At 72.0% G+C, this 92,563-nt stretch carries 84 protein-coding genes, 1 other RNA gene, 1 pseudogene and 1 riboswitch; of the genes and pseudogenes, 47 read left to right on the forward strand and 39 right to left on the reverse strand.

Annotation, left to right across the window (positions count from 1 at the left end; all coding sequences use genetic code 11):
• Nucleotides 1-433 precede the first annotated feature (433 nt).
• Both IF67_RS0130065 and IF67_RS0130070 read left to right on the forward strand, forming a co-directional pair.
• Nucleotides 434-1,462 carry an ATP-binding cassette domain-containing protein gene (locus tag IF67_RS0130065; RefSeq protein ID WP_030990985.1) on the forward strand — a complete coding sequence of 343 codons (1,029 nt, stop codon included), beginning with the start codon at nt 434-436 and terminating at the stop codon, nt 1,460-1,462.
• A gap of 73 nt (nt 1,463-1,535) precedes the next feature.
• Nucleotides 1,536-2,366: an ABC transporter permease gene (locus IF67_RS0130070; RefSeq protein WP_030990986.1), complete on the forward strand. Its 831-nt coding sequence runs from the start codon at nt 1,536-1,538 to the stop codon at nt 2,364-2,366.
• 52 nt (nt 2,367-2,418) lie between these two features.
• Here IF67_RS0130070 and IF67_RS0130075 read toward each other — a convergent pair whose 3' ends face one another.
• Complete coding sequence (locus IF67_RS0130075) at nt 2,419-5,973, reverse strand: AfsR/SARP family transcriptional regulator (protein ID WP_078889714.1); 3,555 nt, start codon at nt 5,971-5,973, stop codon at nt 2,419-2,421.
• Nucleotides 5,974-6,127: 154 nt separating this feature from the next.
• Here IF67_RS0130075 and IF67_RS0130080 point away from each other — a divergent pair, with 154 nt between their 5' ends.
• Nucleotides 6,128-6,934, forward strand: coding sequence for a site-2 protease family protein (locus IF67_RS0130080; RefSeq protein ID WP_030990990.1), 807 nt, complete (start codon nt 6,128-6,130; stop codon nt 6,932-6,934).
• A gap of 20 nt (nt 6,935-6,954) precedes the next feature.
• Here IF67_RS0130080 and IF67_RS0130085 read toward each other — a convergent pair whose 3' ends face one another.
• The 7 genes from IF67_RS0130085 to IF67_RS0130115 all read right to left on the reverse strand — a co-directional run bounded on the left by IF67_RS0130085 (nt 6,955) and on the right by IF67_RS0130115 (nt 12,574).
• A complete protein-coding gene (locus IF67_RS0130085; RefSeq protein ID WP_030990992.1) occupies nt 6,955-7,164 on the reverse strand; it encodes a hypothetical protein in 210 nt (69 codons plus the stop codon).
• A gap of 110 nt (nt 7,165-7,274) precedes the next feature.
• The gene (gene npdG, locus IF67_RS0130090; RefSeq protein ID WP_030990993.1) at nt 7,275-8,009 is read right to left on the reverse strand and encodes an NADPH-dependent F420 reductase; all 735 of its coding nucleotides are present in this window, start codon (nt 8,007-8,009) and stop codon (nt 7,275-7,277) included.
• A 146-nt stretch (nt 8,010-8,155) separates the two neighbouring features.
• Nucleotides 8,156-9,004, reverse strand: a complete 849-nt coding sequence (locus IF67_RS0130095; RefSeq protein ID WP_030990995.1) for a carbohydrate ABC transporter permease — start codon at nt 9,002-9,004, stop codon at nt 8,156-8,158.
• A complete protein-coding gene (locus IF67_RS0130100) occupies nt 9,001-9,987 on the reverse strand; it encodes a carbohydrate ABC transporter permease (protein ID WP_037840037.1) in 987 nt (328 codons plus the stop codon). Before IF67_RS0130100 ends, IF67_RS0130095 begins: the two co-directional genes overlap by 4 nt.
• Nucleotides 9,984-11,318: an ABC transporter substrate-binding protein gene (locus IF67_RS0130105; protein ID WP_030990999.1), complete on the reverse strand. Its 1,335-nt coding sequence runs from the start codon at nt 11,316-11,318 to the stop codon at nt 9,984-9,986. Before IF67_RS0130105 ends, IF67_RS0130100 begins: the two co-directional genes overlap by 4 nt.
• The gene (locus tag IF67_RS0130110; RefSeq protein ID WP_030991000.1) at nt 11,315-11,593 is read right to left on the reverse strand and encodes a hypothetical protein; all 279 of its coding nucleotides are present in this window, start codon (nt 11,591-11,593) and stop codon (nt 11,315-11,317) included. The genes IF67_RS0130105 and IF67_RS0130110 overlap by 4 nt, the downstream gene beginning before the upstream one ends.
• A gap of 297 nt (nt 11,594-11,890) precedes the next feature.
• A complete protein-coding gene (locus tag IF67_RS0130115) occupies nt 11,891-12,574 on the reverse strand; it encodes a FadR/GntR family transcriptional regulator (RefSeq protein ID WP_030991002.1) in 684 nt (227 codons plus the stop codon).
• Nucleotides 12,575-12,738: 164 nt separating this feature from the next.
• On the opposite strand from IF67_RS0130115, the gene IF67_RS0130120 reads away from it, so the two are divergent.
• The 3 genes from IF67_RS0130120 (at nt 12,739) to IF67_RS0130130 (ending at nt 16,045) form a co-directional block, all read left to right on the forward strand.
• Nucleotides 12,739-13,698 (forward strand): dihydrodipicolinate synthase family protein, encoded by a 960-nt coding sequence (locus tag IF67_RS0130120; protein ID WP_030991004.1) that lies wholly within the window; start codon nt 12,739-12,741, stop codon nt 13,696-13,698.
• A gap of 174 nt (nt 13,699-13,872) precedes the next feature.
• Complete coding sequence (locus IF67_RS0130125; protein ID WP_030991005.1) at nt 13,873-14,502, forward strand: hypothetical protein; 630 nt, start codon at nt 13,873-13,875, stop codon at nt 14,500-14,502.
• A gap of 205 nt (nt 14,503-14,707) precedes the next feature.
• Entirely contained in the window at nt 14,708-16,045 is a 1,338-nt protein-coding gene (locus tag IF67_RS0130130; protein WP_037840047.1) for an MFS transporter, read from the forward strand.
• Between the two features lie 125 nt (nt 16,046-16,170).
• On the opposite strand, the gene IF67_RS0130135 is transcribed toward IF67_RS0130130, so the two are convergent.
• Nucleotides 16,171-16,410, reverse strand: coding sequence for a hypothetical protein (locus IF67_RS0130135; RefSeq protein WP_030084525.1), 240 nt, complete (start codon nt 16,408-16,410; stop codon nt 16,171-16,173).
• Nucleotides 16,411-16,476: 66 nt separating this feature from the next.
• Between IF67_RS0130135 and map the strand changes: the two genes are divergently transcribed.
• The gene (gene map / locus IF67_RS0130140; protein WP_030991008.1) at nt 16,477-17,334 is read left to right on the forward strand and encodes a type I methionyl aminopeptidase; all 858 of its coding nucleotides are present in this window, start codon (nt 16,477-16,479) and stop codon (nt 17,332-17,334) included.
• Nucleotides 17,335-17,526: 192 nt separating this feature from the next.
• A complete protein-coding gene (locus IF67_RS0130145; protein ID WP_030991010.1) occupies nt 17,527-18,207 on the forward strand; it encodes a heme oxygenase (biliverdin-producing) in 681 nt (226 codons plus the stop codon).
• A 68-nt stretch (nt 18,208-18,275) separates the two neighbouring features.
• On the opposite strand, the gene IF67_RS0130150 is transcribed toward IF67_RS0130145, so the two are convergent.
• Nucleotides 18,276-18,941: a PhzF family phenazine biosynthesis protein gene (locus IF67_RS0130150; RefSeq protein WP_030991012.1), complete on the reverse strand. Its 666-nt coding sequence runs from the start codon at nt 18,939-18,941 to the stop codon at nt 18,276-18,278.
• A gap of 303 nt (nt 18,942-19,244) precedes the next feature.
• On the opposite strand from IF67_RS0130150, the gene efeO reads away from it, so the two are divergent.
• From efeO to IF67_RS0130170, 4 genes are read left to right on the forward strand one after another with little or no spacing between them, the layout of a single operon-like run.
• Nucleotides 19,245-20,399 carry an iron uptake system protein EfeO gene (gene efeO, locus IF67_RS0130155; protein ID WP_030991014.1) on the forward strand — a complete coding sequence of 385 codons (1,155 nt, stop codon included), beginning with the start codon at nt 19,245-19,247 and terminating at the stop codon, nt 20,397-20,399.
• Nucleotides 20,400-20,423: 24 nt separating this feature from the next.
• Entirely contained in the window at nt 20,424-21,737 is a 1,314-nt protein-coding gene (efeB, locus tag IF67_RS0130160; RefSeq protein ID WP_030991015.1) for an iron uptake transporter deferrochelatase/peroxidase subunit, read from the forward strand.
• 57 nt (nt 21,738-21,794) lie between these two features.
• Nucleotides 21,795-22,787, forward strand: coding sequence for an iron uptake transporter permease EfeU (gene efeU, locus IF67_RS0130165; RefSeq protein WP_030991017.1), 993 nt, complete (start codon nt 21,795-21,797; stop codon nt 22,785-22,787).
• Complete coding sequence (locus IF67_RS0130170; protein ID WP_234341426.1) at nt 22,774-23,649, forward strand: hypothetical protein; 876 nt, start codon at nt 22,774-22,776, stop codon at nt 23,647-23,649. Before efeU ends, IF67_RS0130170 begins: the two co-directional genes overlap by 14 nt.
• Nucleotides 23,650-23,745: 96 nt before the next feature.
• Here IF67_RS0130170 and IF67_RS0130175 read toward each other — a convergent pair whose 3' ends face one another.
• Both IF67_RS0130175 and IF67_RS0130180 read right to left on the reverse strand, forming a co-directional pair.
• Complete coding sequence (locus tag IF67_RS0130175) at nt 23,746-24,492, reverse strand: bifunctional DNA primase/polymerase (protein ID WP_030991021.1); 747 nt, start codon at nt 24,490-24,492, stop codon at nt 23,746-23,748.
• 163 nt (nt 24,493-24,655) lie between these two features.
• The gene (locus tag IF67_RS0130180) at nt 24,656-25,255 is read right to left on the reverse strand and encodes a TetR/AcrR family transcriptional regulator (RefSeq protein WP_030991022.1); all 600 of its coding nucleotides are present in this window, start codon (nt 25,253-25,255) and stop codon (nt 24,656-24,658) included.
• A gap of 171 nt (nt 25,256-25,426) precedes the next feature.
• Here IF67_RS0130180 and IF67_RS44410 point away from each other — a divergent pair, with 171 nt between their 5' ends.
• Entirely contained in the window at nt 25,427-25,600 is a 174-nt protein-coding gene (locus IF67_RS44410) for a DUF6243 family protein (protein WP_199812801.1), read from the forward strand.
• Between the two features lie 120 nt (nt 25,601-25,720).
• Nucleotides 25,721-26,569: a dimethylargininase gene (gene ddaH, locus IF67_RS0130190; protein ID WP_030991024.1), complete on the forward strand. Its 849-nt coding sequence runs from the start codon at nt 25,721-25,723 to the stop codon at nt 26,567-26,569.
• A gap of 183 nt (nt 26,570-26,752) precedes the next feature.
• Here ddaH and IF67_RS0130195 read toward each other — a convergent pair whose 3' ends face one another.
• The 4 genes from IF67_RS0130195 to IF67_RS45285 all read right to left on the reverse strand — a co-directional run bounded on the left by IF67_RS0130195 (nt 26,753) and on the right by IF67_RS45285 (nt 30,684).
• Complete coding sequence (locus IF67_RS0130195) at nt 26,753-27,706, reverse strand: small ribosomal subunit Rsm22 family protein (RefSeq protein WP_030991026.1); 954 nt, start codon at nt 27,704-27,706, stop codon at nt 26,753-26,755.
• Nucleotides 27,707-27,746: 40 nt separating this feature from the next.
• On the reverse strand, nt 27,747-28,823 hold the full coding sequence (locus IF67_RS0130200; RefSeq protein WP_030991028.1) for a serine hydrolase domain-containing protein: 1,077 nt from the start codon (nt 28,821-28,823) through the stop codon (nt 27,747-27,749).
• A gap of 56 nt (nt 28,824-28,879) precedes the next feature.
• Nucleotides 28,880-30,205 carry a multidrug effflux MFS transporter gene (locus IF67_RS0130205; RefSeq protein ID WP_037840038.1) on the reverse strand — a complete coding sequence of 442 codons (1,326 nt, stop codon included), beginning with the start codon at nt 30,203-30,205 and terminating at the stop codon, nt 28,880-28,882.
• Nucleotides 30,206-30,408: 203 nt separating this feature from the next.
• Nucleotides 30,409-30,684 (reverse strand): hypothetical protein, encoded by a 276-nt coding sequence (locus IF67_RS45285; protein WP_234341430.1) that lies wholly within the window; start codon nt 30,682-30,684, stop codon nt 30,409-30,411.
• A gap of 27 nt (nt 30,685-30,711) precedes the next feature.
• On the opposite strand from IF67_RS45285, the gene IF67_RS45290 reads away from it, so the two are divergent.
• A complete protein-coding gene (locus IF67_RS45290) occupies nt 30,712-31,077 on the forward strand; it encodes a TetR/AcrR family transcriptional regulator C-terminal domain-containing protein (protein WP_234341431.1) in 366 nt (121 codons plus the stop codon).
• 47 nt (nt 31,078-31,124) lie between these two features.
• On the opposite strand, the gene IF67_RS0130215 is transcribed toward IF67_RS45290, so the two are convergent.
• Nucleotides 31,125-32,756 (reverse strand): alkaline phosphatase D family protein, encoded by a 1,632-nt coding sequence (locus tag IF67_RS0130215; protein WP_030991033.1) that lies wholly within the window; start codon nt 32,754-32,756, stop codon nt 31,125-31,127.
• Between the two features lie 165 nt (nt 32,757-32,921).
• On the opposite strand from IF67_RS0130215, the gene IF67_RS0130220 reads away from it, so the two are divergent.
• The 3 genes from IF67_RS0130220 to IF67_RS0130230 all read left to right on the forward strand — a co-directional run bounded on the left by IF67_RS0130220 (nt 32,922) and on the right by IF67_RS0130230 (nt 36,110).
• Nucleotides 32,922-33,863, forward strand: coding sequence for a DUF4429 domain-containing protein (locus IF67_RS0130220; protein WP_030991035.1), 942 nt, complete (start codon nt 32,922-32,924; stop codon nt 33,861-33,863).
• Between the two features lie 94 nt (nt 33,864-33,957).
• Nucleotides 33,958-34,848 (forward strand): SDR family oxidoreductase, encoded by an 891-nt coding sequence (locus IF67_RS0130225; protein ID WP_234341433.1) that lies wholly within the window; start codon nt 33,958-33,960, stop codon nt 34,846-34,848.
• Nucleotides 34,849-35,066: 218 nt separating this feature from the next.
• Nucleotides 35,067-36,110 (forward strand): trypsin-like serine peptidase, encoded by a 1,044-nt coding sequence (locus tag IF67_RS0130230; protein ID WP_234341432.1) that lies wholly within the window; start codon nt 35,067-35,069, stop codon nt 36,108-36,110.
• Nucleotides 36,111-36,164: 54 nt separating this feature from the next.
• Here IF67_RS0130230 and IF67_RS0130235 read toward each other — a convergent pair whose 3' ends face one another.
• Entirely contained in the window at nt 36,165-37,889 is a 1,725-nt protein-coding gene (locus IF67_RS0130235) for a CocE/NonD family hydrolase (protein WP_037840039.1), read from the reverse strand.
• 716 nt (nt 37,890-38,605) lie between these two features.
• Between IF67_RS0130235 and IF67_RS0130240 the strand changes: the two genes are divergently transcribed.
• From IF67_RS0130240 to IF67_RS0130255, 4 genes are all read left to right on the forward strand, one after another.
• On the forward strand, nt 38,606-39,223 hold the full coding sequence (locus tag IF67_RS0130240) for a hypothetical protein (RefSeq protein WP_158713184.1): 618 nt from the start codon (nt 38,606-38,608) through the stop codon (nt 39,221-39,223).
• Nucleotides 39,216-40,502, forward strand: coding sequence for an MAB_1171c family putative transporter (locus IF67_RS0130245; protein ID WP_051818735.1), 1,287 nt, complete (start codon nt 39,216-39,218; stop codon nt 40,500-40,502). The genes IF67_RS0130240 and IF67_RS0130245 overlap by 8 nt, the downstream gene beginning before the upstream one ends.
• A 149-nt stretch (nt 40,503-40,651) precedes the next feature.
• Nucleotides 40,652-41,995 (forward strand): NAD(P)/FAD-dependent oxidoreductase, encoded by a 1,344-nt coding sequence (locus tag IF67_RS0130250; protein WP_030991046.1) that lies wholly within the window; start codon nt 40,652-40,654, stop codon nt 41,993-41,995.
• Between the two features lie 107 nt (nt 41,996-42,102).
• On the forward strand, nt 42,103-43,023 hold the full coding sequence (locus IF67_RS0130255; RefSeq protein WP_030991048.1) for a phytoene/squalene synthase family protein: 921 nt from the start codon (nt 42,103-42,105) through the stop codon (nt 43,021-43,023).
• 65 nt (nt 43,024-43,088) lie between these two features.
• On the opposite strand, the gene IF67_RS40485 is transcribed toward IF67_RS0130255, so the two are convergent.
• Both IF67_RS40485 and rnpB read right to left on the reverse strand, forming a co-directional pair.
• Nucleotides 43,089-43,820: a helix-turn-helix domain-containing protein gene (locus IF67_RS40485; protein WP_051818737.1), complete on the reverse strand. Its 732-nt coding sequence runs from the start codon at nt 43,818-43,820 to the stop codon at nt 43,089-43,091.
• A 598-nt stretch (nt 43,821-44,418) separates the two neighbouring features.
• An RNA gene (rnpB, locus tag IF67_RS40490) (RNase P RNA component class A) lies at nt 44,419-44,819 on the reverse strand.
• A gap of 138 nt (nt 44,820-44,957) precedes the next feature.
• Between rnpB and IF67_RS0130265 the strand changes: the two genes are divergently transcribed.
• Both IF67_RS0130265 and IF67_RS0130270 read left to right on the forward strand, forming a co-directional pair.
• Nucleotides 44,958-45,770: a MerR family transcriptional regulator gene (locus IF67_RS0130265; RefSeq protein ID WP_030991051.1), complete on the forward strand. Its 813-nt coding sequence runs from the start codon at nt 44,958-44,960 to the stop codon at nt 45,768-45,770.
• Nucleotides 45,767-46,444 (forward strand): hypothetical protein, encoded by a 678-nt coding sequence (locus IF67_RS0130270; protein WP_037840041.1) that lies wholly within the window; start codon nt 45,767-45,769, stop codon nt 46,442-46,444. The genes IF67_RS0130265 and IF67_RS0130270 overlap by 4 nt, the downstream gene beginning before the upstream one ends.
• Here IF67_RS0130270 and IF67_RS0130275 read toward each other — a convergent pair.
• Nucleotides 46,431-47,915, reverse strand: a complete 1,485-nt coding sequence (locus IF67_RS0130275) for an RNB domain-containing ribonuclease (RefSeq protein ID WP_030991055.1) — start codon at nt 47,913-47,915, stop codon at nt 46,431-46,433. The two genes, IF67_RS0130270 and IF67_RS0130275, sit on opposite strands and share 14 nt — an antisense overlap.
• 157 nt (nt 47,916-48,072) lie before the next feature.
• Here IF67_RS0130275 and yaaA point away from each other — a divergent pair, with 157 nt between their 5' ends.
• Together yaaA and eda are read left to right on the forward strand one after the other, a co-directional pair.
• Nucleotides 48,073-48,870, forward strand: coding sequence for a peroxide stress protein YaaA (yaaA, locus tag IF67_RS0130280; RefSeq protein WP_030991056.1), 798 nt, complete (start codon nt 48,073-48,075; stop codon nt 48,868-48,870).
• Nucleotides 48,871-48,940: 70 nt separating this feature from the next.
• Nucleotides 48,941-49,687 carry a bifunctional 4-hydroxy-2-oxoglutarate aldolase/2-dehydro-3-deoxy-phosphogluconate aldolase gene (gene eda / locus IF67_RS0130285; RefSeq protein WP_078889718.1) on the forward strand — a complete coding sequence of 249 codons (747 nt, stop codon included), beginning with the start codon at nt 48,941-48,943 and terminating at the stop codon, nt 49,685-49,687.
• 152 nt (nt 49,688-49,839) lie between these two features.
• Here eda and IF67_RS0130290 read toward each other — a convergent pair whose 3' ends face one another.
• From IF67_RS0130290 to IF67_RS0130300, 3 genes are read right to left on the reverse strand one after another with little or no spacing between them, the layout of a single operon-like run.
• Nucleotides 49,840-51,030, reverse strand: coding sequence for a bifunctional RNase H/acid phosphatase (locus tag IF67_RS0130290; protein ID WP_030991059.1), 1,191 nt, complete (start codon nt 51,028-51,030; stop codon nt 49,840-49,842).
• 3 nt (nt 51,031-51,033) lie between these two features.
• Complete coding sequence (locus IF67_RS0130295) at nt 51,034-51,777, reverse strand: zinc ribbon domain-containing protein (RefSeq protein WP_037840053.1); 744 nt, start codon at nt 51,775-51,777, stop codon at nt 51,034-51,036.
• Nucleotides 51,774-52,649, reverse strand: a complete 876-nt coding sequence (locus IF67_RS0130300) for a Nif3-like dinuclear metal center hexameric protein (RefSeq protein ID WP_030991062.1) — start codon at nt 52,647-52,649, stop codon at nt 51,774-51,776. The genes IF67_RS0130295 and IF67_RS0130300 overlap by 4 nt, the downstream gene beginning before the upstream one ends.
• Before the next feature lie 229 nt (nt 52,650-52,878).
• On the opposite strand from IF67_RS0130300, the gene IF67_RS39605 reads away from it, so the two are divergent.
• Both IF67_RS39605 and IF67_RS44415 read left to right on the forward strand, forming a co-directional pair.
• Nucleotides 52,879-54,297, forward strand: coding sequence for a hypothetical protein (locus IF67_RS39605; RefSeq protein ID WP_037840042.1), 1,419 nt, complete (start codon nt 52,879-52,881; stop codon nt 54,295-54,297).
• 160 nt (nt 54,298-54,457) lie between these two features.
• Complete coding sequence (locus tag IF67_RS44415) at nt 54,458-54,625, forward strand: hypothetical protein (protein ID WP_167352554.1); 168 nt, start codon at nt 54,458-54,460, stop codon at nt 54,623-54,625.
• Between the two features lie 113 nt (nt 54,626-54,738).
• Here the strand turns inward: IF67_RS44415 and IF67_RS0130315 are convergent, their stop codons facing one another.
• From IF67_RS0130315 to IF67_RS0130325, 3 genes are all read right to left on the reverse strand, one after another.
• Nucleotides 54,739-55,698: a 3-oxoacyl-ACP reductase gene (locus IF67_RS0130315; RefSeq protein WP_030991065.1), complete on the reverse strand. Its 960-nt coding sequence runs from the start codon at nt 55,696-55,698 to the stop codon at nt 54,739-54,741.
• Between the two features lie 31 nt (nt 55,699-55,729).
• Nucleotides 55,730-56,806, reverse strand: coding sequence for a Zn-dependent alcohol dehydrogenase (locus IF67_RS0130320; RefSeq protein ID WP_030991067.1), 1,077 nt, complete (start codon nt 56,804-56,806; stop codon nt 55,730-55,732).
• 121 nt (nt 56,807-56,927) lie between these two features.
• A complete protein-coding gene (locus IF67_RS0130325; protein WP_030991069.1) occupies nt 56,928-57,803 on the reverse strand; it encodes a MaoC/PaaZ C-terminal domain-containing protein in 876 nt (291 codons plus the stop codon).
• Between the two features lie 398 nt (nt 57,804-58,201).
• On the opposite strand from IF67_RS0130325, the gene IF67_RS0130330 reads away from it, so the two are divergent.
• Genes IF67_RS0130330 through IF67_RS0130345 form a run of 4 tightly spaced genes read left to right on the forward strand, consistent with a single transcriptional unit; the run spans nt 58,202 to nt 61,997 of the window.
• Entirely contained in the window at nt 58,202-59,161 is a 960-nt protein-coding gene (locus IF67_RS0130330; RefSeq protein ID WP_051818739.1) for an ABC transporter ATP-binding protein, read from the forward strand.
• Nucleotides 59,161-59,889: an ABC transporter permease gene (locus IF67_RS0130335; RefSeq protein ID WP_030991072.1), complete on the forward strand. Its 729-nt coding sequence runs from the start codon at nt 59,161-59,163 to the stop codon at nt 59,887-59,889. The genes IF67_RS0130330 and IF67_RS0130335 overlap by 1 nt, the downstream gene beginning before the upstream one ends.
• A gap of 6 nt (nt 59,890-59,895) precedes the next feature.
• Nucleotides 59,896-61,395: a histidine kinase gene (locus IF67_RS0130340; protein WP_030991075.1), complete on the forward strand. Its 1,500-nt coding sequence runs from the start codon at nt 59,896-59,898 to the stop codon at nt 61,393-61,395.
• The gene (locus tag IF67_RS0130345; protein WP_030991076.1) at nt 61,392-61,997 is read left to right on the forward strand and encodes a response regulator transcription factor; all 606 of its coding nucleotides are present in this window, start codon (nt 61,392-61,394) and stop codon (nt 61,995-61,997) included. The genes IF67_RS0130340 and IF67_RS0130345 overlap by 4 nt, the downstream gene beginning before the upstream one ends.
• Before the next feature lie 35 nt (nt 61,998-62,032).
• Here the strand turns inward: IF67_RS0130345 and IF67_RS0130350 are convergent, their stop codons facing one another.
• The 3 genes from IF67_RS0130350 to IF67_RS0130360 form a co-directional block, all read right to left on the reverse strand.
• The gene (locus IF67_RS0130350; RefSeq protein WP_420708728.1) at nt 62,033-63,478 is read right to left on the reverse strand and encodes an MFS transporter; all 1,446 of its coding nucleotides are present in this window, start codon (nt 63,476-63,478) and stop codon (nt 62,033-62,035) included.
• Between the two features lie 432 nt (nt 63,479-63,910).
• Nucleotides 63,911-65,104 carry a lipid-transfer protein gene (locus IF67_RS0130355; RefSeq protein WP_030991078.1) on the reverse strand — a complete coding sequence of 398 codons (1,194 nt, stop codon included), beginning with the start codon at nt 65,102-65,104 and terminating at the stop codon, nt 63,911-63,913.
• Between the two features lie 80 nt (nt 65,105-65,184).
• Nucleotides 65,185-67,371: an acyl-CoA dehydrogenase gene (locus IF67_RS0130360; RefSeq protein ID WP_030991079.1), complete on the reverse strand. Its 2,187-nt coding sequence runs from the start codon at nt 67,369-67,371 to the stop codon at nt 65,185-65,187.
• 568 nt (nt 67,372-67,939) lie between these two features.
• On the opposite strand from IF67_RS0130360, the gene IF67_RS0130365 reads away from it, so the two are divergent.
• The 4 genes from IF67_RS0130365 to IF67_RS0130380 all read left to right on the forward strand — a co-directional run bounded on the left by IF67_RS0130365 (nt 67,940) and on the right by IF67_RS0130380 (nt 71,882).
• Complete coding sequence (locus IF67_RS0130365; RefSeq protein ID WP_030991080.1) at nt 67,940-68,605, forward strand: class I SAM-dependent methyltransferase; 666 nt, start codon at nt 67,940-67,942, stop codon at nt 68,603-68,605.
• A gap of 19 nt (nt 68,606-68,624) precedes the next feature.
• Complete coding sequence (locus IF67_RS0130370) at nt 68,625-69,590, forward strand: N-acetylmuramoyl-L-alanine amidase (protein WP_030991081.1); 966 nt, start codon at nt 68,625-68,627, stop codon at nt 69,588-69,590.
• A 200-nt stretch (nt 69,591-69,790) separates the two neighbouring features.
• Nucleotides 69,791-70,663, forward strand: a complete 873-nt coding sequence (locus IF67_RS0130375; protein ID WP_030991082.1) for a DUF5336 domain-containing protein — start codon at nt 69,791-69,793, stop codon at nt 70,661-70,663.
• Nucleotides 70,664-70,871: 208 nt separating this feature from the next.
• Complete coding sequence (locus IF67_RS0130380; protein ID WP_030991084.1) at nt 70,872-71,882, forward strand: LLM class F420-dependent oxidoreductase; 1,011 nt, start codon at nt 70,872-70,874, stop codon at nt 71,880-71,882.
• A gap of 15 nt (nt 71,883-71,897) precedes the next feature.
• Here the strand turns inward: IF67_RS0130380 and IF67_RS0130385 are convergent, their stop codons facing one another.
• The 4 genes and pseudogenes from IF67_RS0130385 to IF67_RS0130400 all read right to left on the reverse strand — a co-directional run bounded on the left by IF67_RS0130385 (nt 71,898) and on the right by IF67_RS0130400 (nt 76,311).
• Nucleotides 71,898-72,701, reverse strand: a complete 804-nt coding sequence (locus IF67_RS0130385; RefSeq protein WP_030991086.1) for a maleylpyruvate isomerase family mycothiol-dependent enzyme — start codon at nt 72,699-72,701, stop codon at nt 71,898-71,900.
• Nucleotides 72,702-72,777: 76 nt separating this feature from the next.
• On the reverse strand, nt 72,778-73,848 hold the full coding sequence (locus tag IF67_RS0130390) for a prenyltransferase/squalene oxidase repeat-containing protein (protein ID WP_030991088.1): 1,071 nt from the start codon (nt 73,846-73,848) through the stop codon (nt 72,778-72,780).
• Between the two features lie 242 nt (nt 73,849-74,090).
• Nucleotides 74,091-74,828: pseudogene (locus IF67_RS0130395) on the reverse strand (methyltransferase domain-containing protein); the annotation flags it as partial.
• Nucleotides 74,829-74,898: 70 nt separating this feature from the next.
• Entirely contained in the window at nt 74,899-76,311 is a 1,413-nt protein-coding gene (locus tag IF67_RS0130400; protein WP_030991091.1) for a glycosyltransferase family 4 protein, read from the reverse strand.
• Nucleotides 76,312-76,550: 239 nt separating this feature from the next.
• Between IF67_RS0130400 and IF67_RS0130405 the strand changes: the two genes are divergently transcribed.
• Nucleotides 76,551-77,204, forward strand: a complete 654-nt coding sequence (locus IF67_RS0130405; protein ID WP_037840044.1) for a TetR family transcriptional regulator — start codon at nt 76,551-76,553, stop codon at nt 77,202-77,204.
• Nucleotides 77,205-77,286: 82 nt separating this feature from the next.
• Here the strand turns inward: IF67_RS0130405 and IF67_RS0130410 are convergent, their stop codons facing one another.
• Nucleotides 77,287-77,520: a ferredoxin gene (locus IF67_RS0130410; RefSeq protein ID WP_030991093.1), complete on the reverse strand. Its 234-nt coding sequence runs from the start codon at nt 77,518-77,520 to the stop codon at nt 77,287-77,289.
• A complete protein-coding gene (locus IF67_RS0130415) occupies nt 77,520-78,971 on the reverse strand; it encodes an aldehyde dehydrogenase (RefSeq protein ID WP_030991095.1) in 1,452 nt (483 codons plus the stop codon). Before IF67_RS0130415 ends, IF67_RS0130410 begins: the two co-directional genes overlap by 1 nt.
• A gap of 271 nt (nt 78,972-79,242) precedes the next feature.
• Between IF67_RS0130415 and IF67_RS0130420 the strand changes: the two genes are divergently transcribed.
• The 6 genes from IF67_RS0130420 (at nt 79,243) to IF67_RS0130445 (ending at nt 86,665) form a co-directional block, all read left to right on the forward strand.
• Nucleotides 79,243-80,337 (forward strand): MBL fold metallo-hydrolase, encoded by a 1,095-nt coding sequence (locus IF67_RS0130420; protein WP_030991097.1) that lies wholly within the window; start codon nt 79,243-79,245, stop codon nt 80,335-80,337.
• 221 nt (nt 80,338-80,558) lie between these two features.
• A riboswitch (cobalamin riboswitch) is annotated at nt 80,559-80,738 on the forward strand.
• Between the two features lie 168 nt (nt 80,739-80,906).
• Nucleotides 80,907-82,229, forward strand: a complete 1,323-nt coding sequence (locus IF67_RS0130425; RefSeq protein WP_030991099.1) for a prenyltransferase/squalene oxidase repeat-containing protein — start codon at nt 80,907-80,909, stop codon at nt 82,227-82,229.
• A complete protein-coding gene (locus IF67_RS0130430) occupies nt 82,229-82,903 on the forward strand; it encodes an SCO2322 family protein (protein WP_030991100.1) in 675 nt (224 codons plus the stop codon). Before IF67_RS0130425 ends, IF67_RS0130430 begins: the two co-directional genes overlap by 1 nt.
• Nucleotides 82,900-84,093, forward strand: a complete 1,194-nt coding sequence (locus IF67_RS0130435) for a CbiQ family ECF transporter T component (protein WP_051818748.1) — start codon at nt 82,900-82,902, stop codon at nt 84,091-84,093. Before IF67_RS0130430 ends, IF67_RS0130435 begins: the two co-directional genes overlap by 4 nt.
• Nucleotides 84,090-85,757, forward strand: coding sequence for an ABC transporter ATP-binding protein (locus IF67_RS0130440; protein WP_030991103.1), 1,668 nt, complete (start codon nt 84,090-84,092; stop codon nt 85,755-85,757). Before IF67_RS0130435 ends, IF67_RS0130440 begins: the two co-directional genes overlap by 4 nt.
• On the forward strand, nt 85,754-86,665 hold the full coding sequence (locus IF67_RS0130445) for an ECF transporter S component (protein WP_030991104.1): 912 nt from the start codon (nt 85,754-85,756) through the stop codon (nt 86,663-86,665). Before IF67_RS0130440 ends, IF67_RS0130445 begins: the two co-directional genes overlap by 4 nt.
• 39 nt (nt 86,666-86,704) lie before the next feature.
• Here the strand turns inward: IF67_RS0130445 and IF67_RS0130450 are convergent, their stop codons facing one another.
• On the reverse strand, nt 86,705-87,874 hold the full coding sequence (locus IF67_RS0130450; protein WP_030991106.1) for a steroid 3-ketoacyl-CoA thiolase: 1,170 nt from the start codon (nt 87,872-87,874) through the stop codon (nt 86,705-86,707).
• A 235-nt stretch (nt 87,875-88,109) separates the two neighbouring features.
• Between IF67_RS0130450 and IF67_RS0130455 the strand changes: the two genes are divergently transcribed.
• From IF67_RS0130455 to IF67_RS0130470, 4 genes are all read left to right on the forward strand, one after another.
• Nucleotides 88,110-89,342, forward strand: coding sequence for a cytochrome P450 (locus IF67_RS0130455; protein ID WP_030991108.1), 1,233 nt, complete (start codon nt 88,110-88,112; stop codon nt 89,340-89,342).
• A 345-nt stretch (nt 89,343-89,687) separates the two neighbouring features.
• Nucleotides 89,688-90,308: a DUF6230 family protein gene (locus tag IF67_RS0130460; RefSeq protein WP_030991110.1), complete on the forward strand. Its 621-nt coding sequence runs from the start codon at nt 89,688-89,690 to the stop codon at nt 90,306-90,308.
• Nucleotides 90,299-90,742 (forward strand): DUF6114 domain-containing protein, encoded by a 444-nt coding sequence (locus IF67_RS0130465; RefSeq protein WP_037840046.1) that lies wholly within the window; start codon nt 90,299-90,301, stop codon nt 90,740-90,742. Before IF67_RS0130460 ends, IF67_RS0130465 begins: the two co-directional genes overlap by 10 nt.
• Before the next feature lie 148 nt (nt 90,743-90,890).
• Nucleotides 90,891-91,589: a hypothetical protein gene (locus IF67_RS0130470; RefSeq protein ID WP_030991115.1), complete on the forward strand. Its 699-nt coding sequence runs from the start codon at nt 90,891-90,893 to the stop codon at nt 91,587-91,589.
• 77 nt (nt 91,590-91,666) lie between these two features.
• On the opposite strand, the gene IF67_RS0130475 is transcribed toward IF67_RS0130470, so the two are convergent.
• Both IF67_RS0130475 and IF67_RS0130480 read right to left on the reverse strand, forming a co-directional pair.
• Nucleotides 91,667-92,059: a hypothetical protein gene (locus IF67_RS0130475; RefSeq protein ID WP_324608898.1), complete on the reverse strand. Its 393-nt coding sequence runs from the start codon at nt 92,057-92,059 to the stop codon at nt 91,667-91,669.
• Nucleotides 92,056-92,563, reverse strand: a 508-nt coding sequence (locus tag IF67_RS0130480) for a cbb3-type cytochrome c oxidase subunit I (RefSeq protein WP_199812802.1), incomplete at its 5' end; no start/stop codon positions are given. The genes IF67_RS0130475 and IF67_RS0130480, both read right to left, overlap by 4 nt.

Below are 92,563 nucleotides of genomic sequence, written 5' to 3' on the forward strand. Positions count from 1 at the left end.
GTGTGTGGACTGCTTCGCTTTACGCTCCGCTGCGCTCCGCCTTTGCTCTTTCTTGGAGCCTTCGGAAGCAAAGCCCACACACCAGGCCCCTCCGGCCCGCCCCCTCCCGTAAGTGGATGAGTGAAGGTGGGTGGGGGCGGGCCACCGACGTGGCCGTTTCCAAGTGATCCACAAGCAGCACCGGACCACCTACGCCCACCCCACCGGCCTTCCCCCATCCCCCAACGGGAGGGGACGCGCCGCAGGACGAAGTCCGCAGGAGCGGCACCGGACCCAACAGCCCGCGCAGCGACCCCAGCCCGCCGCAGGCGCAACGGCGACAAACCACCACGGCGGGACAGCCAACAACGTGGGGCGCAAAGCAAAGCGCAGCGGAACGGCATGTCGGCAATCTGTCGGTGCGTTGTCGGTGGCGGCTGGCACCTTTGGGGTCATGACGCGACAGACGATAACCACCAAGGGCGGAAACGCCGTGGAGGTGCGCGGTCTGGTCAAGCACTTCGGCACGGTCAAGGCCGTCGACGGGGTGGACCTGGACGTGAAGGAAGGCACGGTGCTCGGCGTGCTCGGCCCCAACGGCGCCGGCAAGACGACCCTCGTACGGTGCCTGTCCACCCTCCTGGTGCCGGACTCCGGCAGCGCCTTCGTGGCCGGCTTCGATGTGGTGCGCCAGCCTCGCGCGCTGCGCCGCACGATCGGCCTGACCGGGCAGTACGCCTCGGTCGACGAAAAGCTCTCCGGCTGGGAGAACCTCTACATGATCGGGCGGCTGCTCGATCTGCCCCGCAAGGATGCCCGCCGGCGCGCGGACGAGATGCTGGAGCGGTTCTCGCTGACCGAGGCCGCCAAGCGGCCCGCGGCCAAGTACTCCGGCGGGATGCGCCGCCGGCTCGACCTGGCCGCCTCGATGATCGGCCGGCCGGCCGTCCTCTACCTGGACGAGCCGACCACGGGCCTGGACCCCCGCACCCGTAACGAGGTGTGGGAGGAGGTCCAGCGGATGGTGCGCGAGGGCGCGACGGTGCTGCTGACCACGCAGTACATGGAAGAGGCCGAGCAGTTGGCGAATGAGCTGACGGTCATCGACCGCGGCCGGGTGATCGCCGAGGGACAGGTCGACGAGCTCAAGGCCAAGGTCGGCGGGCGCACGCTCCAGATCCGGCCGTCGGACCCCGGCGAGCTGGAGCGGATGGCGGGCGCCATCGCCCGGGCCGGTCTGGACGGCATCGCGGGCGCCACCGCTGACCACGACGGGGGTGTGGTCAACGTACCGATCATCAGCGACGAGCAGCTGACCGCGGTGGTCAACGTGCTCGGCCGGGAGGGCATCGCGCTCGCCGGTATCAGCACCCATCTGCCCAGCCTGGACGAGGTGTTCCTGGCCATCACCGGCCAGAAGACCTCCGAGGCCGAGGCATCCGAGGACGACAAGGAACAGCAGTACGTGGAGGTATCGGCATGAGCGAGCGCAGCGAGCGAATCATCGAAAGGTGCGTGCCGCGCGCATGCGAGGCCGAGCGGAGCGGGGTTTCAGCATGAGTGCCGCGACGATGACGGCACCACGGGTGAAGGCCGGCAGCGATGAGGGCCGGATCGGCATCCGCGCCAATCTGCGGCACATCGGCGCGCTGGTGCGGCGCAACGCCCTACAGATCAAGCAGGACCCGGAGTCCATGATGGACGTCCTGCTGATGCCCATCATCTTCATCCTGCTGTTCGTCTATGTCTTCGGCGGCGCCATCGCCGGCAAGGGCCATCAGCAGGAGTACTTGCAGAATCTGGTGCCCGGCATGATGGGGATCATGGCGGTGAACATCGCCATGGCGGTGGGCACGGGCGTCAACGAGGACTTCCGCAAGGGCGTCATGGACCGCTTCCGGACGATGCCCATCGCCCGGTCCTCGGTCCTGATAGCCAAGATCGTCGTGGAACTCGGCCGGATGCTGCTCGCCACCGCGATCCTGCTCGGCATGGGCTTTCTGCTGGGCCTGGAAGTCCGGGGCAGCATGCTGGAGTTCCTCGGCTCGATCCTGCTGTCGATGGCCTTCTGTGCCGCCATGATGTGGATCTTCATTCTGCTGGGCCTTTCCATGAAGACCCCGCAGGCGGTGCAGGGCGTGGCGATGCTGGTGCTGATGCCGCTCCAGTTCGGCTCGTCGATCTTCGCGCCGCCGACGTCGATGCCCGGCTGGCTGGAGGGCTTCGCCAAGGTCAACCCGCTGTCCAACCTCGCGGACGCGGCCCGCGCGCTGGTCAACGACCGCGGCGCCGTGGCGCACCCGACGCTGGTCACGCTCGGCTGGGCGGTCGCCATCACGGCCGTCACCATGCCGCTCGCCGTGGCGAAGTTCCGCAAGAAGACCTGACGCGCGTCCCGTAGGGGACTTCTCTGCGGGACGGCCCTTCGCCCGGCTCGCGTCAGATGAGGGCGGTGGCCTCTCCGATGGAGAGGCCACCGCCTTCGGCGTACGCCTGCGTATAGGCCGTATCCCCCAGCAGCGCCCGCGCGGCCGCCTCGGTACGGGCCCGGTCGTCGCGGATGACCCGCGGCGGGACATGACTGTTCGCCCGCAGCGCGTCGTACGCCCCCACCAGGCGCGCCGCGTCCCGCCCCGCGGACTCGCCCCGCACCCCCATCAACACCCGCCCCCCGGTGAGGAGTTGCAGTACCGGGAGGTCCGGCGCGATCATCTGCGTGAGGGAGTCCTGCATGCGGCCCATGGCCGTCCGGAACCTCGTCAGCAGCTCCTCGCCGCGGTGCCCCTCGTCCAGGTCCAGCGAGATCAGCGACATCTCCAGTATCCCGGTGAACAGGTCCGGGGCGCGCGGGGTGAAGATCTCGCGCACCGCGTACAGTTCCGCCCGCGCCTCCTGGCGGGACCCCTTCATCGTCAGCCACATCGCGAGGGTCAGCCGGGCGAACGGCTCGGTGTCACGGCCGCAGTTGCCCTTCGCGGCGTCGGCCAGCACCTCGCGCAGCAGCCGCTCGCCGGTCTCCTCCTGCCCGTCCTCGATCAGCACGGCACCCAGGCGGCAGCGCAGCAGCAGGGTCTGACCGTGCGCCCCCACGTTCTCGGCGTGCACCGTCGCCGCCCGGTAGTCGCGCGCCGCGAGCGCGTACGCCCCCCGCCTCTCATGGGTTTCGCCGCGCCCCGACAGCGCCTCGGCCGCGCCCCATGCGTCGCCGATCCGCAGGAATGTGCGCAGCGCTTCGTCGGCATCGCGGGCCGCCTGCGCCAGCCCGTCGGGACGGTCGTTGAGGATCTTCGAACGGAGCTGAAGGATGTAGCCCAGCTCCCATTCGTAGCCGAAATCGCGGCAGGCCTGCACCGCGCTGTCGACGAGCACGGCCAGCTCGTCGAACCGCCCGGTGATCATCACCGCGTAGTACCACAGCGCGCCGGGCACCTTGCAGGTCTGCGGCATGCCGGTGCGGTAGACGGTGAGCATTCCGGCCAGCTCCTCCTGCATCGCCGGATCGCGCAGCGCCTCGAAATCGCTGTCCCTGCTGGAGAGCGCGACCAGCCGGACCTCGCGGCGGGCCTCCATCAGCTGGTCGGGAGCCATCGGCGGGGGGTTGTCGATGGGTCTCTCGTGCAGGTCGGGGGCCGGTTCGGCGGGTGGGGCGAAGGGGTTGGGGCCGAGTGCGCCGACCGCCGTCGCCCAGTGGCGGGCGTCGCTGCGGTGGTCGCGCAGCGACCAGAACCACTGGAGGGACAGCACCAGGCACAGCGCCTCGTGCTCGTCACGTGCGGCGAGGGCACGGCGCAGCGCGGTGCGCAGATTGTCGTGCTCCAGCTCCAGCCGCTCCATGCCCGCCCGCTGGCCGGGGCCGCGCAGCAACGGGTCGGTGGTACGGGCCAGTTCGCGGTAGGCGACGAGGTGGCGGCGCTCGGCTCCGCCCCGCTCCCCCGCCTCGTCCAGCCGCTCGCCGGCGTACTCCCCCACCGTCTCCAGCAGCCGGTAGCGCATCTGGGTGTCCGGCGCCGGGGCCGCCACCACCAGCGATTTGTCGATCAGCGAGCCGAGCAGCCCGGCCACCTCGCGCCCGTCGACGCCGTCGCCCGCGCACACCTCTTCCGCGGCGGCCAGATCGCAGCCGCCGGCGAAGACGGACAGCCGGCGCAGCACCGCCCGCTCGGGCTCGTCGGTCAGGTCCCAGGACCAGTCCACGACCGCGCGCAGCGTCTGCTGGCGCGGCAGCAGCGTACGGCTGCCGCTGGTCAGCAGCCGGAAACGGTCGTCGAGCCGGTCGGCGAGCTGCCGCGGCGAGAGCAGCCGCAGCCGGGCCGCGGCGAGTTCGATGGCGAGCGGCAGCCCGTCCAGCCGGCGGCAGATCTCGGTGCAGGCCGCCGCGGTTTCCTCGTCGGCGTCGATGCGGAAGCCGGGGCGGGCGGCGGCCCCGCGGTCGGCGAGCAGCCGCAGCGCGACGGGGTCGGGCAGCGGCTCGACCGGCCGCAGCACCTCGCCCGGTACGGCCAGCGGCTCCCGGCTGGTGGCCAGCACCGTCACACCGGGGCAGTCGGCCAGCAGCCGTTCGGCGAGCTCGGCGGCGGCACCGATCACATGCTCACAGTTGTCGAGGACGAGCAGCATCCGGCGACCCGCGCAGTGCTCGGCGAGCCGGCCGAGCGGGTCCAGGGCGGTCGGGTCGGCGGCGGCCCGCAGGCCGTCCGCGGCGGTGCCGCGGACGACCGTCTCGCGGGCGCCGAGCGCGGTCAGCACCGCCTCGGGCACGGTCTGCGGATCGTCCACGGGCGCCAGCTCGGCCAGCCATACGCCGTGCGGCCAGGCGTCCGGCAGCGCGGCCGCGGCGGTCTCCGCGCCCTCCTGCGACAGCCGGGTCTTGCCGGCGCCGCCGGGGCCCAGCAGCGTCACCAGCCGGTGCCGGGCCAGATCGGCGCGGATCGCCGCCAGATCGGCGTCCCGCCCGACGAAGGAGGTGAGCCGGGCACGGAGGTTGCCGGGGCGGGGGCCGGCCGGGGTGAGGAAGGGCACCGGAACGGCCGCGAGGGCGGCGGCGCCGGGCCGGTGCGCGGGGTCGGCGCCGTGGGGGGTGGCGTGGGTGGCGTGGGCCGTTCCCGTGCTGTGCGGGGGTCCACTGCTGTACGGGGTGCCGGTGCCGTACGGGACTCCCCCGCCGTACGAGGTCCCGTGGCTGTACGGGGCGGCGGCCGCGGCTCCCGGCGCCGGGTGCGTGTGCGGCGACCGGACAGGCGGCGGAGCCGTCTCCGGCGACGGCCGCAGCAGCTCCGCGTGCAGGGCGCGCAGTTCCGGGCCCGGGTCGGCGCCGAGGCGGTCGGCGAGGCCGGTGCGTATCTCCTCGTAGGCCGCCAGTGCCTCCGCCGTGCGGCCCGCGGCGCGCAGCGCACGCAGCCGCAGGGCCTGGAGCGGCTCGTCCAGCGGATGGTCCCGGCACAGCGCGAGGAGGGTGGGCAGCGTCCGGTCTGCCCGGCCGAGGGCGAGGTCGGCGGCGAGGCGGGTGCGCTGGGCGTCCAGCCGGCGGCTCTCGGCGCGGGCCGCCTCGACGCCCGCGTCCGGGAGATCGGCGAGGGCCGGGCCGCGCCAGAGCGCCAGGGCCTCGTCCAGCAGGGCGGCCGCGCCCGACGGGTCCGCGGCGACGAGCGCCCGGCCGCCCTCGGCTGCGAGCCGTTCAAAACGGTGCAGATCGACGGCGTCGGGCTCGGCGCACAGCCGGTAGCCGCCGTCGGCCGAGACGACCGCGGCATGCCCCAGGGCACGGCGCAGCCGGCCGACCAGCGCCTGGAGCGCACCGGCCGCGTCGGCCGGCGGGTCCAGATTCCAGATGTCGGCGATCAGCACGTCCGGGGACAGCGCCCGCCCGGGGCGCAGCGCGAGGGCGGCGAGCAGCGCGCGCAGGCGTGGCCCGCCGAGCGCGACGGGGGTGCCGTCGGCCCGGTCGGCCTGGGTGGTGCCGAGAATTCCGTAGCGCACCGGCCCATTGTCGTTCAAGGCCGGACTCCGCAGGCACCGAGCGTCGTTTTCGGTCACGGGTCCTGGGCAGGGGTCGGTGAGCGAGCCCGTCGGCACGGAACCGATGCGCCGGCCGCCGTGACGCGGTTACGGTCAGGGCTGCCCCTCACCAGACCCCCGGGAGCCCCGCACCATGACCACAGCAATCCGACGCGCCGACCGCCGCATCAGCCCGGTCTTTCTCGCGCTCGTCGCCGTCATGGCGGGGTCGGGATGGGCGGTGTGGAGCGAAGCGGTCCCCGGCTACACCGGCTTCGCGGTGTTCTTGTTCGTGGTGTCCGGCTGGGTGGTGTCGCTGTGCATGCACGAGTACGCGCACGCCCGCACCGCGCTGCACAGCGGCGACATCTCGGTCGAGGCCAAGGGCTATCTGACGCTGAACCCGCTGAAGTACACCCATGCGCTGCTCAGCATCGTGCTGCCGGTGATCTTCGTGATCATGGGCGGGATCGGGCTGCCGGGCGGCGCGGTGTTCATCGAACGCGGCCGGATCCAGGGCCGCTGGCGGCACAGCCTGATCTCGGCGGCCGGACCGCTGACCAACATCGTGTTCGCGGCGGTCTGCACGGCGCCGTTCTGGCTGAACGGGCTGGCGGGCGTGCCCGCTCCGTTCCGTTTCGCGCTGGCGTTCCTGGCGCTGCTCCAGGTGACCGCCGCGATCCTGAATTTCGTGCCGGTGCCGGGTCTGGACGGCTACGGGGTGATCGAGCCGTGGCTGTCGCACAAGCTGCGGCGGCAGGTGGAGCCGTTCGCACCGTTCGGACTGCTGGCGGTCTTCGGGCTGCTGTGGGTCCCGGAGGTCAACGAGGTGTTCTTCGAGCTGGTGCACACGGTCCTGCGCGGCCTCGGCGTCTCCGCGATCGACACCTACCTCGGCCAGGAATTCTTCCGCTTCTGGCAGGGCGAGCCGCAGCTGCCGCAGACCGGCGGCCTCTTCTGACGGGGTCCGGCGGGCCGGGCTCAGCCGGCCTGCTGCGCCCGCTGCACCTTCGCCCGGCGCACGTAGAACCACGCCATGTTGCTGGAGATACCCGCCAGCAGGATCCAGACGATGCCGAAGAAGCTGCCCGCGACGAACGCGACGACGGCCGCGGCGACCGAGAGGACACACACGGCGAGGGCCATGAGAGCGAGTCGGCGGCCCGGGCCGGGCGGGGGCAAGAGGGGCATGGGAGCGGCTCCTGTCGGGAGTGGTGCGGTCCTCCCCAGTGTCCCCCATGCCCCGTGTGCGCCGGCCGGCGGTCCGTCGGCGACCACCACCGGCGCCGCGGACGGACGGCTCAGACGTCGGTGATGCGCAGCCCGGCGTGCGCCTTGTAGCGCCGGTTGACCGAGATCAGGTTGGCCACCAGCGACTCGACCTGGTGGGCGTTGCGCAGCCGGCCGGCGAAGACACCACGCATGCCGGGGATGCGGGCGGCCAGCGCCTGCACCAGGTCGGTGTCGGCGCGGGACTCGCCGAGAACCATCACATCGGTGTCGATCTGCTCGGTCTCCGGGTCCTGGAGCAGCACCGCGGACAGATGGTGGAAGGCGGCGGCGACCCGGGACTCGGGCAGCAGGGCCGCGGCCTGCTCAGCGGCGCTGCCCTCCTCCGGCTTGAGCGCGTAGGCGCCCTTCTTGTCGAAGCCGAGCGGGTTGACGCAGTCGATGACGAGCTTGCCGGCCAGCTCCTCGCGGAGCGCCTGGAGCGTCTTGGCGTGCCCCTCCCACGGCACGGCGACGATCACGACATCGCTGCGCCGGGCGCAGACGGCGTTCTCCTCGCCCTCGATGCCCAGGCCGAGTTCGGCGGCAGCGGTCCGGGCGCGCTCGGCGGCCCGGGAGCCGATGATCACCTTCTGGCCGACTTGGGCGAGCCGGTAGGCCAGTCCGCGGCCCTGGTCCCCGGTACCGCCCAGGACACCGACCACCAGGCCGGAGACGTCCGGGAGGTCCCAGGGATCGCGCTTGAGGGCGGCCTTCGCGCGGGTCGCGGCGTTCGGGGAGAACCGGGCATCGTCAGGAGTAGTCATGACAGCGATCCTGTCACGCGTGGACGGCGAGCCGGCCAGTCCCTCCACAGTGAGCCGGTCCTGCCGTCACGACGATCCGGCCGTGGCGTGCGCGCACCCCCGTCATCCGGTCACGGACGAGCCGGTCATGCCGTCACGGCGGACCGTCACGCCTTCACGCTGCCCTCGGCCAGGCCCGTGCGCCAGTACCGCTGGAGCACCGTCATCAGCACCATCAGCGGCACCACGGACAGAAAGGCGCCGCCCACCGTGTACTGGTAGAGCACCGGTTGGCGGTCGGCGTAGCCGGTCCAGGAGGTCAGGCCCAGCTGGACCGGATAGAGGTCGGAGTCCGAGAGCATCACCAGCGGCAGGAAGTAGTTGTTCCAGATGTGCACGAACTGGAACAGGAAGACGGTCACCAGCGCCGGGGTCATCAGCCGCAGCCCGAGCCCGCCGAAGATCCTGGCCTCGCCCGCACCGTCGATCCGGGCCGCCTCCAGCAGCGAGTCCGGGACCGCGGCCGCCGCGTAGATCCGGCACAGATAGACGCCGAACGGGCTGACCACGCTGGGGATCAGCACCGCCCAGTAGGTGTTGGACAGACCCATCGCGCTGAAGAGGAAGTAGAGCGGCAGGGCCAGCGCGGTGCCGGGGATCAGCACCCCGGCGAGCACCACGTTGAAGACCGCCTCCCGGCCGCGGAACGGGAATTTGGCCAGCGCATATCCGGCCGCGGCGGACAGCAGGGTGGCGCAGACCGCGCCGGTCCCGGCGTAGAAGAGGGAGTTGGCGAACCAGCGGGCGTAGACGCCGTGGTCGTAGGTGAGGACGTCGACGAGGTGGTCGATGGGGTGCGGATGGCCGGAGAACCAGAAGCCGAAGGTGCCGAAGAGGTCGGCGCTGTTCTTGGTGGCGGAGACCACCAGCCAGTAGACGGGCACCAGGAAGTAGAGCGCGGCGACGGTCAGCAGCGAGGCGGTGATGATCCGGTAGCGGACCGGAGGCCGGGTCATCCGTGCCCCTTGGCGCGCCCGCCTGCCAGCCGCAGGAAGCCGAACGACAGCACGCACGCCACCAGCGCCAGCAGCACCGCCTCGGCCGCCGCCACATGCTGGTTGTTGCCGACGAACGCCTCGCTGTAGGCGTGCAGGTTGGGGGTGAAGCCGGAGTCGACGGAGGAGGCCAGCGGGCGCAGCACCATGGGTTCGGCGAACAGCTGGAGAGTGCCGATGATGCTGAAGACGGTGGTGAGCACGAGCGCCGGCCGGATCAGCGGGAGCTTGATGTGCCGGGCGACCTGCCAGGCGCTCGCCCCGTCGATCCGCGCCGCCTCGTACAGCTCCCCCGGTACGGCCTTGAGCTGGGCGATCAGCACCAGCATGTTGTAGCCGGTGAACTGCCAGGTGACGATGTTGGCGATGGACCACAGGACGGTGCCGCGGGAGAGGAAGTCGACGTCCCAGCCCACGGAACCGGCGATCTTCACCAGCGGGCTGATGCCCGGGACGTACAGGAACCCCCACAGGATCGAGGCGATCACGCCGGGCACGCCGTACGGCAGGAAGAAGGCGCTGCGGAAGAAGGCGACCCCGCGGGCGCTCGCGCTCTCCAGCAGCAGCGCAAGGACGGTGGCCAGCACGATCATCAGCGGGATCTGGACGGCGCCGAAGAGCAGCACCCGGCCGAAGCCGGTCAGGAACCGGTCGTCGGCGAGCGCATGGGCGTAGTTGGCGAGGCCGGCGAAGGCCTCCTGTTCCCGGCCGCCGAGGCCGAGCGGTCCGGTGCGTTCGGTTTTCTGGAGGCTCTGGTAGAGGGCGTAGCCGATCGGGGCGATGAAGCAGAGGCCGAAGAGGGCGAGGAAGGGCAGGACGAACCCGGCCGCGGCGCGGGCGTTGCGGGCCTCGGTGCGGGAGACGCGGCGCGGGCGGCCGCCGGTGCCCTTGCGCGCCCGTTTCCGTACGACGGGCTCCGGTCGGCTCAGCGTGTCCCGGCTCACCCGCCGCTCTCCACCTTCAGGCCCTTGTCCTTGAGGTCGGCGAGGGTCTGGCGCTGCACCTTCGTGAGGACGGAGCGGAAGGAGCTGCCGTCGGCGAGCGCATCGGTGAAGGCGTCGCCGAGCCGCTGGTAGAGGGTGTCCACGCCGGGTCCCCACCGCCAGCTGGTGTCCACATGCGCCCCGGCGTCCGCGAAGACCTTGCTGTACGTCTGGCCGCCGAAGAAGTCCTTGTCGACATCGAGATCGGTGGTGGCATAGCCCTTCTTGGCACTGGGGAAGCCGTAGCCGCCGTCGATCAGCAGCGCGATCGACGCGGGGTCGGTGTTGAGCCAGACGGCGAAGTCCAGGGCGTCCTTGGGGTAGCTCGCCCCGGCGAAGACGGCGGTGGTCGAGCCGCCCCAGTTGGCGCATGCCTGCTCGCCCGCCTTCCACTGCGGCAGCGGCGCGGCCCGCCACTTCCCCTTGGTGCCGGGCGCATTGCCGACCAGCAGGGCATCGCCCCAACTCGCGCCCACCCAGGCCGGGATGGCGCCGGTCTGGAGATCCTTGTACCAGGCGTTCTGCCGGTCCGGGATGGTCTTGACGAGCTTCTGCTTGACGAGGGATTCCCAGTAGTCGGCGACCCTGCGGGTGGGTTCGTCGTCGATGTGCACGATCCAGGTGTCGCCGTGTGTCCCGTACCACTTGGCGCCGGCCTGCCAGGCGAGGCCGGAGAAGCGGTTGCCGTTGGTGGGGGCGAAGGTCTCGATCCAGGCGCCTTTCTTGCGGACGGCCTTGGCGGCGGCCTCGTACTCGTCCCAGGTCCGCGGTGTCCGCACCTCCCACCTGTCGAAGAGGTCCTGGCGGAGGAACAGCCCCATCGGCCCGGATGCCTGGGGGATGGCGTAGACGCCCTTGCCGAAGACGGACTGCTGCCACTGCCAGCCGAAGAACTTGTTCTTGTGGCGGGCGGCGCCGAGCGGGGCGAGGTCGAGCAGCCCGTTGTCGAGCAGAAAGCCGGGGACGACGGGGAATTCGATCTGGCCCAGGTCGGGCGGGTTGCCGGCCTTGATGGCGGCGTGCATCTTCGCGTACTGCTGACCATTGACGGCCGACACCTTCTCGACCTTGACCTGCACCTCGGGATTCCTGCGGTTCCACAGGTCGACGGGCTTGCCGATGCCCGGCACCCAGGACCAGAAGGTCAGCTGGATCTTCTGCCCTTTCTTGCGCTCCCGGGGCGCGTTGCCGTCGCCGTCCCCGCTGTCGCCGCAGCCGGCGAGCGCGAAGCCGGCGGCGAGGGCGGCCGCCCCGCCCAGGACCGTTCTGCGGTGCACGGTGTTGCTCGTCATACCGGCTCCTCCACGGGGATGCGGCGGAAGGTGATCGTCGAGTACGCGCTGAAGCCGCCCGTCCCGTGGAGCGCTCCGACGCTCCCGCGGTCGAGGCGTACGGGGCCGGAGCGGGCGGCCGGGAGCCCGGCGGGGGCGGGCGCATTCCGCGGGGCCGGGCCGCTGTCGCGGCCGGTGCGCAGGGAGATCGGGGCGCGGGCGGCCGGCTGCACGGGGCCGGGGCAGGCGTCCTCCGCGGTCCCGGCCCGGTACGGCACTGAGCTCTCGTACGCCATGGGTCACCCCCAACGGGCAAGGACGTAGGACGTCCCTTGTCCTGCGGCGACCATAGGGAGTGCCCAACTGACCGTCAAGGCACCGCACATGGCGTCTTTCCGCGTCGGCAAAGGCGCCGTCGACTCAGGGTGAAATCCCGGTGAACGGGCGCGGCGGCGCCCATGAGGAAGCCCGTCAGGCGCGTTTGCGCCGCTACTCGGTCCGCCGCGCCTCCGCCGTCATCCGGTCCGCCGCGCTTCCGTCGCTACTCGACCCGCCACACTTCGGTCGTCACCCGGCCGGCCGCGCTTCCGTCGCTACTCGGTCAGCCGGCGCCGGATGCCGTCGAAGTGCCGGTGTATCGCCTCCACGGCGCGGTCGCCGTCGCCCGCCTCCAACGCGTCCACGATCTCCTTGTGCTGACGATGCGTCACCTCGGGATCGGGGCCGTCGTCGGAGAGGTCCTCGCGCACCCGGCGCAGCGCCGCCCAGAACGCGTCCAGCACCTCGCTCAGCAGATGGTTGCCCATCGAGCGGTACAGGGCGAGGTGGAAGGCCCGGTCGGTGGCGCTCTGCACCTGCCCGCCGCGCGCCTCCTCCGCCATCCGCTGCACCAGCCCCTTGAGGACGGCGAGGTCCTCGGCGGGCAGATTACGGGCGACGGTACCGATCAGGCCCGCCTCCAGCGCCTCGCGGACCTCCATCAGCTCGTACAGACTCGACTCGCCCTGGTGGTGGCGGACCGCGGCGCGGAAGGCGACGCCCTCGACGAACGGCTCCAGGGTGAGCGGGCCGACGTAGGTGCCGAAGCCGTGCCGGATCTCCACGATGCGCATGGCCTGAAGCGCCTTGAGCGCCTCGCGCACCGAGTTGCGGCTGACGTCGAGCAGGCCGACCAACTCGGCCTCGGTGGGCAGCGGATCGCCCGGCGTCAGCCCGCGCCGGAGGATCAACTGCTTGATCTGCGCCTGCACATCCTCGGCCATCGTCCCTCGCGCCATGGAATCTCCCTCTCCCGCTCCCACGCCTGCCGTGCCGCCGGCCCGTCCGCCACCCGCCCCTGCCGGGACCGCGGATCCTTGACCGACCGCCTGTGAACAGGTCTATTGTGCTCGACATAGGACATCCCATGTCCTATGTCTGACTCGGAGCCCCCGGAGCCCCCATGGCACTGCCCGCACCCCTGCACGGCGTCATCCCCCCGGTCTGCACCCCCCTCGGCCCGCGCGGCGAGATCGACACCGCCTCGCTGGCCCGCCTGGTGGACCACCTCATCGACGGCGGGGTACACGGGCTGTTCGCCCTCGGCTCCACCAGCGAGGTCGCCTACCTCACCGACGCCCAGCGCGGCACCGCGCTGGAAACCGTCCTCAAGGCGGCCGACGGCCGGGTCCCGGTGCTCGCCGGAGTCATCGACACCACCACTCCCCGGGTGCTCGACCATGCCCGGACCGCCGCCGCCCTCGGCGTAGACGGCCTGGTCGCCACGGCGCCCTTCTACACCCGCACCCATCCCCGGGAGATCGCCGCGCACTTCCGCCACCTCCGCACGGCCGTGGACCTCCCGCTGTTCGCCTACGACATCCCCGTCGCCGTGCACAGCAAGCTGCCCCCGTCACTGGTGCGGGAGCTGGCCGAGGACGGCACCCTCGCCGGCCTCAAGGACAGCAGCGGCGACGAGGGCTCACTGCGCCGTCTGATCGTCGAACTCGGCGGCGGCACCGCCCGGCACACCGGCCCCGCCCCCGGTTTCGCGGTCCTCACCGGCTCCGAACTGACCGTGGACGCCGCCCTGCTGGCGGGCGCCGACGGCGTCGTCCCCGGCCTCGGCAACGTCGACCCGGCGGCCTATGTACGTCTCTACGACGCCGCCCGGTCCGGCGACTGGGAGCAGGCGGCCGCCGAACAGGAGCGCCTGGTCGGCCTGTTCTCCATGGTCGACGCCGGCCCCGAGGCAGAGATGGGCCGCAGCTCCTCCGCACTGGGTGCGTTCAAGGCGGCCCTCCATCTCCTCGGCGTGATCGACGGGGGTACCACCGCCTTCCCGCAGCGCCCGCTGAGCGAAGGGGCCGTGGCGGAGGTAGGACGTCGGCTCTCCGCCGCCGGTCTGCCGCCCGTCCGGTAGAGAGGACCCCGGGCCGCCCGGGACGGCAACGGGCCGGACGGCACTCGCCCCCGGGACGGCAACGGGCCGGACGGCACTCGCGGGCCGTCCCGGCCGTCCGCCCCCATCCCCGTACGGGTGACGCTCCTTGAAACGGCAACCGGAAGGCGCCGTCCTGGGACAGGATGCCGGGCCATGGATGCCGTACGGGTCGCCCTGCTGCGTGAGGTGCTCGCCGGGACCGAGTGGGTGCAGGCCACCCGCCGCTTCGCGGGGACGCTGCGCGGTGCCGTCGCCCCGCACGGCGGGGGGCTGCTGCTGGTCGGCAGCGCCGCGTACGAGCCCTGGCATCTTGCCGCCCATCTCGACGACGAGGCCGCCTGGTCGGGCCTGCCCGAGCTGTCGCCGACCCTGGTGCGCCATCGCGTCCCCGGCGGGGCGCCGCCCCATCTGGCGGTGGGGCTCGGCCGGTTGGCGGCGGCCGGGCGCGGCGAGACGCTGCTGGTCGTCGCGCCGGAGCAGCCGGGCGCCGGACTGCTGGAGCGGGTGCACGACGCCCGCCGCAACGGCGCGACGGTGCTCGCCCTGGACGGCGGCGACCGCGATCTGCACGCCCTGGCCCATGACGCTCTCGCCGCGCCCCCGGCCGTGCCCGACGGTGCGGACGAGGCGCCCGCGGACCTCGACCTCGACACGGTCCAGCATCTGGTGAGCGCGGCCGCCGGGGAGAACAGCCTGCCCGCGCCCCGAGGTCACCGCCGCTTCCGCGACCGGCTGGCCCGCCTCGCCGACGGGCTGACCGCCCCCCCGCCGCCCCGCTGGTAGCCCGCGAGGCCCGCCCCGCAGACCGGTGAAAACCCTTTGCGCCGCCCCGCGTCCGCGCACACGATGGTGCACCGTGCATTCGGACGGCCCGCTTTCTTCCCCCACATCCCCTTCACCAGGTTCACCTGATTCGTCTGGATCACCTGGTGCACATGGTGCACCTGGTTCGCCCCCTGCGCCTCGCGCACGCCGACGCCGCTCCGCGCTGCTGCCGGATCTGGCCCCCTGGCACTCCTCGCGCGACTTCCGGCTGCTGTGGTGCGCGGGCGTGATCACGGTCTTCGGCAGCTCACTGTCCTTCGTGGCCCTGCCGCTCCAGCTGAAGGAGCTGACCGGCTCCACGCTCGCGGTCGGGGCGCTGGGTGCGGTGGAGCTGGTCCCGCTGATCGTCTTCGGTCTCTACGGCGGGGCACTCGCGGACTCCTTCGACCGCCGTCGGCTGGTCCTGTGGGCCGAGGCCGCGCTGGGCCTGGTCTCCGTGCTCCTGCTGCTCAACAGCCTGCTGCCGCACCCGATGGTGTGGCCGCTGTACGCGGCCGCAGCGGCGACCAGCGCACTGACCGGTCTGCAACGGCCGGCCCTGGACGCGATCGTGCCGCGGATCGTCCCGCACGAGCAGCTCGCCGCGGCCGCCGCCCTGAACGCGCTGCGCTGGCAGATCGGCGCGATCGCCGGGCCCGCGCTGGCCGGCGGGCTGCTGGCCCTTGCCGGGCTGCGCTGGGCGTACGCCGTCGACGCGGTCACCTTCGTGCTCTCGGTGCTGCTCGCCCTGAAGCTGGCGCCCTCGCCCGCCTCGCACGACGCCGCGAAACCGTCGTTGCGCGGGATCGCCGAGGGCGCGCGCTACGCCTGGAGCCGCAAGGAGCTGCTCGGCACCTACGCCATCGACGTCCTCGCGATGCTCTTCGCCTTCCCGCTGGCGATCTTTCCGTTCCTCGCCGACGATCTCAACGCGCCCTGGGCCCTGGGACTGATGTACGCGGCGCTGCCGGCCGGTTCCCTCCTGGTGAGCCTGACCAGCGGCTGGACCTCACGGATCCACCGGCAGGGCCGCGCGATCGCGCTGGCCGCCGCGAGCTGGGGGCTGGCGATGGCGGCGGCCGGGCAGCTGCGCAACGTCTGGCTGGTGCTGCTCCTGCTGACCGTGGCCGGTGCCTGCGACATGGTCAGCGGCATCTTCCGCTCGGCGATGTGGAACCAGACCATCCCCGACGAACTGCGTGGCCGGCTGGCCGGTATCGAGCTGCTCTCGTACTCGGCGGGCCCGCAGCTGGGCCAGGTCCGGATCGGCGGCATGGCGGCGCTGACGAGCGTACGGGCGTCGGTGTCGTGGGGCGGGCTGCTGTGCTTCGCGGGGGTCGGGCTGCTGGCGCTCGGACTGCCGAAGCTGATGGCGTACGACGCCAGGACCGATGAGCACGCCCGGCGGATGCGGGAGCGCCGTGCCGCCCCTGCCGGGCCACCCGGCGGCGGGGGTGCGCGGGACGGCGAGGGTGCGGGGCCGGGAGCGCAGACCCCGGACGCGGATCCGGCGACGGCCTGAGGCCAGGGACGCGGCGGGACACCGCACGCCTGGCCCGCCGCCCTGGACGTCCATCCCGCAAGCCCTGGACGTCCGCCCCGCCGCCCTACTAGGGGGAGACACCCCGCCCCAGGGGGAGGCACCCCCTAGGCGTCCGCCCCGCCGCTCTTGCCCTTCTGCGGGTCGTCGTGCCACTTGGGGTCGGTCTCCCACTCCAGATTCCGCTCCTGGGCGGTCTCCATGGCGTGGGAGGCCTCCTCTCGGGTGTCGTACGGGCCGAGGCGGTCGGCGGCCCGGCACTGGGGCCCCTCCTCGACCGTCCGGTGCTCGAGGCAGTAGAACCACTCGCCGGGCTTGCCGACCGTACGCCTTTTGAACAGCGCCATTGCCGCCTCCTGTGGATGCTTCTGTGCCACCATCCTGCCCGACGGCCCGCGGATACACTCGCTGGCATGTCTGGCCAGTCGCTTCTTGTCCCGGGGGAGATCTCCCCCACCCGCCCCGTCCCTGCCTCGATCCCGCGCCCCGAGTACGTCGGGAAGGACGCGCCCACCCCCTACACGGGGCCCGAGGTACAGGACGCCGAAACGATCGAGCGGATGCGGATCGCCGGCCGGATCGCCGCGCAGGCGATGGCGGAGGCCGCCAAGCTGATCGCGCCGGGCGTGACGACCGATGAACTGGACCGGGTCGCCCATGAGTTCATGTGCGACCACGGCGCCTATCCGTCCACGCTCGGCTACCGCGGTTTCCCCAAGTCCCTGTGCTCCTCGCTCAACGAGGTCATCTGCCACGGCATCCCGGACTCGACCGTCCTCAAGGACGGCGACATCGTGAACCTGGACGTCACCGCGTACATCAACGGCGTGCACGGCGACAACAACGCCACCTACCTGTGCGGCGAGGCGGACGAGGAGTCCACGCTCCTCGTCGAGCGCACCCGTGAGGCGCTCAACCGCGCGATCAAGGCCGTCAAGCCGGGCCGTCAGATCAACATCATCGGCCGGGTCATCGAATCGTACGCCAAGCGCTTCGGCTACGGAGTGGTCCGTGACTTCACCGGTCACGGCATCAACTCCTCCTTCCACTCCGGCCTGATCGTTCCGCACTACGACAGCCCCCACCACACCACCGACATCAAGCCCGGCATGACCTTCACGATCGAGCCGATGCTGACGCTGGGGTCCTACGACTACGACATGTGGGACGACGGCTGGACGGTGGTGACCAAGGACCGCAAGCGGACCGCGCAGTTCGAGCACACGCTGGTGGTCACGGACACCGGGGCCGAGATCCTCACGCTGCCCTGACGGGAGCGGAGGCGGGGACGGGGAAACTTTTACCGACAGAGCGTCGGGAACAGGGGTAGGCTCGTTACCGACACGACGTCGGGAACGGGGTTGACTTAGGTAAGCCTAAGTAGTTAGGTGAACCCAGCGCCAGCGGCTCGGCGGAGCCGGCTTCTGTTCCCGTCCGCGCCCCTCGGTCCCCGGAGGTCCGCCTTGGAAGCGTCCAGCCCGACCCCGTCCGCGTCGTCCACCCCCTTCTCGGCGGTCATCCGCACCGCCTCCCACGAGCAGCACGTGGAGGCCGAGAACTCCTCCTTCATGAGCGACCTCCTCGGCGGCAGGCTCGGCATCCCGGCCTACCGGCGCTACACCGAGCAGCTGTGGTTCGTCTACCGCGCGCTGGAGGACGCCTGCGAGCCGCTCGCCGCCGACCCGGTCGCGGGCCCCTTCATCCGCCCCGAGCTGGCCCGCACCGCCGCACTGGAGCGCGACCTCACCCACCTCGGCGGGCCGTCCTGGCACAGCGGCCTGGAGCCGCTCCCGGCCACCGCCGCCTATGCCGACCGGGTGGCGGCCTGCGCCCGCGAGTGGCCGGCCGGCTTCGTCGCCCACCACTACACGCGCTATCTCGGCGACCTCTCCGGCGGCCAGATCATCCGCGGCACCGCGGAGAAGACCTGGGGCTTCGCCCGCAAGGGCGACGGTGTCCGCTTCTACGTCTTCGAGGGCATCGCCAACCCGGCCGCCTTCAAGCGCGAGTACCGGGCGCTGCTGGACGCCCTGCCGGTGGACGACCTGGAGAAGCAGCGGGTGGTCGACGAGTGCAAGCGGGCGTTCCGGCTGAACAGTGCGGTCTTCCGGGAGTTGGGCGAGGAGTTCCCGCTGAGCGCGTAGGAACCGGCCCTCCGACCCCTGCCGCCGGCCCCCTTACCCCCATCCCCCGCCCGCCCCGAGCCCCACGACTACGGGGCATCGGGGCGGACCCGTCCGCCGACGGCGATGGTGCCGTCCGGATACGTCCGGGTGAGGAGCTGCGAGCCGGCGCCCTGCCGGATGTCGAGCGGGCGTCCCCGCTCATGGGTCAGCAGCATCGCGGCGGCGCCGGTCGCCTCGTCCTCGACGACGCTGTCGCCGCGCCGCGGGAAGGCCCGCGCCCGGACCACGCCCGCGGCCTCGTCCTGCCAGGCCCAGGCATAGAGCCAGCCCTCCCCCGGCGGCGGCGCGGGCAGTGCGTCGACCTCGGCCGCCGAGGCATGCTGCCGGGTCGTGCGGGCGGGCACCCACTCCGGGCGTCCGCGCACCCAGGTGATGTCCCCCTCGAAGCGGACCGCGACCTCACCGGCCGCGGGGCGCAGGGTGCGCGGCGGCCGCCCCAGGCTCCGCAGCAGCCAGGCCAGACCGACCAACGGGTGCCCGGCGAACGGGAGCCGGCCGCTCGGGGTGTGGATGTCCACGGCGCCGCGGGCGGCGTCGTCGAGGAACACGGTCTCGCTGAAGCCGAGTTCGGCCGCGAGCGCGGTCCGCTCGGTGGCGTCGGGGAGGGCCGCCCCGTCGCGGACGACACCCAGCGCATTGCCCCCGGCCCCGTCCGGGCCGCAGAACACCCGGAGCACATCAAGTTCGGTCATCCGGACAGTGAACCGCAAGGCCGGTGGCCCGCGGCGGCAAACGGGCCGCAACGGACCGTGAATTCGCTGGCCACGCCCCGTCGCATCACATGACCCTTACCTTGACCGACCCATGACGCTTCCGTGACCGGGCGCGCGTCAATCCGTGATCGAGTCGTTGTCCATGAGAGCGGGATCACTGGACGGAGCGGGGAAAAACAGGTAAGCCTCAGATAAGTTAGGGCCGCCTTAGTGACTGTCGGAGCGACTGTCTATCGTTCCGGTACGTCACCCCCGTACATCCGAGCCCGCCTGGAGCCCCGTATGCGAGCCCTTCGCTCCTCCGCCGTTGCCGCCCTCGCCGCGGCCACGGCCGTCACCGCCGTCGCCGGCTGCGCCGCGAAGAACGACGGCAAGGGGGGCGGCGGAAAGGGTGCGATCGAGGTGACCGCGACCGACTCCAGCTGTGAGCTCTCCGCCAAGGAGTTCCCTGCCGGACATGTCCGGTTCGCGGTGCAGAACAAGGGCTCCAAGGTCACCGAGGTGTATGTCTACGCACCCGGCGACCGGATCGTGACCGAGCGGGAGAACATCGGTCCCGGCACCAGCGCGGAGATCACCGCGGAGGTCAAGGCCGGTTCGTACGAGGTCGCCTGCAAGCCCGGTATGAAGGGCAAGGGCATCCGCCAGAAGGTGACCGCCGGCGGCAAGGGCGCGACCGCCGAGCGTGACCCCAAGCTGGACGCCGCCGTTGCCGCGTACCGCACCTACGTCCAGGAGCAGGCCGACAGGACTCTCCCGGCGGCACGGAAGTTCGCCGACGCGGTCAAGAGCGGCGATGTGGAGGCCGCGAAGAAGGCCTACGCCCTCTCGCGGGTGGGCTGGGAGCGCACCGAGCCGGTCGCCGAGTCGTTCGGTGACATCGACCCCAAGGTCGATGTGCGCGCCGACGGCCTGGAGAAGGGCCAGAAGTGGACCGGCTGGCACAAGCTGGAGAAGTCCCTGTGGGAGGAGAAGAAGATCTCCGGGGACGACAAGAAGCTCGCCGGCCAGCTGATCACCGATCTGAAGGACTGGCAGAAGCGGGTCGGCAAGGCCGAGATCACCCCGACCAGCATGGCCAACGGCGCCAAGGAGCTGCTCGACGAGGTGGCCACCGGCAAGGTCACCGGTGAGGAAGAGCGCTACAGCCACACCGACCTGGTCGACTTCCAGGCCAATGTCGAGGGTGCCGAGAAGGCGTACGAGCTGCTGAAGCCGGTCGTCGCCAAGAACGAGCCGGCGCTCGCCAAGGAGCTGGACAAGCAGTTCAAGGCGATCCGTTCGCTGCTCGACGACCACCGCGACAGCAAGTCCACCGACGGCTTCGCCTCCTACGACACGGTCGGCAAGGACGAGCGCAAGAAGCTCTCCGACGGCGTCAACGCGCTGGCCGAGCCGCTGTCCAAGCTCGCCGCCGCCGTGGCCACCACCAAGTAGTCCGCCGCCAGGCAAGGGATCACGATGACGCAGGACAACGGCACGACCACCGAGGACACCAAGGCCGAGCAGACCGCCGACGGGCATGCCCCGTCCCGGCGTTCGCTGATCGGCTGGGGAGGCGCGGGTCTGGCCCTGGGCGCGGTCGCGGCCGGCGGTACGGCGGCGGCGCTGCGCACCGGCGGCGACGCCCAGCCGGCCGGCGCGGACGCGACCTCGCGCTCCGCGGTCCCCTTCCACGGCAGGCATCAGGCGGGTATCGCCACCGCCGTCCAGGACCGGCTGCACTTCGCCTCGTTCGACGTCACCACCGAGGACCGCGCCGAGCTGATCGCGCTGCTCAAGGAGTGGACGAAGGCGGCGGCGCGGATGACGGCCGGGGACGCGGTCGGCGACGGTGCGGTCGGCGGGCTCGCGGAGGCTCCGCCGGACGACACCGGCGAGGCGCTCGGTCTGCCGCCGTCCCGGCTCACCCTCACCTTCGGCATCGGCCCGACGCTGTTCGAGAAGGACGGCAAGGACCGGTTCGGCATCGAGGCCCGGCGGCCCGACGCCCTGATCGACCTGCCGCAGTTCCCCGGCGACAACCTCGACAAGACGCGCAGCGGCGGCGATCTGTGCGTCCAGGCGTGTGCGGACGACCCGCAGGTGGCGGTGCACGCGATCCGCAACCTGGCGCGGATCGGCTTCGGCAAGGTCGCGATCCGCTGGTCGCAGCTGGGCTTCGGCAAGACGTCCTCGACGACGCCGGACGCCCAGACCCCGCGCAACATGTTCGGCTTCAAGGACGGCACCCACAACCTCGCGGGCACCGACACCGCCGCGCTCGACAAGCACGTCTGGGTCACCGACGGGGACGCGAAGGACAAGGCCGGCTGGATGGCCGGCGGCTCCTACCTCGTCGCGCGCCGGATCCGGATGCACATCGAGACCTGGGACCGCACCTCGCTCCAGGAGCAGGAGGACATCTTCGGCCGGAACAAGGGCGAGGGCGCACCGGTCGGCAAGAAGCACGAGCGCGACACCCCGCATCTGAAGTCGATGCTGCCGACCGCGCATGTCCGCCTCGCGCACCCGGACTCCAACGGCGGGGTGCGCATCCTGCGCCGCGGCTACTCCTTCACCGACGGTACGGACGGTCTGGGGCGGCTGGACGCGGGACTGTTCTTCCTCGCCTACCAGCGGGACGTCCGCCAGGGCTTCGTCCCGCTCCAGAAGCGGCTGGCGGCCGACGACGCGCTCAACGAGTACATCCAGCACGTGGGTTCAGCGGTCTTCGCGGTGCCGCCGGGCGTCCGGAACGCGGACGACTGGTGGGGCCGGGAGCTGTTCGCCTGACATCGTCGACGCCGGAAGGCGGGGCGTCGACTTCATGAAGGAAGGGAAGGAACCGACGTGTTCGGCAACTACCTGATCGGTCTGCGCGAGGGCCTGGAAGCCAGCCTCGTCGTCTGCATTCTCATCGCCTATCTGGTCAAGACCGGACGGCGGGAGGCGCTGCGCCCGGTCTGGACCGGTATCACGATCGCCGTGGTGCTGTCGCTCGCGTTCGGTGCGGCGCTTCAGTTCGGGTCGCAGACCCTGACGTTCAAGGCCCAGGAAGCGCTCGGCGGATCGCTGTCGATCATTGCGGTCGGCCTGGTGACGTGGATGGTCTTCTGGATGCGGCGCACCGCGCGGCATCTGAAGAAGGAGCTGCACGGCAAGCTGGACGCGGCGCTCCAGATGGGCACCATGGCGCTGGTGGTCACCGCGTTCCTGTCGGTGGGCCGCGAAGGCCTGGAGACCGCGCTGTTCATCTGGACCGCCGCGCAGTCCGCCAATGACGGCGTACGGCCGCTGGTCGGGGCGCTGCTGGGCCTGCTGACGGCCGTAGCGCTGGGCTGGCTGTTCTACCGCGGTGCGGTGCGGATCAATCTGGCGAAGTTCTTCACCTGGACCGGCGGCATGCTGGTCGTGGTCGCGGCGGGTGTGCTGGCGTACGGCTTCCACGACCTCCAGGAGGCGGACCTCCTGCCGGGGCTGACCACGCAGGCGTTCGACATCAGCGCACAGATCCCGGTCGACAGCTGGTACGGCACCCTGCTGAAGGGCATCTTCAACTTCCAGCCGGACCCGACCGTCCTTCAGGTCACGGTGTGGGCTCTGTATCTGGTCCCCACGCTCACGTTGTTCTTCGCCCCCGGTAGGGTTGCGCCGAATCGTGCCACCCCGGCGGCCGCCCAGTCCGCCCCGGTCGCCCCGAAGGAGCCCGAGCCCCATGACACGCAGGTCACCGTTCCGGGTGCCCGCAACACTGACGTCGGCAGCGGCGGCGCTGGTGATATTGAGCGGCTGCATGACGGTGCACGGCGAGAGGGAGATGCTGCCGGCGGTGTCGAAGGCTGAGGGCACCAAGGCGCTCACCCACTTCACCGAGACCTTCAACAAGGTCAACCGGCAGCTCGATCCGACGCTGAACCCCTCCTTCGAGGGGGGAGCGCTGCTCGCCATCGACCAGGCCGGGATAAAGGCGGCACACGCCCTCCGGCCGCAGGGCAATCCGAACTTCACGTCACTGGCGTTCACGGATCCGCACTTCACCGTGCCCAAGCAGGCGGGCTGGCCGAAGTACTTCATCGCGGACGCGGCCAGCAACCGCAAGAACGCCCGTGGCCAGAACACCCGCTGGTTCCTGGTGTTCAGCCGCAACGGCATCGATGAGCAGTGGCGCGCGGTGTATCTGGCGACGTTCGCGGGCAACAAGGCGCCGGAGCTGGAGACGGACGGGAAGGGCTACGCGGAGGCGGTGCCGGCCGGCGCGAAGTCCGGTCTGGCGGTCGATCCGGGCAAGCTCAGCCGTACCTACGCGGACTACCTCAACACCGGCAAGGGCAGCACCTTCGCCTCCGGCCCGGAGACCGACGGCTGGCGGGCCCGGCGGGCCAAGGACGCCAACCGGCCCGGCCAGCGCATCATGTGGGAGGACACCGCCGCGGGCTATCCGCCGGTGGCACTGCGGACGAAGGACGGCGGTGCGCTGGTGTTCTTCTCGACCGTCTACCACCAGCAGAAGACGGTGTTCGCCGGGGGGACGATCACGGTGACCGGGGGTCTGCGAGGCCTGCTGGACGGTCCGCCGAAGAAGACCAACCGGATGGCCTTCACCACTGTCTCCGGCCAGGCGGTCACGGTGCCGGCCAAGAGCGCCGGAGGGAAGGTCACGGTCCTGAACCGGATCGAGGCGAAGACCTCGGTGAAGCCGCTGTAGCCGGCCGGGAAACCGCTCGTATGCGAAAGGGCCGTCGGGGTGAACCCGGCGGCCCTTCGGCGTATGTGTGGGAGGGGCGGCAGGTGGCCGGCCCGCTCAGCGGCCGATCGGCCAGGCCGCCGCTTCATGGTGGTAGGGCTCGCGGCTGTTGAACTCCGCGCAGGCGTCGGTGAGCGACTCCAGCAGCGTCAGCGGGTCGGGCGGCGTCAGCTCGGGGCCGCGCAGCCAGGTCACCGCGGGCTGCTCGCCGGGCAGCGTCGAGGGCGGCAGCAGCACATAGCTGCCGCGGCAGTGCCAGCGCAGCCCCGGGTGCTCGTCCATGGTCTCGGGGTGGCAGTCCAGCTCGCAGGGCCACCACTCGTCCTCGTCGTCCGGGGTGCCGCGGGTGGCGGTGAAGAAGAGCATCCGGCCGTCGCGGAAGCCGGACCCGCTGAGGGTGATCGGCCCGACCTCGATACCCGCCGCGTCCAGCCGCCCCAGGGCGCTGCGGCCCGCCTCGACGGGGACGTCCAGCACGTCGTGGCTGATGCCGGTGGCGGTGATGAAGTTGGCCTGCGGGAGGGTGCGGACCCAGGCGGCGACCTTGTCGCGGTCGGTGGTGGCGACGGTCTGCCAGCCGAAGGAGATGGGGTGCCGGCCGGGAGTGGGACAGCCGATGCGTTCACAGGAACAGCCGTAGCCGGAGGGGTGCGCCGCCGGGGCCACGGGGAAGCCGGCGTCGACCGCCGCCAGCAGCAGGTCCTCGCGGCTGCGCGCAGCCGCTGATCCCGTGTCCGTATCGCCGCCGTCCGATCCGCTCTTCGGCCGGCGCAGCCACTGGGAGAACCTGCTCTTGCGTTCCATCTATCCCCTCACTTCGAGCGGTGGTCTGGGATCAATGCTGCCACCATCCTGCTCCTCGGGTGACCGGTGTGGAGATCCGGGGTGAACGAAGAGGAGACCAATACCGGCAATTCAGGTCATCGACGACAGGATGCCGCCATCGTCACCCGGTCGGCCGGTGCGCTCAGCCGCGCGGCCGCAGACCGCGCAGTGCCTGGTCGACAAGGGTGTCGACGAAGTCGTAGGTCAATTCGCCGGTGCGCATCAGCCAGCGCTGTGAGAAGGGACTCAGCACCATCTCGGCGGCGATCCGCACATCGACATCCTCGGCCACCTCGCCCGCCTCCTGCGCCGCCCGCAGCCGCTCGGTATAGACGCGGACACCGGGCTCCAGCAGCCGGGCGACGAAGGTGCGGGAGACCTCCTCGTCGTTCGCGCCGGCCACCGCGAGGGCGCGGTAGGGCGCTTGGAAGGCCGGGTCGTTGAATTCATCGGCGGTCGCCCGCAGCACGAACTTCAGGTCCGCGGCCAGATCGCCGGTGTCCGGGAGGCCCGCCGCGTAGTCCTCGTCGGCGTCGGCGGTGAACGCATCCAGCAGAACGGCGGCCTTGGAGGGCCACCAGCGGTAGATCGTCTGCTTGCCGACCCCGGCCCGGGAGGCGATGCCTTCGATCGTGAGCTTCTCGTAGCCGACCTCGCCGACGAGCGCGAGGGCGGCCTCGAAGATCGCCCGGCGGGAGCGTTCGCTGCGGCGGGTGGAGTCGGGGGCTGCTTTGTTGGCCATACCGCGGAGTTTAGCGAGGAGAAGGCGAGACGTATCGTCTTGACGAGACGAACCGTCTCGCTCATAGTGGATTCCGAGCGAGACGCTACGTCTCGCTCGATGGACTCGATGAACTCGATGGACTGGTGAACCGGTGAACCCGGTGAACTCGCGAAGAGGAAGGGGAATCCCATGAGCAAGGGCAATGCCGGCGGGATGCTGGGGGTCGGCGGAACACGCAACAAGCTCTCGCGCGGCGCACTGCGCGGCGGGCACGCGGACCGCGGCGGCCGGGGGCGGACCGATGCCCAGGACCGGCGCCGTGACCTGCTGCGCAAGTTCCAGGAGCGGGCGAAGGAGGAGTAGGCAGCGGGCCACCCGAACGGTGCACGGTCCGGGGCACCGGGGCTCTTCGCGGTGGACGATTTGGGAGCGCGTACGAGATCCCGTACCCGCCCTGAGTGCCACCACCGTGAGGAGCCTTCCTTGCGTATCCCCCGGCGCAGCGCCACCCCCCGCCGCTACCTGATGTGCCCGCCTGCGCACTTCCGGGTCAGCTACTCCATCAACCCCTGGATGAACCCCGACAAGCCCGTCGATCTCGCCCTCGCGCAGGCCCAGTGGGAGGACCTGCGCGACCGCTACCGCGCGCTCGGCCACACCGTCGAGGAGCTGGCGCCGCACCCCGAATTCCCCGACATGGTCTTCGCCGCCAACGGCGCCACCGTCGTGGACGGACGGGTGCTCGGCGCCCGGTTCGCCTTCGCCGAGCGGCACGGCGAGGCCGCGGTGCACGCCCGGTGGTATCGCGATCACGGCTTCGCCGACGTACGCGCACCGCAGAACGTCAACGAGGGCGAAGGGGATTTCGCCGTCACCGCCTCCTGGCTCCTGGCCGGCCGCGGCTTCCGCAGCAGTCCGCTCTCGCATGCGGAGGCCCAGGAATACTTCGCCCGCCCGGTGCTCGGCCTCGATCTGGTCGACCCGCGCTATTACCACCTCGATACGGCGCTGTGCGTGCTCGACGCCGGCAACGGCGAGCCGGGCGGAGGCGCGGCGGAGGTCATGTACTACCCCGGCGCTTTCTCCGCGGGGAGCCGGGCCGTGCTGGCCCGGCTGTTCCCCGACGCGCTGATCGCCGGCGCGGCCGATGCGGCGGCCTTCGGGCTGAACGCGGTGTCCGACGGCCTGCACGTGCTGCTGCCCCAGGCGGCGGTGGGGCTCTTCGCACCGCTGCGGGAGCGGGGGTACGAGCCGATCGGGATGGATCTGACCGAGCTGCTGAAGGGCGGGGGGAGCGTGAAGTGTGTGACGGCGGAACTGCGTCCGGGGTGAACCCCACGTGGTCGGGTGCGGGGCCGTGGTGGGTTCGGTTTTTTCGCCTTCGGCGGGAGAGGGATGGAGTGGGCTGTGGCCCCGCGTAGGTGGGTGGTGCGGTGCCGGGGGCTGCGGGGTGCGGTGGGGGTGAGGCCAGAACCAGGGTGGGGGTGAGGGCGAGGTCAGGGCCCGTGAGGACGGTCAGGACCAGTCGTCGCCCCACGACGCGTCGCGGGCCTGGCGGTAGTGGGTGCCGTGCCGCTTGGTCACCGTCGTGCGCTGGAGGCCGTCCTGTGTCGTGCACAGGTCCAGGAGGACCTGGCCCTTGCGGAGTTGGGGTTTGCGGATGATGCGGGCCGGGGCGGGGGTGGCGTCAAGGGTGGTGGCGGCGACGTAGCTGAACTTTTCGTCCTCGTACGGGAGAGAGCCGCCCTTGACCTGGCGGTGGAGGGAGGAGCGGTTGACCCGGGCGGCGAAGTGGCACCAGTCCTGTCCCGGGACGATGGGGCAGGTGTCGCTGTGCGGGCAGGGGGCGACGATGCGCAGACCGGCTTCGGTGAGCTGGGTGCGGGCCTCGCGGATGCGGAGGTAGCCGTCAGGGGTGCCGGGTTCGATCAGGACGACGGCCTCGGCCGCGGTGGCCGCCGCGGCGACGACGGCGCGGCGGTCCTCGGGACGGAGTTCCCCCAGCACGTAGGAGACGGTGACCAGGTCCGTGCCGGCGGGGACCGTCAGGCCCTCGCCGATGGTCTGCCGCCGCCATTCGGTGTCGGGCAGGGTCTTGGCGGCCAGTTCCCGGCCGAGGTCGAGGGCGGGCTGCGCCCAGTCCAGGACGGTGCTGTGGTGGCCTTCCCAGGTGGCGGCGGTGGCCCAGATGGCGGCGCCGGTGCCGCCGCCGATGTCCACATGGGTGGCCGGGGACCAGTCCGGGACCCGGGCGGCGAACGCGGTCAGCGCGGCCCGTACCGCCTCGAAGGTGGCGGGCATCCGGTAGGCGGCGTACGCGGCGACGTCGGCGCGGTCCCGCAGCACCGGGGCGTCGGTGGGCGTACGGCCCCGGTAGTTGGCGATCAGCCGCTCCACGGCCTGCGCGGCCTGTTTGGGCGGCAGGCCGTCGAGCAGGCCCGCCAGCGCGGCGCGCAGTTCCTCATGCATGACCGAAATTCTACGGTGCCCCGCGGTGTGCCCTGCCTGGTCAGGTGGCGCGGGACGCCGCACGGGCCAGCCGGGTGGCGGCCGCGGCCCGGGGAGCGCTGCCGCCGTTGCGGCGACGGGGGTGGACGGTGTTGGCGAGGAGGACGAGGAAGGTGTCGGTGGCACGGTCGAGGACCAGGCTGGTGCCGGTGAAGCCGGTGTGCCCGGCCGCGCCCCGGCCCGCCAACTCACCCATGAAGTAGGGCTGGTCGACGCCGAAGCCGAGGCCGGGCGGGTCGAGGAGGGCGGCCACGGCGTCGGGGCCGAGGATCCGGGCGGTGCCGTACGCGCCACCGTTGAGCAGCGTGCGGCACAGCACGGCGAGGTCCTGGGCGGTGGAGAAGAGCCCCGCATGACCGGCCACCCCGCCCAGCGCCCAGGCGTTCTCGTCGTGCACCTCACCGCGGACCATGCCACGGTCCGCCTTGGCCCAGGGCCGCCGCTGGTCCTCCGTCGCCGCCACGCCCTGCGGCGCCAGTGGGCCGTAGGAGGTGCTGGACATGCCCAGCGGGCCGGTGACGCCGTCCCGGATCAAGGCGTCCAGCCGCTGCCCGGTGCGCCGCTCCAGGATCAGCTGGAGGGCGATGAGGTTCAGGTCGGAGTAGAGGTGCCCGACGCCGGGCCTGCCGGACGGGGCCGCCGCCTCCGCCCACAGGAGCGCCAGTTGGTCGCCGCGGTCCCGGTGGTCGTGGAAGGGCAGCTCGGGGGCGAGCCCGGAGGTGTGGGTGAGCAGCTGCCGTACGGTGATGCCGCGGGCGAAGGCGGGCAGGTCGGTCCGGACCTCGTCGTCGAGGGCCAGCCGGCCGCGTTCGATCTGCTGAACGGCGGCGATGGCCGTGAAGAGCTTGCTGAGCGAGGCGAGGTCGAAGACGGTGCCGACCCGCATCGGCTCCCACAGATCGCGGGGCAGGTCGAGGCCGCGGTCCCGGCCGGGGTCGTAGGCGCGGAAGCGCAGCGCCCAGCCCGCGGCGGCCTCGGAGGCGACGACCGGGCCCCGGCCGGCCAGGACGACGACTCCGGGCGCCCAGGGCGGCCGGCCCTCGGGCAGCGCCCGCACGCCGCGGACCAGCCGTTCCATGCACGCGGGATCCAGTCCCGCCCGAGCCGGCGTGCCATAGGTGAGTCTCGGTGCGTTCAGAGCCTGGTCCTCTCGCCCGCCGTGCTCCCGTTGTCCTCCCCCCTACGCTGCCACGGGCGGCACATCCCCAGGAAGCTCACGAGCGCCAATATGGCGCAGGAGAGTTGTACAAGGGCCATCGGCAGGGCCGTCCGCTCGCCCGCGATGCCCACCAGCGGGGAGGCCACCGAGCCGAGCAGGAAGGTCGAGGTGCCCAGCAGTGCGGAGGCGGAGCCGGCCGCGTGCCGGGTGCGCAGCAGCGCCAGGGTGTTGGTGCTCGGCATGACCAGGCCCATCGCGGCCATGAGGACGAAGAGGCCGGCGGCCACCGGGACCAGGCCGACCCGGCCGAAGACGCCGGAGGACATCAGGAGCAGACCGGCCGCGGCGAGCGCGATCACGGCCAGTCCGGTGCCGAGCACCTTGTCGAGGCCGACCCGGCCGACCAGGACCTTGCCGTTGAACTGGCCGACACACACCAGGCCGACGGAGTTGATGCCGAAGAGCAGGCTGAAGGTCTGCGGGGAGGCACCGTAGATCTCCTGCACCACGAACGGCGAGGCGGAGATATAGGCGAAGAGGGCGGCGAAGGCGAAGGCGCCGACGAGGAGGTAGCCGGAGAAGGCCCGGTCGGCGAGCAGGTCGCGCATGGTGCGCAGGGTCTGGCCGAGGCCGCCGGAGTGCCGGCCCTCGGGCGGCAGGGTCTCGTCGAGCCTGCGCCACACCAGGAGGGTGAGCGCCACCCCGACGGCGGTCAGGACGACGAACACCCCGCGCCAGTCGGTGATCTGGAGGATCTGGCCGCCGATGAGCGGGGCGACGACCGGCGCCACGCCGGATATCAGCATCAGGGTGGAGAAGAACCGGGCCATCGCCACGCCGTCGTACAGATCGCGCACCACCGCCCGCGCGATGACGATGCCGGCCGCGCCCGCCAGGCCCTGCAACAGGCGGAAGGCGATGAGGAGTTCGGTGGTGGGGGCGATCGCGCACAGGGCGGTCGCCAGGATGTAGATCACCATGCCGGCCAGCAGCGGGCGGCGGCGCCCCCACTTGTCGCTCATCGGGCCGACGATCATCTGGCCCAGCGCCATGCCCGCCAGGCAGGTGGTGAGGGTGAGCTGGACGGTGGCGGCCGGGCTGTGCAGGGCGGCGGTGACCTGCGGCAGGGCCGGCAGATACATGTCCATGGAGAGCGGCGGGACCGCCGTGAGGCCGCCGAGGACGAGGGTGACGAGGAGTCCGGTGCGGCGGGACGCGGCACGTGCGGCCGGTTCTGCTGCCGCGCCCCGCTCGGCTATTGCGGGAAGGTCCTTGGGATCGGCCGCGCCGGGCTCCGTCATAGGTGTCTCCATGGGTCATCGAGGGCTGCACCATGGTGTCATGCACGGGACGCCTCCCGGCCGTTTCCGGCCCGGTCCCTTGGACCTAGGACGGGCGTCCCCGGGACCTAGGACGGAGGTCCAAGGAGCCTGGGACGGACGTCCCGGAGACGCGGGGCGGCGGCCCGGTCAAGGCCGCCTGGGCTCGGTAAAGGCGGGTGCCGTCAGATGACGAGGAGGGCGCCCCAGCCCTCACTGTCCTTCAGGAACCGGGGAACGAGGTAGAGCAGCGAGAAGTACGAGGTCGACAGGGCGCACACGACGGCGCTCGCGATCAGGAAGACCGGCGTGGCGGTCACCACGCCCATGCGGCGGGGCGTGCCCGCGAGGTTGATGGCCGTGGTGACCAGTGCGCTGCCGCCGATGGCCTGGGCGCTGCGGCCGAGGATCAGCAGCGGCATCGACTCGGCCACCAGCACCAGGAGGGTGCCGGCGGCCACGAGGGCGGCGCAGAGCGGGCGGCCGCGGTGACGGAATTCCCGGACCACTTCGCACTGGTCCGGACGATCGAGGCGGAGGTCACGCGCATTCCGCCCGCACTGCTGGAGGACTGGAAGGAGGCCGGACCGCTGTCCGGCCATCTCCGGCTCGCGCCGTATCTCCAGCGGATCGCCGACCGGGGCCTGCTCGCCTTCGACGACGCCGACAGTGCCGCGAACCACTTCAATCTGCTGACGATCACGGACGTCAACCAGCGGACGTTCTACGGCGCCGTTCCGATGCCGGAGTCCGAGACGGCCGGCATCGTGACGAGCGGCGTGGACACCTTCCTGCGCCTGTACGGAACGCATCCCGCCGCGCCGACGCACCGGGGCGGGCCGGGTAGCCCGTAAGCCCGTAAGCCCGGAAAGCGTCGTCAAGTGAGGCCGGACGCCCCGGATCAGGCGGACTTGAGCCCCGGATCGCCCGCCTCGGTGACGAAGGAGGCGGCGGTGCGGACCGGCGCACCGGGGGTGGTGACGGCGGACACCGTGCGGTAGTCGGCGCGGGCGGTCTCCTGGTCGAGGGTGACGGTGAGGTAGCCGCGCCGGCCGTTGTAGAACTTCAGGTGCGGGTTGGCGGCCAGGTAGGTGTCCCAGTTGGCGGGCTTGTCCGCGCCGTCCTTGCCGCTGGCGATCGAGGTGGTGACGAACTCGACGCCCGCGGTGCGCGAACCGGGGTTCTTGAAGTCCTTCTTGATGTCGAAGGCGTAGTGGACGTGCACATCGCCGGTGAGGACGACGAGGTTGTCCACGCCCGCCGACTCCGCGCCCGCCAGGACCCGGTCACGGGAGGCCGCGTAGCCGTCCCAGGCGTCCATGCTGAGCTGGTAGCCGGCGCCGGTGGCATTGCGCCGCTCGGAGAAGGTGACCTGCTGCGGGAGCACGTTCCAGCGTGCGGAGGACTGCCGCCAGCCGTCGATCAGCCAGCGCTCCTGGGCGGCGCCGGTCAGGGTGCGCCCGGGGTCCAGGGACTCCGGGCCCGGGACGTGCCAGCCGTCGCCGTAGGCCTGGTCGGAGCGGTACTGGCGGGTGTCGAGGATGTCGAACTGGGCGAGCTGCCCGTACTGGATGCGGCGGTAGAGCCGGGCGTCGGCGCCCTGGGGCCGCTGCGGGCGGCGCAGCGGCTGGTTCTCCCAGTACGCCCGGTAGGCGGCGGCGCGGCGGACGAGGAACTCGGCGGGCGGGAGGTGGTCCTCGCTGATGTCGGAGGCGTAGTTGTTCTCCACCTCGTGGTCGTCCCAGGTGACGATGAAGGGGTGCGCGGCGTGCGCGGCCTGGAGGTCCGGGTCGGACTTGTAGAGGGCGTAGCGCAGCCGGTAGTCCTCCAGGGTGACCGTCTCACGGTTGAAGACCGCGGGCAGCTTGCGGTCGGTGTAGTTGCGCACGCCGCCGGCCGCGCTGACGGGGTACTCGTAGAGGTAGTCGCCGAGGTGGAAGACCACGTCGAGGTCCTCCTCGGCCAGGTGCTTGTAGGCCGTGAAGTAGCCGTCGTGGTAGGCCTGGCAGGATACCGCGGCGAGCTTGAGGGCGGAGATCTCGGCGCTGCGGGCGGGCGCGGTGCGGGTGCGGCCGACCGGGCTGATCCAGCTGCCGGCGCGGAAGCGGTAGTAGTAGACGCGGTCGGGCGCGAGGCCGGTGGGCTCGATGTGCACGGAGTGGTTGAACTCCGGGTGCGCGTCGGCGCGGCCCTGTCCGGCCAGCCGCTTGAAGTGCTCGTCGTAGGCGACTTCCCAGCGGACGGTGACGCGGGCGTCCGGCATCCCGTTGCCTGCCTCGTACGGCCGCGGGGCGAGCCGGGTCCACAGCACGACGGCGCCGGGCTGCGGGTCACCGGAGGCGACACCGAGCGTGAAGGGGTTCTCGGTGATCTTCCGCGCATCGGCCTCGGCGGCGTATGCGGCGCCCGTGCCCGGAAGGTTGGTCGCGAAGGCGAGCGCGGCGGCGGCCCCGGTGGCGGTGAGAAAGCGGCGGCGGCCGAAGTGCGCGGCAGCGGCCCGGATCTCCTGCTCGTGCGGTGCGTGGTGCGTCATCTGGCCCTCCCCTGGCGGTGGTTGTCCCCAGTGATTGGAGGGGCGCGGGACGGCGTGGCGCTGTCCCAGGCACGACGCATGCATGACAGGTGGATGAGGACTGGGCCCGCACCGGACGCCGTCGGACAATCGCGGCACCCCAGGTGCCTCCGTAGGATTCGGGGCATGGCTGAACTGATGGTGCGCGACGGCACCTGGACCTTCGACGACGAGGTCGTACGCATCGTGCCGGGGCGTGAACGCGGGGTGCACAAACTGCGCCAGGATCTGGGGGAGTTCACGGTGCCGCTGGCCGCGATGGCCGGGATCGCCTACGAACCGGCCCGCAAGGGCGGCCGGCTGCGGCTCCGGCTGCGGGACGGCGCGGATCCGCTGCTCCAGGTCACCGGCGGCGGTCTGCCGGACGAGGCGAGCCCGTACCAGGTGGCCGTGGACGCCGCCCGGGTCGATGTCGCCGAGTACTTCGTGGACGCGGTGCGGCAGGCCCTGATGCTGGAGCAGATACCGGACGGGCCCGTCGGCCGCTATCTGCTGCCCGGCCCGTCCGTCCCGCTGTCGGCCGCCGGGGTGGACGGGATCGTCTCCTTCGACGGGGAGCGGGTACATCTCGAATGGCGCTGGAACACCACCGAGACCAAGCGCCACTGGGGCCCCAGGGACTTTGCGCTGGCCGACCTGGAAGCGGTGGAGTGGCGGGCCGCCGCCGGGCTGGAGTCCGGTTATCTCCGCTTCCGGACGCGCGGCATGACCGAGCGGTTCGCACCGGAGAACGACCCCAACTCCATCGAGCTGTGGGGCTTCAAGAAGGAGAGCGGCACGACCGCGCTGCTGGCTGCCGCCGTTGCGGCACGGCTGCCGCATCCCTCGGCCGGTCCGGACAGGACCCTCGCGGCGGGCACCCCGGCCGCGGCGGCGCTCGCTCCGCCCGCGCCCGAGGCGTCCCCCCGGCCGGCGGGCGCGGGAAGCACCGCCGCTGCCGACGACCATGACGCGCTGCTGCGCCGGCTGCGCGAACTGGGCGAGCTGCGCCGCGAGGGCATCCTCACCGAGAAGGAGTTCACCGCCACGAAGGCGGCGGTCCTCCAGCGCTTCCACACCACGGGCTGAGTCGCGGCTGCTGCGGCCGGTCCGCTCCCCGTACGCCGTTTACGCTGCCGCCATGGCAGAGAACACAGCGGGACGGGCAGCGCGGACGACACCGATGGCACGGGCCGGGCAGGTGGGCGGCACGGCGACCGCGGCGCGGCCCACACTGCCGGCGCCCACCTCCCGGGGCGGGCAGAGCGCGCAGACGGCACCGGCGGCACAGGAGGCCCGGCAGGGCGGTGCGGCGCCCCGGAAGGTGGCCGTGGTCACCGGCGCCGGCTCCGGCATCGGGCGGGCGGTCGCCCATGCGCTGGTCGCCGCCGACTGGACGGTGGCCCTTGCCGGGCGGCGCGCCGAGGCCCTGACGGAGACCTCCCGGCTGGCGGGCCCGGTGGACGCCGACGGTCCCGCGATCATGACGGTGCCGACCGATGTCACCCGCCCCGACGAGGTCGACGCCCTCTTCGCCACCGTCCGCGAACGGTTCGGCCGGGTCGATCTGCTCTTCAACAACGCGGGCACGTTCGGCCGGGCGGCGCCGCTGGAGGAGCTGACGTACGACGACTGGCGCGCGGTCGTCGACGTCAACCTCACCGGCTCCTTCCTCTGCGCCCAGGCCGCGTTCCGCGCCATGCAGAACCAGGACCCCCGGGGCGGACGCATCATCAACAACGGCTCGGTCTCCGCGCACGCCCCGCGCCCGCACTCCGTCGCGTACACCGCCACCAAGCACGCGATGACCGGACTGACCAAGTCGCTCTCCCTGGACGGCCGCCCGTACGGCATCGCCTGCGGCCAGATCGACATCGGCAACGCGGCGACCGAGATGACCGGCCGGATGCAGACCGGCATTCTCCAGGCGAACGGGCAACTGGCGGTGGAGCCGGTGATGGACGCGGCGGACGTCGCCCGCACGGTGGTCCACATGGCGGGGCTGCCGCCGGCCGCCAATGTGCAGTTCGCGACGGTGATGGCGACCAACATGCCCTACATCGGCCGAGGTTGAGGCCGCACCGGGCCGGATTGCGGCACCGGCCGGACGAGGGTGAGCCCGGCGCCCGGCCCGGACATCGAATCCCCGTACGACCCCTGCCCTCCTGCCGCTTCCGGTGGCACCCTTACCTCGGATCCGCACCACTCGTCTGCCGGGGCCGCCCGCGCGCGGCCCCGTTCCCCCGCGACCGCGCGCCCTGCCGCGCGCGGCCCCCGCAGAAGGAGTCACGCGTGAGACGAACCGTTCGTGGCATACCGGCAGTTCACGGCATATCCGCGCCGCACCCCGCGCACAGGTCCCGGGCCGCCCTCGGCACTCTGACGGCCGCCGGTACGCTGCTCGCCCTGCTGCTCCCCACCGGCTCGGCCGGCGCCGCCACCCCGCAGCACTCCCGCCGCTCCCCCGCCCCGCAGACCGCCTCCGGCGCCTTCTGGACCGCCGACCGGATGCGCGCCGCCGCTCCCCTGGACCTCGCCGCACCCGCGAAGAAAGCAACCACCACCGCGGTCCCGCGCAGCGCCCCGCTCAAGGTGGCTCCCACCCTCCCGCAGCTCCCGAAAGTGCCCGCCGCCGCCTCGTTGCTCTCCCAGACCCTCCCCCAGGCCGGCGGGCCCTGGACCGGCGGCGGCGCGGTCACCAAGACCACCGGCCGGGTGTTCTTCACCTACCAGGGCCGCACCGCCTCCTGCTCCGGCGACGCGGTGACCAGCAGCAACAAGAGCACCGTGATCACCGCGGGACACTGTGTGAAGCTGGGCGGCGCCTGGCACACCAACTGGGTCTTCGTCCCCGGCTATCACGACGGCGAGGCCCCGTACGGCAAGTGGCCGGCGGCCAAGACGCTCTCCACTCCCCAGTGGACGGCGAGTGAGGACATCAACTACGACGTCGGCGCGGCGGTGGTCGCCCCGCTCGACGGCAAGAAGCTCACCGATGTCGTCGGCGGCCAGGGCCTGTCCTTCAACTCCGGCTACAGCAAGGCGATGTACGCCTTCGGCTTCCCCGCGGCCGCCCCGTACGACGGCAGCAAGCTGGTCTATTGCAGCGGCACCACCATCAAGGACCCGCTGTTCTCCACCGACCACGGCCTGGCCTGCAACATGACCGGCGGCTCCAGCGGCGGCCCCTGGTTCACCACGTTCGACGAGAAGACCGGCACCGGCCTCCAGTCCTCGGTGAACAGCTTCGGCTACCAGTTCTGGCCCCACACCATGTTCGGCCCGTACTTCGGTGACGACGCCAAGAACCTCTACACCACGGCCCAGTCGTCCTGACCCGCTCCCCGGGGGCCGTACGGCACCATCCGTGCGGCCCCCTCGGGCATGCCCTCAGCCGGAACCCGCCCGCCCCGCGCCGGCCGGCACGACCGGCAGCAGCAGGAAGGACGGGTGCTTCCCGCCGCTGAGGAGCGTCGTCCGGCCCGCGTAGACGTCCGAGCCCCGGTCCTCGGGATCGGTGTGGACGAAGGTGCCGTTGCCCCGCATCGCGACCCCGGACGCCGACGGCCACGGCCCCGCGCCCGGGAACGCGAAGTCCCGGCCCAGTACCGATACGCCGAGGCGGTGGCCGGCCGGGACGACCACCGACGTCGGCCAGATCTCGATCTCCAGATCGACGGGTTCGCCGGGGGTGAGCGGCTGCCGCTCGTCGAAGGTGTGCCAGGGCCGGTACGGCTCGCTGCGCGCGGCGTCGAGCTTGCGGAGCGAGGCCCGCAGCCAGCCCAGCCCGATCGCGCCGTGCGGGTCCATCGCGCTGACGCAGGTGACATCGCGGCCGTCGGGGTCCTGCACCCGGAGGGTGAGGAAGAGATCGGCGTCCGTGGTCGACGAGGCCACCCGCAGCGACGCGGACGCGGGCCCGGTCAGCTCCAGCTCTTCGGCCAGCGGCTCGGTCCAGAAGGTCAGGCCGTCCCCGAGCGCCTCGAACTCGGCGCTCCGCTCACCGGGGTCCGCCGCCGGCGCGAGAGCGCGACGGGCGAGGTCGAGGTGGAACGCCGTCCACCGCGTCCGCGCCAACGGCCACTCCTCCTCGGCGCGTTGCTCGAAGCTGCCGTCGGCCCGCCGCACATTGAGGAAGACCGGCGGCTGCTTGTCCCAGCCGGTGTCCTGCCCCTGGAGGAAGTGCCCGAAGAAGCGCTTCTGGAGGCCGACCCCGTAGTCCGTGTAGAACTCGACCCAGTGCTGAAGCCCGTGCACTTCCAGCCACTTCTGTTCGCTCGCGACGCCCGCGTATCCCTCGAACCCGCCCCGGGTGTGCAGGTGATGCGCCCAGTTGGCCGCGGACAGCACGGGGACGGTGATCCGCGCCAGGTCCGCGCTCCGCTCCCGGTAGTACGCGTCGAGCAGCGCATGGTCGTGCAACGCGGCAACCGTGTCGGCGGCGTTCTTGGCCCGCTCCTCCTCGCTCAGGACCCCGGGGCCGGTGACCGGAACCCCCGTGACCCGGTGCCGCGGGCTGTCGGGGGCACCGTGCTGCATCGAGGCGACCTGGACCGGATACCACTGCGGGAGGAAGACGTGCAGGATCCCGCCGTGATGGGTGAGTTCACGGTAGAAGTCGGTGGCCCCCTCCCAGGGGCAGATGGCGGCGAGGTGCGGCGGCCGCAGCGCCGCGACCTGCCACTGGTTGACCGCGTGGTACGAGATACCGAGCAGCCCCACCCTGCCGTTGCTCCAGGGCTGGGCCGCCGCCCACTCGATGCAGTCGTAGTAGTCCTGCGTCTCGCGCGGCGAAAGGATGTCCAGGTATCCGGGCGACCGTCCGGCACCGCGCGAGTCCACCCGGATCACGACGTAGCCGTCGGGCACCCACTTCTCCGGATCGGCCGTTTCCCAGTTCTGGTAGCGGTTCGAGGACCCGGCGACCGCATCCGGGTGTTCGGCCTCCAGAGTGCGCCACATGGGGGCGAACCCCTCTTGAAAGGCAAGCCCCTTGGCGTACGGCCCCAGGCTCATGATCACGGGATGGGTCTCGCCGTCGTCCGGCAGGAAGACATCGGCGCGGAGCTCGACCCCGTCGCCCATCGTGATCGGCGCATCCCAGTCGACGAGCATCACACCGCCCTCGGAGCAATCCCCCCGGGCACTACCGCAGCAGCAGCCGTCCCGCCGACGGTCGGCCGCCGTTCCCTCCTTCCATTGTCCGCGGGTATCCGTGGCGGCGCCACGGCGTGCCGGCGCGGAGCGGGAACGGCGGCGGCGGGACGGGCCGGCCGGTACGCACTCGGCCGACGCACCGCTCTGACCACTGCAAACTCACCCGACCGCCGGGTAACTTTTCCATCACGGAGGAACCGGAGGGCTGCACTACACTCTCGCGAGGCGAAATGCGTCTGACATGCAGCGAATTGCGGGGCGATCCGGACGTTCCGGCGGGCAACGGACGTCCCCAAGGCCCTCGGCGAGGAGGAAGGGCCGTGTGCGAGCCGGCGCCATCTTTGGCTTGCGAGGGGCTTCCCCTTTCCCGTCCCGCTGAGGAACATTCCGCACGGTATCCCTCTGTAGCCTTGCCGTCACTCCGGCCGAGGTGGCTGAGGTGGTACGCATCCGCACGACGCCCGATCTGAGGAGGGGCCGTGGCGCGCCCGGTTCTCGTCACCGGCCCTCGTCGCCGGCGAGGCGGCAGGCCGGCGGCGGCAGTGCCGACCGGGGAGGCCGGCCGTGCCATGACATACCGACAACCCGACACCCGCCGAGCTCGACGTCGTTCCGGGCCCCGTACCGTCTTGTCCTCGCCCCGCGCGCAGCAACAGCCGTAGGAGTATCCGTTCATGTGGTGGCCCCGCCGCAATGGTTCATCGCAGCAAGCAGAGCTGCCGCAGCCCGCTCCTCGCCGGGCTCCCAGCTCCCCGTGGACCTCCCTCCGCGAGCAGTTGGCGGTCTTCTTCGCCACCTGGTCCGTCACCCGTCTCGTCCATCGCGATCTCGGGCTCTCCGGCGTACGGGACATGCAGGGCCTCGTCGACGCGGTGGCCGTGCGGCGCAACAAGCCGATCACGATCACCGAGGTGCCGCTTCCTCAGCAAGTGTCCGGTTTCTGTGCGCGGGGCAAGGACCGTGACTTCATCGTGGTGGACTCCACCGCGAACGAGCTGACCCGCCTCCACGCCAGCCTTCACGAGCTGTTCCACCTGTGGGAGGAGCACCCGGCCGACAGCGGCTCCTCCGACCAGCCCATGACCGAGGAAACCGTGCGGCAACTCCTTCCCGGGCTCAAGGCGGGACCGGTGCTCCAGATCCTGAACCGGTCGCACTACGACAGCGCTCATGAGCGACGGGCCGAGGCCTTCGCCACCGTGATGCTCCAACGCCACCTGGAGCTGCGGCGCGACCAGAGCACCAACGGGTTTCTCTCATCGGCTCTCTCCCACAGGAGGTCGGGTGTCTGAGAGCACCTCGAACTTCGTCTACCTGGCCATCGCGATCATCGACTTCGTGATCGCCGGCTGGAAGTGCCTGGCACTTCTGCGCGACCCCACGCCCACCCTGTCCTTGATCACCGTGAACTTCGTGGCGTCCGGCCTGGTGTTCGCGATGGCCGCTCCGGCGGGGTACCGGATGCTGGGAGAGCTCACCGGCAGCCCCAGCTTCGCCACCCTTCCCGTATACATCGGCATCCTGAGCTGCTTTTCGCTTCTCCACCTGCTCACGATGCTGTGGGATCCCCGGTTGCGGCAGCGCCCGGCGGTGCTGCGCCGCAAGGTCACGGCGTGGTCCGCGGCGTACCTGGCGGCACCGGCCGTCATGGTCGTCACGTTCTGCTCCGCCGACCTGTCGGGGCCGACGGCCCCCCTCGAATTCAACACGAACTTCGCGGGTGACCCGCTGATCCAGGTGTTCCTGGGGGTCTTCCTCACCACGCTGACCTGCGGAACCCTGAGCACCTACCGGCAGTGCCGCAAGCTGAAGCTGGAAGGCCCCCGATTCCAGCGTGCGCTGCGGTCCTTCGGCACCGCCATGCTGTTCGTCTTCGGCTATGTGGTGTGCTGGGTCCCGGCCATCGTTCTGGCCGCCTTCGGCAACCACGCCCTGGACACGGTGGGGGTGCTCGGCTCCACCTTCGGCTCGATCGGCGCCCTGATCACCAGCTACGGCCTCTCCGGAGCCGCGGTGGGCGCATGGCTGCGCGAACGTCGTGACATCAAGGCCTTGCAGCCCTTGTGGGATCTCGTCGTCGAAGGAGTCGACGAGGACCTCGCGTTCAGCGTGGACAGCGCACGGAGCCATCGCCTGGCATGGAACGTGGGATTCAACCTGCACCGCCGCGTGATCGAGATTCTCGACGGGATGCGAGCGCTACGTCCCTGGCTGTCGCCGCTGCCCGCAGCCGCGGTATACGCCGTGCACGAGCAGGCGACGTCCCAGGGCGCCGGTGACGCCCGGCGCCTCACGGATCAGGAACTCCAGGCGGCCGCCACGGCCGCTGCCCTGCGGGACGCGGCACAGCGCCTGCACGCCGCCCGGCGTGCAGCGGCGCTGCACGGTACCGGTCACCCCCAGGCGCCCGCGGGCCCGCAGGTGGCCCTTCCCGGCGAGGACACCCCGGCCTCCGGCGAACGCCAACGGCTGCTGCACGTCGCCCAGGCGCTCACGGCCCCGCTGGTCGCCACAGCACTTGAGGACGTGCAGGAACAGCGTTCCCGGACCGAGGTGGCCGAGCGGAAGTAGCCGACCGGAGCGGGGAGTTCGGACGGAGCCCGGTGCCGTCTGTCCCGCCGGACGGCTACGGCAGAATTGGCCCGCCCCGTGCCGGCGTCGGTGCCCGGACCAGGCCCGGCGCCCTGGAGCGCGGGAACATCAGTCAACTGGGGGATCTTGTGAAACGCGCTGTTGTCCTGGGCGGGAGCATTGCGGGGCTGTACGCCGCTCGCGCTCTGAGCGACCACGCCGACGACGTCGTCATTCTCGACGCGGAGGACACGGGGGAAGACGGCACGGGGGAAGCCGGCACAGGGCGCGGCGCTCCGCAGCGACACCAACTGCATGCACTGCTGTCCATGGGACACACCCAACTGGAGCGCTGGTTCCCCGGCATCACCGGCGAACTCGTCGCCGGCGGGGCACGCCTGGGGACCGGCCCCGAGGTGCAGTTCTACGTGGACGGAGCACTCAAGGCTCCCGTGGCCGACATCCGGATGCTGGGCGCCACTCGGCCGTTCATCGAAAGCCGCGTCCGCCGGCGGGTGGCGGCCCTGCCGAACGTCCACGTCCTCCAGGGGCAGGCCGGTGGCCTCCTGTTCGGCGCCGGCCGGGTCCGGGGCGTGCGTTACTCGACCGCCGAGGACACCTCGGCCGCGGCCGGCCATGAGAGCGAGCTGGATGCGGACCTGGTGGTCGACGCCATGGGGCGCTCCAGCCGCCTGGGCACCTGGCTGCTCCGCGGCGGGTGGGACCATGCTCCGCTGGACCGGATGAGGATCGACCTCGGCTACGCCACCGCTGTCTTCCGGCGCGGTGACGAACTCCCCGGCACGGTCGTCGCCCACGCGTCCCCGGGGCCCGCCAGCGGATACCAGCCCACGCTCAGCGAACCAGGGGCGATGGTTGCGGTGGAGGACAACCGCTGGATGGTGGTACTGGCCGGCTACACCGACCACCGCCCGGGGCGCGATCCGGGTGAGTTCCTGGCCCGGATGCGGCGCTGTGTCGGCCCGTTGCGCGAGATAGCGGACCACTGCGCCATGGACGGCGACGTCCGGACCTTCCACTTCCAGGAGAGCCGACGACGCGACTTCACCCGGCTCAGCCGGTTCCCGGGGGGACTGGTGGCGGTGGGAGACTCCGTCGCCTCGGTGAACCCGGTCTACGGGCAGGGCCTGACACTTGCCGCCCTCCAGGCCTCGTGCCTCGCCGCCTCTCTGCGCGCCGGGGCCGCTCCGCACGATCCGGCCTGGGAGTACTTCCGCCGAGCCGGTGTGGTGGTCGACGCGGCCTGGCAGGTGTCGGCGACCGCGGACCTTGCCCAGCCGCATGTGAAGGGGCCTTACCCCCGTGGCTACCGGCTCGTCCGCTGGGCCGGTGACAAGATCATGGAAGCCTCCGTCATCGACTCCCGCGTCAACCAGGCCTTCATGGACGTCGTGCATATGCGCCGGCACCCGAACACGCTGACCCACCCTCGTCTGCTGGCCAGAGCGGCACGCGTGCTGTCCACTCGCTGAAGCCCTTGCCTCGGACGGCCCGTGCAGCGATGACGAAACGGATCAGGCCCCTCCTTCGCGATCACCTAAGGTAAGGCCGGACCGTCAAGAAGGAGGGGAGCACCACGATGGCCACATGGCCGAAGGCTCTCGACCAGGCAGAGATCACGGACCCCGCACTGCGTCGCGACTACGACGAGCAGCGCCGGCTGGTGGCACGGTACGCCCGCCCCGAGTACACAGCCGTGCGCCTGCTGCTCCCCGCACGGCTCGTGCCCGACATCATCGCCGCGACCGCGTTCATGCACCACAGCGACAACCTCATCGACCAAGGGCCGGTCGATACGCGGATCGCGGCGCTCGGCGACTGGGAACGCCAGGTGCACGCCGCCCTGGAGAGCGGCACAGCCGACCAGCCCGTTCTGCGGACACTTGTCGACACCATCGCCCGGCAGCCGCAACTCCGGCAGCACGTCGAGGACTTCCTCGCCGGCGCGCCCCTGGAGGTGCGGACGGAGGGTTTTGCGTCGGAGAGCGACTTCCAGCAGTACGTCGACGGCTATTCGCTGCCCGCGTTCCTGCTCATCGCCTGCCTGCTCGGCGGAGCACCCGCGGAGAAGTACGTGGCCGGCTGCCGCACCTTCATCGAGGCGAGTCAGCGCCTCGACTTCCTGAACGACGTCGCCGAAGACCTGAGCAACGGACGCCTCGGCATCGCGGAAGAGCACCTCGCCCGGTGTGGCCTGACCCGCACCGACTTGAGCACCAAGGACGGCGCCCCCGACGGGTTCCGGGCGCTCCTCCGTGACCAGGCCCAGCAGGCCCGTTCAGGGCTGGCGGCGTCGTACGGGCTGGTGGATCTGGTGCAGGCTCACAGCCGGCCGTTCGTCCGCGCTCTGATCGGCATCCAGGGCCTCACGCTGCGAGCGGCGGCAAGGAAGGGCACCGCGCTGCTCCAGGGGTCCGCCCGGCCAAGTGTGGATGCGGCGCTGCGGATTCTGGTCCGGGAATACGTGGCAGCGCGTCGGCAGCGGGGCGCGAGACAGTAGCGGGCACCTCGCCGGGAACGGGCGGGAAGGACCGGGCCGGCGGCAGGATTCCCCGGCCGGCCCGTTCAGTTGCCGCGCCGGCCGGGGGGCGTACGGTCGTCGCTCTCGGGCCGCGCCAGGCCCAGCAGCCCCTGGATCAGCGGAAAGACCCGTCTTCTGCTCTTGGACGGCAGGGAACGCATTCTGTCCGTGAGCTCCCGCACCTCGGGATCCTCGCTCTCCGGCTGGCTCAGCGCCTCGGAAAGCGCCTCGCGGAGTTCCCGGTCGATCTTGCTGTCCCCGCTGGTGCCGCTGCGCATCGCCAGCCGGCTGATGCCCTTGCCCCTGAGCAGCGCGAGATGGGTCAGTTGCTCGTGCGTCGACTGCAACGCCCGGTAGAGGGCCTGACGTTCGGTGGCGGTGAAGAAGCCGGGCTCCACGTCGAAGAACTTCTCCAGCTTCCGGGTGACGTCCAGCCCGGGGCTCTTCCGCTTTCCGTTCAGGAGGTAGCCGACCTGGCCGTGGGAGATACCGGCCCCCGCGCCGATCTCGTCGAGGGTGTACATCTTCCCGTCGGGCTTGCGGCGGGTCTCCCGCAGGAAGACCAGACGCTCCTGGAAGGAGTCCTGCACGCTCTCGGACTCGTTGCCGTGGTGATCGAGCAACGCCTTTACACGAGGGACCGCGATGCCCGTCCGGTGCGAGATGTGGTCCATGTCGATGACGTCGCGCCCGAGCTCCAGGTCCCTCAGCAGCTCGTCGATCGATGCCACGACGGCTTGGAGACCATCCGCCGGGTGCGCGTCTGAGGCATCCATGGCGATGGGTGGACTCCTGGTCGGTAGACGGGCGGTCGGCCGCGCACTCGCCGCCGCTCCGAGGTTAACGGTCGCACGTACGGTACGCCATGAGTGTCACAACAATTGTGTCAGAGCAGTCTACCGGCGCCCCGGGAAACGGCCGTTGACGCTCCTGGATTAAACGATTGTTGACAACGGTGGTTTGGTTGAAGGATGCTCGCCGGGACGGTGGCACCGTGCGACGGGGCGTTCACGTCTGCGCGGGACCGGTCGAACGCACCGGTCACGTACCGACCGCGCCCGAGCACGATTCGTTCATGCGTCACAGGAGTGCCTTCATGTCGTGGTTCGCCACGGCACGCTGACACCGCATACGTCACCGCACCCGGTCGACGGCACCGCAACTGCCGTCCCTCACAGCGGTGGTGCCGGGCTCCACAGGGGAGAGCCCGGCACCACATCTTCTTCGGCACGTACTCGACCACGCGATGCGGCTTCGCCTACGAGGCGACGCACCTCGACCTCTGCTGCGCATGCCGACCGAGCCCGGCCCTCCCGAGGCTCTCGTCCGAGAGGGCCGAGAAAAGAGAGAGCCCAGCTCGGAGGAGCTGGGCGGCGGACGAGTCGGCCTGTACGCCGGGTTCTGTCGCCCCCGGTCCTTGCGGGCCGGGGGGAGACGGCCATCCATCTAGGGCTGCCGTTGCCGGCAGCCTCGTGCGGTCTACCCGCGGACTCGGGCGGGCAGCCCTCAGTCGTCCGCGCAGAGACATCAGCCGATGTCTCCTCTTGACCTTGCTCCAGGTGGGGTTTACCTAGCCCTCCGAGTCACCTCGGAGGCTGGTGGTCTCTTACACCACCGTTTCACCCTTACCCGGTCCTTGCGGTCCGGGCGGTCTGTTTTCTGTGGCACTGTCCCGCGGGTCACCCCGGGTGGGCGTTACCCACCACCTTGCCCTGTGGAGCCCGGACGTTCCTCGGGGGGATCGTTGATCCCCACGCGGCCGCCCGGCCGGCTCGTCCGCCGTGCCGACCATGCTACCCGTAGGGGGCACCGCCCCTCGCCGGGCTCTCCCCGGTTCCCTGCCTGGGCTGTTTCCGGCGCTCCCCCGGATTCGCTCTTGACCTTGTCGCAGCGGCAACGTTTGTACTGGGCACATGAGAATCGGTGAGCTCGCAGGTCTGATCGGTGTCAGCACCCGTGCCGTACGCCACTACCACCACCTCGGACTGCTGCCCGAGCCGGAACGCCGTGCCAACGGCTACCGGGAGTACGGGCTGCGGGACGCGGTCGCGCTCGCGCGGGTGCGCCGGCTGACGGAGCTGGGGCTCGGGCTGGACGAGGTGCGGGACGTCCTCGCCGACGACGCCGGGCGCGAGTTGCACGAGGTGCTGGCCGAACTGGACGCCGATCTGGCCCGCCAGGAGGAGGAGATCCGGGCCCGGCGGGGCCGGCTGGCGGCGGTGCGGCGGCAGGCGGAGGAGCACGGCGGGCTGCCCGCGGAGGGCCCCGTGTCGGACGAACTGGCAACGCTCTTCGCGCAGATGGCCCGCACCTCGGCCGCGCGCCCCGGGCCGGAGCCCGCGATGGCGGCGAAGGAGCGGGAGGTGCTGGCGCTGCTCGAATCGACGGGTGGCGAGGGAGGGAACAAGCGGATGGTGGAGCTGCTCGCGGAGATGACCGCGGCACCGGGGGCGATGGACCGGACGTACGAGGTGTACGGGTTGCTCGATGCGCTGGCGGAGGCGGGTACGGATGATCCGCGGGTGGAACAGGCCGCGCAGGCACTCGCCGACTGCATTCCGGACGCGGTGATCGCCGCGCTCGGCCGGGAGCACGGGGAGCGGGCGGCCGGGGCGGGCGCGGAGGCGGACGGCGGCTTCATGGCGGCCTACTACGCGCAGTTCACGCCCGCGCAGGCCCAGGCCGTACGCAGGGCGATCCAGCTGCTCACGGAGCGTGCGGGGTGAGCCGGCGGACGGCGCTGCGACGGCTGGCCGCCCACGAGGCGCGGTGGCAGATCAGCCTGGCGCGCTGGGTGGCGCGGCAGCGGATCGGCGTGGCGCCTGGCGACCTGGCCCTGGGGTATGCGGCGGCGCAGGCGGCGCTCGTGTACGGGCTGACGTTCGTGTGTGTGGTGGAGACGGTCGGGGTCAGCGTGCTGCTCGCCGGTCTTCCGGGGGTGCACGCGGTGATGCTGGTCGTCGACGTCTACACGGTGCTGACGATCCTGGGGTTCCAGGCCGCGGCGGTCACCCGGCCGCATGTGCTGGCGGCGGACACGCTGTGGCTGCGGGACGGTGCGCGCCGGGAGATACGGATACCGCTGGAGCGGATCGCTGCCGTCCGCTACGACCTCCGGTTCGTCGCGGCGACGGAGAAGGACGGCGACGGGGTGGTGGAGCTGAGGGTCGGCGGTCAGACCTCGGTCACCGTCGAGCTGTCCGAACCGGTCGTGGCCGTCCGGCTGTTGGGGCGGCGGGAGACGGTACGGACGGTGCGGTTCCATGCCGACGACGCGCGGGCGGCGGTGGCGGCCCTGCGGGCGCGGCTGACAGAGACGGGCGGCGGCGCGGCGCCGGAGACGGGCCGGGGCCGGGCCACGGCGCCGGAGACGGGCGGGGACGCGGTCAGGCAGGGGTGAAGCGGACCGGGCGGCGGCCCGGTTCGGCTTCGGCGAGGCGGACCGGGATGCGGCGGCCGAGGGGCAGCGCGGGGCCTTCGGGGGCGGCTTCGACGGTCCCGATGACGGCCGGGTCGTAGAGGTGGACGGTGCCGTGGGTGGGGTCCTTCTCCTCGATCTCGACGACCAGCGCCTCGAAGACCTCGCCGACCCGGTCCCGCAGCAGCGCCGCCTCGACGAGGTCGAGACAGGACCGCTCCACCAGGTTGGCGCACCGGGTGCCGGTCTCCATCTCACGGGGCAGGGCGGGCAGCGCGCTGCGCACCCACTCGGCCGGTTCGACGCCGGCCGAGGCGGCCAGGCAGAGCTCGGAGGTGTAGCGGTCGGCCAGCCGCCGCAGCGGCGCGGTGGCATGCGCGTACGGGGCGGCCACCGCGGCGTGCACCGCCTCGGAGGCCTGGGGCGCGGTGCCGTCGAAGACGGTGTAGCCGGCGCCGCGCAGCAGGGCGGTGCACTCCTGGAGGAACGCGGCGTGGGCGGGGCGCCGCGGGTCGAGCGTGCGGATCAGCGCCGCGTACGAGGTGTGGTGGGGCCAGTCGACGCCGAGCGCACGGGCGGTCAGCCGGAGCCGGGCGACCGAACCGTCAGGGGCGGTGGGCAGCGTACGGAGGATGCCGGTGCCGGAGGCGAGCATCAGCTCGGCCGCGGCCATGCCGGTGAGCAGGGAGATCTGCGCGTTCCAGCCGTAGGCCGGGAGCGGGGCGCGGTATTCGAGGGTGTAGCAGCCGTCCCGCTCGACGATCTCCTGCTCGGGGACGTTCAGGGAGATCGCGCCCCGGTCGACCTCCCGCTTCTCCCGCAGCAGCCCGATCTCGCGGAGCAGGGCGAGCGGTTCCTCGGCCGTCCCGTCGTCGAGGATCCGCTGGACGCCCGCGTAGTCCAGCTTGGCGCGGGAGCGGACCAGGGCGCGGCGTACGGAGGCGGCGGTCAGGGCCCCGTCCGCGTCCAGGTCGAGCTGCCACAGGACGGCCGGGCGGTCCCGGTCGGGCAGCAGGCTGGCGGCGCCCTCGCTCAGCACGTGCGGATGCAGCGGCACCCGCTCGTCGGGGAAGTAGAGCGTCGTCACGCGGTGGTGCGCCTCGGCGTCCAGGGCGCCGCCGGGTGTCACGAAGGAGGCGACATCGGCGATCGCGTAGTGCACGCGGTAGCCCCCGCCGGGGCGCCGGGACAGGAACATGGCCTGGTCGAGATCGAGGGAGCCGGGCGGATCGAGGGTGAAGAGGGGGAGCTCGGTGGCGTCCTCCAGGGTGTGCTCGGTCGCCACCGCGCCGTCGGCTGCCAGAATCCGCGGGGCGCGGGCGGCGCTGTCCGCCTCGGCCTGTGCCGTTGGCGGGAAGTGGTCCGGGATTTCCAGCTTCCCGCGCAGCTCACGCAGCGCGACGCGCAGCGGGGCCTCGGCTGCGTCGGTCACATGCATATGGAGACGGGGCATGAAATCGAGCGTATGGCGGGCGGCCGCTCCCGGCGCGGCGTGCGGGCGGCGGCCCCGGGCCGCACGGGCGGCTCGCGGGTTCTCCGTCCGCCCGTCGCAGGCCATACGCTTTCCCGGGGCCGCATCCCCGCCCGTACCGCCGTGAAGGAGAAACACCGTGCTCGTGCTGTTGCCGCCGTCCGAAGGGAAGGCCACGGGAGCGGCCGGGGCGCCGCTGGACGCCGGTGCGCTGTCGCTGCCGGGGCTGGCCGCCTCGCGCGGGGCGGTGCTGGAGGAACTGGTCGAGCTGTGCGCGGCGGACGAGGCCAAGGCCCAGGAGGTGCTCGGGCTCAGCGAGGGCCTCAAGGGGGAGATCGCCAAGAACGCGGGGCTGCGGACGGCCGGGACGCGGCCGGCCGGGGAGATCTACACCGGGGTGCTCTATGACGCGCTCGGCCTGGCGTCCCTGGACACGGCGGCGCGGAAGCGGGCCGAGCGGGCGCTGCTGGTGTTCTCGGGGCTGTGGGGCGCCGTACGCATCGGCGACCGCATTCCCTCCTACCGCTGCTCGATGGGCGTGAAGCTGCCGGGGCTCGGCGCGCTGGGCGCGTACTGGCGGGCGCCGATGGCGGAGGTGCTGCCCGCGGTCGCCGGGGAGGGGCTGGTGCTGGATCTGCGGTCGGCGGCATATGCGACGGCCTGGAAGCCCAAGGGCGAGGTGGCCGGGCGTACCGCGACGGTGCGGGTGCTCCAGTCGAAGATCGTGGCCGGGGTGGAGAAGCGGACGGTGGTCAGCCACTTCAACAAGGCGACCAAGGGGCGGCTGGTGCGGGATCTGCTGACGGCGGGTCTGGAGCCGGCGGGCCCGGCGGAGCTGGTGGAGGCGCTGCGGGGGCTGGGCTATGCGGTGGAGGCGGAGCCTCCTGCGAAGGGCGGCAAGGCGTGGGCCGTCGATGTGATCGTGACGGAGCTGTAGGACGCATCCGCGGGGCTGCTGTTGCGGCATGCGCAACGTTCGTTGCGGAGGGTGGGTGAGTGGGCGCACTATGGGCGGCGTGACACGCGCCGCCTCCTCCTCCCCCGGTCCCTCCACTCCTCCCCCGCTCCCGGCTTCGTTCGGGCGGGGGGACCCCCATGAGCAGGCGGGAGCCCCCTCCAAGCCCTCCGCTTTCCCCACTTCCTCGGTTCTCGGGCTCGCCCCCGTCATTCCCGTCGTCGTGCTGCACGATGCGGCCGACGCCGTACCGCTCGCCCGTGCGCTCGTCGCGGGCGGGCTGCCCGCGATCGAGGTGACCCTGCGGACGCCCGCCGCACTGGACGCGATCCGGGCCGTCACCGACGAGGTCCCCGAGGCGGTGATCGGCGCGGGCACCGTGCTCACCCCCGGCCAGGTCGAGGCGGCCCTGACGGCCGGCTCCCGCTTCCTGGTGAGTCCGGGCTGGTCACCACGGCTGCTGGGCGCGATGAAGGACTCCGGTGTGCCGTCCCTGCCGGGCGTCTCGACGGCTTCGGAGGTGGTGACCCTGCTGGAGGAGGAGATCACCGAGATGAAGTTCTTCCCGGCCGAGGCGGCCGGCGGCACCGCCTACCTCAAGTCGCTGGCCGCGCCGCTGCCGCAGGCCCGCTTCTGCCCGACCGGCGGCATCGGCCTGGCCTCGGCGCCGTCCTATCTGGCGCTGCCGAACGTCGGCTGCGTCGGCGGCACCTGGATGCTGCCGGACCAGGCGCTGGCCGCGAAGGACTGGGACCGGGTGCGCCGGCTCGCCCAGGAGGCGGCGGCGTTGGCGGCCTGAGGGCCGCTCGCGCACGGGAACCTGAGGGCCGCTCGCGCGCACGCGAAAGGGCCCGGCACATCGGTGGACGATGTGCCGGGCCCTTTCGCGTACCTGCCTGGCGCACTGCGCCCCCGAAGGCACGGCCGCTCGTGTCACCGCAACGAGGGGCGCTATCGCAGATGCGAGGTGTCGTTCAGCAGCCGCAGCGAGGCGTTGCCGTCGGAGTAGTACGCGACGACGGAGAGCGACGCCGCGGACAGCTCCATCCGGAACAGCGACTCCGGCGGGGCGCCCAGCGCCAGCCGGACCAGCGTCTTGACCGGGGTGACGTGCGTGACCAGCAGGACGGTCTTGCCCGCGTACCGGGCGAGGAGCTTGTCGCGGGCGACGGCGACGCGGCGGGAGACCGTCGCGAAGGACTCGCCGCCTCCGGTGGGCGCCACCTTGGCGGAGCCGAGCCAGGCGTCGAGGTCGTCGGGGTGGCGCTCACGCACCTCGGCGAAGGTCAGTCCCTCCCACGCCCCGAAGTCGGTCTCGCGCAGGCCCTCCTCGATACGGACCTCCAGACCGAGCCGCTCCGCGACCGCCCCCGCGGTCTCCTGGCAGCGCCGCAGCGGGGAGCTGACGACGGCCTGGATCGTGCCGCGGGCGGCGAGCCCGGCGGCGGTCGCCTCGGCCTGCCGGCGCCCGGCGGCGGAGAGCGCGGGGTCGGTGCCGCCGCTGCCGGAGAAGCGCTTCTCGGGCGTCAGGGGGGTCTCGCCGTGCCGCAGCAGGACGAAGGTCGAGGGCGGGCCGACATCGGGGCCCCAGCCGACCGACGGGGCGCTCGCGGACACGGCCTCCTCCGCCGTGTCCGCGGCCTCGTCGGCGGCCTGTGCGGCGGCGCTGCGGGCGGGCGCCGCGGCGGTGGCGAGCGCCGCCCTGGAGTCGCGCGGCTCCCACTGCCTGCCGATCTTCCCGGCATCCATCGCCTCGTTGGCGAGCCGGTCGGCGTGCTTGTTCTGCGCGCGCGGGATCCACTCGTAGGTGACCTGGCCGGACGGGAAGACCGAGCCGGCCTCGGCGGCCAGCGGCTTCATGTCCGGGTGCTTGATCTTCCAGCGGCCCGACATCTGCTCGACGACGAGCTTGGAGTCCATCCGCACCCGGATACGGGCCTGCGGGTCGAGCGCATGCGCCGCGCGCAGACCGGCCACCAGGCCCTTGTACTCGGCGACGTTGTTGGTGGCGGTACCGATGAACTCGGCGGCCTCGGCCAGCGCCTCGCCCGTCTCCGGGTCGAGGACGACCGCGCCGTAACCGGCCGGCCCCGGGTTGCCCCGGGACCCGCCGTCCGCCTCGACGATCAGCATGCGCGACACGGCCTACAGGCCCGAGTCGGGCGTACGGACCAGGATGCGGCTGCAATTCTCGCAGCGCAGCACGGCGTCGGCGGCGGCCGCCCGCACATCGTTGACCTCGGTGATGTTCAGCTCCAGCCGGCAGCCCTCGCAGCGGCGCTGGAAGAGACGGGCAGCGCCGACGCCGCCCTCCTTCGCGCGGATCTTGTCGTAGAGCTTGAGCAGATCGGCCGGGATGTCGGCGACGGTCAGCTCGCGCTCCTTGGTGACCGTGGCGCGCTCGGCGTCGATTTCGGCGTAGGCGGCGTCCCGGCGCGTGGCCGCGTCGTCGACCCTGGCCTGGATGGCCTCGACCCGGCCGGTGAGCTCGGTGACCCGCTCCTGGGCGCTCTCGCGGCGCTCCATGACCTCCAGGACGATGTCCTCCAGGTCGCCCTGGCGCTTGGCCAGCGAGGTCAGTTCGCGCTGGAGGTTCTCCAGGTCCTTGGGGGAGGTGACGGCGCCGGAGTCCAGGCGCTTCTGGTCGCGGGCGGCGCGCTGGCGCACCTGGTCCACGTCCTGCTCGGCCTTGGTCTGCTCGCGGCTGGTGTCGCTCTCCTCGGTCTGCGCGGCGACGAGCAGGTCGCGCTGCTGGATGAGGTCGGCCTCCAGGGTCTGCAACTCGGCCAGCTCGGGCAGGTTGTTGCGCCGGTGGGCGAGCTGGGTGAGCCGGACATCCAGGGCCTGGATGTCCAGAAGGCGGATCTGGTCGGCGGGCGCGGCGTTCAGCGTGGGGCTCCTGTGGTGTGGGTCGGGGCGAAGACGGGGGTGGACGCCGCGTGGGCGGTCCAGGGGTCGGTGACCGTACGGGAGACATGCGTGCGCAGTCCCCAGTCGTGCCGGTCGGAGACCGCGTCGAGCTGGGCCGCGGCCTGCTCGCACCACGGCCATTCGGTGGCCCAGTGGGCGGCGTCGAGCAGCGCCGGAGCGCTGTTCTGTGCGCCCTGTGTGGCCTCGGAGGCCGGGTGGTGGCGCAGGTCGGCAGTGAGGAAGGCATCCACACCGGCCGCCCGTACATCATCGAAGAGGCTGTCGCCGGAGCCGCCGGAGACGGCGATGGTCCGGATCTCGCGGTCCGGGTCACCGGCCGCCCGGATGCCCTGCGCGGTGGCGGGCAGCCGGCCGGCGACGTACGACGCGAGGTCGGCGAGCGTCATCGGATGCGTCAGCTCGCAGATCCGGCCCAGGCCGCGGCGGCCTGCCGGATCGCTCGGGTCCGGGACCAGCGGACCGACGATGCGCAGGTCCAGGGCGCCGGCCAGGGCGTCGGAGACACCGGGGTCGGCGGTGTCGGCGTTGGTGTGCGCGACGTGCAGGGCGATGTCGTGCTTGATGAGGGTGTGGACGACCTTGCCCTTGAAGGTCGAGGCCGCGACCGTCGTCGTACCCCGCAGATAGAGCGGGTGGTGGGTGACGAGGAGGTCGGCGCCGAGCTGCACCGCCTCGTCGACGATCTCCTGGACCGGGTCGACGGCGAACAGCACACGGCGGACCTCGGCGCCGGGATCTCCGCAGACCGTGCCGACGGCGTCCCACCCTTCGGCCCGCTCCGGGGGCCAGAGGGCGTCGAGCGCGGTGAGGACTTCAGACAGTACGGGCACGGGTGGAAGGTTACCTGCCGGCGATGACTTGGCGCCGGGCCCTTGGGTCCTCTCCCCTGCCCCTCCCTCTCTCCTGCCGATCCCTTGCTTGAATTCTGAAGCACAGCCGCCTCGTCGAGCACCGGAGAACCGGACAACTGCCACCCTTATGCGTGAAGTGTGGCGACTCCCGGCGATCGGCCGGACGTGCGAAAACTACCTTCGGTTGCCGACTGGAGGTGACCACCCGATGACGATCTGTGCCACCGAGGACACCACGGCGCTGGACAGCCCGCACCACGCGGCGCTGACGATCGCCGCCGACGGCTCGTACGCCGCCCGGCTCGCCCGTCACGACGACGCCGCCGGGAGCTGGTTTCCGGAGCGCTGGACGCTGAGCGGCCCCGAGCCGTACGCCGTGCCGCTACAGGGCACCCAGCCCGAGGAGCCGGACAGCGCGCTGCTGCCGCTCACGGACGGACGGGTGCTGATCCTGCGCCGGGTCGCCGACCGCTTCGCCGTCTCCCTGCTCTACCCCGCGGGCCCCGGCACCGGCGAACTCCTGCTGGGCGCCGTACCGGCCCCCGCCCTGGCCCTGCTGCCGCCCGCCCCGGGCGGGACACTCGGCTACGCCCTGGCGCCCGAGGCCCGGACGACCACGCTGTGGCTGCTGCACGGCGGTGCGGACGGCCCCGAGCGGGTCATCCGGATCCCGGGACGCTGCACGGGCGGCGTCTGGCTGGACCGGAGCGGGCGGCTGCTGGCGCTGGACCGGGAGCTGGACGGCCGGACGAAGACCGTGGTGGTCGACCTGGAGCGGGGCGGCGAGACCGGCCTGCTGCTACAGATCACCGACGAGAGCAACGACCGGCTGTTGCTCGCCGATCCGGACAGCGGGCTGCTGCTCGTACGCTCCGACGCGCCGGGGCACGACCGGCTGGGCTGGGGCGTATTGGGCAGCAGCCGGCCGGTGCGCTTCCCGGAGTGCCTGCGGCCCGCGGAGGGCACTCTCACACCGTTCGCGATGCAGCCGGGGCAGATGCTGGCTCCGGAGAGCTGCGCGGTGGCGTTCCGCAGGGAGGCGGCGAACGGTACGTGGCTGAGTGTCTGGCGGCCCTCGGAGCGGCAGTTGCGGCACTTCCCGGCGCCGGAGGGGTGGCTGGCGGGAGCCGGACTGTGGACGGCCGGCGGCGAACTGCTGCTGCCGTACGCGACGGAGGCGGAGCCGTGCGGGGTGGCGCGGATGGCTGTGCCGCCGGGGCCGGTTGAGCCTGTTGAGGCGGTGCGGTCGGTGCGGCGGGTGCGGTTGGTGGAGACGCCGGGGCCGGTGGAGATGCCGGGGTTGATGGAGACGCCGGGGCCGGAGGAGACGTCCGGGCCGGTGGGGCAAGGGCAGCCTCTGGGGTCGGTGGAGCCCGTGAGGCCGGTGCGGCCGGCGGACGTGCCCGTACGGCTGCCGGACGTGCCGGTGCAGCCGGTGCAGGGGCCGCCTTCCGGGGCGGTTGCCGGGAGCGGCGGGGGGATTGTCCTGGATGCAGGTGATGCCGACAACCGCTCCACAGCATCTGCACAACCACAGCCCACGGGCGCGGAACCGCGGCACGTTCCCGTGCATCTCCGAATGTGCAGGCCAGTACCCCTGCAACAGGCGCCTCAGGCGGCCCGGTAGACCCGGTGGAGCGTGATTTCCGGCCCCGTTAGAATTTCGGGCGGGGGCTGCGCAGCCGGTTGACCGGCCACCGACAGTGCCGCTCGGGTCAGCCTTGGCGGTCGTCGGGCGAGGTCCCGACGCGTACAGCTGTAAGCAATCTGACGGAGTGACTCTTCCCATGTCCGAAGCCCGAACCGACACGACCCAGGCGCGCCCCCAGGAGGCATCCGCCCAGGCCGCCGAGGCCGCACGCTCCGGCAAGCACCGTGGCCCGGCCGCCGCCGAGGAGTCCGACTCCGCCGCCCATGGCCGGCACCGCCGGGAAAAGCAGCGCCAGGACGCGTAAGGCCGGTCCGGCGGATCCTGACCGCCGAGCCGCACGCACGGCCGTGACCACCGCACCGCATCGTTCGCGGGCGGCGGCGACGGCCGTGTGGGCATGGTGGGCCCGGGGAACCGTCAGTCGTGCTTGAGGGCCAGCACCTCGGCCGCCGCGAAGGTCTCGTTCGGCGGGCGCTGCGCGTAGTACGGCGTCAGCAGCTCGTCCAGCTCCTCGAAGCTGAAGAGGTCCTTCGTGGTGTCGAACTTGGCGGCGATCCGCGGGCGTTCGGCGATGGCGACCATGCCGCCGTGCACGACCAGCAGCTGGCCGTTGACCCGGGCCGCGGCCGGCGAGGCGAGATAGCCGACGAGCGGGGCGACATGTTCCGGCGCGAGCACGTCCAGCCCGCCGTCCCCGGGCTCCTGGCCCTCCTGATGGGCGGGAAGGCCGGCGAAGACGTCCTCGGTCATACGGGTGCGGGCGCGCGGGCAGATCGCATTGGCGGTCACGCCGTATTTGCCCAGCGCCAGCGCCGTGGAGGTGGTCAGGCCGACGATGCCGCCTTTGGCCGCGGCGTAGTTGGGCTGGCCCGCCGAGCCCGCGAGGAACGCCTCGGAGGAGGTGTTGACGATGCGGCCGTGGACGGGACCGCCGGCCGCCTTGGAGCGCTCGCGCCAGTGGGCCGCGGCGAAGTGGGTGGTGTTGAAGTGACCCTTGAGGTGCACACGGATCACCGAGTCCCATTCGTCCTCGGTCATCGAGAACACCATCCGGTCGCGCAGGATGCCCGCGTTGTTGACCAGGATGTCGAGCCTTCCGTACGACTCGACCGCCAGCTGCACCAGTGCGCGGGCGTGTTCGTGGTCGGCGACGTCGCCGAGGTGGGCGACGGCCCGGCCGCCCGCCGCGCGGATCTCGGCGGCGACCTCCTCGGCGGGTGCCGCGGAGGCCTCGCCCGAGCCGTCGCGGCCCGGCTGCCCGTAGTCGTTGACCACGACGGATGCGCCGAGGCGGGCGAGTTCAAGGGCTTCGGCGCGGCCCAGGCCGCGCCCGGCACCGGTGACGATCGCGGTCAGGCCCTCCAGTGGCTGTGCCATTCCTGGTCCTCTCCAGTCGTCCGGGAGCACGTCAGATCTCTATGCAGGTGCGCAGCGAGGTGCCGGAGCGCATCTGGTCGAGCGCGTCGTTGATCTCGGCGAGCCGGACGCGATGGGTGATCAGGCCTTCGAGATCGATCCGGCCGGCCCGCCACAGGGCGATGGCCCGCTCGTAGGAGCGCAGCACGTCCGCGCCGCCGTACAGGGACGGCAGGATCCGCTTCTCGTCGAAGAACAACTCGAACATATTGACCTGGAAGGTGTCGTCCATGGCGCCCGCGCCGACCACGCACAAAGTGCCGCCGCGCCGGGTCATCTCGTAGGCGGTACGGGCGGTGGCGGACTTGCCGACCACCTCGAAGACGTAGTCGAAGCCCTCCCCCGCGGTGATCCGGGTCTTGGCGTCGGCGAACTCCTCCGGGGCGACGGCTTCGGTCGCGCCGAAGCGCAGCGCGGCCTCCCGCCGGGCGGGTACCGGGTCGACGGCGATGATCTGGGCCGCGCCGCAGGCCTTCGCCCCCTGGATGGTGGAGATGCCGACGCCGCCGCAGCCGATCACCGCGACCGAGGACGCCGCCTCCACCTTGGCCGTGTTGAGTGCCGCGCCCAGCCCGGTGGTGACTCCACAGCCGATGAGCGCGGCGATCTCGTAGGGGACGTCGTCCGGGATCGGGACCGCGCAGTTGGCGGCGACCACGACCTCCTCGGTGAAGGTGCCGGTGCCGGCGAAGCCGAAGACATCCCCGCCGGGGCGGCGGAAGTTGGGCGTGCCGGCGTTCATGAAGCCGGCCAGACACAGATGGGTCTGGCCGCGCTTACAGGAGGGGCAGCTGCCGCAGGCGGGCAGCCAGCACATCAGGACGCGGTCGCCCTGGGCCAGCCCGGTGACGCCGTCGCCGACGTCGAGGATCTCCCCCGCGCCCTCGTGCCCGGGGACGAAGGGGGCGGGCTGCGGGAGCACCCCGTTCATCGCCGAGAGATCGGAGTGGCACAGTCCGGTCGCCCTGATCCGGATCCTGACCTTGCCGGGACCAAACCCCACCGCCTCGATGTCGTCGACGACTTCGAGCTTGTCCTGCCCTGTCTCGTGCTGTACGGCTGCGCGCATGTCACGGCTCCTCTCGTACGGACGACACGCCGGACCCGGCCCGGACCGGCAAGGCTGTCGGGGGATCGGCACTGGGGCCTGTCTTCAAAGTCCCGCCACAGGCCCTAGGAGGAGACACCCCCTAGCTGTGCTCCACGACGGTGTCCGCCAGCACCGGTGCCTCGTCCCGGTCGGCGGCGGTGACCGACACCTGGATCCGGCCGGGCTCCCGCCACAGACGGACCCGCAGCGTCTCCCCGGGGAAGACCACCCCGGCGAAACGGGTCGTGTACGACCGCACGCGGGCGACCTCGCCGCCCAGCAGCGTGTCGACGACGGCCTTGAGCGTGACCCCGTAGGTGCACAGCCCGTGCAGAATCGGCCGGTCGAACCCCGCGAGCTTGGCGAACTCGGGGTCGGCATGCAGCGGGTTCCAGTCGCCGGAGAGGCGGTAGAGCAGCGCCTGGTCCTCGCGGATATGGCGTTCGGTGCTCAGATCGGGGGCGCGGTCGGGGAGTTCGAGGCGGGCGGAGGGGCCGCGGTCGCCGCCGAAGCCGCCCTCGCCGCGGACGAAGATCTGGGTGTCGCAGGTCCACAGGGGCCCGTCGTCGTCGGCGACTTCGGAGCGCAGCACGATGACGGCGGCCTTGCCCTTGTCGTACACAGCGGGGACGGACGAGGTCTGGGTGGCGCGGCCGCTCACCGGGAGGGGGCGGTGCACGGTGACGGTCTGTCCGCCGTGCAGGACCGCGGCGAGGTCGACGTCGATGCCCGGGGCGGAGAGCCCGCCGGCGAGGGCCATCCCGCCGCCCGCGACGGTGGCGAAGCCGGGCAGGACGTGCAGTGCGCTCTCCAGGGTGTAGCGCAGTTCGTCCGGGTCGGTGGCGGGGTGGGGTTTCTCCGGGGTGGCCGCGCCGGCGCCGATGCCGAGGTGGTAGAGCTGGACGTCCTTGTGGTCCCAGGCGAGTTCGGTGGTCCGCGGCTCGGCGGAGGTGGCCTTGGCGGCGTCGATGGGCATGGGGCTGCTTGCTCCTTCACCACGTTGTGAAGACCCCGGCCCGGCCGTCCGCACCGTCGACCGTGCCGGGGTCGCCTCTGGTCGGCGGCGCCGCGCTCCGACAGCGCGCATGTCGCACTTCTAGAACGCGTTCTAGCCGATGGCTCTCATGTATAGCTGATCCGTCCGGCGCCCGGAAGACCTCTGACGCTTTGTCAGATACGCGTCTCGATGGGGGTCCCGGGGAGGGTTTCGGGGAGGGTGCCGCCCGCTCATGACATTCCTCATGCCCACCCATGACATTTGTCAGGTCAGATCACACACATTCGCATCTGTCGCCGGTCGACAACTCTCCGTAATGTCATAGGCATCGGACGAGAGGCGGGGTGGGCATGGAACGGGCGACAAATCCGGGCGAGATGGCACATGCGGCGGGCGGGGCCGCGGCGGTGGGGTTCTCCGGAGTGACGCGGAGTTACGGCGCGGTGCGGGCCGTGGACGGGCTGGAGCTGGAGATCGCGGCGGGTGAGACGGTGGCGCTGCTCGGGCGCAACGGCGCGGGGAAGTCCACCACCCTCAACATGCTGCTGGGCCTGCTGCCGCCCGATTCGGGGACGGTGCGGCTGTTCGGCGGGACGCCGGAGACGGCGGTGCGGGCGGGCAGGGTGGGCGCCATGCTCCAGGACGGCAAGGCCATTCCGCGGGTCACCGTCCGCGAACTGATCACCTTCGTCGCCGCCACGTACCCCCGCCCCATGAACGTCACCGAGGCCCTGGAGCTGGCGGGCCTCGGCGAGTTCGGCGGGCGGCGGGTGGACCGGCTGTCCGGCGGGCAGGCCCAGCGGGTCCGCTTCGCGGTGGCGCTGGCCGGCAACCCCGAGCTGCTGGTGCTCGACGAACCGACCGCGGCGCTCGACGTCGAGGCGCGCCGCGCCTTCTGGCGCTCGATGCGGGCCTATGCCCGCCGCGGCAACACCATCGTGTTCTCCACCCACTATCTGGAGGAGGCGGACGACCACGCCGACCGGATCGTGGTGATAGACGGCGGCCGCGTGGTCGCCGACGGCAGCGGCGAGTCGATCAAGCGGCGGGCCGGCGGCTCGCTGGTCTCCTTCGACCTCGCGGGCGCGGCGACCGAGCCGCTGCCCGGCCTGCCCGGCGTGAGCGCCGTGGAGGTGCGCGGTGACCGCGCGCTGCTGCGGACGGCGGACTCCGACGCCACGGTCGTGGCACTGGCCGGGCTCGGACTCGTCCGGGCCCTACAGGTCACCCCCGCCAGCCTGGAGGACGCCTTCCTCGCGCTCACCTCCGGCGAAGCCGCCCCCCGTCCCCCGGCGTATGCCGCCGCCGACACCCGGTCCGCGAAGGAGCTTGCGTGATGCTCGACTACATCCGCCTCGAAGTGCGCCGCACCCTGCGCGACAGGGGCTTTGTCATCTTCGGTATCGGGATGCCGGTGCTGATGTATGTGCTGATGACCAATATCGGTGCGGGCCCCGGCGGCGCCGGCATGGAGTGGAAGATCGCCTCGATGGTCGGGATGGCCGCCTACGGCGCGCTGGGCGCGGCGATCGGCACCGGCACGGGCGTCGCCGAGGACAAGCAGCTCGGCTGGCTGCGGCAGCTGCGCATCACCCCCCTGAGCCCCGTGCGGGTGGTGGTCGGCCGCGGGCTGACCGGCTCGGTGACGGTGCTCCCGGCCATCGCCTCGGTGCTGCTGGTGGGCGCGCTGGTCAACGACGTCCGGATGCCGGCCTGGCAGTGGGCCGCGCTGGCCGGGCTGCTGTGGATCGGCACCGCCCCCTTCACCCTGCTCGGCCTCGGCAACGGCTACCGCCTCTCCGCCCAGTCCACGGGCGTGGTCAACACGGGCTGCATGCTGCTGCTGTCGATCATCGGCGGTCTGTGGTTCCCGGCCGAGCTGTTCCCCGGCTGGCTGCGCTCGCTGTCCACATGGACACCCGGCAACCGCTTCGCCGAGCTCGGCCAGAGCGTCACCCAGGGCGACGCGCCGGGGCTGGGCACAGTAGCGATACTGGCCGCCTGGCTGGCACTCTTCGGCGGTTACGCGGTGTACGCGTACCGTCGGGCCGCACGAACGGTGTGATCGGCGATGGTGCAGACCGGGGAAGCGACAGTGCAGCACAGGAAGCAGCGGGCCGCCGGCGAAGACGGTCCCGGCGGCGCGGAGGGCGCCGACGACAGCGCGTGCCGGCCGAGGTGGCCGGGCAGGAAGACCGACCAGGGGCCGGGCAAGTACGCCTTCCTGCCCTGGCTGCTGATGGGCCTGGGTGCCTTCTCCAACATCATCCAGGGCAAGACCGGCAACCCCTGGCTGGCCGGCCTGGGGCTGCTCGCCTTCAACTCCCTCTACATCAGCGTCGTCTGGTCCTCCTTCAACCCACGGCTGCGCGACTCCCGCCATCCGCTGTACGCACTGGGTCTGCTCACCGCCGTCACCTTCACCATCGCCCTCGGGTTCGGCGGCAACTGGTTCCTGTTCTTCCCGCTGCTGTCACTGGCCTCCGGCACGGTGCGTGCCCTGCGCGGCAAGAAGCTCGCCCTCTGGCTGATCACGCTCAGCGGTACGGCCGGGTATCTGGCCGGCGCGCACGACGACCGCCCCTGGGGCGCGTTCGGCATCGGGTACGGCACGTTCCTGTCCGGCATGGTGACCGCCACGGTCCTGAGCCTGTTCGACACCATCCAGGAGCTGAACACCACCCGCCAGGAGCTGGCCCGCAGTGCCGTCGAGAAGGAGCGGCTGCGCTTCTCCCGCGATCTGCACGATCTGCTGGGGCACACCCTGTCCGTGGTGGTGGTCAAGGCCGAGGCGGTCCGCCGGCTGGCCCCGCGCAATCTGGACGCGGCGCTCGCCCAGGCCGCCGATATCGAGGCGGTCGGCCGGCAGGCGCTGACCGAGATCCGCGAGGCGGTCACGGGCTATCGCGAGGGCAGTCTGGCCACCGAGCTGGACCGGGCCCGTTCGGTGCTGGAGGCGGCCGGTATCGAGCCCGTCGTACGGCAGGCCGGGCCGCCGCTGCCCCCGCAGGCCGGCGCACTGCTGGGCTGGGTGGTCCGTGAGGGCGTCACCAACGCCGTACGGCACAGCGGCGCCACCCGTTGCGTGATCGACGTCCACGCCGACGAGGAACGGGTACGGCTGACGATCACGGACGACGGCCGTGGTCCCATGGGCTCCGGTGCCGCCGCGGCACCGGGCCTGCCCTGGCTTCGCGACCGTGCTCCCGGACGCGGCGGTGACCTCGGCGACGGCCGCCTGACGAGGGAGAGCGCGCGCGATACGGCGAGCGTGAGCGGCCCGGACGGTACGAACGGACCGGTCGGCACGAGCGGACCGGACCGTCCGTTCGGCGCCGACGCTGCGGACGCTTCGGCACCGTCCGGCGGTTCGGGACCGTCCGGCGGTTGGGGGCCCTCCGGCGGTTCGGGGCCGGTGGGCGGCACCGGGCTGAGGGGGCTGGCCGAGCGGCTGGCCGCGGCGGGCGGCACCCTGCGCAGCGGCCCGGACGGCCGGCGCGGCTTCCGTGTCACGGCCGAACTTCCGGTCGGCACGGGCGATATGGCGGACGTGGAGGAGTTGACCAGGTGATCAAGGTCCTGCTGGCGGAGGACCAGGGAATGATGCGGGGCGCGCTGGCGCTGCTGCTCGACCTGGAAGAGGACATGCAGGTTGTGGCCCAGGTCGCGGCGGGCGATCAGATCGTCGCCGCCGCCCTGGACGCCCGCCCCGACATCGCCCTCCTGGACATCGAACTCCCCGGCCGCAGCGGCCTGGACGCCGCGGCCGATCTGCGCGAACAGCTGCCGTCGTGCAAGGTGCTGATCGTGACGACCTTCGGCCGCCCCGGCTATCTGCGCCGCGCCATGGAGGCCGGGGCGTCCGGCTTCCTGGTGAAGGACGGCCCGGTGGAGGAGCTCGCGGCGGCGATCCGCCGGGTGCTCGCCGGCGAGCGGGTCATCGACCCCGGCCTCGCCGCGGCCGCGCTGAGCGCCGGCCCCAATCCTCTGACCCAGCGCGAGCGCGACGTCCTCACCGCCGCCGTGGACGGCGCCACGGTCGCCGACATCGCCGGCAGACTCCACCTCTCCCAGGCCACCGTCCGCAACTACCTCTCCGCGGCGATCGGCAAGACCGGTACCCGCAACCGCATGGAGGCGGTGCGGGCGGCGCGGCGCAACGGCTGGCTGTAGCGGGAGGGAGCGGGCCTGCACGGCCTGTTGCCGCCTCAGCCGGGGGTGGCGTCCGCCCGTCGTCGCGGCAGCGCGATGACCATCAGCAGGATGCTGCCCAGCAGGATCATCGAGCCGACCTGGAAGGCCAGACCGTAGCCGTCCGCCAGGGCCTTCGGGCCGTGGCCTGCCTCGATACGGGATGCGGCGACGGTCGACAGAACCGACAGGCCCAGCGCGCCGCCCATTTGACGGGAGGTGTTGATCAGGCCGGAGACCAGCCCCTGGTCGGCGGGGTCGGCACCGGAGGTGGCGATCGCCGCGATCGGGGTCGCGGTCAGGCCCGCGCCCAGCGCCATCAGGATGCCCGGCCCGAGGATGGTGCCGAGGTAGGTGCCGTCGACGTCCATCGTGCCCTGCCACGCCATACCGGACGCGGAGATCACCGCACCGGCGATGGCCAGGGTCTTGGCGCCCAGCCGGTTCATCAGCCGCGGTGCGATCTTGGAGCCGAGGACGATGGAGAGCGAGTGCGGGATGAAGGAGAGCCCGGCCTCAAGGGGCCGGTAGCCCAGCACGTTCTGCACGTAGAGCGACAGGAAGTACCACATGGAGAACATCGCGGCGCCGGCCAGCACCATCGCCCCGTTCGCCGAGTGGACCGAGCGCAGCCGGAAGAGACCCAGCGGCATCAGCGGGGCCTTGGCACGCGCCTCGACGGCGAGGAAGGCCGCGATCACGACCAGCCCGGCCGCCAGCGGCAGCAGCGCGGACGCCGACCTCCAGCCGTCCGTCTCGGTCTGCACGATCCCGTAAGCCACCAGGGCGAGCCCGCCGGTCACCAGCACCGCGCCGGGCACATCGAGCCGCCGCGCGGCGCCCTGCCGGCTCTCGGTGAGCCACAGTGCCGCGCCGGCCAGCACCAGCGCCCCGACCGGCACATTGATCAACAGCACCCAGCGCCAGGACAGATACTCGGTGAGCACCCCGCCGACCAGACCGCCCACCGCGCCACCGCCGGCACCGACCGCCGTCCAGGTGGCGATGGCGTGTGTACGGGCCGGGCCGGTCGGAAACGACGTGGTCAGGATGGTGAGGGTGGCCGGCGAGAGCACGGCGGCGCCGACACCCTGGACCGTCCGGGCCGCGATCAGCTGCCAGGGCTGCTGGGCCAGCGCACCGCCCAGGCTCGCGACGGTGAACAGTGCCAGCCCGAGGACGAAGATCCGCTTACGGCCGAAGATGTCCGCGGCCCGGCCGCCGAGCAGCATGAACCCGGCGAAGGTGATCACATACGCGTTGACGATCCACTGGAGGCCCAGTTCGCTCAGGCCCAGGCCGGTCCGCATGGCGGGCAGCGCCACATTCACGACGGAGACGTCCAGGACGACCAGGAACTGCCCGGCGCACACCAACAGCATCACCAGCCAGGCCGGTGCGGCCGTCCGCCGCATGGTTTCGGGCAAGGTGGCGGAGGCGGCTATCGGCGGCATGCCGCCCATGCTCGCATTCGCCGCTTGAATCCCGCATCGGTATATCGGTGCACATGCCACCTGACAGGAGACCTAGGTCGTAAGACGGAGGAGGCGGGAGAGGCAGAAGGGCAGGCGGGAGAGGCAGAGGGGGCGGGCGGTGGGGTCAGGAGCGGGGCTTCGGGCAGGGCCCGTACGGGGTGGGGGTGGCGGGCCCGTAGGGGGCGGCTGGGCCCCCAGCAGACCAACTACCCACAAACACAGGCTGGTTACCCGGCGAGCCGCATCTGCATCCGCATCTGCATCCGTATCCGCATCGCCTGCGCAGCCGCTGTCCCCGGCCCGGCGATCCACCTCCTGCGCAGCGACCGCCCCCGGCCTGCGGTCCCCCTGCGCAGCGTTCACCCCCAGCCTGGCGGTCCACCACCCCTGCGGCAGCGCTCCTCACCGGCCCGGCGCCTCTCACCTGCGCAGCAACGTCACCACCGCGGCGCCGCCCAGCCCGATGTTGTGTGCCAGGCCCACCCGGGCGCCGGGGACCTGCCGCTCACCCGCCGCGCCCCGGAGCTGCCAGACCAGCTCGGCGGTCTGCGCCAGCCCCGTCGCGCCCAGCGGATGACCCTTGGAGATCAGCCCGCCGGACGGGTTGACCACCCAGCGGCCGCCGTAGGTCGTGGCGCCGTCGGCGACCAGCTTCCCCGACTCCCCGTCCGCGCACATGCCCAGCGCCTCGTACGTCAGCAGCTCGTTGACCGAAAAGCAGTCGTGCAGCTCGATGACGTCCACCTCCTCGATGCCGATGCCGCCGGCCGCGAACACCTGCCGGGCCGCCGCCCGCGTCATCGGCTTGCCGACGACATCGATACAGGAGCCGGAGGCGAAACTCTCCTCGGTGTCGGTGGTCATGGCCTGGGCGGCGATCTCCACCGCCCGGTCGGCCAGGCCGTGTTCGCGGACGAACCGCTCGGAGGCGACCACGGCCGCGGCCGCGCCGTCGGACGTCGGTGAACACTGCAACCTGGTCAGCGGCCGGTGGATGGTCTTGGCGGCGAGGATCTCCTCGACCGTGTAGACGTCCTGGAACTGGGCGTTCGGGTTGTGGGCGGAGTGCCGGTGGTTCTTGGCGCCGACCGCGGCGAGCTGTTCGGCGGTGGTGCCGTAGCGCTCCATGTGCTCGCGGGCCGCGTTGCCGAAGATCTGGGCGGTGGGCGGCGTCATCTCGAAGCCATGGGCGGCGGCCATCACCCCGTAGTGGCGGGCCACCGGGGAGGTCTGGAAATCGCCGCTGTCCGCGCCCCCGCCCAGCGCACCCCGCTTCATCTTCTCGAAGCCGAGCGCCAGGACACAGTCGTTGATACCGGCCTCGACGAACTGGCGCGCCATCATCAGCGCGGTCGAGGCGGTCGCGCAGTTGTTGTTGACGTTGTAGACGGGGATGCCGGTCAGGCCCAGTTCGTACGCGGCGCGCTGACCGGCCGTCGAGGCCTGGTAGCAGAAGCCGACTGGCAGCTGCTCGACCGCCTCGTAGCCGACCCCGGCGTCCGCGAGCGCCTTGCCGCCCGCTTCCTTCGCCATGTCCCAGTACTGCCACTCGCGGGTCTCGGGCTTCTCGAACTTCGTCATCCCGACGCCGACGACGTACGCCTTGCCAGCCATGCACATCCTCCTGGAAGTGGCCGAATCCGAATCCGGGGACCCGGACCGGGGAGTCGGATTCAGGGAGTCGGATCAGGGAGTCAGATCAGGGGGCGGGGCTCCGGGTCACGGGGCAGGCCGAGCAGCCGCTCCGCGACGACGTTCAGCTGCACCTGGGTGGTGCCGCCGGCGATGGTCAGACAGCGCGACATCAAGAAGCCGTGCAGCGCCCGTTCGCCGGCCCCTTCGCGCACCGCCCCCGCAGGGCCGAGCAGTTCCAGCGCCAGCTCGGCGACCTTCTGCTGGTGCGGGGTCTGCACCAGCTTGCGGATGCTGGCGCCGGCTCCCGGCTCCAGCCCGGAGACCTGCTGGAGGGTGGTGCGCAGGGCGATACAGCCCAGGGCGTGCGCCTCGGCGGCCAGCGCGCCCACCTTCGCCCGCACCGATGCGTCCAGCGCGGCGGCACGGCCGAGCAGCGCCTCCAGTCCGGTGTCGAAGGTCAACTGATCGGCCATGTGGACGCGTTCGTTGTCGAGCGTGGTGCGGGCCACCTTCCAGCCGTCGTCGACCTCGCCGACCACCGCGTCGGCGGGCAGCAGCACATCGTCGAAGTAGACCTCGTTGAACAGGGCGTCGCCGGTGATCTCCTTCAGCGGGCGGATGTCGATACCGGGCGTCTTCATGTCGACGAGGAAGAAGGTCAGGCCCTTGCGCTTGGGCGCGTCGGGGTCGGTGCGGGCGAGCAGGATGCCGTGACTCGACCACTGCGCCGCCGAGGTCCACACCTTCTGGCCGTTGATCCGCCAGCCGCCGCCGTCCACCCGCTCGGCGCGGGTGCGCAGGGAGGCCAGGTCCGAACCGGCCTCGGGCTCGGAGAAGAGCTGGCACCACAGCTGATCGCCGCGCAGCGACGGCAGCAGATAGCGCTCCTGCTGCTCCTGGGTGCCGTGGGCGATCAGCGAGGGAACCACCCAGGTGGCGATGCCCAGATCGCTGACCCGGACCCCGGCGGCGGCCAGCTCCTGCTGGATCGCGAGCTGCTGTACGGGTCCGGCGCCCAGTCCGTAGGGCCGGGGGAGGTGCGGCGCGGCATAGCCGGTGGGGGCGAGTGCGCGCCGTACGGCCGCGGGGTCGAGGCCGCGGACCCCGTCGATGGCCGTGCGGGCGGCGGCCCGGTGGTCCGCCGCTTCGGCGGGGAGCTCCAGGTGCAGTGCGCGCCGGGCGCCGTCGGCGGCGTAACGGGCGGCGCGCAGCCGGTGGGTGTCACCGCTGCCGAGCAGCTGACGGGCCGCGGTCGCCCGCCGTAGATGGAGATGGGCGTCGTGTTCCCAGGAGAAGCCGATGCCGCCGAGAACCTGGATGCAGTCCTTGGCACAGCTGAAGGCGGCGTCCAGGGCGGTACCGGTGGCCAGCGCCGCGACCAGTCCGCGGACCTCGGGCGGCTCGTGCAGTGCGCGGGCCGCGTCCCAGACCAGGGCGCGGGCCTGCTCGCAGCGGACGAGCATGTCGGCGCAGAGGTGTTTGACCGCCTGGAACTGGCCGATCGGACGGCCGAACTGCTCGCGCACCTTGGCGTGTTCCGCGGCGGTGCCCAGCGACCGGGCGGCCGTCCCGCAGCACTCGGCGGCGAACAGCACCCCGGCGACGTCACGGACGAGGCCGCTGTCGACGGCCAGCAGCCGCTCGCCGGGCACCGGCACCCCGTCCGCGCCCACCTCGGCGGTCGGCCGGGTCGGATCGGCGCTCTCCTGGGCGCGTACGGACAGTGTCCCGGCGTCGACGGCGAGCCAGACGGTGTCCGTGGAGGTCCGCGCCGCCAGCACGATCAGATCCGCGTCGGCGCCGGCCAGGACCGGGGGCGCGGTGCCGTCCAGGACGTAACCGTCGGCGTGCGCGGTGGCGGTGAGGGAGCCGGGGCCGAGGGCGACGGCGGCGATGCGCTCCCCGCCGGCCAGGGCCCGTACGAGGGGCCGGTGGCCGCCGCCGCGGTGCAGCAGTTCGGCGGCGAGGGCGGTCGGCAGATACGGGCCGGGGAGCGGGGCGCGGCCCAGTTCCTCCAGGACGACGGCGAGGTCGAGCAGTTCACCGCCACCGCCGCCGTCGGCCTCGGGCAGATGAAGCCCGAGCAGGCCCTGCGCGGCGAGCTGGTCCCAGTACGGGGGCCGCCCCTGCTGCCCGTGCGCGGCGTCGAGCAGCTTGCGCACCTCGTCGGGCGGCACGGCACGGGCGGCCCACCCGCCCACTGCCTCGGCCAGGTCACGTTGCTCCGGTGTGATTCCGATGCCCATGCGGGGCAGATTAGAACACGTTGCATTCTGACGGAAGGTCAGAGCCGGGGCGGGGTGCGGCCGGGCGCCCCGGAGCGCGGGGAGCGCACAACGCGAAGCCCGGAGCGCGGACGCGAAGCACGGAGCGCGCTCCACCCCTCGGACACCCCGGGTAGCGACGGCCCGCCGCCACCAGGGACCGCCAGGGACCGCCCTGGGCCGCCCCGCACCGTTCCGAACCATCCGGGATTCCCCAGGGAACGTTTCGGATGCGAACAGGAAACGGTCCGGTGAATTCCGGTGCGAGTCCCCGCACACCACCGCGAGCCGCCATTCCCTCCCCACCCCTCCCCCGCCGCGAATTGTCGCTTTCGGGCACCAGGGAAACGACCGACGATAAAAGCGTCGGGAACAGACCGGAAACCGGCGGGAACCCGGCCGGAAGCGACGGGAAGAGCCAGGTTCCCCGACGCACGGAGAAAGGAGCCCCGTGCCGATATCCGAATGCCGGAAGGGGGTGACCCGCACACCGGGCGCCCCGCCCCGTACGGCACGATGAGGCCCTGACCGCACCACCAGGAGGAAGCCCATGCCCGCTCCCACGGCTCCGACCGCTCCGCAGCCGGAGATCCTCGCCGCGTTCGAGGCGGCGAAAGGCTTCATGCCCGTGGACGAGGGCCTCGCGCTGTACGCGGCGGCGGCAACGGCGGCCACGCTCGGGCTGCCGCTGGTGGAGGTCGGCACCTATTGCGGCCGGTCCACGATCCTGCTCGCGGACGCCGCACGTGCCGCCGGGGTCATGGCCGTCACCGTCGACCACCACCGGGGCAGCGAGGAGCAGCAGCCCGGCTGGGACTACCACGATCCGGCCGTCGTGGACCCCGAGGTCGGCCGGATGGACACCCTGCCCGCCTTCCGCCGCACCCTGCACGCCGCGGGCCTGGAGGAGCAGGTGATCGCCCTGGTGGGCCGGTCACCGCAGGTCGCGGCGATCTGGCAGACGCCGGTGGGCCTGGTCTTCATCGACGGCGGGCACACCGACGAACACGCCACCGCCGATTACGAGGGCTGGGCGCCGCATCTCGCGCCCGGCGGCCTGCTGGTGATCCACGACGTGTTCCCGGACCCGGTCGACGAGTGGACGGGCCAGGCCCCGTACCGCATCTACCGCAGGGCCCTGGAGTCCGGCGCCTTCACCGAGATCTCCGCCCACCGGTCGCTGCGCGTACTGCGGCGCACCCGGGCCGGCGTCTGAGCGGGCTACGATCGCCGACGTGTCGAACGGCAGTACTCTCCCCCCGCACCGCCGCCTGCGCGGCACCCTCCTCGTCATAGCGGCCGTCGTGGTGGTCGTCGGCCTGGGGGGCTGGCTGGTCTGGCGGTCGTCGGGCGACGGCGGCGGGCCGCCGAGGGCCGGGCAGCCCGGACCGGGCCGGTCGGCGGAGAACGGGGCCGACGGCACGGGCGGATCCGGCGGCGGCAGCCACGAGCCGGCCGGCAAGGACAGCGGCCGGGGCTCCCACGGCCATGGTTCCGGCGGTGACTCCGGCAAGGGCGGTCCGCACGGCAGCCTCAAGGGCAAGGTCGTGGTGATCGACCCCGGTCACAACCCGCACAACAGCGAGCACGGCCAGGAGATCGCCCGACAGGTGGACATAGGCAACGACCGCAAGGAGTGCGACACCACGGGCACCTCCACCAACGACGGTTACGCCGAGGCCTCGTTCACCCTGGACGTCGCCCGCCGCGCCCGCACCCTCCTCCAGGACGCGGGCGCCGAGGTCGTGTTCACCCAGAACGGCGACCGCCCGTACGGGCCGTGCGTGGACGAGCGGGCCGCCATCGGGAACAAGGCGCATGCCGATGCCGCGCTGTCCCTCCACGCCGATGGCTCGGGCGCCGGCAACCGCGGCTTCCATGTCATCCTTCCCGCCCGCGTGACGGACGGCCCGGCCGACACCGCCGCGATCGTCGCGCCCTCGAAGCAACTGGGGAAACGGCTGGCCGGCCGGTTCCGCGCAGCCACCGGAAGCGCGCCGTCCAATTACATCGGCCAGGGCACCGGGCTCGACGTACGCTCCGATCTCGGCGGCCTCAACCTCTCCACGGTGCCGAAGGTGTTCATCGAGTGCGGCAATATGCGCGACCCGAAGGACGCCGCGCAATTGACCGACCCCCGGTGGCGGCAAAAAGCGGCCCGCGGGATCACCGAGGGCATTACGGACTTCTTGACGCGCTGACGGACCGCCGGCAACGGCTTCCGAAACCCGCCCGATACCGGCCCCGATACGTCGTGCCGATAGTGCGGGGAAACGAACAGGACGGCCCGCAGGATTCGGCGACAGGTTCCCCTTTACGATGGGTGGCCACCGCCGTGCCTCGCACTGCGCGCACCGCGACAGCGACGACCGGACCCACGAAACCGACAAAGGACCCTTACGTGAACATCCGCTCCCTCACTCGAGGTGACGGCGTGGTGATCGGAGCAGCGGTGTTGCTGTTCATCGCCTCGTTCCTCGCTCTTACCGGCAGCCCGGACTGCTCCGGCGCGCTCGCCAAGTACTGCGAAGCCCAGGACTACTCCAGCATCAACGCCTGGGAGTCGCTGAACACCCTCATGAGCGTGTACCTGGCCGGGGTGATCGGCGCGGCGGTCATCATCGTCAGCCGTGCGCTGCCGCAGCAGCAGCCGCGCAAGGTGGCCGGTCTCGACCTCGCCCAGTTCGGTGTCGCTCTCACCGTCTTCGCGGCCTGGACGGCGCTCTGGACCATCATCTCCATCGGCAGTGCCGGCGCCGGCCTGATCATCGGCGTGATCGCCGCCCTGATCCTGGCCGGTGGCGCCGTCGCCACGCCGCTCGTCCCGGCCCTCAAGGTCGCCCTGGTCGGCGCCCCGAAGCCGCAGGCCGCCGCCCCCTACGGCGCGGGCCCCAACCCGGGTTACGGCTACCCCGGCGCCCAGCAGCAGGCGGGCCACGGCTACGGCTACCCGGGCGGCCAGCAGCAGCCCCAGCCCGGCCAGCCCTACGGCCAGCAGGCACCGGCCGACGGCACGGCCGGCGGCCAGGCGGGAGCCGCCCCCATGGGAGCCGCCCCTGCGGCCGGTGCCCCCGCGGACTTCGCGCCTTTCTGGTTCGCGGTACCCGTCGCGCGCCCGCTGTACGGCGAGGACGGCTCACCGGCGCCGATCGCGGAACTGGCGCCCGGCACCTGGTACCTCGCGGTGGAGCAGCGCGGCCAGGCCCTGATCGCCCAGACCCAGGACGGCCGTCGCGGTGTCCTCCAGGACACCACCGGCATCCAGCGCGGCTGACACCGGACGCACAGCGGTCCTTTTCGCGGCCCCTCGCCCTCACGGGCGGGGGGCCGTTGCGCTGCCGGCGGCCGTTGCGCTGCCGGCGGCCCGGCCGTACAGTGCGCGGGCACCCGGCAATCCTGACGTGCCGTCAGAAATACTTCGGACGGCGGCGCCGGCGTTGCGGTACCACTCGGCCACCGCCCGTCGAAGAGAGGCGATCGGTATGCGACTCGGTCTGGCACTGGGCTACTGGGGACGCGGCCCGGACCCCCGGCACGTCGAACTCGCCCAGGAGGCCGAGCGGCTGGGCTACGACTCGGTGTGGACCGCGGAGGCCTGGGGGTCGGACGCCTTCACCGCACTCACCTGGATCGCCGCCCACACCTCCCGCATCAAACTGGGCACCGGTATCGCACAGATGGCGGCCCGCACCCCCACCGCCACCGCGATGCACGCCCTCACCCTCGACCATCTCTCCGGCGGCCGGCTGCTGCTGGGCCTGGGGCTGTCCGGACCGCAGGTCGTCGAGGGGTGGTACGGGCGGCCGTTCCCCAAGAGCCCGCTGACCGCCACCCGCGAATACCTGGACGTGATCCGCCAAGTCCTGCGCCGGGAGGGGCCGGTGGAGACGGACGGGCTCTTCCACCCGCACCCCTACCGTGGTGCGGACGGCACCGGCCTGGGCAAACCGCTCAAGCCCATCACCCACCCGCTGCGGGCGGACATTCCGCTCCTCCTGGGCGCCGAGGGCCCCAAGAACATCGCCCAGACGACCCGGATCGCGGACGGCTGGCTGCCGCTGTACTGGTCGCCGCAGCGCACCGACGTCTACCGGGCGTCGCTGGCGGACGCCCCGGACGGCTTCCTCATCGCCCCCATGGCACGGGCCGTGGTCTGCGACGACGTCGCCGAGGGCCTGCTGCCGGTCAAGGCGATGCTCGGCTTCTACATCGGCGGGATGGGGCACGCCGCCAAGAACTTCCACGCCGCCCTGATGGCGCGGATGGGCTTCGAGGAGGAGGCCCGGCGGGTGCAACAGCTCTTCCTCGAGGGCCGCAGGGAAGAGGCGGTACTCGCCGTACCGGACGCCTTCGCCGACGAGATCTCCCTGGTCGGCCCACGCCGACGGATCGCCGAACGCCTGGAGTTGTGGCGCGCCGGACCGGTCACCGATCTGCTGATCACCGCCCCGGATCCGCACACGCTACGGGTCCTGGCCGAGCTCAACTCCTGACCGCGGCCGTGCCGCTCACCCGAAGGACGCGTACGTCAGCCACTGGTCGAGCAGGGCGCGCTCGCCGAGCACCTCGACCCGGTCGCTGTCGGCGGGCAGCCGGCGGTAGAGGACCTGGAGCACATCGGTGAGGGGGCCGCGCAGCGCGACCGCCGCCTTCTCATGGGTGCGGCGGTGGGTGGGCGTCTCCCCCGTGAGGTCGAGCAGCCACTCGGCGTCCACGCCGGGCGGGGCGTCGGTGGCGTGGACGTGAAGCGTGCGGCCGGGGCCGAGCAGTCCGGCCCCGCGCTCGGCGAAGCGGGCCGCCACCATGGGCAGTTCGCCGATCTGGAGCCACTCTTCCAGGCAGTCCGCTGCGACCGGGGCGGGGACATCGAAGGGGACACCGGCGGTGAGCGCCGCATCGGCCCGGTGGACGACCGTCTCATGGGTCATCCGGCGGGCCCAGAACCCCGTGTTCTGCTCCGGCGTCCAGCTCCAGACCTCCGTATCGGGGCCGGCCTCCCGCAGCGCGGCCACGGTCTGCTCAACACCCGCCGCCAGCCAGGCGTCCAGCGCCGCCGCGTCCCCGCCCTCGGGCCCGGCGCCGTCGGGGACGTCCGCGGGGTCGACGCTCTTCGCAGCGCGGGTGGCGACGATCGTGCCGACCCAGCGGTGCGCACCCCCCACATGCCGGGCGAGGTCGGCCAGCGTCCAGTCGGGGCAGGTCGGCACGGTCGCCGAGAGGTCGGCCGTCCGCACGATGTCCCGGAGCCTGCCGGTCTCGGCGAGGAGCTGAGCGCAGTATTCCTCGTGGGTGAGGGAGCCTTGGAGAGTCATGTGTCGCACAGTAGTGCGCCCCTCCTCGGCTCGTCCTCCCCTTTCGGCGCGTCCCTGCCGGGCTCCCGCCGGCCTCCTACCGGCAGCAGTCCGGAGCGAGTCCCTCCGGCAGCCGCTCGCCTCCGAAGACCGAGGTGGTGGCCTCGTCGCCGCCCAGAGCGGCCACCGCGAGCAGGAGCGAACCGGCTGTCCAGGAGGTGAGTTCGCGGGGCCAGATCGCGTCGTCGTCGAAGACATAGCCGGTCCAGTACATGCCGTCCTCGGCGCGGAGGTGCTGCATCCACTTGAGGATCTGTACGGCCCGTTCGGACTCCCCCATCGCCCACAGCGCGAGCGCCAGTTCCGCGCTCTCGCCGCCGGTGACCCAGGGGTTGGGCAGCACACAGCGCACCCCCAGGCCGGGCACGACGAAGTGCTCCCACTCCGCGTCGATACGTTCCCTGGCCGCGGCGCCGCGGACCGCGCCGCCCAGGATCGGGTAGTACCAGTCCATGGAGTAGCGGGCCTTGTCGAGGAACCGCTCGGGGTGGCTGCGTATCGCATGGCCGAGGCTGCCGACCGCCAGCTCCCAGTCGGGCTGCGGCTCCTCGCGCTGTTCGGCGAGGGCGAGCGCACAGCGCAGCGCCTGGTATATCGACGACGAGCCGGTCAGCAGCGCCTCGTTGACGGGCGTGCCGTCGTCCTCGCGCTTCCAGCCGATCTCGCCGCCGGGCTGCTGGAGCTCCAGCACGTACTCGACCGCCGAATGGACCGCGGGCCACATGCGGTCGAGGAAGGCCTCGTCGCCGGTGGACAGGTAGTGGTGCCAGACGCCGACCGCGAGGTAGGCGCAGAAGTTGGTCTCCCGGCCGCGGTCGGTGGGCGCCTCGGCGTCACCGTCGGCGTAGGCCGCGTACCAGGACCCGTCCGGGTTCTGATGCCGTACCAGCCAGTCGTACGCGGCCTCGGCACGCTCGTGTTCACCGGCCGCGTCCAGGGCCATGGCGGCCTCGGTGTGGTCCCACGGGTCGAGGTGGTGGCCGCGGAACCAGGGGATCGCGCCGTCCGACCGCTGGGTCGCGAGGATGCCGGCCACCGTGCGGGCCGCCTGTTCGGCGGTGAGCACCCCCGGCAGGACGAGCCGTTCGGTACGCCCGGGACTTGTCACTTGGCGGCCCCTGCGGAGGGCTTGGCGGAAGACTTGACGGAAGACTTGGAGGCGGGCTTGGCCGGCGCCTTGGTGCCCGATGCGGCGCCCGACATGGCGCCGGACGTGGCGCCGGACGTGGCGCCGGATTTGGCGCCTTGCGCGGACTTCCGGCGCGGTGCGGAGGACTTGGCCGCCGGCTTCGTGGCCTTGGTGGCCTTCGTGGCGGGACCGGCGGTGGCCTCGTCGGCCGGCTCGCCCGCATCGGTGGCGGCCGCCGCCTCGGGCAGATGCGGCTTGGTGGCGTAGACGACGAAGCTCTTGCCGATGACGGGGTTGAGCGCCCGCTCGGCGAGCCGGGTGGCCAGCGGCTTCTTCATGATGTCCCAGACCAGCAGCTTGTGGTACGCCTGCACCGGCAGCGCCTTGTCGTTGTCCACCCCGAAGGCGCACTTGAGCCACCAGTAGGGGCTGTGCAGCCCGTGCGCATGGTGGGTGCCGTACGGCTCCAGCCCGGCCTCCCGCATCTTGCCGAGCAGCTCGTCACCGCGGTAGATGCGGATGTGGCCGCCCTCGACCTCGTGGTAGGCGTCGCTGAGCGTCCAGCAGACCTTCTCGGGGCCGTACCGCGGGACGGTGACCGCGATCCGGCCGCCGGGCCGCAGCACCCGGACCATCTCGGCCAGCACCCCCTTGTCGTCGGGGATGTGCTCCATGACCTCGGAGATGATCACGACGTCGAAGCTGTCGTCGGGGAACGGCAGGTTCAGCGCATCGCCCTCCATGGCGGTGGCGGAGGCGCCCGCCGGGGCCTCGCCCGCCTCCTCCATCGCGGCGAACCACTTGGCGACCTCGCGGATCTCCTCGCCGTTCTGGTCGAGGGCGACGACCTGCGCGCCGCGCCGGTAGCACTCGAAGGCATGCCGGCCCGCGCCGCACCCCAGATCGAGCACACGATCGCCCGGAGCGAGCGGGAAACGGGAAAAGTCGACGGTCAGCACGGCGTTCTGCTTTCGTCCGGCGGTTGGTGGCGGTGGTGGCTGCAAGAAGGAGGAGGGGCCGGGCGGGCCGCTAGACGTGTCCGGCGGGGCTCGGGGCGGGCGCGGCGCCGGCGGCCCCTGCGGACGCGGCCCGCAGGGAGGTTCTGGTGGCGGCCCGGCCGCCCTGGAGGGCGATGGCCTCGCGGTAGCGCTCGGCGGTGCCGAGGGCGGCCTGGCGCCACGTGAAGCGGGACAGCACCCGTTCCCGGCCGGCCGCGCCGAGCCGGCGGCGCAGCGTCTCGTCGCCCAGGAGGCGGAGCAGCCCGCCCGCCAGTGCGTCGGCATCACCCGGCGGCACCGCGAGACAGGTCTCGCCGTCCGGCCCGGCGACCTCGGGGATGGCGCCGCCGGTGGTCGCCAGCAACGGGGTGCCGGTGGCCATCGCTTCGGCCGCGGGCAGCGAGAAGCCCTCGTAGAGGGAGGGGACACAGGCGATCTGGGCGCTGCGGACCAGATCGACGAGTTCGCCGTCGGTGATGCCCTTGACGAATTCGATCGCGCCGGACAGCCCGAGCCGCTCGATGGCGGCGGCGACCGGCCCGTCGTCGGCGCGCTTGCCGACGACCACCAGATGCGCGTCGGGGTTCTCGGTGCGCACCTTGGCGAGCGCCTCGACCAGGTGGATCAGGCCCTTGAGCGGCACGTCCGCGCTGGAGGTGGTGACGATCCGTCCCGGCACCTCGGGCACCGACGCATCTGGCGCGAACAGGTCGGTGTCGGCGCCGATATGCACCACATGGATCCGGCCGGCGGACACCCCGAGGTCGTCGACGATCTCCTGGCGGGAGGAGCCGGAGACGGTCAGCACGGACGGCAGCCGCCGGGCGACGCGCTTCTGCATACGGGTGAAGCCGTACCAGCGGCGGACGGAGGCGCGGCGCTTCCAGCCGCCGGCGGCTTCCAGGTCGAGCCGGCGGTCGACGGTGATGGGGTGGTGGATGGTGGTGACCAGCGGGGCGCCGAGCGCGTCGGGACCGCCGAGCAGGCCGTAGCCGAGGGTCTGGTTGTCGTGGACGACATCGAACTGGCCGCGGCGGGCGGCCAGATGGCGCCGGGCCCGCAGGGAGAAGGTCAGCGGCTCGGGGAAGCCGCCGGTCCACATCGTGCCGGCCTCGAGGGCGTCGATCCAGTCGCGGTACTCGCCGCGCTTCGGCGTACGGAACGGGTCCGGCTGGCGGTAGAGGTCGAGGCTGGGCAGCTCGGTCAGGGTCACCCCGTCGTCGAGGACGGGGTAGGGCTGGGCGCCGATGACCTCGACGGTGTGGCCGAGACGGGCCAGTTCGCGCGAGAGGTGGCGTACATAGACGCCCTGACCGCCGCAGAACGGGTTCCCCTTGTACGTGAGCATCGCGATGCGCAGGGGACGCTCACCGTTCGACGGGGCGGAGGCCGAGGAGGCCTCTGCGGGGCGAGGCGCGGCTGCCTGGACGGCCTCTGCGGTCACGCTCGGCCCCCTTCTCACTGGACTTTCGCCGGAGCGTAACCGCTGGCGGTAATCTAGAACAAGTTTCAGAACTGATTGGCTACTCATCAGTTCACCGAGCTTCGAATCTACCGGCCGAGAACGATGCGAAAAGAGCCGCACCAGGTGATTCGCGCCACCACCCGCCCCCCTGCCATGCTGTGCCGATCACACCACCGGCACTCGCCGCATCGCGGACGGAATGCCACGGAATGGGAAATATGACTACGGAATCCAAGGCGGCCAGGCCGACGCTTCCCGCGAGTCCTCCCCTGACCGAGCGTCAGGAGGCCCGGCGCCGCCGCATCCTGCACACCAGCGCCAAGCTGGCGTCCCGTGGTGGCTTCGACGCCGTGCAGATGCGCGAGGTCGCCGAGTCCTCGGGCGTCGCGCTGGGCACCCTCTACCGCTACTTCCCCTCCAAGGTGCATCTGCTGGTCGCCACCATGCAGGACCAGCTCCAGCACATGCACGAGACCCTGCGCAAGCGTCCGCCGTCGGAGCAGGACCCGGGCGCGCGGGTCGCCCAGACCCTGATGCGGGCGTTCCGCGCACTCCAGCGCGAGCCGCATCTCGCGGACGCGATGGTGCGCGCGCTGACCTTCGCCGACCGCTCCGTCAGCCCCGAGGTCGACACCGTCTCCCGGCTGACCACCGCGATCATCCTCGACGCGATGGGACTGGACGGCCCCGCCACCCCCGAACAGCTCTCCGCGGTCCGGGTCATCGAGCACACCTGGCACTCGGCACTGATCACCTGGCTGTCCGGACGCGCCTCGATCGCCCAGGTGAAGATAGACATCGAGACGGTCTGCCGGCTGATCGACCTCACCTCGCCGGACCGCGAGCGTTCACCCCGCCACCCCCACGGGTAGTTGGCCCGCAAGGGGTCCACCGACCCCCTACGGGACCACCACCCACACCCCCTACGGGCCTCCCCCACCCCGGGGGCACCCCTCACTCCTCCGGCGGGAAGACCGCCTCGCCGCTGCCGGCCACGGTCAGGGTGATCGCCTCGACGGGGCACCCCTCGGCCGCGGCCAGCACGCTCTCGTCGGTATCCGTCTCCGGCGCCGCCGGGTGCGACTGCCGGGCGGTGTCCAGCCGGAAGCCCTCCGGCGCCGCCGCGACGCACAACCCCGAGCCGATGCACACGCCCCGGTCCACCTCCACCTGCCAGCGGTCCCCCATCAGGCACCCGCCGGCAGATGGATCATCTTGTGCTCCAGGTAAGCGCCGAAGCCCTCGGGCCCGAACTCCCGCCCGATGCCGGAGTTCTTGTAGCCGCCGAACGGGCCGAGCATGTCGATGCTGAAGGTGTTCACCGAGTACGTACCGGTGCGCACCTGCCGCGCGATCTCGATGCCGTGGTCGACGTCTGCCGTCCATACGGAACCCGAGAGCCCGTAGTCGGAGTCGTTGGCGATCCGTACCGCCTCCGCCTCGTCGTCATACGGCAGCAGGCAGATGACCGGGCCGAAGATCTCCTCGCGGGCGATCCGCATGGAGTTGGCGACCTCGCCGAAGAGGGTCGGCTCGACGTACCAGCCCGTCGGCTGCCCCTGGGGCCGGCCGCCGCCGGTGAGGAGCTTGGCTCCTTCCTTCCGGCCGAGCTCGATGTAGTCCAGTGAGCGCTCCTGCTGGCGGCGGGCGACCAGCGGGCCGAGTTCGGTGGCCGGATCCAGCGGGTCGCCGACGGTGAGCGCGGATGCCGCCGCGGTGAACCGTTCGGCGATCTCGTCGTAGTGGCTGCGCGGGGCGAGGATCCGCGTCTGGGCCACACAGGCCTGACCGTTGATCATCCAGGCGAACGGCACGATGCCGGCCACCGCCGCGTCCAGATCCGCGTCCGGCAGGATCACCGCCGCGGACTTCCCGCCCAGCTCCAGCGTGACGCGGCTGAGATTCCGGGCCGCGACCTCCATGACCCGCTTGCCCGCCGCCACCGATCCGGTGAACGAGATCTTGTCCACACCCGGGTGCCCGACCAGGTACTCGCTGACTTCGCGGTCCGCGGGCAGGATCGACAGCACCCCTTCCGGCAGCCCGGCCTCCGTCGCGATCTCCGCGAGGAGGTACGCGTCCAACGGGGTCTCCGGGGACACCTTCAGCACCACCGAGCAGCCGGCCAGCAGTGCCGGTGCGAGCTTGGCGGCGGCGGTGAACTGCGGGACGTTCCACGGCACCACGGCCGCGACCACCCCGGCCGGCTCCCGCCGCACCAGCAGCGGACCCAGCACCCCGTTCCGCCGCTCCTCGAAGGGGAAGTCACGGGCCACCGTCAGCGCCGCGTCCCACACCAGCATCGCGGCCAGCGACTGCACCATGACGCCCGAGGTGAAGGGCGTGCCGTTCTCGGAGCTGATGACCTTGGCGATCTCCTCGCTGCGGGCGGCGAAGGCGTCCTTGATACGGGTCACCACCGCGATCCGGTCCGCCAACGGCGCGTTCGCCCACACCCCGGAGTCGAAAGACGAACGGGCCGCGGCCACCGCGCGGTCGACATCGGCGCGCGAGGCATGCGGCACCCGGCCGATGACCTGCTCGGTGTGGGGCGAGACGACCTCGATCGTGTCCCGGGCGGCCGGATCGGCCCACTCACCGCCTATGTAGAGCTTTCCGTGCTCGACGAGGTCGCTCATCGCTGCCGCCTCCTGCGGGTTGGCCGCCTGTTCGGCGATCCCTGACGGTTCCTGGGGCTCCCGGACGAGTCGGCCCCGGGATGCTTCCTGACGTGGCGTCAGGATCACGCACTGCATCAGAACTGATACCAGTTCTAGTTGGAGGAGTCCACGGCGCCGGCCAAATACCAACTCCCCCGAGAGGAAGGGGTACTTCGAGCCGCAATGAAACCCGTTCTAGTTATAGTGAGGGCCGGGCACCAGGTGTATGCCACACCGAGAGGGGACCGGGATGACGACGCAGGTGACCGACCACAAGGGCGGGGTGTGGAGCATCGCCGTCCCCATCCCGGACAACCCGCTCGGCCACACCCTCGTCCACCTCCTGGAGACCGACCGCGGCCCGGCGCTCATCGACACCGGCTGGGACGACCCGGACTCCTGGGACACCCTCGTCGCCGGCATCGGCGCCTGCGGCTTCGCCCTCGCCGATCTCCACGGCGTCCTGATCACGCACCATCACCCCGACCACCACGGACTCTCGGCCAAGGTGCGGGAGGCCTCCGGCGCCTGGATCGCGATGCACGCCGCGGACACCGCCGTGGTCCGCCGCACCCGCGAGGCCGATCCGGGCCGGTGGCTCGACCGGCTGACCGCCCGGCTCGCGGCGGCGGGCGCACCGGACGGGCATCTGGCACCGCTGCGGAAGGCGCGCGCCGAGGGGCGCGGCCGGAAGCTGCCCGGACAGGGGGCCGCATTGCCGGACCGTGACATCGGCCCCGGCGAGCTGCTCGATCTGCCGGGGCGCCGGGTGCGCGCCATCTGGACACCCGGGCACACCCCGGGGCATGTCTGCCTCCATCTGGAGGAGGAGCACCCCTCGGGCGGGTCCCGCGGCTTCGGCCGGCTCTTCTCCGGCGACCATCTCCTCCCCGGCATCACCCCGCACATCGGCCTGTACGAGGACCCGGAGGGCGACGGGGGTTCCCCCTGCGAAGCCGGGAGCGGGCGAGAAGTGGCGAGCCCGGCGGGCGTCCCCGACCCCCTGGGCGACTACCTCGACTCCCTCGCCCACGTCGGCCGGCTCGCCCCCGCCGAGGTGCTGCCCGCCCACCAGCACGCCTTCACCGACGCCGGCGGACGTGTCCGCGAGCTCCTCGCCCACCACGAAGCACGGCTCTCCCAGCTGCGGGCGCTGCTCCGCGAGCCCCGCACTGCCTGGCAGCTCGCCATGGCCATGGAGTGGAACCGCCCCTGGGACCAGATTCCCTACGCCTCCCGCAATATCGCCGTCTCGGAGGCGGAGGCCCATCTGCGCCGTCTGGTGAAGCAGGGACAGGCGGAGCGGGTGCCCGGGTCCGATCCGGTGCGGTACCAGGCGGTGTGAGGGCGGGGACGCGGGCGCTCGGTCCTGCCCGGTGGGCGGGGCAGCGTTGATCCGTCCCCGGGGCGCGGCCGGTTCGCACACGGGGGCGCGGCCGGTTCGTGGCGGGGGCAGCGCTGGTTCGTGGCGGGGACAGAGCCGGTTCGTGGCGGGGACAGCACTGGTTCGTTCCCGGGCGCGGCTGGTTTCCGCCCGGCGCGGTGCCGGCTCGTACGTGCGAGCGAGTGCCCTGACGGGCGCCGGTTAAGGTGTGCGGGACAACTTCATCCGTACCCGATCGGGGAAAGCCGGTGGAAATCCGGCGCTGACCCGCAACCGTGAGGACGGCCCCTCCGCACCGCGCCCCCGGCCCGGTGTGGACGGCCGTACGAGCCGGAGCACCCGACCGGGCACGACCAAGGCTCCCGCCACCGAAGCCGCCGCCCGTGCGGACGGCCGGTGCGCGGCACCGTCGAGGTATACGGAGCTGAGCCCGGTGCCACCGTGCCCGATCCATGGATCGGCGCGCGGGTGGCCGGCCGAGCGCGGCTGCGTAGCATCCGCCGCGACCCGACCCGAGAGGCACCGACCCGATGGCCCCCATGGCTTCCATGGCTCACCAGGCCCCTTTGACGCATTCCGTCGCCTTCCTGGCGCGCCGCGCCGCCACGGCGCTGGCGGCCGTGCTGGTGCTGGGCGCGGCCGCTGCCCCCGCCGCATACGCCGACTCCCCGTCCGCGTCCCCCAAGAAGCTGCCCGACGGGCTGTACGGCTCCAAGGACCCGCAGTACGACGGGGTCTGGCGGCAGTCGCTCGCACTGCTGGCCCAGGACACCGTGGGCGTGCGCCCCGCGGCGTCTGCCGTGAACTGGCTGGCCGGTCAGCAGTGCGCCGACGGCTCGTTCACCGCCTTCCGTGCCGAGCCGGGCAAGCCCTGCGACGCCAAGACCCTGCGGGACACCAACCCGACGGCCGCCGCGGTGCAGGCGCTGGCCGCGCTGGGCGGGCACCGCGACGCCGTGAAGAAGGCCGTGAGCTGGCTGAAGTCGGTGCAGAACGACGACGGCGGCTGGAGCTCGATGGCCGGCTCGGCCAGCGATGCCAATTCCACCTCCGTGGTCATCGGCGCGCTCGCGGCGGCGGGCGAGAAGCCGCAGTCCGTGACGTCGAAGAAGGGCGGCAAGACCCCCTACGACGGGCTGCTCACCTTCCAGCTCGGCTGTGCGGCGAAGGGGGACGGGCGCGGCGCGTTCGCCTTCCAGCTCAAGGGGGCGGCCCCGAACGCCGACGCCACCGCGGCCGCGGCGACCGGAGCGCGCGGCAGGGGCTTCGTCGTCGAGCCGGCCGGCAAGGGCGCGGACACCCCGGTCAAGCCGCTGAGCTGCAAGGACGGGGACAAGGAAGGCAAGGGGGACAAGAAGGCGGGCGCCGACGACCCGGCACAGGCTGCCGAGGCCGGCGACGCCTACCTCGTCGCACAGCTCGACGAGAACGGCCAGCATCTGCTCTCCGCGATGCCGGGCGCGGAGGATCAGCCCGACGTCGGCAACACCGCCGACGCCGTGGTGGCGCTGGCGGCCGGCGCACACGGCGCCGCCGCCGCGAAGCCGCTGAAGTGGCTGGAGAAGAACTCGGCTGACTGGGCGAAGCAGAGCGGCCCCGCCGCCTACGCCCAGCTGGTGCTGGTCGCGCACGCCACCGGCACCGACCCGCGCTCCTTCGGCGGCACCGACCTGGTGGCCGCGCTCAACGCCACCGGCCCCGAGCCGGCCGCCGCGGCGAAGAAGGACACCAAGGACGCCGACGACTCCAAGGACGGCGGCGGCCTGGGCGTGGTGTGGGTCATCGGCATCGGCCTCGCCATCGGCGCCGGCATCGGCTTCCTGCTCAGCAGCCGTAAGAAGAGCCGGCTCTGATGCGGCGTACCGGGATCGCCGCAGCCGTGCTGCTGGCCGGTGCGGTCACCGGTCTGGCCGCCGGGCCCGCCCAGGCGCAGGAGTACCGCTACTGGTCCTTCTGGGACGGGAAGGGCAGCTCCTGGGCGTACGCCACCGAAGGGCCCGCCACCGTGCGGCCGGCCGACGGCGCGGTGGAGGGCTTCCGCTTCGCCGTCAGCGCCGACTCCGCCGCGGCCGGCAAGCCCCGTGCGGCCGCCGGTTTCGACGCGATCTGCCACGCCACCCCCGCCAAGGAGGGCCGCAAGCGGATCGGCATCGTCATCGACTTCGGCATCGCGGCGGACGCGCCCGGCGGCGAGCAGCCGCCGAAGGCCAGGACGGAGTGCGCCCAGGTGGGCGAGGACGCCTCGGCGGGGGAGGCGCTGGCGGCGGTCGTCCGGTCGCTGCGCTATGACTCCCACGCCTTGCTGTGCGCCATCGCCGGCTATCCGAAGTCGGGGTGCGCGGACCAGGTGAAGGGCGCGAAGGAGCCCGCGTCCTCCGCTTCGCCTTCTTCGGACGCGGCGGCGGACGGGGGCGAGGCGACCGGCGGGGGCGACGGCGGCCCGTCCGCCGGGCTGGTCGGCGGTGTCGCGGCCGTCGTCGTACTGGGCGCGGCGGCGGTGTGGCAGGCGCGCCGCCGACGCGGATGAGCGCCCCGCAGGCGACCCGCACCACCGCGCTGCACGCCGGCGCCTGGTGGCTGTGGGCGCTCGGTCTGGCCACCGCGGCCTCCCGCACCACCGATCCGCTGCTGCTGGGGCTGCTGGTGGGGGTGGCCGGCTATGTCGTCGCGGCCCGCCGTACGGAGGCGCCGTGGGCGCGTTCGTACGGCGCGTTCGTCAAGCTCGGCCTGGTCGTGATCGCCGTCCGGCTGGCCTTCGCCTTCTTCCTCGGCTCGCCGATTCCCGGTACCCACACCCTTGTCGCGCTGCCCGAAGTACCGCTGCCGGACTGGGCGAAGGGTGTCCGGATCGGCGGCCGGGTCACCGCGGAAGGCATGGTCTTCGCGCTGTACGACGGGCTGAAACTGGCCACCCTCCTCATCTGCGTGGGCGCCGCCAACGCGCTCGCCAACCCTGCCCGGCTGCTGAAGTCCCTGCCCGGTGCGCTCTACGAGGCGGGCGTCGCGGTCGTCGTCGCGATGACCTTCGCACCGAACCTGGTCGCCGACGTCCAGCGGCTGCGCGCCGCCCGGCGGCTGCGCGGCCGCCCCGACCGTGGTGTCAAGGCGCTCCTCCAGGTCGGACTGCCCGTTCTGGAGGGCGCGCTGGAGCGCTCGGTGGCGCTGGCCGCGGCCATGGACGCGCGCGGCTACGGCCGTAGCGCCGAGGTACCGCCGGCCGTACGGCACCTCACCTCCGTCCTCACCCTCGGCGGGCTGCTCGGCATCTGCGCGGGTACGTACGGGCTGCTGGGCGACACCGGGGGCGGCTACGGAGTGCCGCTGCTGCTCGCCGGGCTGGCGGCTGCGCTCGCCGGGCTGTGGCTCGGCGGCCGCCGGTCGGTGCGCAGCCGCTACCGGCCCGACCGGTGGGGTGTCCGCGCCTGGCTGGTCGCGGGCTCCGGCACCGCCGTCGCCGCCCTGATGATCTGGGCGAACGACTATGCCCCCGCCGCCCTCCACCCGCCCGCCGTCCCGCTCACCGCCCCCGTCCTCCCGCTCTGGCCGGCCGTCTCCGTGCTCGTGGGGCTGCTGCCCGCGTTCGTCGCCCCGCTCCCGTCGGGCGCGGACCGGGCGGACCGGGCGGACCGGGCGGACCAAGGGGAACGGGCTGACCGGGCCGCGTCCCGTGGCCGTGCCCCCGATGTCGATCCGCGCATGAAGGAGCCCACCCAGTGATCCGGTTCGAGCAGGTCTCGGTCACCTACGGCGACGCCGCGGCGCCCGCCGTCCAGGGCATCGACCTGACCGTCCCCGAGGGCGAACTGTGCCTCCTCGTCGGCCCCTCCGGCGTCGGCAAGTCCACCGTCCTGAACGCCGTCTGCGGCCTGGTCCCGCACTTCACCGGCGGCACCCTGCGCGGCCGGGTCACCGTCGACGGCCGGGACACCCGCACCCACAAACCGCGCGAACTGGCCGATGTCGTCGGCACCGTGGGCCAGGACCCGCTGGCCCACTTCGTCACCGACACCGTCGAGGACGAACTCGCCTACGGTATGGAGTCGCTGGGCCTGGCCCCCGACGTGATGCGCCGCCGCGTCGAGGAAACCCTGGACCTGCTGAGCCTGGCCGACCTGCGCGACCGTGCCCTCACCACCCTCTCGGGCGGCCAGCGGCAGCGGGTGGCGATCGGGTCGGTCCTCACCACCCACCCCAAGGTCCTGGTCCTCGACGAGCCGACTTCGGCACTCGACCCCGCCGCCGCCGAAGAGGTCCTCGCCGTACTCCAACGCCTGGTCCACGACCTCGGCACCACGGTGCTCCTGGCCGAACACCGTCTGGAGCGCGTGGTCCAATACGCCGACCACGTCATCCTGCTCCCCTCTCCCGGCGCGCCCCCCGTCATGGGCGCCCCGGCCGACATCATGGCCGTCTCCCCCGTCCACCCCCCGGTGGTGGCCCTCGGCCGCCTCGCCCGGTGGTCCCCCCTCCCCCTCTCCGTACGCGATGCCCGCCGCAAGGCCGCACCCCTGCGCGAGCGGCTGACCGGGGTCAGGCCGAAGGCGCCGGGGGGCGACGTGAGTGGGGATGCGGGAGGCACTGCGACAGCGTCGGCACCTGCTGGCGCGGGCTCCCCGGCCGAGCCGGCCGCGGCCGTTTCCGGGCTCAGTGTCCGTCGCGGGCGGATCGCGGCGCTGCACCAGGTGGATCTCACCGTGCGGCGCGGCGAGACCCTTGCCCTGATGGGGCGTAACGGTGCGGGGAAGTCCACCCTCCTCACCACCCTCGTCGGCATGCACCCACCGGCCTCCGGCACCGTGCGGGTCGGCGCCGCCACACCGCACCGCACCAGCCCCCGCACCCTCCTGCGGCATGTCGGCCTGGTCCCCCAGGAACCTCGTGACCTCTTGTACGCGGACACCGTCGCCGCGGAATGCGCCGCGGCCGACCAGGACGCGGGCGCCGCCGCCGGCAGTTGCCGGGCCCTGGTGACGCAACTGCTGCCGGACGTCCCGGACTCCGTTCACCCCCGGGACCTGTCCGAGGGCCAACGGCTCGCCCTCGCCCTTGCCGTCGTGCTGACCGCCCGGCCTCCGCTGCTCCTCCTCGACGAGCCCACCCGCGGCCTGGACTACGCCGCCAAGGCCCGTCTGATCGAGGTGCTGCGCGCACTGGCCGCCGAGGGCCACGCCATCATCCTGGCCACCCATGACGTGGAACTCGCCGCCGAACTGGCCCAACGTGTCGTCATCCTCGCCGACGGCGAGATCGTCGCCGACGGTCCCACCGAGGAGGTCGTGGTCTCCTCCCCCTCCTTCGCACCGCAGGTCGCCAAGGTCCTGGCGCCGCTGCCCTGGCTGACCGTTCCTCAGGTGGCCGACGCCCTGGAGGCCACCGCATGACCGCGCACCCGCACCCGCACCCGCACCCGCACCGGACGGACGGCGACGGACCCCGCACCGGCCCCGGTGCCGGCCCCGGCCGCCAGGTCCGTGCCGTACGGCTCGGTCCCCGCTCCGTCGCCGCCCTGGTGCTCATCTCGGCCATCGGTGTGATGGCCTTCGGGTGGCCGCTGCTCGCCGACTCCGCCTCCGGGCTCGCCCATTCCAGGGACGCACCCTGGCTGTTCGCCGCGCTGCTGCCGATGCTGCTCGCCGTCGTCGTGGCGACCATTGCCGACACCGGCCTGGACGCGAAGGCCATCGCCATGCTCGGTGTCCTGGCCGCGGCCGGGGCCGCGATGCGCCCGCTGGGCGCGGGGACGGCCGGTATCGAGCCGATGTTCTTCCTGATGGTGTTGGCGGGACGCGTGCTCGGCCCCGGCTTCGGGTTCGTGCTGGGTTCGGTGGCGATGTTCGCGTCGGCGCTGCTGACCGGCGGGGTCGGCCCCTGGATGCCGTTCCAGATGCTGACGATGGGGTGGGTGTCGATGGGCGCCGGCCTGCTGCCGGGGCCCGAGCGGCTGCGCGGCCGCCGTGAACTGGCCGTGCTCGCCACCTATGGAGCCGTCTCCGCCGTCCTCTACGGCCTGATCATGAACCTCCAGGGCTGGCCCTATATCGCCGGCATGGCCTCGGGGGTCTCCTTCGTCCCCGGCGACCCGCTCGACCAGAACCTCGCCCGCTATATCGCCTACTGCCTCGCCACCTCCCTCGGCTGGGACCTCCCCCGGGCCCTGGTCACCGTGGTCCTCACCTGCACGCTGGGCGGCACCGTTCTCAAGGCCCTGCGCCGCGCCACCCGCCGCGCGGCCTTCGACGTCCCCGTCTCCTTCACTCCCGATCCGCCCCGAGGGGCCGCCTCCCCGTGACCGGGGCCGTGATGCCCGTGCCCACAACCGCTACAGCCGCTACAGCCGCTGGATGATCGTCCCCGTCGCCAGTGCCCCGCCCGCGCACATGGTGATCAGGGCGAATTCCTTGTCCCTGCGTTCGAGTTCATGGAGTGCGGTGGTGATCAGCCGGGCGCCGGTGGCGCCGACCGGATGCCCCAGGGCGATCGCGCCGCCGTTCACATTCACCTTCTCCAGGTCCTGCTCGAAGACCTGCGCCCAGGAGAGGACGACGGCGGCGAAGGCTTCGTTGATCTCGACGAGATCGATGTCCTTGAGGGACATCCCGGCCTTGCCCAGCACGGCGCGGGTGGCGTCGATGGGGCCGTCCAGGTGGAAGTGCGGATCGGAGCCGACCAGCGCCTGGGCCACGATGCGGGCCCGTGGCTTGAGTTTGAGGGCGCGTGCCATGCGCTTGGAGGCCCACATCACCGCGGCGGCGCCGTCGGAGATCTGCGAGGAGTTGCCCGCCGTGTGGACGGCGGTCGGCATCACGGGCTTGAGGCCGCCCAGCGCCTCCATGCTGGTGTCGCGCAGCCCTTCGTCGTGGTCGACCAGCCGCCACATGCCCTGGCCCGCGGCCTGTTCGTCCTCGGTGGTGGGGACCTGGACCGCGAAGGTCTCCCGTTTGAAGCGTTCCTCGGCCCAGGCGGTGGCCGCCCGCTCCTGTGAGATCAGGCCGAGCGAGTCGACGTTCTCGCGGGTCAGCCCCCGGTTGCGGGCGATGCGTTCGGCCGCTTCGAACTGGTTGGGCAGGTCGACGTTCCACTCATCGGGCCAGGGCTTGCCGGGGCCGTGCTTGGAGCCGCTGCCGAGCGGCACCCGGGACATCGCCTCGACGCCGCAGCCGATGCCGATGTCGATGACACCGCCCGCGATCATGTTGGCCACCAGGTGGTTGGCCTGCTGGGAGGAGCCGCACTGGCAGTCCACGGTGGTCGCGGCGGTCTCGTACGGCAGGCCCATCGCCAGCCAGGCGTTGCGTGCCGGGTTCATGGACTGCTCACCGGCGTGGGTGACGGTGCCGCCGACGATCTGTTCGATGCAGTCGGGCTGGATGCCGGTACGGGCGAGGAGTTCGCGGTAGGTCTCGCCCAGGAGGTAGGCGGGGTGCAGATTGGCGAGCGCGCCTCCGCGCTTGCCGATGGGGGTGCGTACTGCTTCGACGATGACGGGTTCCGCGGCCATGACTGACTCGTCCTCTCCTCACGTCCGAGGGCGTCCCGGCACCCACGGAAGAAGAACTAGTACGCGTTCTAGTTCTACAAACAGTCTTATGAGCCGCCCCCCGCGGCGCAAGGGGCGTGCAACACCGTTGTCCGCAACGGGAGTCGCCGCACCCCTTGCCTCTTGCAGAACTCGTTACTACCTTCACCGCGACCCATACCTGATGAGCCGTCAGACGAGGGACCAGGAGTCGCCGATGCCATGCCCCGCGTTGCCCGAAGGGTTCGACTTCACCGACCCCGACGTCTACCAGTCCCGCGTTCCGCTCCCCGAGTTCGCGCAGCTGCGGCAGACCGCGCCCGTGTGGTGGAACGCCCAGCCGCACGGCATTGCCGGCTTCGGTGACGACGGCTATTGGGTAGTCACCCGCCATCAGGACGTCAAGGAGGTGTCCACCAAACCGGACATCTTCTCCGCGAACCTCAACACCTCGATCATCCGCTTCCACGCGTCCATGACCCGCGACCAGATCGACGTACAGAAACTGATCATGCTGAACATGGACCCGCCCGAGCACACCAGGGTCCGCCAGATCGTGCAGCGCGGCTTCACCCCGCGCTCGATCCGTGCCCTGGAGGACGCGCTGCGCGACCGGGCGGCGCAGATCGTCGCCGAGGCCCGCCGGAAGGACTCCGGGGACTTCGTCACCGATGTCGCCTGCGAACTTCCCCTTCAGGCCATCGCGGAGCTCATCGGCATCCCCCAGGACGACCGGATCCGCATCTTCGACTGGTCGAACAAGATGGTCGCCTACGACGATCCGGAACTGGCGATCACCGAAGAGGTCGGCGTCAACGCCGCCATGGAGCTGATCTCGTATGCGATGAACCTCGCCGCGGCACGCAAGGAATGCCCGGCCAAGGACATCGTCAGCCAGCTGGTGGCGGCGGAGCACGAGGGGAATCTCGGCTCCGACGAGTTCGGCTTCTTCGTGCTGCTGCTGGCGGTGGCCGGCAACGAGACCACGCGCAACGCCATCACCCACGGGATGCACGCCTTCCTCACCCACCCCGACCAGTGGGAGCTCTACAAGCGCGAGCGTCCCGCGACGGCGGCCGAGGAGATCGTGCGGTGGGCGACGCCGGTGGTCTCCTTCCAGCGCACCGCCACCCAGGACACCGAACTGGGCGGCACGAAGATCAAGAAGGGCCAGCGGGTGGGGATCTTCTACTCCTCGGCCAACAACGACCCCGAGGTCTTCGACCACCCCGAGGTCTTCGACATCACCCGCGACCCCAACCCCCACCTGGGGTTCGGCGGCGGCGGACCGCACTTCTGCCTCGGTAAGTCCCTTGCCGTCCTGGAGATCAACCTGATCTTCAACGCGCTCGCGGACGTGACGCCCGGCATCTCCCTGGCGGGCGATCCGCGCCGGCTCCGCTCGGCCTGGCTCAACGGCGTCAAGGAGCTACAGGTTCACTACGGCTGACCGGCCGGGCCGCCGCGTGGGGCACGGCGAACGGCAAGCGGCAAGCGGCAAGCGGCAAGCAACGAGCGGCGAAAGCCGGACCAGCGGTATGTCCGAAAACGGTTCCGCCGCCAACCTTGCCAGTTGTCATGGGCAGACTTACATTCAACTCGCCAGTAACACTCGGCAGTTCGGCATTTTCGCGCACAGCTCGGCAGCGTGCACCCCCGAGCCGCACGTTCTCCCCCATGTATGCGCACGGCGGCTCCCCGGCGCGTTTTGAGTACCACGCGCACCCTGCGCATCAGCACTCCCCCGCACGTTTCGGCAGTGCGCTCCACCGCTCTTCGAAGGGGACATACCGTTATGAAGGACGCACACGGCAGACCTGTCACGGGGCGCATCAGCTGGCGGAAGTTCGCCGTGCTGTCCGTCCCGGCCCTCGCCGGCACCGCCGCCCTGGGCATCGCCCTGGCCAACGGGGCGCTGGCGGCATCATTCGCCGTCTCGGGACAGCAGTTCAAGGTCTCCGCGGACAGCCTCACGGGCAAGGGATTCGCCCAGTACGGCGGTGTGGACGCGAACGCCAGGGGAGATCTCCTGCCGGTCGCCGTCACCGCCATCAAGACGGCCCAGCTGGACCATCTGTGCCAGTCGGTCGTCACCCACCTGCCGGTCATCGGCGATATCTCGCTCAACCTCAGCGCCGGAACGGGCAGCAAGCCCGTCGAGGCGAGTGATCTCTTCGTGGACGCCACCCAGCTCTCCGGCAACGCGTCCTTCCACAACATCGAGATCGGCCGGGACGCCTCCACCCTGGACAAGGGCCCCGACACGGCCCAGGGCTTGCAGGACCTCTTCGCCCAGCAGGCCGATGACGTCAACATCAGCAACCTCCGGCAGACCGCCTGGGCGACCAACGCGGGGACCTTCAAACTGTCCGGCCTGAGCATGAAGATCTCCAAGGGCAAGAAGGAATGCTTCTGACCTGGCGGCGCTGGCGGACGGGGCGGCCCTTCTGGGGCGGTCTGGCGGCCGTCATCGCCGGCGCCGAGATCTGCGCCCTCCCCCTGGCGCCGCTGAAGATCATGCTGCAACAGGGCATTGCCGGTATCCCGTCAGTGCTGATGGGGCTGGTGATGATCGTGATGGGGCTCTCGGCGTGGTTCGCGCCGCACTACCGGGGCCTCGCGGGCGTGCTCACCGTGCTGTGCGCGGCGGCCGCGCTGGTGATGTCCAATCTCGGCGGCTTTCTGATCGGCACCGTCATCGGGATTCTCGGCGGCTCGATGATCTTTGCCTGGCAGCCGGTCGTGCCCGCGGAACCCGAAACCGCCGCCACACCCGAGGCCGCCGCCGAACCCGGCGCACCCGCACCCGCACCCGCACCCGCACCCGCACCCGCACCCAGCGAGCCGTAGCCGGCGGGCCGTAGCCCCCTGCCGCCCGTCGCGCGGCGCCCGCCCGTACGCGTACCCCCACACCTTCGTCCGCGTACGGGCCCCGAGCGCTGCCCGCACCACCCGCCGCACCACTCCTCCGGCACCACCCCTCATAAGGAGACCCACGATGACGATGACGCAGCCCGCCCGGCGTACGCCCCCTCAGCGCGTCTTACTCACCGCCGGCACCGGGATCGTCGCGGCCCTCGGCCTGTCGCTCGCCATGACGACCGCGGCGACGGCACAGCCCGCCGGGACGCCGTCCGCCGCGGCGGCGGCCACGACCGTGACCCCCGCTGGTCACGGCTTCACCGCCACGCTCAGCGGCAAGGCCACCTTCAAGGCCGGTTCGGTGACCGTCACGTGTACGACCTCGTCCTCCAGCGGGCAGGTCCCTGACGCGCCCGGCAACCACAACCCGGACGGTGCGGTGAGCAGTTCCACCACCCCGGCGACCTACGGCTCCTGTACGACGAGCATGCCCGGTGTCAGCGCGACCGTCGCCACGAGCGGGGCCTGGGGCGTGGCCATGCAGAACGGGGCGCCGGTGACCGCCGGACTGACCATCCCCGTAGGCGGGTTCGTGCTCAAGACCAGCGGTCTTGCGTCCTGCACGGTGACCGCGGCGCCCACCTCGGCGGCGACGGTGAACGGCACCTGGACCAACGGCGCGCCGGCCACGCTCGCCTTCGCCAACGCGTCGGTGCCGGTGAAGGTGACCGGTGGTTTCGGCTGCCCGACCAGCTCGACCAGCTCGACGTTCAACGCCGTCTACCAGGTCAGCGACACCACCGACCCCGCGTCCCAGATCACCGTCACCGGCTGAGCCGCGGCCCCGCCACGGGTGACGGCCGCCGCACGCGGGCGTCACCCGTTCCCGTCCCGTGCCGGGCCGTTGCCCCCTCAGTGCGCGGTCAGGCCGACGGCCGTCATGGCCAGCAGCGCGGCCACGGCCACCGAGCCGCTCAGGAGCGCGGTGATCAGCCGTCGCCGCAGGGCCCGGTAGACGCCTTCGTATTCGGTCCGCAGGGTGGCACTGCGGACCGAGATGCGCTCCAGACAGGCCCGGGAGGCGTCGCGCTGGTCCTGGCAGTAGCGCAGCTCCACTTCCTGTCGCTGGGAATCGGTGAGCCAGGGCAGACCGGCGCAGAAGGCCTCCGCACGGGTGCGGGCCCGGTCCTTCTCCGCCTCCCAGAGGAGATATCCCTCGATCTCACTGATGGCCTGGTCGTGGTTCCGGTAGTGGTCCTGGTCCTGGTCCATCCACATGTCGCCGCTTCGCCTGCCCTCACTCATGTGCGTGCTCCGATGCCGGTTGCGGGCGTGTTCCCGGTATCCGCCAGGGCCTCGATCCCGCGGCCGATCTCCGGGTGATGCAGGTCGAACGCCGGGGATTCGGAGCGAATACGCGGCAGGGTACGGAAATTGTGCCGCGGCGGCGGGCAGGACGTCGCCCACTCCAGCGAGCGGCCGTAGCCCCACGGGTCGTCGACCTCGACCTTCTCTCCGTACTTCGCCGTCTTCCAGACGTTGTAGAAAAACGGCAGGAGGGAGAGTCCGAGGAGGAAGGAGAAGATGCTGGAGACGGTGTTCAGGGCGGTGAATCCGTCGGCGGCGAGATAGTCGGGAATGCGGCGGATCATGCCCTCGGCGCCCAGCCAGTGCTGGACGAGGAAGGTGCCGTGGAAGCCCACGAACAGTGTCCAGAAAGTGATCTTGCCGAGCCGCTCGTCCAGCATCTTGCCGGTGAACTTCGGCCACCAGAAGTGGAAGCCGGCGAACATCGCGAAGACGACCGTG

The organism is Streptomyces sp. NRRL S-1813 (assembly GCF_000719605.1).
GTDB classification, from domain to species: domain Bacteria; phylum Actinomycetota; class Actinomycetes; order Streptomycetales; family Streptomycetaceae; genus Streptomyces; species Streptomyces decoyicus.

Bases quoted from the DNA above. Each gene is read 5' to 3' on its own strand.
- IF67_RS0130065 (WP_030990985.1), top strand. From the start codon at position 434: ATGACGCGACAGACGATAACCACCAAGGGCGGAAACGCCGTGGAGGTG.
- IF67_RS0130070 (WP_030990986.1), top strand. From the start codon at position 1,536: ATGAGTGCCGCGACGATGACGGCACCACGGGTGAAGGCCGGCAGCGAT.
- IF67_RS0130080 (WP_030990990.1), top strand. From the start codon at position 6,128: ATGACCACAGCAATCCGACGCGCCGACCGCCGCATCAGCCCGGTCTTT.
- IF67_RS0130085 (WP_030990992.1), bottom strand. From the start codon at position 7,164: ATGCCCCTCTTGCCCCCGCCCGGCCCGGGCCGCCGACTCGCTCTCATG.
- npdG (WP_030990993.1), bottom strand. From the start codon at position 8,009: ATGACTACTCCTGACGATGCCCGGTTCTCCCCGAACGCCGCGACCCGC.
- IF67_RS0130095 (WP_030990995.1), bottom strand. From the start codon at position 9,004: ATGACCCGGCCTCCGGTCCGCTACCGGATCATCACCGCCTCGCTGCTG.
- IF67_RS0130105 (WP_030990999.1), bottom strand. From the start codon at position 11,318: ATGACGAGCAACACCGTGCACCGCAGAACGGTCCTGGGCGGGGCGGCC.
- IF67_RS0130110 (WP_030991000.1), bottom strand. From the start codon at position 11,593: ATGGCGTACGAGAGCTCAGTGCCGTACCGGGCCGGGACCGCGGAGGAC.
- IF67_RS0130115 (WP_030991002.1), bottom strand. From the start codon at position 12,574: ATGGCGCGAGGGACGATGGCCGAGGATGTGCAGGCGCAGATCAAGCAG.
- IF67_RS0130120 (WP_030991004.1), top strand. From the start codon at position 12,739: ATGGCACTGCCCGCACCCCTGCACGGCGTCATCCCCCCGGTCTGCACC.
- IF67_RS0130125 (WP_030991005.1), top strand. From the start codon at position 13,873: ATGGATGCCGTACGGGTCGCCCTGCTGCGTGAGGTGCTCGCCGGGACC.
- IF67_RS0130135 (WP_030084525.1), bottom strand. From the start codon at position 16,410: ATGGCGCTGTTCAAAAGGCGTACGGTCGGCAAGCCCGGCGAGTGGTTC.
- map (WP_030991008.1), top strand. From the start codon at position 16,477: ATGTCTGGCCAGTCGCTTCTTGTCCCGGGGGAGATCTCCCCCACCCGC.
- IF67_RS0130150 (WP_030991012.1), bottom strand. From the start codon at position 18,941: ATGACCGAACTTGATGTGCTCCGGGTGTTCTGCGGCCCGGACGGGGCC.
- efeO (WP_030991014.1), top strand. From the start codon at position 19,245: ATGCGAGCCCTTCGCTCCTCCGCCGTTGCCGCCCTCGCCGCGGCCACG.
- efeB (WP_030991015.1), top strand. From the start codon at position 20,424: ATGACGCAGGACAACGGCACGACCACCGAGGACACCAAGGCCGAGCAG.
- IF67_RS0130175 (WP_030991021.1), bottom strand. From the start codon at position 24,492: ATGGAACGCAAGAGCAGGTTCTCCCAGTGGCTGCGCCGGCCGAAGAGC.
- IF67_RS0130180 (WP_030991022.1), bottom strand. From the start codon at position 25,255: ATGGCCAACAAAGCAGCCCCCGACTCCACCCGCCGCAGCGAACGCTCC.
- IF67_RS44410 (WP_199812801.1), top strand. From the start codon at position 25,427: ATGAGCAAGGGCAATGCCGGCGGGATGCTGGGGGTCGGCGGAACACGC.
- IF67_RS0130195 (WP_030991026.1), bottom strand. From the start codon at position 27,706: ATGCATGAGGAACTGCGCGCCGCGCTGGCGGGCCTGCTCGACGGCCTG.
- IF67_RS0130200 (WP_030991028.1), bottom strand. From the start codon at position 28,823: ATGGAACGGCTGGTCCGCGGCGTGCGGGCGCTGCCCGAGGGCCGGCCG.
- IF67_RS0130205 (WP_037840038.1), bottom strand. From the start codon at position 30,205: ATGACGGAGCCCGGCGCGGCCGATCCCAAGGACCTTCCCGCAATAGCC.
- IF67_RS0130215 (WP_030991033.1), bottom strand. From the start codon at position 32,756: ATGACGCACCACGCACCGCACGAGCAGGAGATCCGGGCCGCTGCCGCG.
- IF67_RS0130220 (WP_030991035.1), top strand. From the start codon at position 32,922: ATGGCTGAACTGATGGTGCGCGACGGCACCTGGACCTTCGACGACGAG.
- IF67_RS0130225 (WP_234341433.1), top strand. From the start codon at position 33,958: ATGGCACGGGCCGGGCAGGTGGGCGGCACGGCGACCGCGGCGCGGCCC.
- IF67_RS0130235 (WP_037840039.1), bottom strand. From the start codon at position 37,889: ATGCTCGTCGACTGGGATGCGCCGATCACGATGGGCGACGGGGTCGAG.
- IF67_RS0130240 (WP_158713184.1), top strand. From the start codon at position 38,606: ATGTGGTGGCCCCGCCGCAATGGTTCATCGCAGCAAGCAGAGCTGCCG.
- IF67_RS0130255 (WP_030991048.1), top strand. From the start codon at position 42,103: ATGGCCACATGGCCGAAGGCTCTCGACCAGGCAGAGATCACGGACCCC.
- IF67_RS40485 (WP_051818737.1), bottom strand. From the start codon at position 43,820: ATGGATGCCTCAGACGCGCACCCGGCGGATGGTCTCCAAGCCGTCGTG.
- IF67_RS0130265 (WP_030991051.1), top strand. From the start codon at position 44,958: ATGAGAATCGGTGAGCTCGCAGGTCTGATCGGTGTCAGCACCCGTGCC.
- IF67_RS0130275 (WP_030991055.1), bottom strand. From the start codon at position 47,915: ATGCCCCGTCTCCATATGCATGTGACCGACGCAGCCGAGGCCCCGCTG.
- eda (WP_078889718.1), top strand. From the start codon at position 48,941: ATGGGCGGCGTGACACGCGCCGCCTCCTCCTCCCCCGGTCCCTCCACT.
- IF67_RS39605 (WP_037840042.1), top strand. From the start codon at position 52,879: ATGACGATCTGTGCCACCGAGGACACCACGGCGCTGGACAGCCCGCAC.
- IF67_RS44415 (WP_167352554.1), top strand. From the start codon at position 54,458: ATGTCCGAAGCCCGAACCGACACGACCCAGGCGCGCCCCCAGGAGGCA.
- IF67_RS0130315 (WP_030991065.1), bottom strand. From the start codon at position 55,698: ATGGCACAGCCACTGGAGGGCCTGACCGCGATCGTCACCGGTGCCGGG.
- IF67_RS0130320 (WP_030991067.1), bottom strand. From the start codon at position 56,806: ATGCGCGCAGCCGTACAGCACGAGACAGGGCAGGACAAGCTCGAAGTC.
- IF67_RS0130325 (WP_030991069.1), bottom strand. From the start codon at position 57,803: ATGCCCATCGACGCCGCCAAGGCCACCTCCGCCGAGCCGCGGACCACC.
- IF67_RS0130330 (WP_051818739.1), top strand. From the start codon at position 58,202: ATGGCACATGCGGCGGGCGGGGCCGCGGCGGTGGGGTTCTCCGGAGTG.
- IF67_RS0130335 (WP_030991072.1), top strand. From the start codon at position 59,161: ATGCTCGACTACATCCGCCTCGAAGTGCGCCGCACCCTGCGCGACAGG.
- IF67_RS0130340 (WP_030991075.1), top strand. From the start codon at position 59,896: ATGGTGCAGACCGGGGAAGCGACAGTGCAGCACAGGAAGCAGCGGGCC.
- IF67_RS0130350 (WP_420708728.1), bottom strand. From the start codon at position 63,478: ATGGGCGGCATGCCGCCGATAGCCGCCTCCGCCACCTTGCCCGAAACC.
- IF67_RS0130355 (WP_030991078.1), bottom strand. From the start codon at position 65,104: ATGGCTGGCAAGGCGTACGTCGTCGGCGTCGGGATGACGAAGTTCGAG.
- IF67_RS0130360 (WP_030991079.1), bottom strand. From the start codon at position 67,371: ATGGGCATCGGAATCACACCGGAGCAACGTGACCTGGCCGAGGCAGTG.
- IF67_RS0130365 (WP_030991080.1), top strand. From the start codon at position 67,940: ATGCCCGCTCCCACGGCTCCGACCGCTCCGCAGCCGGAGATCCTCGCC.
- IF67_RS0130380 (WP_030991084.1), top strand. From the start codon at position 70,872: ATGCGACTCGGTCTGGCACTGGGCTACTGGGGACGCGGCCCGGACCCC.
- IF67_RS0130385 (WP_030991086.1), bottom strand. From the start codon at position 72,701: ATGACTCTCCAAGGCTCCCTCACCCACGAGGAATACTGCGCTCAGCTC.
- IF67_RS0130405 (WP_037840044.1), top strand. From the start codon at position 76,551: ATGACTACGGAATCCAAGGCGGCCAGGCCGACGCTTCCCGCGAGTCCT.
- IF67_RS0130410 (WP_030991093.1), bottom strand. From the start codon at position 77,520: ATGGGGGACCGCTGGCAGGTGGAGGTGGACCGGGGCGTGTGCATCGGC.
- IF67_RS0130415 (WP_030991095.1), bottom strand. From the start codon at position 78,971: ATGAGCGACCTCGTCGAGCACGGAAAGCTCTACATAGGCGGTGAGTGG.
- IF67_RS0130420 (WP_030991097.1), top strand. From the start codon at position 79,243: ATGACGACGCAGGTGACCGACCACAAGGGCGGGGTGTGGAGCATCGCC.
- IF67_RS0130425 (WP_030991099.1), top strand. From the start codon at position 80,907: ATGGCCCCCATGGCTTCCATGGCTCACCAGGCCCCTTTGACGCATTCC.
- IF67_RS0130430 (WP_030991100.1), top strand. From the start codon at position 82,229: ATGCGGCGTACCGGGATCGCCGCAGCCGTGCTGCTGGCCGGTGCGGTC.
- IF67_RS0130435 (WP_051818748.1), top strand. From the start codon at position 82,900: ATGAGCGCCCCGCAGGCGACCCGCACCACCGCGCTGCACGCCGGCGCC.
- IF67_RS0130445 (WP_030991104.1), top strand. From the start codon at position 85,754: ATGACCGCGCACCCGCACCCGCACCCGCACCCGCACCGGACGGACGGC.
- IF67_RS0130450 (WP_030991106.1), bottom strand. From the start codon at position 87,874: ATGGCCGCGGAACCCGTCATCGTCGAAGCAGTACGCACCCCCATCGGC.
- IF67_RS0130455 (WP_030991108.1), top strand. From the start codon at position 88,110: ATGCCATGCCCCGCGTTGCCCGAAGGGTTCGACTTCACCGACCCCGAC.
- IF67_RS0130460 (WP_030991110.1), top strand. From the start codon at position 89,688: ATGAAGGACGCACACGGCAGACCTGTCACGGGGCGCATCAGCTGGCGG.
- IF67_RS0130465 (WP_037840046.1), top strand. From the start codon at position 90,299: ATGCTTCTGACCTGGCGGCGCTGGCGGACGGGGCGGCCCTTCTGGGGC.
- IF67_RS0130470 (WP_030991115.1), top strand. From the start codon at position 90,891: ATGACGATGACGCAGCCCGCCCGGCGTACGCCCCCTCAGCGCGTCTTA.
- IF67_RS0130475 (WP_324608898.1), bottom strand. From the start codon at position 92,059: ATGAGTGAGGGCAGGCGAAGCGGCGACATGTGGATGGACCAGGACCAG.